A 102,266-nucleotide genomic window follows, 5' to 3' on the forward strand; every position below is an offset into this window, starting at 1 on the left:
CGACGCGGCGCTTGAGCTTGAGCGTGGGGGTCAGCTCCTCGGACTCGGCGGTCCACTCCTCCGGCAGCAGCGCCCACGCCTTCACCTGCTCGGGGCGTGAGAGGCGGGCGTTGGCCTTGTCGACGGCGTCCTGCGCCATCGCCTGGATCTCCGGCCGCGACGACAGGTCGGCGAGGTCGGTGAACTCGATGCCGCGGGCCGCCGCGAGGGCAGGGGCGACCTCGCCGTCGAGGGTGAGGATGGCGACGACGTACGGACGGTTGTCGCCGATGGCCATCGCGTGCCCGACGACCGGCGACTCCTTGAGGTAGTTCTCGATGTTGGAGGGGGCGATGTTCTTGCCGTTGGAGGTGATGATCAGCTCCTTCTTGCGATCGACGATCGCGAAGAAGCCCTCCTCGTCGAGGGTGCCGATGTCGCCGGTGTGCACCCAGCCGTCGGCGTCGATGAGGTTGCGGGTGGCCTTCTCCTGGCGGTGGTAGCCGGGGGTGATGACCGGGCCGCGGACCAGCACCTCGCTGTCCTCGCCGAGCCGGACCTCCATGCCCGGGGTGGCCCGACCGACGGTGCCGAGCCGGAAGCCGGCGGGACCGTTGGCGGTCACCGCCCCGGACGTCTCGGTCATGCCGTAGACGTCGTAGACGACGATCCCGAGCCCGGCCATGAACTTGGCCACCTCGAGCGGCATCGGGGCCGCCGCCGAGCCGGCCCACGTCACCTGGTCGAGGCCGAGGAGCAGCTTGAGGAAGCCGAGGATCGCCGCCTCCGCCTCGTCGTACGCCGCCTGGATCTCCGGCGTCATCACGCCCCCGACCTCCTGGGCCTGGACCCAGGCCAGGCCTGCGGCCATGGAGTCCTGGACCAGCCGGACGTTGTCGGGGTTGGGGTCGGCGGCGAGCTTGGCGGACAGCCCGGTCTTGATCTTCTCCCACACCCGCGGGACCCCGAAGAACGCCGACGGGTGCACCTCGCCGAGGGTCGCGAGCAGCTGCGCGGGGTCACCGATGCAGTGCACGTGGCCGCTCACCACCTGCGGGCCGTAGAGGCCGAGCACCCGCTCGGCGATGTGGGCGAGCGGGAGGTAGCTGATCTGGCGCTGCGGCTCGCCGAGCCCGGCGGCCTCGAGGGTGCTGAGGGCCTCGTAGAGCACGTTGTGGTGGGTGAGCACGACGCCCTTGGGGTTGCCGGTCGTGCCGGACGTGTAGAGGATCGTCGCCGGTGCGTCGGGGTCGAGGTCGCGGTGCCGCTGCTCGAGCTCGTCGCCGTGCTCGCGCCGGTACGCCGCCCCGCGGGCGACGAAGTCGTCCCAGGTGACGAAGCGGTCGCCGTCCGGGACCTGGGTCGGGTCGAGCACCACCACGGTGCCGACCGCGTCGAGGGCGTCGCGCCAACGCTCGAGCTGGTCGGTCCCCTCGAGGATCGCGACCCGGGGGTCGGACTCCCCGGCGATGTAGGTGACCTGCTCGGGGGACAGCGTGTTGTAGATCGACATGGGGGTCGCCGCCGCGTGCACCGCGCCCATGTCGCCGACGAGGTGCTCGATGCGGTTGGTGGCCATGATCGCGACGGTGTCCCCGACCTGGACGCCCGCCCCGACGAGCGCTCCCGCGACGTCGAGGGCCGTCTCCCGGGTCTGGGCCCAGGTCAGGGTGCGCCACGACTCGCCCTCCGCGACACCGTGCTTGTCGCTGTACGCCGCCTCGTCGGCGTGCGCCGCGGCGGTGTCGGCGAGGGCGTCGATCAGGGTGCGGCCTGCGACCGCGGCCTCGATCCGGGCTCGGTCGGCCTGCACGGCATCGGTCAGCACGTCGGTCATCGCGGGGGCTCCTCGGGGTGGGGACGCTGGTGTGACGGGGGTCACGATCCTCACGCACGCGGGGGCCCGGTGGCTAGGGGCGATCGGCCCCGGGGGAGCGGTGGGGAAGACTGGACCCCACACCCGGACCTGGAGGACGACATGGTGGCGAGCCGCTCCGCCCGCGCGAGGAAGGCTGCCGAGCAGGGCGGTCCGCTGGCCCGCGTCACGATCGACCTCGACGCCGAGCAGCAGTTCCTCTACAAGATCGCCTGCGCGACCTGCCGCGCGAAGGGCCACCGTGCCTGGTCGACCTACCGGGCGGGCGAGGACAACGGGTTCATGGCGGCGATGGACCGGTGGACCTTCCACCTCGTCGAGAAGCACCCCGACACCGAGGCTCCCTGCCTGGCCTTCCTGGGCGAGGCACAGCAGCGGCTGCACGAGCGGCGCGAAGGGACTGCCTCGGAGCCGGAGCCGGGGCCGGAGCCGGGGTCGTGAGCGACCTGGCTGCGGTCGAGGCACGGCTGACCGGGCTGCTCGACCGCTACCGGCCCGAGCTGGAGGACGGCACGATCTACGGGGTCCCGTCCCTGGTGTGGCCGGGCGCGACCGGGCACGACTACTTCGCGGCGCTCAAGCGGGGGAAGGCCACGGTCGGCCTCTACCTGATCATCGCCGATCGCTACCCGGACGACCTGGCGACGGCGTCGCCGACGCTGCTGGCGCGGCGTACGGGTCGGGCGACCTTCTCGTTCACCTCGCTCGACGACGAGCTGGCGGCCGACCTCGGCGCACTCCTCGACCGGCTGGTGGAGCGGTACCGGGCCGAGCACGTCGCTCAGTCGGAGGATCCCGCCGACCCGCCGGCGACCTCGTAGCTCCACACCTCGCTGTGCGTCGAGACCGGGCGGGGCGCGTCGCCCCCACCGCGCTCGGCGGCGGAGCGGTGCCCCTCGGCGAAGCCGGGCGAGCCCAGCCACGCCTGGAACGACTCCTCGTCGCGCCACCGGGTGATCACGAGCCACTGCTCGCGCTCGTCGGTCGGACGGAGCAGCTCGAAGCCCTCGAAGCCGTCCGCCCCGTCGACGGCACCCGCCCGGGCGGCGAAGCGGTGGGCGAGCTCGTCGCCGGAGCCCGCGGGGACGGTGATGGCGTTGATCTTGATCGTGGTCACGCGTCCAGCCTGCCAGCCGCGCACTAGGGTCGCGTCGTGGACGCCGACGTGCTGGTGGTGGGAGCTGGGCTGGCGGGACTGCGCTGCGCCCGGGTGCTGCACGACGCCGGGCACGAGGTGCTCGTCCTCGAGGCGGCCGACGCGGTGGGTGGCCGGATCCGCACCGACCGGGTCGACGGGTTCCTCGTCGACCGCGGCTTCCAGCTGCTCAACCCCGCCTATCCCGCCGTACGCCGCTGGGTCGACGTGGACGCGCTCGGCCTGCAGGGCTTCGGCGCCGGGGTCGCGGCGGTCACCGAGTCCGGGACGGCGGTGCTGGGTCATCCGCTGCGGGCCCCGGGCCTGCTGCCCCGCACGCTCGGTACGGCGATCGGTCGCCCCCGCGAGGTCGCCGCGGTGCTGCGGTGGGTCGCGCCGCTCCTGCGACCACGTCCGGGGACGTCGCTGTCGGAGGTGCTGTCCGGCCGTGCCGACGTGGACCGGGGCACCGCGCTCGACCACGCCGGCGTCGACGGCCTGCTGCGGCGCGTGGTCGAGGCGTTCCTCGCCGGGGTGCTGCTCGAGGACGACGGCAGCACGGCCGACCGGTTCGCCCTGCTGCTGGCGTGGATGTTCGCCCGGGGCGTGCCGTCGTTGCCGGCCGCCGGCATGCAGGCCCTGCCCGAGCTGCTCGCCGCACCGCTGGACGACCGGGTCCGCCACGGTCACCGCGTCGGCCGGGTCACGGGGACCTCGGCCGACGTCGAGGGCCGCACCTGGAGCGCCCGGCAGGTCGTCGTCGCCACCGACGGGCCGCGGGCGCGGGAGCTCACCGGGGTCGAGGCCCCGGCGACCAAGGGCGTGGTCACCACGTGGTGGTCGGCGCCCGACGCCCCTGACTCCGACCTGCTGCACGTCGACGCCCGCCGCGACCCGCGGGGGCCGCTGGTCAACGCGGCGGTCGTCTCCCGCGCCGCGCCCACCTACGCACCGCCCGGGCGCCACCTCGTGCAGGGTTCGGCGTTGCTGGGCCCGGGCCGGGTGCCCGACGAGGCGGCGATGCGTCGTCACGCCGGCGACCTGCTCGACGTCGACCCGGGCCGCTGGGAGGTGGTGGCCCGGCACGAGGTCCCCGACGCGCTGCCCGCCCAGCCCGCGCCGTACTCCGCGACACGTCCGGTGCAGGTCGGCGACCTCGTGGTCTGCGGCGACCACCGCGACACCGGCTCCATCCAGGGTGCGCTGGTCAGCGGCCAACGGGCGGCCGATGCCGTGCTCGCCACGCTGCGGTGAGCGCCCTCGTCGCCTTCGCGATCGCCACCGCCCTCCACGCGGGCTTCCAGGTGACGGTCACCGTGCTGGTCTACCCCGTCCTGGCCCGGCGCGGCGCCGAGGAGTGGCGGGTCGCGCACGAGCGGCACTCGCGCTCGATCGCGCCGCTGGTCGGCGTCGTCTACCTCGCGCTGCTGGTCACCGGCGGGTGGCTCGTGGCCTCCGGGCCCGACACCGCCGGGTGGGTCGCGCTCGCGCTGACAGCGGCCGCGCTGGCGACGACGGCAGGGGCGGCCGCACCCGTCCACGGCCGGCTCGCCGATCGCGACGACCGACTCGTCGCCCGGCTGCTGGTCGTCGACCGGTGGCGGTGCGCCTTCGCCGTCCTCGGAGCGGTCACGGCACTGGTCGCCGTCGCGACCGGGGGATGATGGCGCGATGAGCGCGAGCGAGGGTGTCGAGGGGGTCGTGGTCGTCGGGGCCGGGCTGTCGGGGGTGGCGTGCGCGCAGGAGCTGCGCGCAGCGGGGGTGCCCGTGCGGGTGCTCGACCGGGGCCACCGGCCCGGTGGCCGGATGGCCTCGCGGAGGCTGTGGGACCGCTACGTCGACCTCGGGGCGTCGTACCTCACGACGTCGGACGACGACTTCCTCGCCGTCGTCGAGGGCTGGCGCGACCGCGGGCTCGCACGCCCGTGGACGGACACGTTCTGCGCGCTCGGCGACGGGGACCCGGTCGCCAAGTCCGGTCCGCTGCGCTGGGGCGCACCGGGTGGGCTGCGCTCGCTCGTCGAGGACCTGGCCGGCGACCTCGAGGTCGAGCGGTACGACGTCGCGGACGTCGCGGGGCTTCCCGGTGCGGCGGTCGTGCTGGCCATGCCCGACCCCCAGGCGCGGCGGCTCGTCGCCGAGGACCACCCGGTGGCCGCGCACCTGGACCGGGAGTTCGAGCCGGTGCTCGCCCTGGCTGCCACCTGGCCCACGCGCACCTGGGACGACGTGAGCCCCACCGGCCGCTTCGACGGGGCCTTCGTCAACGGAGACCCGGTGGTGGCGTGGGTGGCCGACGACGGCCGGCGTCGCGGCGACGACGCCCCGGTCCTGGTCGCGCACTCCACCCCCGACTTCGCGGGCAAGCACCTCGAGGACCCCGCGGCCGCCGGCCCGGAGATGGTGCAGGCGCTGTGCTCGGCCCTCTCGCTCCCCGCGCCGGCCGACGTGCACGTGCACCGGTGGACGTTCGCGCGGCCTGTGGGGGAGCGCACCGCCACGCACGCGCTGGTCGAGGGCCCCAGCGGGCTCGTCGGCGTGTGCGGCGACGGGTGGGGTGCCTCGCCGAAGGTGGAGACGGCCTGGCTGTCCGGCCGCGACCTGGGCCGGGCGATCGCGGGGCGGCTGTCGTGAGCGAGAAGGTCTGGTTCGCCAGCTCGAGCGGCCCCCGGCTCGCCGGCCTGGTCGACCTCCCCGAGGGGCCGGTCCGGGGCTGGGGCGTCTTCTCCCACGGCTTCACGCTGGGCAAGGACTGTCCTGCCGCCAGTCGCATGTGCAAGCAGCTCGCAGCCGAGGGCATCGGCATGCTGCGCTTCGACAACCTCGGCCTCGGCCACTCCGAGGGCGACTGGGGCGACGGGTCCTTCTCGCACAAGATCGCCGACACCGTGCAGGCGGTGCGCTTCATGAACGACTCCGGTCGCGAGGTCCGGCTGCTCGTCGGCCACTCATTCGGCGGCGCGGCGGTCATCGCGGCGGCCCACGAGGTCGACGGTGTGCGAGCCGTGGCGAGCGTCGGCGCGCCGTACGAGCCCGCGCACGTCGAGCACAACTACGACGCCCTCATCGAGCGGATCCTCGAGGAGGGGGAGGCCCCGTTCCCCGTCGGTGGCAAGGCGCTGACCCTGCGCCGGCACTTCATCGAGGACGTGCGCGACGCCGACCTGCGCGAGCAGATCCGCACGCTGCGCCGCGCCCTGCTGGTGATGCACTCGCCGACCGACAACACCGTCGGGATCGCCAACGCGAGCGAGATCTTCCGGGCCGCACGGCACCCGCGCAGCTTCGTGTCGCTCGAGGGGGCTGACCACCTGCTCACCGGCCGCAACCAGGCCAAGCGGGCGGCCCGCATCATCAGCGCGTGGTGTGACCCCTACCTCGCCGACGGCTGACGCCCTGTCACACCACGACGTCGTACGTCGTCACAGGGACGGGGCCAGCGGGCCCCACCCCACCGAGGAAGGAACAGCCATGAAGACGATGACCTGCCAGCAGCTCGGCGGCCCGTGCGAGCACGAGCTCCGCGGGGAGACCGCCGACGAGGTGATCAAGGCCCAGGACGCGCACCTCAAGACCCTCGTCTCGGGCGGCGACGAGGCCCACGTGCCCGCCCGCGAGGCCATGAAGGGCCGCTGGAAGCGACCCATCGCGGGCATGGGGTGGTACCGCGACGTCAAGCGCTCGTTCGCGGCGCTGCCGGAGCACTGAGCCTCAGGACGTGAGCCAGCCGAGGCCCTCGGCGACCTGCAGGACGGTCACGGCGGTGACCACGCCACCGACGGCGGTGGCGGTGAGGACCGCCCACGACCGGTCGTGACGACGTACGACGGCCACCACGCCGGCGACGAGGCAGCCCACGGCGCTCAGCAGGATCGAGAGCCCGGCGGCGTCGACGAGCCGGTTGTCGGTGAACCCGTCGGCCGGCTCGAGGACCGCGGCGAACGCCACGGCCAGCGCGACCGTGCCGCCGGACGCGACGGCGGCCAGCACGACGGTCCAGGCGCCGACGCGCGTGGTCGCAGCCACGGGCATCGGGTGGTGCGCGCTCGGGGTTGTCGGCCGCATGCGTCCAGCATGGGCGCGTCGGGCAGGTGCGGCCACGGCCCAAGGGCCTGTGCGCAAGGGCCGGTCGTCGTGCGGTGGACGATGCCGTACGCCCCTTGCCGAGGGACGGTGACGCGACGACGATGAGCCGCACAGGAGGCGCCATGAAAGCCCGTCCCACCCCGTCGCACCCGGCAGGGCCCCCCGACCGCTCCGACTCCGCGCGCTACAAGAGCTCCGGTCGCCTGCGCTCGGTCGTCTACGACGCCGAGATGGAGCGGCTGCAGGAGCAGCTGGTGCTGCTGCAGTACTGGATCCAGTCGCAGGGCCTCAAGGTGCTGGTGATCTTCGAGGGGCGTGGCTCGGCCGGCAAGGGCGGGGTGATCAAGCGCATCACCGAGCGCACCAGCCCGCGCACCGTGCGGATCGCGGCGCTGCCGAGGCCGACCGAGCGCGAGCGCAGCCAGTGGTACTTCCAGCGCTACGTCGAGCACCTGCCCGCCGCCGGTGAGATGGTCCTGTTCGACCGCAGCTGGTACAACCGCTCGAACGTCGAGTGGGTGATGGGCTTCTGCACCGAGGACCAGCACCAGGAGTTCCTGCGCAGCTGCCCGGAGTTCGAGCGGATGCTGGTGCGCTCGGGGACCGTGGTCCTGAAGTACTGGTTCTCCGTCGGGGTCGACGAGCAGCTCCGGCGCTTCGAGGCCCGCAACGCCGAGCCGCTGAAGCGCTGGAAGCTCTCCGACATGGACCTCGCCGAGCGCGAGCTCTACGTCCGCTACTCGATGGCCAAGGACACCACCTTCCAGTACACCGACATCAAGCAGGCGCCCTGGTACGTCGTCCCGTCCGACGACAAGCGGGCGGCCCGGCTCAACTGCATCAGCCACCTGCTCTCGCAGTTCGACTACGAGGACGTCGCGCCACCGCCCGTCGAGCTCCCCGAGGTCCGCGACATCCCGTACGTCCGCCCACCGATGCACGAGCAGACGTTCGTGCCGACCCTCTTCTGAGCTGGGGACCGGAGACTCCTACGGGGACGGGAAGGCGAGCGTCGCGGCCGCCCACTCGCCGGGGTCGGGGTAGGGGCCGGGCAGCTCCACCACCCGGCGTACCTCTCCGGTCCGCGTCTGCCACTCGACCACCCGACGGTTCGCGACGAGGAGCCGGAGGGTGTGGTCGTCGACCCAGTCGATGATGCTCGTGGTCGCCGGCACCTGCAGGCGGGCGGTCATCGCGCCCGAGGCCTTGTCCAGCACCCACACCTGCGCCGGGGCGGAGCTGGGCCATCCGCGGTGGGCGAGGAGCGCGACGTCGACGGCACCGAACGTGCCGAAGGCGGTGCTGCGCATGGCTCGGGGGATCCTCGCGTCGAGGACGACGGTGGTGGACTCGACGTCGCCGTCCGTCCAGCGCCTGAACGCGAGGCGGTGGCGCCCCGTGGCGGCCACCTCGACGGGGGTGCCGTCGACGTCGAACCTGGTGCGCCAACCGGGGTAGCGGACCGGGCGCACCCGACCGCGGGTGTCGATCTGGAAGGTGTCGTAGCGCGAGGACGCGGGCCTGGCTGCGTAGACGGACAGCACCTCCCGGCCCGGCACCCAGTCCACGCGGACCACGCGTGCCCGGCTCGCCGGCAGCTCGACGTACCGGACCGTTCCCCGGCCGAGGTCGAGCAGGACCACGCCTCCGAGCGCCTGCGCCGCCCACAGCCGCCCGTCACGGGACAGGGAGCCCGATCCGTAGGTGTCGACGCCGGGCCACGAGCCGGCCGGGAGTCCCAGGTCGTCCATGTCGAGGCTCCGCCAGCGGTCGTCGACACCGAGGAAGAGGAGGCGTTCCCCCGTCCAGCCGACGGGGTCGTCGACCCCCTCGACCGGGTGGTGGACCAGCCGGGCCCGCACGGGATCCTGCAGGACGTCCGGCAGGTCGGTGTCCGCCGTGGGTGCCGTCCTCCGCCCGCCGCCCACCCAGGGGACGCGGCTCCAGTCGAGCGGGGTCCGCTGCAGGTCTGGAGGACGTGGCGCGGAGGTGGACGCCTCCGGCGCCCCGGGACCCCGCTCGCGGACGCCGGCCCCGTCCGGCGCGGTGCACGCAGCGAGCACGGCCAGCAGTGCGCACACCAGCGCGGTCCGAAGCGCCATGCTGCCTCCCGCCGCCCTGGATGGAGCCGGACCGGCAGAGTAGTCCCGGCGCCCGTACCCGCGCTCCCGGTGGAGCGCGACGCCCTCGGTCAGCGCCCTCCGCGGACTATCGTCGAGACATGACGGCCATGGTCGAGCGGCTCCGCGAAGCGATGAACGCGCGCGACGCCGGACGGATGGCGTCGCTTTTCGCGCAGGACTACCGGAGCGACCAGCCGCTGCACCCGGGACGACGTTTCACCGGGAGCGCCCAGGTGCTCGAGAACTGGTCCTCGGTCTTCGCGGGCGTGCCCGACTTCAGCTGCGAGCTGATCGCCTCGTGCGTCGACGAGGGCACCGAGTGGGGTGAGTGGAGCTGGGAAGGGCATCACGCCGACGGTTCGTCCTTCGCGATGCGCGGGGTCACGGTGTTCGTCGTGCGCGACGACCTCATCGCGGAGGGACGCCTGTACATGGAGCCCGTCCAGCCTGACGCCGAGGACATCGCCGAGGCCGTGCGCGAGCTGTACCGGCCGCCGGAGGAGTAGGCGGTCCCCGCGACCTGTCAGGTGCCGCAGAAGGTGCGGTAGCGGCCGAAGTCGTCGGGCGCCGGGGCGGCGTACCGCTCGAGCCCCGGCCGGGTCTCGTAGGGGGAGGTCACGACGTCGACGAGGCGCTCGAACGGTCCGAGGTCTCCGGCCACCGCCGCGTCCAGGGCCTCCTCGACGAGGTGGTTGCGCGGGACGTGGACCGGGTTGACGCGGTCCATGGCGTCCGGGTCCGGACCCGTCGCCAGCCACCGGGCGGACCAGTCGTCGACGTCGCGCAGGTCCAGGAAGAGCCCGCGGGCGGCATCGGCGTCGCCCCGGGCGGACGCGGCCAGCGCCCGGTAGAGCGACGTGTGGTCGACCTGGCTGCGTTCGGCCAGGACGAGGAGCTCGTCGACCAACGTCGTGGCGACGGCGTCGTCGAGCCCGGCGGGAAGTCCCAGCTTGGTGCGCATCGCCGCCGACCAGGCGGCGGAGTACTGCGGCCGGAACGCGCCCAGCGACTCGACCGCGAGCTCGACCGCACGGTCCTGGTCGTCGTCGATCAGGGGGAGCAGGGCCTCGGCGAGCCGGGCGAGGTTCCACTCGGCGACGACGGGCTGGTTGCCGTAGGAGTAGCGCCCGTCGTGGTCGATGGAGCTGTAGACCGTGGCGGGGTCGAAGGCGTCCAGGAAGGCACACGGGCCGTAGTCGATCGTCTCGCCCGAGATCGTCATGTTGTCGGTGTTCATGACCCCGTGGACGAAGCCGACCGACATCCAGGCGGCCACCAGTGACGCCTGGGCGGCGACCACGGCGTCGAACAGGGCCAGGTGAGGACGCGCGGCGCCGGCGGCCTGCGGGTGGTGGCGGGCGATCGCGTGGTCGGCGAGCCGGGTCAGCAGGGCGCGGTCGCCGGTGGCGGCGGCGTACTGGAAGCTCCCGACGCGCAGGTGGCTGCTGGCGACCCGGGTCAGCACCGCTCCGGGGAGCAGCTCGTCCCGGCGCACCCGGCGTCCGGTCGCCACAACGGCGAGCGACCGGGTCGTCGGGATGCCCAGGGCGTGCATCGCCTCGCTGACGACGTACTCGCGCAGCATCGGACCGACGGCCGCGAGACCGTCGCCGCCCCGGGCGAACGGCGTGCGGCCCGACCCCTTGAGGTGCAGGTCGCGCAGGCGGCCGTCGGCGTCGACGACCTCCCCGAGCAGCAGGGCCCGACCGTCGCCCAGGCGCGGGGAGTAGCCGCCGAACTGGTGTCCCGCGTAGGCCTGCGCGACCGGGGTGGCTCCGTCGGGGAGCGCGGTGCCGGTCAGCAGGCCGATCCCGTCCGGCGTGCGCAGCCAGTCGGGGTCGAGCCCCAGGTCGGCGGCCAGCCGGTCGTTGAGCACCAGCAGCTGCGGGTCCGGGGTGCCCTCGGCCTGCCAGGGGACGGACAGGTCGGCCAGCTCGCTGGCGAAGTGGCCGTGCAGGGCGATGCGGTCCGAGGTGACGCTCACGTCCCGAGCGTACGTCGGGCGGGGGCAGCGCACACCGGATCGGTCAGGGCCTCCTTGAGCGTCTGTCGGGCGGCGGCGTACCTGCCCCGTGCGGTCGACGGGTTGAGGCCGAGCAGCTCGGCTGCCTCGCCGATGGTGAAGCCGTCCCAATGGATCAGCATCACGAGCTCGCGGTGCCCGTCACCCAGCCGCAGCACGGCGTCCCGCACCGCGTTGGCATCGGCGAGGTCCGGCCTCGATGCGGCTGTGGCGAGATGATCGCGCAACCGGTCGGACAAGGCCGTACGCCGGCGGCGCGACCGCTCGTGGTTGGCCAGCACGTTGGCAGCGATCCTGAAGAGCCACATGCGCTGGCGCGTCGGATCGTCCGGCAGCGCTCCGTGGCGTCGCCAGGCCTGGAGCATGGTCTCCCCGAGGAGGTCGGCGGCGTCCTCCCTCACGCGGACGCGTCGCTCGAAGTAGGCCAACAGGTCTTCGGACGCTTCACGCAGTGCCGCCCGGAGAGCGGCGCGGGCATGCGCCGTCACAGGTCGCACCCGCTGCTGGTCGTGGTGACGGCGATGGCTCGGATGTCGAGCCCTTGGTCCTCCAGGGCCGTCCGCATGCGCTCCACGACCACGCGTGTCACGGCGGTGACCTCGAGGTCGTCACCCACCAGCCTGGCAGCGCGCTCGGCCGGATCGTCCTGGTCGGCCAGGACTCCATCCTCAGCGACTCGCCACTCCGCGATCGCGTCCTGCCGGTCGATCGCGGCGTAGTCGAGGTCCTCCAGGAAGGCCCGAGCGGCAGCAAGCGTCTCGTCCTGTTTTGTCCGACCGAAGGCGGTGCCGGACGGTTCGCCATCGCCCGGTGCCCGCGGGTCGGCCTGCACGGCGACCTGGCACGACTGCCCGGAGCTGGTGGTGAGCAGCGTCCAGCCCGGCAGGAGACCGGCGGCCGCGGCGACCGTGCCGAGCCCCAGGACGCTTGCCGCGACGCCGCCCGCGAGGGCGAGACGCAGGGGTGCAGGGCGTCGCTGTGCGGCTTCGCTCTCGAGGACCAGGTGCCGCAGCTCATCGCGGAGCCGAGACGTACGCGGGGTGACGGGCGCGGCGGCCGCGTCGAGCAGATCGTCGAGCTCCACAGCTGACTCCTTCTGTCCTGACTGATGTCACCCCGTACATGTCCGGCAGTGCCCGATGCGTCCGACGACTCCCGCATCTTCCACGAGGGCCGTCGTCCTCACGGCGAAGTGGAGGCCCTGTCCACAGGTCGACGTAGGACCGGCAACCGTTGTCGGTGGTCGGTGCTTGAGTGTTCTCATGCAGCTGGCCACCGACCTCCAGGAGCTGACCGAGGGAGCCCTCCTCGATCATGCCGAGGCCGTGTCGCGCACCCAGCGCGAGTGCGAGGTCCAGGTGTTGCGCATCGCGGTGCAGCACGCGATCATCAACAACCCTGCGCGTCTGGACCCCGAGCTCACGAGGCTTCCCGGCCGCGAGCGCGCCAAGCGGTTCGGAGGTGTCGGGACCCCCGACGTCGCGGAGTTCTGCTGTGCCGAGCTGGGCGCGCGGCTGGGCATCACCTCGTGGTCCGCGTTCTCGCTGATGGCCGACGCGCTCGACCTGGTGATCCGGCTGCCCCAGCTCTGGCGTCGCGTCGAGGCGCTCGAGGTCAAGGCGTCCTACGCCCGCTTCGTCGCCCGGCGCACCCGCGACCTCACCATCGAGCAGGCGGCGTACGTCGACTCGCGGGTCGCCGAGTCGGCCGACGGGCGTATCCCGTGGACGCGCTTCGAGGAGCTCGTCATCGGGGCCATCGCGGCGAGCGACCCCGAGGCCGCCGCCGCGCGCGAGAGGGAGCAGGCCAGGCGCCAGCTGGCCAACGCCACCCGGTCCACCGAGGACGGCATGCGCGGCTTCTACGTCCGGGCGCCCTTCCACGTCATCGCCCGGCTGGACGCGATCGTCGCTCACCTCGCGCGCATCCTGGCCGACCTCGGTGACACCGACTCCGAGGACCAGCGCCGGGTCAAGGCGGTCCTCGTCCTCACCGATCCGCAGCGCGCCGTCGAGCTCATGACGTCCTACGCCGCATGGTCCGACCGTCCGGCCGACTCTGACGGGTCCGACGCGTCCGCACGCACGGGGGCGCGCCCCGAGGTCGACTGGGACGCGCTCATGCCCACCGTGGTCCTGATGCTCCACCTCTACGCAGGTGGCGAGGAGACCGGCATCGTCCGCGTCGAGGGTCACGGGCCCGTGACCGAGGCCTGGCTGCGGACCCATCTCGGTGAGCACGCCAGGTTCACGGTGAGGCCGGTCCTGGACATCGCCGGCCAGGCCCCGGTCGACGCCTACGAGATTCCCGACCGACATCGGCAGGCCGTGCATCTCATGACGCCGGCCGACACCTTCCCCTGGGGGTCCAGCACCTCCCGCACCCAGCAGATCGACCACACCGTGCCCTTCCGGTGCGGCTCGGACGTACCCGCGGGGCAGTCGAGGGTGGGCAACTACGGCCCGATGACCCAGCACCACCACCGGATCAAGACCCACGGCGCGTGGCAGGTGCAGCAACCCTTCCCAGGCATCTACGTGTGGCGCGACCCGCACGGCGCGATGTACCTGGTCGATCACACCGGCACGCGCCGGATCGGGACGGACCAGGTCGGGGCGAGCCCGGCTGAGCTCCGGGTCAGCCGCGAGCTGCTCGGGCTCGCGGCCTGACCTGCTGCGTCGCGCTCGTCAGGTGAGGGCGTCCCAGACCTCGGGGGTGACCACGCCGGTGGCCGACAGCCCCGTCTTCCGCTGGAACGCCTTCACCGCACGGGCGGTCCCCTTGTCGACCACGCCGTCGATGCGCACCGGACGGCCGAGCGCTGCGGTGAGGGCGCGCTGGAGCCGGAGCACCGCGGACCCGGTGTCACCGACCTTGAGCAGCGGGTGGCTCCCGCGGGCCAGCAGGGCGGTCCAGGTGCTGCGGGTGAGGCGGCCGGTGTCGGGGAGGTCGAGCCTGCGCTGCGCCTTGCGGACCGCGGCGGCCGTGCGGGCGTCGTACCGGCCGGTGATCGGGGCCCTCGTGACGTGCTGGCGGCGCAGCAGGCACTGCGCGGCGCGGACCGCGTCGCCGCTGCGCCCGGTGCGGAGGGTGGGGTAGCGGCGCAGGTCGGCGTCGACGCCGCGGCACAGCGGCCGGCTGCGGGGCGCGACCGAGCCGCGGCCGACGTCGACCCAGTTGGCGTCGATGCTCATCGGGTAGCCGCCGAACGCCTGCACGACGTCGATCGCGTACTGGTGGACGCGGGCGTGGTCGTCCCACTCGCTGCTCAGCACCCGCTGGTCGGTGCGCACGTCGGAGCGGCCGTTGGCCCAGGCGAACCAGATGTCGTCGGGCATCGCGTAGGACCCGCGCGAGACCCGGTGGGCGAAGTCCAGGGACGTGATGGCGGCGCCGATGCTGGAGTAGACGCCCGAGCGGTAGCCCGAGGCGTGCAGGGCCCTGGTCCACCCGGACAGGAACGACAGAGCCGCCTGGCGGCAGTCGTCCGGGCCGATGTCGTAGTCCTCGAGGTCGTAGTAGAGCGTGCCGCCCCGGCCGATGCCGAGCGCGCCCGCGGTGCCCACCGCGGCCGCTGCCTCGGCGCGGCCCTGCTGCTCGGCGGTGGCCAGGTCGGACGACATGACCTCGGCGTACGCCGAGCAGGATGCCTGCGGCCCGACCCACAGCGGCAGCAGGTGCCAACCCTGGCGCTGCTGGGTGCTCACCCAGTCGGCGTCGAGCTCGGGCTGCTCGCAGAGTCGGTTGCTGCCGCCGACGTAGACACCGATGCCGGAGTACGGCGACGTCAGGCGCCACGCGTCCATCACCTCCTGCGCCGGGGCCGCGCAGGTGTCGAACGCGTAGCCGGTCAGCGAGCCGGGAGCGGCGCCGCCGCCCGCCTGTCCGGCGGCGTGCGCCGGCATCGGTGCCGTCATGGTCACCACTGCGCTCGCACACAGGGCGAGGGCGGCCAGGCAGCGTCGTGTACGGCGAGTGGTCCCCGAGAGTCGCATGGCGACGAGGATAGGGGGCGGAGCGCGTGCTCGCGGGGCGCACGGACGCGTATGCCGTAGCCCCCACCTGGATCCGTGGGCGATCCGACCGAACCGGTGCGCGTTCTCGAGGCGTTGAAGGGGTGCAGGAACGTATCCCACCAGCTGGCCGTAGCCACGCCGCGAGGGATGGCACATCATCGTGGTGGGACGTCTCGGTGGAAGGGATCGACCGATGACCGACGAGGAGGACTTCGCCGACTTCGTCGCCGCGCGCTGGACGTCCCTCTACCGCCTGGCCTACCTGCTGGCCGCGTCGCCGACGGGTGCGGAGGACCTCCTGCAGACCACGCTGGAGAAGGCCTACGTGCGCTGGGGGCGGATCAGTCGCATGGAGTACCCCGAGGCCTACGTGCGCCGCATGCTGGCCACGACCCTGGTCTCCAGCCGTCGCCGCGCCTGGACCCGCGAGCAGCCGAGCGAGCGGCTGCCGGAGACCCTGGGGGAGTCGGCCGAGCTCGAGGTGCTGGACCACTGCCTGCTCTGGCCACTGGTCTGCGCCCTCCCCGAAAGGCAACGTGCCGTGATCGTGCTGCGCTACTACGAGGGCCTGAGCGAGGCCCAGATCGCCGAGGCGCTCGGGTGCGCCAGGGGCACCGTGAAGTCCCAGTCGTCGGCGGCGGTCGGAGCCCTGCGCCGGGCCCTCGCGGCCGCCGGCGTGGGAGAGGGGGTGAGCACGTCATGAGTCTCGACGAGGACCTTCGGGCCACCTTCATGCGCGAGGCGGAGAGGCGGACTGCTCCGCCGCCCGACGTGGCAGGCATGATCAGTGGAGGTCGCGTACGCCGACGTCGCCGCAACGTCGTGCGGCTCGGGGCCGTGGCCGCCGCGACCGTGCTCGTGGGCTCGACGGCCTATGGCGTCCTGCAGGTCGACCTCACCGCCCCCGGGACCGATCAGGGACCCGCGAGCACGCCGAGCCCGGTCGTGGAGGAGCCGCCCGGGCTCGAGCCGGGGCGGCCGTACCGGATGGTCGTGGGCAGCCTCCGGTCCGGTCCCCTGATCGAGGCCGAGGTGACGGTCGACAGCGACCGCTGGGTGGACGGGGACTTCGCGCGGCTGGGGAACAGCACCGGCACCACCTGGGTCGGTTTCGGGGTCTACGAGCCCGTCAGGCTGGCCGCCGGCACGGGGTGCGTCGACGACCGGAGGATGGTGATGTCCGAGGACACGCCGGACGCGGTGGCCCGCCAGCTGGCGGGACTCCCGCGCAGCGAGGTCCTCCAGGCTCCCGCACGGACCGAGGCGTTCGGCCGCTCCGCCGTGCACCTGCGGATGAGGATCGACGCGGAGTGCCTCAACTGGTACCGGGTCGCCGAGACCGAGCGAGGGGCCCGGGGCATCACCTACACGGCTCCCGGCGTAGCCGCGCTCAACGTCATCATCGACTTCTGGGTGATGGGCGTGGACGGGACCCCGGTCATCGTCGACCAGTGGCGCAACGCCGACGCCCCGGCGGAGATCGTGTACGAGGCGACGCGGGCACGGGAGTCCGTCACCATCTTCGTCGACTAGCCCCGTCGCGGTCACTCAGGACGACGGGTAGCGTCACGAAGATGCCGGACGACCACACCACCGACGACATCGTGCACGAGTCCGCCCTGCAGCTCTGGGCGGCCGCGCAGACGGACTTCGATCCCTTCGAGGTGCCGCCCGAGGAGTGGGGCCCGAACGTCGTCCCCGTGCGTGACGCCGACATCGCCCACGACACCCATCTCGACCTGGCAGTCGTGCGCGAGTCGATCGGGCGGCTGGAGGGCTCTCGCCTCGTTGCGGAGCGGGAGGGGTCCGATGTCGTGGTCACCCGGACCGTCCCGGACGACGTGCCGCTCTGAGGCCTCCGCTGAGGACTACAGGCCCAGCATCCGGCCGATGATCTCCTTCTGGATCTCGGTCGTCCCGCCGTAGATGGTCTGGATCCGCGAGTCGGTGTAGGCCTTGGAGATCGGGTACTCGTTCATGTAGCCGTACCCGCCGTGCAGCTGCACGCCCGCGTCCACGACCCGCTTCTGCAGCTCGGTCGTCCACCACTTCGCCATCGAGGCGAGCGAGGTGTCGACGGTCCCGGCGTTGAGCCGCAGCACGCAGTCGTTGACGAAGACCCGCGCGATGTGGGCCTCGGTCGCCATCTCGGCCAGCACGAACCGGTTGTGCTGGAACGCCCCGATCGGCTTGCCGAACGCCTTGCGCTCCTTGGCGTAGGCCAGGCAGAGCTCCAGCACGTGCTCGATCGCGGCCACCGCGATGCAGGCGATGGAGATGCGCTCCTGCGGCAGGTTCTCCATGAGCGAGACGAAGCCCGAACCGGGGGCGCCGAGCAGGTTGGCCTTGGGGACGCGCACGTCGGTGAAGGAGAGCTCGGCGGTGTCCTGCGCGTGCAGGCCCATCTTGTCGAGGTTGCGCCCGCGCTCGAAGCCCTCCATCCCGCGCTCGACCACGAGCAGGCTGATGCCCTGGTGGCCCGCGTCCGGATCGGTGCGGCAGACCACGATCACCAGGTCGGACAGGATGCCGTTGCTGATGAACGTCTTGGACCCGTTGAGCACGTAGTGGTCGCCCGCGTCGACCGCCGTCGTCCGGATGCCCTGCGGGTCCGAGCCCGCGCCCGGCTCGGTCATCGCGATCGCCGAGACGATCTCACCCGAGACGAGCCCGGGCAGCCAGCGCTGCTTCTGCTCCTCGGTCCCGAGGGAGGAGATGTAGGGGACGATGATGTCGGTGTGCACGGCGAAGCCCGGTCCGGACGCCCCGACCCGGGCGGCCTCCTCGGCCAGCACCATGTTGTAGCGGAAGTCGCGGATCCCCGGCCCGCCGTACTCCTCCGCGACGTCGAAGCACAGCAGCCCGGCCTCGCCGGCCTTGCGCCACACATCCCGGTCGACGACGCCGTCGGCCTCCCACTTCTCGTGGTACGGCGCGACCTCGCGCTCCATGAAGGTGCGGACGGTGGCGCGGAAGTCCTCGTGCTCCTGCTCGAGGATCGACGGGCGCTCAGGCATGGGTGCTCCTTGCAGGGGTGGTGTCGCGGGCGTTGAGGGCGTCGAGCATGGACAGCGGCCCGAGGTCGGCGAGTCGGTGCCCGCCCGGGTAGGTCGAGGCCCGGTGCAGGAGCGGCTCGGTGCGCGGCGGTGCGAGGCGCAGCAGCCGGGCGCGGGCCCGCAGGCCGCGGCGTACGAGGCGCACGAACCGGGCCGGCTGGGCCGGCAGCCCGAGCGCGACCCGCAGCGGCTCGTCCATCAGGGCGATGGTGACCCGACGGACGAGGGGGCGCAGCGGCGGCGGCGCGACGGTGCGGGCGATGTCGATGCTGGCCTCGGCCAGGGCGGTGTTGGCCGGGTCCTGCGCGAAGCGGGCCCGCTCGAAGTCGACGAGCAGCGCCAGGTAGCCGTCGTACGTCGTCGGCAGGTCCTTGAGGCCCATCAGCTCGCCGAAGCGCGTCGTCACCCGGGTGATCGCGATGAGCTCGTGCGGGTCGAGCGGGCGCCAGCCGTACTGGGAGATCCAGCGCACCGGGCCGACGATGGTGGTCGCCAGGACGTAGGCGTACTCCTCGTCGGGGATGTCGTAGTGGCCGTGGATCCGGTTGAGGCGGCGGACGGCGGCGTGCCCGCGCTCGCTGTCGATCCCCTCGATCGTGGCCTCCTGGCCGATGAGGATCGTGTCGTCGTAGCGCTTGACCCCGTGGTGCTCGAACTCGCCGGTGCGGTGCAGCACCCGGGAGATCGACGGCACCCCGTAGTCGCGCATGAACGCGATCCCGGTGCCCTGCGAGTAGTCCCACGGGAACTCGTGGCGGGCGGTGAGGCCGAGGATCTCGTCGGCGTCCCGCTCGGGGTCGAGGGCCCGGATGCGCCGGAGGTTGTCGTAGCGACGCGGATGCGCGATCCGCGTCGCCAGGGGGCTCAGGAGACCCATTCCTTCACCTGCGCGATGGTCGCGGCGGGGTCCTCGGTGGCCGGGGTGAGCGACAGGTTGGTGACCCCCGCCTCCCGGAAGGCGGCGATCCGCTCCTGGACGTACGACGCGGGGCCGACGAGGTTGGCCGCCTCGAGCCACTCGGTGGGGATGAGGGCCTCGGCCTCCTTCTTCTTCCCCGAGAGGTAGAGGTCCTGGATCTCCGCGGCCTCCTTCTCGTAGCCGTAGGAGCGGGCGACGTCGTTGTAGAAGTTCTTGCCCCGGGCGCCCATGCCCCCGACGTACAGCGCGAAGGTGGGGCGGGCGAGGTCGAGCAGCGCCTTGGTCTCCGGGCCCTCGCCGATGGCGACCATGCCGCCGGCGTTGATCTCGAGCGGACCCAGGTCGGACGACCGCTTGGCCCTGCCGGCCGCGAGCGCGTCGCCCCACACCAGGTGCGCCTTCTCGGGGTGGAACAGGATCGGGATCCACCCGTCGGCGATCTCGGCGGCCTGCTCGACGCTCTTGGGGCCGAGGCCGGCGATGTAGATCGGGATGGTGTCGCGGTCGGGGTGGGTGAGGATCTTGAGCGCCTTGCCGAGGCCGGTGACCGCGCCGTCCTCCTTGGTCAGCGGCAGCTTGATGATGCCGTCGTTGGTCAGCGGCTCGCGCTTGAGCCCGCGGCGCACGATGTCGATGACCTCGGCGGTGCGGCCCAGCGGCTTGGAGTAGGGGACGCCGTGGAAGCCCTCGATGACCTGGGGCCCGCTTGCCCCGAGGCCGAGGATCGCGCGGCCGCCGGAGACGTTGTCGAGCCCGGCCGCGGTCTGCAGCAGCGCGCCGGGGGTGCGGGAGTAGATGTTGAGGATCGCCGAGCCGATCTCGACGGTCTCAGTCTTGGCCGCGAGGTAGCCCATCAGCGTGGGGGAGTCGAAGCCGTAGGCCTCCGCGACCCAGACGGTGTCGAGGCCCGCCTTCTCGAGCGCGCTGACCTGGTCGGCGGCCTCGCGCGGGTTCCCGGCGTACATCAACGGCATGGAGAGCTTCATGGACCCAACTGTGACACCGTTACTGTCACAATCGCAAGGAGGTCGCGCCGGTGTCCGTCAGCGACGCAGCCGCGGACCGAAGACCACGTCGACGCCGGGCGAGAACATCACGTGGTCCGGTCCGCGGGCGGCCAGGTCGCCGAAGCCGGCCGCGCCCAGCAGCTCGTCGTCCAGCGCGTCCAGCACGGCGTGGTGCAGCGGCCACGTGGGGTGCTCGTTGGGCCAGTAGCGGGTGCGCCCGGCCCGGTCGGAGAGGTGCAACCCCCAGCGGGCGGTGAGGAAGTGCTCCAGCGGGCCGGCCTCGAGGAGCTCGCCGACGCTCACCGAGATGCGCGAGCGGGCACCCCGTGGTCCGGGCCAGCGACGCCGGCAGGTGTAGGTGACGTGGGTGCCGGAGCGGTGCCGGTCCATCCGCGACCACAGGTAGGGCAGCCCCGGGCCCCACCGGGCGGCGAGCACGGGCGCGAGCCGCGACGCGTCGAGGCTGACGAAGACGACGCCCCGCCGACCCTGCTCGTCGACCGAGTAGAGCCGGACGTTGGTCTCGTGGAACGACCCGACGTACGGCAGCCCGGGACCGCCGAGGAGCCCGATGCCCTGCATCCAGAAGGGGATCAGCCCGACGTACGACGACCCGTCGAGGGTGTCCGGTCGGGTGCCGGCCGGGAGGTACGGCTGCACCCGCTCCGGCGGGACCGCCCAGTGCAGGAACGCCAGCTCCGACCACCGCTGGGTGAAGACCGTGCGTCCGGCGGGCCGGGGCGCGAGCGGGGTGATCGGCTCGGGCTCCACGCTCATCCCTTCCCGTGCCAGGACTCCCACAGCGCGGCGTACGAGCCGCCGGCGGCGACCAGCTCGTCGTGCGAGCCGAACTCGGAGATGACGCCATCCTCCACCACGGCCACCCGGTCGGCGTCGTGCGCCGAGAAGAGCCGGTGCGCGATCGCGATGACCGTGCGCCCGTGGAGCACGGCGGCCAGCGACCGCTCGAGGTGCCGGGCGGCGCGCGGGTCGATGAGCGAGGTCGCCTCGTCCAGGACCAGCGTGTGCGGGTCGGCGAGCACCAGGCGCCCCAGCGCGACCTGCTGGGCCTGGGCGGCGGTGAGCGCACGGCCCCCGGAGCCGACGACCGTGTCGAGCCCCGACGGCAGTGCCTCGACCCACTCCAGCGCGTCGACGGCGTCCAGCGCCTCGCTGATCGCCTCGTCGGAGGCGCCGGGGCGGGCGAGCACCAGGTTCTCCCGGAGCGTGCCGACGAAGACGTGGTGCTCCTGGGTCACCAGCGCCACGTGCCCGCGCAGGTCGTCCAGCGGCAGCTCGACGAGCCCGACGTCGCCGACCGTCACCCGGCCGGTGCGCGGCGGGTGGATGCCGGCGAGGAGCCGACCGAGCGTCGACTTGCCGGCCCCGGACGGCCCGACCATGGCGATCCGCTCGCCGACCCCGACGTCGAGGTCGACGCCGTGCAGCACGTCGCGCCCCTCGACGTAGGAGAACCGGACGTCCTGCGCCTCGAGCTTCTCGCTGGTCGGGCGTGCGCCCGAGACCGAGCGGTCGTCGGGGACGTGTGCGACTCCGAGCAGTCGGGCGAGGGAGGCGGCGCCGAGCTGGAGCTCGTCGAGGATCGAGACCAGCCGGTCGACCGGGTCGATGAGCATCTGCACGTAGAGCGTCGCCGTGGTCACCTCGGCCAGCGACACCGAGCCCCGGGTGTAGAGCCAGCCGCCGAAGAGCAGCGTGCCGACGACCGGCAGCAGGTAGGCCAGCTCCATGCTCGGGAAGAACACGGTGCGCAACCGCAGCGTGTACTTCTCGGCGTCGTACGACGCGGCGCAGTCGGCGTCGCCGGTCTCCACCCGCCGGCGCCCGAGGCCCAGCGCCTCGACGGTGCGGGCGCCCTCGACGGTCTCCGAGAGCGTGGTGGTGATCTGGGAGTACGACGCCGTCTCACGCAGGTAGCCGTCCTTGGCGCGGGCGAGGTACCACCGCAGGCCGGTGACGAGCGGCGGGAGCGCGAGCAGGCAGGGCAGGAACACCCACCAGCCGACGCTGAGCGCGGCGGCGAAGGTCAGCACGGCCGTGACGACGGCGATCGTCCACTCCGGCAGCGCCCAGCGCACCGACCAGCCGAGCCGGTCGATGTCGCTGCTGGTGCGGGTCAGCAGGTCCCCGGAGCCGGCCGCCTCGACCGTGCCGACAGGCAGGGCGAGGGTGTTCTTGACGAAGTCCTCGCGCAGCTCGGCCAGCACCAGCTCGCCCATCACCTGCGAGCGGTAGCGGGCGAAGCGGGTCAGCACCGACTGGGCGAGCAGGAAGACCGCCAGCAGGACGGCGATCCGGTCGACGTGGTCGACGGTGGTGCCGTCCTCGACGGACTGCACCAGGTCGCCGAGGAGCTGGGGCGCGGCGAGCGCCGACAGCGCAGCGAGCACGTGCAGGCCGAGCGCCGACCACAGCAGCACCGGGTGCCGCTGCGCGACCTGGGCGACGTAGCGGCGCACCGCGCGGCCGTCGGCCACGGGGAGCTTCGTGGTCACGCTCACGACGCCGCCACCTCCACGTCACGCACGACGACGGCGCGGTAGGCGGGGTCGGAGGCGAGCAGGTCGGCGTGCGTCCCGACGGCCACGACGCGACCGTCGACGAGGAAGGCGACCTCGTCCACCGCGTCCAGCAGCAGCGGGCTCACCGTGGTGACCACGGTGGTGCGCCCGGCCCGGTGGGCGCGCAGGCGGGCCGCGATCCGCGCCTCGGTGTGGGCGTCGACCGCGCTGGTCGGCTCCACCAGCACCAGCACCTCCGGGTCGGCCGCGAGGGCACGGGCCAGCACCAGGCGCTGGCGCTGGCCGCCGGAGAAGCTGCGGCCGCGCTCGGTGACGACCGAGTCGAGGCCCTCCGGCAGTGCCTCGAGGATGTCCTCGGCGGAGGCCGTATGGACGGCCCGCGCCACGTCGCCGCCGCCGCGCTCGTCGAGGCGGTCCCCGAGCCGGCCGGCGAAGAGCGCGGCCCCGGTGTCGGAGACGAGGACGCGCTCGCGCACGTCCGCCTGGCGCAGCGAGGTGAGAGGGACCCCGCCGAGCGTGACGTCGTCGTCGGGCTCGGTCGAGGCGAGGCCGAGGCGGTCGGCCAGCACGGCCGAGTCGTCCGGACGCTCGCACACGATGGCGGTGAGCAGGCCGGGCCGGACCCGCAGCCCGGAGCGGACGTCGTACAGCTCGGAGCCGGGAGGCGGTACGTCGGCGGGGGAGGCGGGCTCGACGAGGTCGGGCTCGAGGGCCAGCACCTTGCAGATCCGGCGCGAGGAGACGAGGCCGCGGATGAGCTTGTTGGCGAACTCGGTGGCGGTGCGCAGCGGCAGCATGAGGAACGCCGCGTAGCCGTAGAACGCGACGAGCTCGCCGGCCGAGATCTCGCCCGCGACCGCCGAGCGGGCGCCGAGCCAGACCACGAGGACCACGAAGGTGCCGGGCAGGAGGACCTGCAGCGCGTCGAGCACCGACTGGAGCTTGGCGACCTCGACCGCCGCGGTGCGGGTGGCCTGCGACTCGCGGCGGTAGCGGTCGAGGAAGACCTGCTCGCCGCCGATGCCGCGCAGCACGCGCAGGCCACCGACGATGTCGGTGCCGGTGTTGGACAGCTCGCTGCGCATCTGGCGCTCGCGCGCGCTGCGGGCCTGGAGCGGGCGGAGCAGCGGACCCAGGACGAGCATCAGCAGCGGGACGCCGATGAGGACCACGAGGCCGAGCTGCACCGAGGTGCTCAGCAGGATCGCGGACACCAGCAGGAAGGACACGATCGCGCCGGCGAAGCGGGCGGTCACGTCCATCACGTTGCCGACGTGGTCGAGGTCTCCGGTGCCGATGGCGATGACCTCGCCGGTGCTCACCTTGCGCGGCAGCGCCCCGCCGAGGCGGACGGTCTGGCGGGTCACGAGCTGGACGACGCGGTACGACGCGGTCAGCCAGTTGGTGACCGCGAAGCGGTGCCGCATGATCCCGGTGACGGCCTGCAGCAGGCCGATGACGAGCATGACCCCGGCCCACAGCACCAGCTGCTGCTGGTCCTTGGCGGCGACCCCGCGGTCGATCGCGAGGCCCAGGACGGCGGGCAGCACGGCCTGGCAGGACATCCACACGATCCCGAAGCCCATGCCCCCCAGCAGGGTGCGCCACTGGCCCCTCGCGAGCCACCACAGGAACAGGCGCGGCGAGCGGTGGTCGGCGGTGCCGGGGTCGAGGACAGGGAGGTCACGCACTCGCCCCAACCTACGTTTGTGGAGGGCCCGCGGACGAATCCTTTTCGGCGCTCAGGCCTCGGTGAAGGCCTCGCCCGCGAGGACCGCCGTCACGGCCGCGGAGGTGGGCTCGGTGCCGAGCAGCGTGGCGCCCACGAACTCGGCGGCGTACCGCTCGAACGTGCGGCCGTGGCGCAGCATCGCGTGCCGTCCGCCCGGTACGGCGACGAAGCCCACGCGGGCGGTGGCCGAGAGCCGACGGGCGACCGCGGCGGCGCGCTCGGGGGAGGCGACCCGGTCGTCGGTGCCGTGCACGAACAGGACCTGCCGGCCCGACAGGTCCACGCCGTCGCTGGGGTAGAGCCACGGGTTGAGGGCGACCGCGCTGCGCACGCCGGGACGATCGGCGGCGAGCAGCGCCGCCCGGCCGCCGAGCGAGTGGCCGACCAGCGCCGTCGGCAACGGGCCGAGGGACCGCGCCACCTCGTCCAGCGCCCACGCGACGTCCATCACCGGTGTGGTCGAGGAGTCCCAGCCGCGGTGGGAGTTGAGCAGCCGGTAGACCGCCAGGCGCCGACCTCCCGCGCGGGCGATCCGCGCCGCCACCGGGACCATCCGCAGCACCGACAGCTGGGTGGGGCTGACCATCGCCTGCTCGGTCCGGCTGGCGCCGCCGTGCAGGACCAGGACCACGCCCTCGGGCTCGCGCGGCACGTGGGTGGCGACCAGCCGGGCTCGCGTCGTCGCCACGTCAGCGGCCCAGCCCGGGCACGACCTCGACGCCGGGCAGCTCCCCGAGGGCGCTGCCGGGCACGAGCAGCTTGGAGCGGCGTACGCCGGAGCCCAGGATCACCACCGGCTCGCCCAGCAGCCGCTCGTCGACGAGCACCCGCCACGGGTCCGGCAGCCCGACGGGCGTGATGCCGCCGTGCTCCATCCCCGACTCCTCCACGGCCCGCTCCATCGCCAGGAACGTCGCCTTGCGGACGTCGAGCAGTCCACGGACCAGGGTGTTGACGTCAGCGCGGGTGTCGGCGCGCACGACGCAGGCGGCGGTGCGTTCCTCGCCGGTACGCCGTCCCGTCACGACCACACAGTTGCCCGACGCGGCCAGGGGCAGGTCGTACGCGGCGGTCATCGCCGCCGTGTCGGCAAGGTCCGGGTCGATTCCCACGACCGCCACCTGTCCCGCGGCGGGCCAGGACGCCAGGGCGGCCGCCACGGGCGGGGCGACCAGGTCGAGGTGGTCGAGCACGGGCAGGGAGTCCAGTCGCGGGAAGCTCGGCAGCGTCACCGGACCATCATGTGCCATTCACCCTGAGGTCGTGCCCGCGTCCCGCCGCCGCCTCGTCGCCCCCGGACGCTGGGGCCATGACCGTGCTGGACGTCACCCGGCCCGTCCTCGACCGGACCTCCAGCCTGGTGCTGACGCCCGCGGTCGTGGCCCACCGCGGCGCGAGCGGGCACCGGCCCGAGCACACGCTGGAGGCCTACCGGACCGCGATCCGGATGGGGGCCGACGACATCGAGCTCGACCTCGTGATCACCCGCGACGGCGTGCTCGTCGTGCGCCACGACGCGGAGCTGAGTCGCACCACGGACGTGGCGGACCATCCCGGGCTGGCCCACCTCCGCACCACCCGCACGATCGACGGCGTGGAGACGACCGGCTGGTTCGTCGAGGACCTCACGCTCGCCCAGCTCAAGACCCTCGCCGCACGCGAGCGGATGCGGGGCACCCGCTCGGCCAACACCGCCTGGGACGGCCTCGAGGGGGTGCCCACCTTCACCGAGGTGCTCGCCATGGTCGGGGCCGAGTCCGTGCGCCGCGGGCGCGCGGTCGGGGTGATGGTCGAGCTCAAGCACGCGGCCCACTTCGAGTCCGTCGGCCTGACCCTGGACGTGCCGCTGCTGTCGGACCTCGGCCGCCACGGGCTCGACCACCCCTGGGCGCGGGTCACGCTGATGTCCTTCGAGACGACCGTGCTGCGCCGGCTGGCCGGTCGCACCCGGCTGCCCGTCGTGCAGCTGCTCGACCGCGGTCACCGCCGGCCCGCCGACCTGGCGGCCGCCGGCGACCCCACGACGTACGCCGACCTGGCCTCCCCCGAGGGGCTGGCCCGCATCGACGACTACGCCGACGGCATCGGGGCCCACCGGGAGCTCGTCCTGCCCCGCGACGCGGCGGGTGCGATCGGGGAGCCCTCCTCGCTGGTCCGCGACGCGCACCGGGCCTGGCTCACCGTGCACGTCTGGACGTTGCGCGCGGAGAACCGCTTCCTGCCGGCCAACCTGCGCCGCGGCCCCGCTCCCGACGCCCACGGCGACATGGCCGGCGAGGTGCGGGCCCTGCTCGACGCCGGGGTCGACGGCATCATCACCGACCACCCCGGGGTGGCCCTGCGCGCCGCCCGGGGGTACTAGACAAGGCGTGCCATTCCGCACCGCTCCTCGCCGGGCGTAGCGTCGAGAGCCTGTGAGGAACACCCTCGTCCAGGAGGTCGTCATGCACGTGCGCAGGCTCGCCGCACCAGCCGCCGTCCTCCTCGCAGCGACCCTGGTCGCCGCACCGGCGGCCACGGCGGACCAGGTGGTGAACGACCACTACGCGTTCACCGACAGCCACATCGAGCAGGAGGAGCACGGGGACGACTTCTGCGGCGGGACCGTGGAGTTCCCAGTCCGCTACGACCTCTCCGTCGAGGGCTTCTTCCACGGCATGCGTCGAGGTGACGGCCTGGTCTACTTCGCTGACACGTTCCGGGTGGTCGAGTCCTACACGAACGTGCTCGACGGCGCGTCCCTCACCCACCTGAGGGTCGGTCGCCGTGCCGACATCTCGATCGTGGACAACGGGGACGGGACGCTCACGATCACGTCCAGGTTCACCGGCCGCACCCACGTCATCGGACCGGACGGCGACGTCCTGTTCCGCGACGTCGGCCAGGTCCAGGAGTCGATCATCGTGGCCCACGGCGGCACCCTGGACAACCCCGACGACGACGTGTTCGTGGAGTACCTCGGCGAGAGCAAGCGGGTCGGCCGCTGGGACACCGAGGGCAGGGACTTCTGCACGGACGTGGTGGAGCTCCTGGGCTGATCGTCAGGTGTGACCGGACGCGTCACCTGACGTTCACCGCGCGCTCGGCGCCCGGCCGCTCGCGCCCGCTTGGCTCCGTGACATGACCTCTCGGAAGACCACCCGGGCCGCCGCCGTCGCGCTGACCGCCGCCGCCACGTTCCTCGTCCCCACGCTGCTCCTCCCGTCCGCCGCGCAGGCGGGCCCGAGCACCGACCTGGCCGCCGACCCGGTGGTCATCGGCCACCGCGGCGCCTCCGGCTACCGCCCCGAGCACACCCTCGCGTCCTACGAGCTCGCGATCCGGCAGGGCGCCGACTACATCGAGCCGGACCTCGTCTCGACCGAGGACGGCGTCCTGGTCGCCCGCCACGAGAACGAGATCAGCGGCACCACCGACGTCGCCGACCACCCCGAGTTCGCGGACCGCCGGACCACCAAGGTCATCGACGGCCGACCGGTGACCGGCTGGTTCACCGAGGACTTCACCTACCAGGAGCTGCGGACCCTGCGCGCCGTCGAGCGGCTCCCCGACGTGCGGCCGGACAACACGGCGTACGACGGCGAGTACCGGATCCCGACGCTCGACGAGGTCCTCAAGCTGGCCCGCCGCGAGGGGGTGGGGGTCTACCCCGAGACCAAGCACCCATCCTACTTCGACTCGATCGGCCTCTCCCTCGAGGAGCCGCTCGTTGCCGCGCTTGCCAAGCGGAAGCTGGACGACGCCGACGACGAGGTGATCATCCAGTCCTTCGAGGTCTCCAACCTCCGCGAGCTCGACACGATGGTCGACGTCGACCTCGCCCAGCTCGTCGACGGGTCCGGCGGACCGGCCGACCTGCCGGGCACGACGTACGCCTCGATGGTCACCGCCGCCGGGCTGCGGGCGATCGCGACGTACGCCGACGGCGTCGGGGCCGCGAAGAACTGGGTGCTGCCCCGTGACGCGAGCGGAGCCACGGGCGCACCCTCGGCCGTGGTCGACGACGCCCACGCCGCCGGCCTGGTCGTCCACGTCTGGACGCTGCGCCGCGAGAACCAGTTCATGGCCAGCAACTTCCGCGTCGGCACCGACCCGAACGCGCCCGGCGACCTGTACGCCGAGTCCCGGGCGTTCCTCGACGCCGGGGTCGACGGACTCTTCTCCGACAACCCCGACGTCGCGGCGCGGGCCTTGGCCGACTGGCTCGCCGAGCAGGGCTGAGGTCAGTACCTGGCGCTCCCTCGGCGGCGGCCGGTCAGCACGACCGCGAGCAGGCCGGCCACGCCGGCCGCCAGCCAGGGGAGCGGCATCAGCCAGCGCAGGTCGTCCGAGCCGATGGCGCCGGACTCGAAGAGCAGCCAGATCGCCGTCAGGCCCAGGAACGCGACCCCCATCACCAGGTGCCCGACGCTGACCGGGTGCCGACCGGTGGTGTCGCGGTCGGGCTCGGCGGGCGAGGGCGACCCGTAGGTCACCGGGTCGATCCCGTCGTAGGTCTCGTCGTAGGTCTCGTCGTTCATCGTCTCGTCCTCACTGCTCGCGCACGGTGACCTGGCCCATGCCCAGGTCGACCTCGATGGTCATGTCGGGGACCTCGTCGCCGCCGTCGACGAAGCCGTCGCGCTGCACGTCGAGGCCGCCGCTCTCCTGCCCGAGGACGTCGACGTTGCCGACCCCGGCCGAGGCGTCGACGGTGACGTCCATGCCCTGTGGCACGACGACCTCGATGGAGCCGACCCCGCCGTCGAGGGAGATGCGGCGACCGTCGAGGTCCTCGACGTCGGTGACGTCGGAGAGGTCCAGCGTCAGCTCGCCGGTCCCGAGGTCGTAGCTGTCGCGCACCTCGGCCGGGGTGGTGGGCGAGTAGGCGAGCCGGGTGCCCTCCCAGTCGTCGGACGCCGTCGCCCCGAGGGTGGCGACCGCGGCGAGCAGCCCGACCAGGATCAGGCCGCCCGCGCGGCCCCAGAAGGCGCCGAGGACCAGCATCAGGCCCGTGATCCCCAACGCCAGCGCCGGGTAGCCCGCGTCCGGCACGTCGGTGCCGGCCGCGTCCACGACCCCCAGGGTGCCGACGCCGATCGCGATGAGGGCCAGGGTCGCCCAGAAGAGGATCGGGCCGCGCTTGCGCGGGTTGCGGGGGCGGACGTACGCCGCCGGGTCGTAGCCCGGCCCGGTCTGCGTGAAGCCCTCGTACGTCGAGCCGGTGAACGTCGAGCCCGTGTACGCCGAGCCCGTGTACGCCGCTGCTGGGTAAGCGGCCGCGGGGGCCGTGACGGGGGCGGGCGGGACGCCGTGCCGCTGCTGGTTGCGGTTGAGGAACCACAGCACGACCAGCGCCACGCCGACGACCGGCCACGGGAACCAGAAGGCGCCCGCCCAGTCGCCGAGCGCGGCCAGGGCGGCCAGCACACCGGCACCGAGCAGCGCGACCCTGCGGCTGCGCTCGTCGAGGCCGAGGGGCTGGTCGGCGGAGCCCTCCTCGGGCACCAGCAGCCAGCCGGCGGCGTACAGGAGCAGGCCCGAGCCGCCGAAGAAGACCAGCACCACGAGCGCGACGCGCACGATGATCGGGTCGATGTCGAGGTGGCGGGCCAGGCCGCCGGCGACACCGGCCACGTGGCGGTCGTGCACCGAGCGACGCAGCCGGCCCAGGTCGCGCATCTGCTCGCTGCTCACGCGGGGACCGCCGGTGAGCGGCGGCTGCTCCGGGGACGGGGAGGCCTGGTCCGTCGGTTGGTCCGTCGGCGGGTCCGGCGTCGGGTCCGGTGGGGGAGTGGTCGTGTCCATGGCTCCAGCGTGGGTGCTTCGTCGTCGTCGGACCATCGGTGAGGACCCTGGTCCGTGCTGGTGCCTGCGGGGTCGCACCTCAGGGTCGAGCCGGGGTCGTGCCTCATGGGAAGAGCGGTCCTGGCCTGCGACGATGGTGTCACGATGAGCACCCCGCAGTCCGTACGCCGTGCCTACCGCGACACCTCCGCCCCCGTGGCCGGCGGCGTCGCGGCCGGTCTGGCACGCCACCTCGGCACCCACGTGCTGTGGGTGCGGAGCGCCTTCGTGGTGCTCGCGCTCATCGACGGCCTCGGCATCCTGCTGTACGCCGCGTTGTGGGTGTTCCTGCCCGCCGACAGCAGCTTCCCCGACGAGGCGCCCGGGCTGGCCAGTGCCCGCCGCGGCGGGCGACGCCCGCGCCGGGTCGGCCGGCTGGCCAGCGCCGGCCCGGCCATCGCCATCGGGGCCCTGCTCTTCGGCGGCGTGCTCGGCTTCGAGGCCGTCTTCGGCCAGGGCGTGCTGTTCTGGCCGGTGGTCCTCGGGGTGGCCGGCATCGCGCTGCTGTGGCGCCAGGCCGACGAGGCCCAGCGCGAGCGGTGGCTCGACTCCTCGGGCCGCATCGACCCCTTCCGTGCCGTGTTCGGCAACGGCGGCTGGGCGGCGTACGCCCGCGTGGCGACCGGCCTGGGCCTCGTCGTGGTGGCCCTCGTCGTCTTCGGCGTCACCACCGGCTCGGTCCGCTTCGCCGGGCCGGTGGTCGTGGCCGGGCTGCTCGGCATCCTGGGGCTCGCCCTGGTCGTCGGCCCGTGGGTGCTGCGTCTGGTCAACGACCTCGGCGCCGAGCGCGCCGAGCGGATCCGCACGCAGGAGCGCGCCGACATGGCCGCGCACCTGCACGACTCGGTGCTCCAGACCCTGGCCCTGATCCAGAAGAACTCCGGCGACGCGACCACGGTCGCCCGCCTCGCCCGTGCCCAGGAGCGCGACCTGCGCACCTGGCTCTTCGAGGGCGAGGCCGCTGACGACACGACCCTGTCGGGAGCGCTGCGCGACCTCGCGGCGTCGGTCGAGGAGACGCACCCGGTGGTGGTCGACGTCGTCACCGTCGGCGACTGCGCCGACTCCGAGGCGGTGCGCACCGTCGCCAACGCCACCCGCGAGGCCGTGGTCAACGCCGCCAAGCATGCGGGGGTCCCGCGCGTCGACGTCTACGCCGAGGTCACCGGCGACGCGGTCGAGGTCTTCGTCCGCGACCGGGGGGCCGGCTTCGACCTCGACGCCGTGGCGACCGACCGCCACGGCGTCCGCAACAGCATCATGGACCGGATGACGCGCCACGGCGGCCGGGCCGAGGTCCGTACGTCGCCCGGTGCCGGCACCGAGGTCCGCCTCCACATGCCACTGCCCACCACATCCGCAGCCCGAGGAGAGTCATGACCGAGTCCGACCGTCCCGTCCGCCCGGTGAGCGTCGTCATCGTCGACGACCACGCGATGTTCCGGGCCGGGGTCCGCGCCGAGCTCGCCGGGGCCGGTGCCGGGGAGGTCGAGGTCGTCGCCGAGGCGGCCGACGTCGCGGAGGCGGTGGCCGCGATCCGCGAGCACCAGCCGCTGGTGGTGCTGCTCGACGTGCACCTCCCTGGGGGTGGGGGCGTCGAAGTGATGCGACTGGCCCCGTCGCCCCGGGCCCGCTACCTCGCCCTGTCGGTCAGCGACGCCGCCGAGGACGTCATCGGCACCATCCGCGGCGGTGCCCGCGGCTACGTCACCAAGACCATCACCGGCCCGGAGCTGGTCGACGCGATCGCCCGGGTCGCCGACGGCGACGCCGTCTTCTCCCCGCGGCTCGCGGGCTTCGTCCTGGACGCGTTCGCGGGCTCCATCGACGTCGCGGCGGTCGACGAGGACCTCGACCGCCTCACCGAGCGCGAGCGCGAGGTGATGCGGCTGATCGCGCGGGGCTACGCCTACAAGGAGGTCGCGCGCGAGCTCTTCATCTCGGTCAAGACCGTCGAGACCCACATGTCCTCGACGCTGCGCAAGCTCCAGCTCTCGAGCCGCCACGAGCTCACCCGATGGGCCTCGGACCGCCGTCTGCTGTGACCGGCCCGATTGACAACTCATCCTGAGTCGGGTGGGGTCAGCGCATCCCACCCCCTCCACTCGGGAAGTGAGGGCCCTCGTGGCCGACTCCACCACCACTGCGACGAACCCGGTCGACGACGACAGCGAGCTCAAGCGCTCCATCACCGGTCGGCTGCTGTTCTTCTACACGCTCGGCGACGTCCTGGGCTCCGGGATCTACGTCCTCATCGGCCTGGTCGCGGCTGCGGTCGGCGGCGCGTTCTGGATCGCCTTCGCCCTCGGCGTGACCGTCGCCGCCATCACCGGCGCGGCGTACGCCGAGCTGGTCACGAAGTACCCCCGGGCCGCCGGTGCGTCGCTCTACGTCAACCAGGCCTTCGGCAGCCGGCCGCTCACGTTCCTCATCACCGTCTCGTTCCTCGCGGCGAGCATGGCGGCGTCGGGCTCGCTGGCCACCGGGTTCGCGTCGTACTTCGCCGAGCTGTGGTCCGGTCCGCCGGCGCTGCTCGTCTCGCTGGTCTTCGTGGCCCTGCTCGTGGTCGTCAACTACATCGGCATCACCGAGTCGGTGGTGATCAACATGGTGATGACCTTCGTCGAGGCGGCGGGCCTGGTCATCGTGATGGTCATCGGCATCGTGTTCATCGTCCAGGGCAACGCCGACTTCGGCGTGCTGACCCAGATCGACACCGGGGGCGACTACAGCAGCCCGGCGCTGGCCGTGCTGGCCGGCATCTCGTTCTCCTTCTTCGCGATGACGGGCTTCGAGAACACCGTCAACGTCGCCGAGGAGACCATCGAGCCCTACAAGGCGTTCCCGCGCTCACTGGTCGGCGGCATGCTGGTGGCCGGCCTGGTCTACGTCCTGGTCTCCATGGCCGCGGCGCTGACCGTGCCGACGGACACGCTCGCGGAGTCCGACGCCGCGCTGCTCGAGGTCGTCAAGGCCGGCATCCTGCCGTTCTCGACGGACCTGATGGCCACGATCTTCTCGATCATCGCGCTGGTCGCCATCACCAACACCACGCTGGTCACCATCGTCACCCAGCCGCGCATCCTCTACGGCATGGCCCGCGAGGACGTGGTGCCGGGCATCTTCGCCAAGATCCACCCCGTCCGACGCAGCCCGTGGGTGGGCCTGCTCTTCAGCGGCGTGGTGGTCGGGCTGCTGCTCGTCATCGGCACCCTCGTCACCGAGGCCGGTGGCGGTATCGACCTCGTCGGACGACTGGCGACGGTCACCGTCGTGCTCCTGCTCGCCATCTACGCCCTGGTGATCGTCTCCTGCCTCAAGCTGCGCGGGCAGGACGAGCACGAGGAGATCTTCCGGGCCAACACGCCGCTGCTGGTCCTGGGGCTCGTGGGCAACCTGGCGATCCTGGGCTTCACGGTCTACGACGACCCCCACTCGCTGATCTGGTGCGCGGGCCTGCTCGGTGTGGGACTGGTGCTCTTCCTCGCCGAGCACTTCTTCGGCAGCCGCGGCACCGGCGCCCGCACGCCCGACCTCGAGGGGGCCTGAGATGCACGTCATCGTCGCCACGGACGGTTCCCGGCAGTCGCTGGCGGCCGCCAAGCACCTCACGTCGTTCGCCGACCCTGCGAAGATCACCGACGTCTCGGTGGTGGCGGTGATCCGGCCACTGGCCTCGGTCGCCTTCGCCGACGACCTGTCGGAGGGCACGTGGCCCGCCGCCGGCTCGTTCCGCGAGGCCGCGGAGAGCGCCGTCGAGACCATCGCCGCCGTCTTCGACGGCTGGGGGCCCACGGTCCACAAGCGGATCCGCAGCGGGTCGGCGGCCAACGAGATCATCAAGGCCGCTCAGCAGTACGACGCCGGGCTGGTGGTCGTGGCGGCCGGTGGTCGCGGGCTCAGCGACAGCGTGCTCGTGGGCAGCACCGCGCAGCGGGTGCAGCACTACGCCCCCTGCCCGGTGCTCGTCGTACGGCCCAAGCCCCGCAAGCCGCGCAAGGCCTGAGGGACACGCGCCGCTAGGGTTCGGCCATGGAGACCCTCCGGCTGGTCCTGCTCTTCCTGCACGTGCTCGGCTTCGCCGCGCTCCTCGGCGGCCTCGTCGTCCAGGCGCGTGACGCCGACAAGACGGTCAACGCCGCCATGCGCGACGGCATCGGCACCGCCTTCGTCACCGGGCTGCTGCTGGTCGGGGTCCTGGAGGCGGGGGACACGGCGGTCGACCACGCGAAGATCGCGGTCAAGTTCGCCGTCGCCCTGGCGCTGCTGGTGCTGGTCATGGCCAACACCCGCAAGCCCACCATCCCGCAAGGGCTGTGGGCCGGCCTGCTGCTCCTGACGGTGGCCAACATCGCGGTGGCCGTCTTCTGGTCGCCCGTGCACGCGGCCTGACGGTTTCGGCCGGCTCCTCGGGCGCCGGGCTGTCCGTCCCGGGACGTAGGCTGGGGGACGAGATGAGCATCCCCTTCCCGCTGCCCGGCTTCGAGTCCGCCCCACCCGTCGAGGAGCCCCGGAGCACCCGTGGCGGCCCGTCGCGAGACGAGCTGCTCGCGGGTCTCAACGAGCCCCAGGCGGCGGCCGTCGTGCACGCCGGGGCACCCCTGCTCGTGGTCGCCGGTGCCGGTTCGGGCAAGACCCGGGTGCTCACCCGCCGCATCGCCTGGCTCATCTCCGAGCGCAAGGCCCACCCCGGGTCGATCCTGGCGATCACCTTCACCAACAAGGCCGCCGCCGAGATGAAGGAGCGCGTCGAGGACCTCGTCGGCAAGCGCGCCCGGATCATGTGGGTCAGCACCTTCCACTCCGCCTGCGTGCGGATCCTGCGCAAGGAGATCACCGCCCTCAACACCGGCGGTCTGGGCTTCAAGTCCAACTTCTCGATCTACGACGCCGCCGACTCCAAGCGGTTGATGACGCTGGTCCTCAAGGACCTCGACCTCGACCCCAAGCGCCACCAGCCCGGCGCGGTGCTGCACTGGGTGAGCAACCACAAGAACGAGCTGCGCGACCCCGAGGAGGCCGCCAAGGACGCCCGCAACGGCTTCGAGGAGTCCTACGCGGCGGCGTACGCCTCCTACCAGCGGCGCCTGCGCGAGGCCAACGCCCTCGACTTCGACGACCTGATCATGCTCACCGTGCACCTGTTCCAGGCGTTCCCCGAGATCCGGCAGAACTACCGCCGCCGGTTCCGCCACGTGCTGGTCGACGAGTACCAGGACACCAACCACGCGCAGTACGCCCTCATCCACCAGCTGTGCGGCCACGACCTCGAGCGGGGCGACAGCCCCGGCGAGGAGCCCAGCGAGCTGATGGTGGTCGGTGACGCCGACCAGTCGATCTACGCGTTCCGCGGCGCCAACATCCGCAACATCATGGACTTCGAGCAGGACTTCCCCGACGCCGTCTCGATCATGCTCGAGCAGAACTACCGCTCGACCCAGACCATCCTCACCGCGGCCAACTCGGTCATCTCCAACAACGCGAGCCGCAAGGAGAAGCGGTTGTGGTCCGAGGCCGGCGACGGCGAGCGGATCGTGGGCTACGTCGCCGACGACGAGCACGACGAGGCCCGCTTCGTCAGCGAGGAGGTCGACCGGCTCGTCGACGACGGTCGCAAGCCCTCCGACGTGGCCGTGTTCTACCGCACCAACGCGCAGTCGCGCGTCTTCGAGGAGGTGTTCATCCGCACCGGCCAGCCCTACAAGGTCGTCGGCGGGGTGCGCTTCTACGAGCGGCGCGAGGTGCGCGACGCGCTCGCCTACCTGCGGATGCTGGTCAACACCGCCGACCAGATCTCGGTGCGCCGGGTCCTCAACACCCCCAAGCGCGGCATCGGGGAGCGGGCCGAGGCCTGTGTGCAGGCGCTCGCCGAGCGGGAGCGGATCACCTTCTGGGACGCGCTGGTCCGCGCAGACCAGGCGCCGGGACTCGCGACCCGCAGCCTCAAGAACATCCAGGGCTTCGTCGCGATGGTCCAGGAGCTCCAGTCGATGGTCGACGCCGGCGAGCGCCCCGACGTCGTCCTGGAGTCCGTGCTCGAGCGCTCGGGATACCTCACCGAGCTCGAGGCGAGCGACGACCCCCAGGACGCCACCCGCGTGGAGAACCTCGCCGAGCTCGTCGCCGTGGCCCGTGAGTTCGCCGACGACCCGCAGCCCGGCCCCAGCGCCGACCCGGCCGACATCGAGGCCGGCACCGTCTCGGTGGGCCTCGGCGACTTCCTCGAGCGCGTGGCCCTGGTCGCCGACGCCGACCAGATCCCCGACGCGCCCGACGGCGAGGACGTCGGCGTGGTCACCCTGATGACCCTGCACACCGCCAAGGGCCTGGAGTTCCCGGTCGTCTTCCTGACCGGCCTCGAGGACGGGATCTTCCCCCACCAGCGCTCGCTCGGCGACCAGCCCGAGCTCGAGGAGGAGCGCCGGCTGGCCTACGTCGGGGTGACCCGGGCCCGCGAGCGCCTCTACGTCTCGCGCGCGATGGTGCGCTCCGCGTGGGGTGCCCCCGCCCACAACCCGGCGAGCCGCTTCCTCGACGAGCTCCCGGTCGACCTGGTCGACTGGCGGCGTACGGCCCAGGCGCAGACCCGCTGGGGCCGCCCCGACCTCGCGGCGAACTCCCCGGCCCGGCTCGGCGCCCCGACGGCGGCCGGGCGGCGCAACTTCTCCTCCGCCGCGGCCCGTGCCGACGCGATGTCCAAGGCCAAGCCGGCGCGCGAGATCCCGTCGCTGGAGCCCGGCGACCGGGTGCTGCACGACTCGTTCGGGATGGGCACCGTGGTGACGCTCGAGGGCGCCGGCGACAAGTCGGTCGCCTCGATCGACTTCGGGTCCGAGGGCGTCAAGCGGCTGCTGCTGCGCTACGCGCCCGTCGAGAAGCTCTGACCGGACCGCAGTCGGGGGCGCCGGGTCCTCCCGGCGGTGTCCTGCCGTCCTGCTGAGCTGGCGGGCCGGCGCCCCAGAGTGGCGGCAGACTGCGCCGGAAGCGCGCGGGATGCTGCGATGTGCCGCCACCGTGGTGTGCCGGAGTGCGATGTGCCGCCACCCTGGCGGGCGTGGCGCAAGTGGCGGCGTACGACGCCTGGTCCGGCGTCGGGGCCGTCACATGCCGCCAGTTGGCTGGTCGCCGCCTCAGAGTGGCGGCAGATTGCGCTGGAATCGCCGGGATGCTGCGATGTGCCGTCACTGGCTGGTGTGGCGGAGGCGTGGCGCAACTGGCGGGGTACGACGCCCGGTACGGCCTCCGAGCTGTCGCGCGCCGCCAGTTGGTGGCCGAGCGCGAGAAGGAAGGTCAGGTCAGGGCGTGACGCCGTGCTCGAGCAGCGCGGTGAACGGGTCGACCGGGTCGCCGCCGCCGGGACGCACCTCGAGGTGCAGGTGCGGCCCGGTCGAGTTGCCGGTGGTGCCCACGGTGCCGATGACCTCGCCGCCGCGCACGGTGTCGCCGACGCTGACGAGGAACGACGTCTGGTGGCAGAACCACAGCTCGGTGCCGTCGTCGAGGGTGATGACCGTCTTGTTGCCGTAGGAGCCGTCGTAGCCGGTCTCGGTCACGACGCCGTTGGCGACCGCCCGGATCGAGCTGCCCGAGGGGGCGCTGAAGTCGAGGCCGGTGTGGACGCTCGACCACAGGTAGCTGGAGGCGCCGAACGTCGCCGTGAGGCGGTAGCTCTCCAGCGGGAGGACCCACTGGTTCTCCTTGATCTTGGCGGCCTGCTTCTCAGCGGCCTGCGCGAACTGCTGGAGCGCGGCGTGCTGCTCCTCGGCCTGCTTCTCGGCGGCCTCGATGAGCTGCTGGTTGGCCGCGTCGGCCTGGGCGTCGCGGCGCGAGTCACGCGAGACGACGGCGTCGCGGCTGGTGACGGGGGAGGCCTGCGCGATCCCGGCGGTGCCGGCGGCGGCCAGCGTGCTGGAGCTGGAGCTGGAGGTGACCTGGCCGGCCAGGTCGGCGTCGGCCGCGGTGAGCGCTCCGCCGGCCGAGACGGCCAGCGCGGTCACTCCGAGGAGGATCGGCGCGGAGGGCAGGGCGCGGAGCAGGGGATTGCGGCGTGGCGGGGTGGTGGCCCGGCGCCGGCCGGGTGCCGGAGTGTCGATGACGGGTGCTGCCGAGGTGCTGCGGCGGTCGCCGCGCTGCGCTCGGTGGTTGCCCATGGATCATCCTCATCTGCCGGTGCCGGGGGGAGCAGGTCGGTCGCCTTCGGGCGAACCGACCCCAGACTGTAACGGAAAGGTCACGACCCTCGAAATCTCCGTTCCACCCGATTGTGGAGGAGTGGCGAGGACATCGCAGCGGTTCACGATAGATGGCCCCTTCGGACTACCTCGTGTGGGGTGGGTCACGTCGCGGGGTTAGCCTCGGGCCCATGAGTACGCCGACCCCCACCCGTCGCCTCCGCATCGTCGTCGGGAAGCCCGGGCTCGACGGGCACGACCGGGGCGCCAAGATCGTGGCCCGTGCGCTGCGCGACGCGGGCCACGAGGTCATCTACACCGGGCTGCACCAGACGCCCGAGCAGATCGTCGAGACCGCCATCCAGGAGGACGCCGACCTGATCGGCCTCTCCGTGCTCTCCGGGGCCCACATGACGCTCTTCACCCGGCTCGGCGAGCTCCTGCGCGAGCGCGAGGCCGACGACATCGTGGTCTTCGGCGGCGGGATCATCCCCGACGAGGACATCCCCCTGCTCCGCGAGGCGGGGGTCGCCAAGGTGTTCACGCCGGGTGCCCCGACCACCGACATCACCGGGTGGGTGGCGGAGTACTTCGCCGACTCCCCGCAGGACCCCGCGCCGGCGTGAGCCGGGCTCAGTCGCGCACCGCGCCGTACCGCTCGAGCGCCTCCTTGCGCTCCTCGGCGTGGTCGACGATGCGCAGCGGGTAGTCCTTCTCGTAGCCCACGTCGGACTTCCACGGCTCGTGCGCGAGCGCGCCGGGCAGGTGGGCCAGCTCCGGGACCCACCGACGCACGTAGTCGCCGCCCGGGTCGAACCTGGTGCCCTGGGTGATCGGGTTGAAGACGCGGAAGTACGGCGACGCGTCGGTGCCCGTGCCGGCCACCCACTGCCACCCGTGGTTGTTGGAGGCGACGTCGCCGTCGACGAGGTGGTCGAGGAAGTGCCGCGCGCCGACCGGCCACCACACGTGCAGGTCCTTGGTCAGGAAGCTCGCGGTGATCATCCGCACCCGGTTGTGCATCCAGCCCTCGTGCAGCAGCTGGCGCATCCCGGCGTCGACGATCGGGAAGCCGGTGGTGCCGGTGCGCCAGGCCTCGATCGCGTCCTCGGGCTCGTCGTACCGCATGCCCGACAGGGCGGGCTTGAGGTCGGCCCAGGCGGAGTCGGGGTGGTGCCACAGCACGTCGGCGTAGAACTCGCGCCACGCGAGCTCGGTCTCGAAGGTGTGCGCGCCCGTGCCGCGGAGGTCGGAGATGTCCGCGAGAAGCGACCTCGGGTGCACGACGCCGAGGTGCAGGTAGGGGGAGAGGCGCGAGGTGCCGTCGACTCCCGGGCGGTCCCGGTCGGTGTCGTAGTCGGCCAGCAGGTCGTCGCGGAAGTGCCGCCAGCGACGCCAGGCGGCGTCCTCGCCCGGCGTCGGCATGCCCTCCGGGCCGGTGTCGGCCGCATCGTCGAGCAGGCGCGTGGCCCGGTCGTCGGAGTCGAGGGCGACCAGGTCGGGGTCGCGGGGGGTGGGCGCGGGCTCGACCCAGCCGTGCGCGCGCCAGGCCTTCGCGAAGGGCGTGAACACCTGGTAGGGCCCGCCGGAGCCGTTGAGGACGCGCCCCGGCCCCACGGCGTACGGCGACCCGGTGGCCTGCCAGGAGATCTCGCCCAGCGCCTCCTCGACGGCCGCGTCGCGTCGGCGTCCGTACGGCGTGGTCTCGGCCGAGACGTGCACGCTCGACGCCTCCACCTCGCGCGCGACCCGCGGCACGACCTCGACGGGGTCGCCGTACCGGACCACGAGCCGGCCGCCGAGGCGCTCGTCGAGGGCACGCAGCGTGCCAGCCAGCCACGCGCGGCGCGGGTCGCCGGCCCGCTCCCACAGCCGCGGGTCGACGACGAACAGCGCCGCCGCGGGCCCCTCCGCGAGGGCTGCGCGCAGGGCGGGCTGGTCGCGGACCCTCAGGTCGCGTCGGAACCACATCACCGAAGACATGGCGCCCAACGTATCGGCGGCGTGAGCAGGGCCACGGCGCCCGACCTCGATGTGACCCGGCTGACAGGTCTAGGGTGCCGAGAGGAAATCCCGGACTATTACGCAGACGAGAAGGAACGGGTACGTCGTGGACTTGATGGAGTACCAGGCGAAGGAGCTCTTCGCCAAGCACGGAGTGGCAGGCGCCCTCGGCAAGACCGTGGAGACCCCCGAGGACGCTCGCGCGGCCGCGGAGGAGATCGGTGGCGTCGTGGTCGTCAAGGCCCAGGTGAAGGCCGGAGGTCGCGGCAAGGCCGGCGGCGTCAAGGTCGCCAAGTCGCCGGAGGAGGCCGAGGAGGCCGCCCGCGCGATCCTCGCCCTGGAGATCAAGGGGCTCCCGGTCAACCGGGTGCTCGTGGTCCCCGGTGCGTCGATCGAGGAGGAGTACTACTTCTCCTTCCTGCTGGACCGCTCCAACCGCTCCTACCTGTGCATTGCCAGCGTCGAGGGCGGTGTGGAGATCGAGGAGGTCGCCAAGACCAACCCCGACGCCGTCAAGCAGATCGCCATCGACCCGGGCACCGGCGTCGACGAGGCCAAGGCCCGCGAGATCGCCACCGAGGCGGCGTTCCCCGAGCCCGTCTTCGAGCAGGCCGTCACGATGATCCAGCAGCTGTGGAACGTCTTCGTCGAGGAGGACGCCACGCTGGTCGAGGTCAACCCCCTCGCCCGCCTGACCGGCGACAAGCTCGAGGCCCTCGACGGCAAGGTCTCGCTCGACGAGAACGCCGAGTTCCGCCACGAGGACCACAAGGCCTTCGAGATCCGCGAGGAGGCCGACCCGCTCGAGGCGAAGGCCAAGGACAAGGGCCTCAACTACGTCAAGCTCGACGGCGAGGTCGGCATCATCGGCAACGGCGCGGGCCTGGTCATGTCGACCCTCGACGTGGTCGCCTACGCCGGTGAGGCGCACGGCGGGGTCAAGCCCGCCAACTTCCTCGACATCGGGGGCGGCGCCAACGCCCAGGTGATGGCCGACGGTCTCGACGTGATCATCCACGACGCGCAGGTCAAGAGCGTCTTCGTGAACGTCTTCGGCGGCATCACCGCCTGCGACGAGGTCGCCAACGGCATCAAGGGCGCCCTGGAGATCCTCGGCGACGAGGCCACCAAGCCGCTCGTCGTGCGCCTCGACGGCAACAACGTCGAGGAGGGCCGCCGCATCCTCAACGAGCTGGACCACCCGCTGGTCACCCAGGTCGACACCATGGACGGCGCGGCCGACAAGGCCGCCGAGCTCGCCCACCAGGCCTGAGAGACGGAGAAAGAGAAGCAATGTCGATCTACCTGAACAAGGACAGCAAGATCATCGTCCAGGGCATGACCGGTGGGATGGGCTCCAAGCACACCACCCTCATGCTCGACGCCGGCTCGCAGATCGTCGGCGGTGTCAACGCCCGCAAGGCCGGCACCACCGTCGAGCTCGGCGGCAAGGACCTCCCGGTCTTCGGCAACGTCAAGGAGGCGATGGCCGAGACCGGTGCCGACGTCAGCGTGGTCTTCGTGCCGCCGGCGTTCACCAAGGACGCCTGCATCGAGGCCATCGACGCCGGCATCGGCCTGCTGGTGGTCATCACCGAGGGCGTGCCGGTCCAGGACACCGCCGAGGTGTGGTCCTACCTGCAGGGCAAGTCCACCCGGATGATCGGTCCCAACTGCCCGGGCATCATCACGCCCGAGGAGTCCCTGGCCGGCATCACCCCGCACACCATCGCGGGCAAGGGCCCGGTCGGCCTCGTGTCCAAGTCGGGCACGCTGACCTACCAGATGATGTTCGAGCTCAAGGACTTCGGCTTCTCGACCGCCATCGGCATCGGCGGCGACCCGATCGTGGGCACCACCCACATCGACGCCCTCGAGGCCTTCGAGAACGACCCGGAGACCAAGGCGATCGTGATGATCGGCGAGATCGGTGGCGACGCCGAGGAGCGGGCCGCGGCCTACATCAAGGACCACGTGACCAAGCCGGTCGTCGGCTACGTCGCGGGCTTCACGGCTCCCGAGGGCAAGACGATGGGCCACGCCGGCGCGATCGTGTCCGGCTCGTCCGGCACCGCGCAGGCCAAGAAGGAGGCCCTCGAGGCCGCCGGGGTCAAGGTCGGCAAGACGCCGTCCGAGACCGCCGCGCTCATGCGGGAGATCCTCCAGGCTCTCTGATCCGCACAGCTTCGTCGTACGGCCCGGCAGGCACACCTGCCGGGCCGTTCGACGTCCGGGGCCGGTACGCCGCTCAGCAGCCGTCGGCGGTGAAGGCGCACATCGCCGGGGCGATCGCCCGCGTCAGGGCGCTGCGGTCCCGCACGGTCGGGCCGAGGGCGTCGAGCGACCCCTCGCCGTACACGTGGGTGAGGAGCAGCGCGCGGCCCACCCGGGTGAGCTGGAAGACCGAGGCGCCCGGCCCGTCGTCCCACGTGAGGCTGAAGGTCACCGAGTCGTGGCCCGTGTCGGCGTCGTGCAGGGTCCACACCTGGTGGGCGGGGGCGTCGGAGCACGCCTCGACGAGGTCGCTCGCCCGGCGGACCACGGTCGAGGCCGCGTCGGCGTCGGCCAGCACGACCAGGTCGCGGGCGTCCACGTGCTCGGGGCCGTAGGCGTTGGTCGCGAGCCGCGCCTGCGTCGGGCCGACCGGCCAGAGCGTCGAGCCGCACACCTCGACCTCGCCGACCCCGTCCGCCTCGGGGGAGGGAGCGACGACGTCGTGGTCGCCGTCCTCTGGGGGCAGGTCGAGGTCCAGCGGGAAGGCGGCGGGGATCTCCGGTGACGGCACCGGCTCCCCGAAGGCGGCCATCGCGTCCAGCACGGGGGTGAGGGCCTCGAGGTCGGCGGTGATGCCGTCGTCGAGGATCGGGCCCGGCGTCCACTCGGCGTACGCCGAGGTGACGAGCAGGGCGGTGCCTCGCGGCACCACCTCGATGATCTCCGCGCCGAGGCCGACCCGGCCGTCGGTGGCGTAGGTGTGGACCACGGTCGCGCCCTTCGGGCCGGCGGCGGACGGGCGGACCTCCGTGAGGAGCTCGCTGCCGGGGCCGGACTCCTCGACGGGGCACGCCCGGGCGGCGGCCAGCGCCTCGGCGGCCAGCGCGGCGGGCTGCTCCGCGGTGGCGAAGACCATCAGGTCGCGGGTCGAGGAGTACTCCGGTCCGCTGGACGCCGCGGTGACGCGGTCGGTCGTCGCCAGTCCACGCAGGGGCCGGGTGCCGCAGAAGTCGAGCACCCGCATCCCGACGCCGTCGGGACCGGCGGTGATCGGGCCGCCGGTGTCGTCGGACGGCATGCCCTCGGTGATGGGGAAGCCCTCCGGCACCGTGGTCGGGGCCGGTGCGGACGGTGTCGCCGGTGTGGTCGAGGCGATCGGGCCCGCCGCCGGGGCGGGCGCCGGGTCGGCATCGGCCGTCCCCGACGTCGAGCCGCAGCCCGCGATCAGCGCGATCAGCGCGACCAGCGGCAGCGTGGCGAAGCGGCGGGCTGAGCCGGGCATCGGGACCCCCTCGTCGAGTGACGTGTCGGGGGTGGGACGCGGACGGGCGCCGCGAAGTTGCCGTGGACCGGACCGGCGGTCAGCCGGCGCTGGGGAGGTCGCTGAGCCGGTCGAGGGCGCGGTCGGCCACGGCGATGAAGTCGGCGCGGGTCATCGTCATCCCGTCGTCGGGGGTGAAGCCGAGCTGGGAGACCGCCTTGCCGTCGCGCATGATCGCCATCAGGAACTCCACCGAGCGGGAGTCGGAGATCTCGATGTCGAGGTCCCAGACGGTGATCTCGCGGTCGCCGCGCGTGCGCTGGACGATCGCCTCGACGCTGGTGCCGAGGTTGGCCTGTCCGCAGCGGCGGATCCGGTCCCGCACCTCACCGACGAACTGGCGGGCCCGCTTCTCGGGCATCGTCGCGACCGTCTGGGTCAGCCCGAAGGTGTCGACCTTGCGGTTGGCCGGGAAGAGGAACGTGCGGGTCATGTTGTGTGCGAGGCCCTTGGCGTCGAAGCGCGTGTTGTCGCAGCGGGTGGACGCGAAGTTGGTCCGCGCCGGCTCCGGGTCCGTGCCCACCCAGGGGCCCACGGCCCGGGTGACGGGCGGGAGGTCGAGCTCGGCCAGCATGCCGGCGGGGCGACCGACCGGGTACGGCGGGACGGGTGCGGTCCGCGGGGGACCGGCGCACGTGCCGGTGCCGGGGCTCCCGCACAGCGCGTTGACCGACGCCGCGAGGCCGGTGGCGGCCGTGCGGGCGTCGGGGGCTGCGCCCCGGGACTGCACCACGGTGGTGACCACGGCCTGCCCGGTGCGGGCGAGCGCGATGCTGATGCCGCTCGGCTGCCTCGCCCAGCTGCGCAACGAGAGCACCACGGCCTCGTCGCCGACGCGGGCGACACGGTGCGTGGCGAGCAGCTGGGTGCGCGGGTCCTGGCACCCGGCGTACCAGCGCAGGGCGGTGTCCCAGGCCGCGGCGGCCCGCTCGGTGTCGGCCGAGAGCTCGACGACCTCGGTCACCGTCGACTGCACCTGCTCCACCCGGCGCTGGCGGGCCTTGCCCCGGGCCCTCCCGCCCTCGGACTTCGTGGTGCGTACGACGCGCTCGGAGCCCTCGAAGGTGCGCACCAGGGCGCCGGTCCCCGCCGGGTCGGCGAAGCGCTCGAGCTGGCAGGGCACCACGAGGCCGTCGCCCTCGAGGTTGGTCGTGGTCGACTCCTCGCTCCACGAGAGCCGGCGGCCGTAGCGGTCCAGCTGGTCGGCCTCGAGGAGCGACGCCTCGTCGAGGGCCGGCGGGGCGGCCTCCTCGACCTCGCTCGTGGTGATGCCGGTGGTGGTCGGCTCGCGCTCCAGGGTGCTCGGCTCGGCGCCGCCGGACGCGACCACCGTCCCGGAGACCAGCAGCGCGGCGACGGCGCCGCCGACACCGACGACCGTGTGGGTCCGCCGGCGGGCGGTGCCCTGGCGGCGCACGATCGTGGCCCGCGGCCAGCGCTCGCCCTCGAGCGGGCCGCGCAGGTCCTCGAGCAGCCGGCGTACGTGGGTGCTCGGCACGCCCCGGGCGACCGAGAACCGCGATGTGCCGCTCTGCAGCGCCCGCTCCGCCTCGCGGCGCGGGACGCCCAGGGTCCGGGCGATCTCGTCCAGCGGCAACGGGGACAGCGTGGTGAGCACGAGCGCCTTGCGCTCCAGCGTGCCGAGGTCGGACAGCGCGTCGAGGGTGGCCGCGACCTCGTCGTCGAGGCCCTTCTCACGGTGCCACGGGCGGACCGTGTGCCGGCGCTGCGCCCGACCATGCGCGAGCGGCCGGACCCAGCCCTCCTGGTCGTCGAGGCGGCTCACCGTGCGCCAGCGCTGCCAGGCGACGGCGAAGGCGTCGCGCACGGCGGTGCGCGACGCCGGCACGTCACCGGTCAGCGCGTACGTCTCGAGCAGGAGACGGTCGCGCGAGCCGGCGTAGAAGGCGTCGAACGCGTCAGGGCTCCTCATGGCCGCTCCACGGTACGGGAGGGGAGGGCGTTCGCGCACACCCGGCGTGGCCTCCGCGGACGTCGTGCGGGCCGGGGTGATGATGGTCGGGCCATGACCTCCTTGCTCCCTCCTCGCGCCACGGGTGCGGGTCCGTCCGCCCGTACGACGCCGCGTCCCGGGGATGCGCGACACGTCCGGCCGCTCGCCCTGGTCGCCTCCCTCGGGGGCGTCGCGGCCGCGCTGGCGCCCCTGCTCGTGCTGGCCGCGGTCGGGGTCATCGGCTGGTTCGCCGCCGACGCCGGCGCCCACGGCACGCCGAGCGCGGGCATGCGCATCGGCGCGATGGCGTGGCTCATGGGACACGGCTCCGGGGTGACCGTGCAGGGCGCGACGGTCGGCGTCGTGCCCCTCGGGGTGACCGCGATGTCCGCCTGGACCGTGTGGCGCCTCGGCCACCGGGTCGGGGACGCGGTGTCCGGCCACGGGCCGGACGCCGACCGGATCGCCGACGGCGAGCGGGACTTCACCGTGCCGGCCGCCGTTTCCCTCTTCTTCGTGGGGTACGCCGTCGTGGCCGTGGTGGTCGCGTCGGTGGCGGCGTCGGTGGACGCGGCCCCCTCCACGGCGCGCGTCGTGTGGTGGAGCCTGCTTCTCACCCTGGTCGTCGCCGCCCCCGCGATCGCCGTCGGCTCGGGGCGCGCCGCCATCTGGGCCGCCCTCGCACCGCCGGTCGTGCGCGACGGCGTCGGGGCCGCCCTGTCCGTGCTGGGCTGGTTCCTCGCGGCCTCCGCGCTGGCCTTCGTCGCCGCGCTGCTGCTGGGGGCGGGGGAGGCGGCCACGATGATGTCGCAGCTGCACCTCTCGGCCGGCGACGCGATCGTCTACTCCCTCGTCAACGTCGGCCTCGCGCCCAACGCCGTGCTGTTCTCCGGGTCCTTCCTGCTCGGTCCCGGGTTCGCGGTCGGCGGCGCGACCATGGTCTCGCCCGGCCTCGTCGTGCTCGGTCCGCTGCCCCTGCTGCCGCTGCTGGCGGCGCTTCCCGGCGCCGGTGCCACCGCGCCCTGGGTGGCCTCGCTCATCGCGCTGCCGCCGGTCGTCGCCGCGCTCGCGGTGGCCTGGTGGCAGCGCCGCCGGCCCACGCTGCGCTGGGACCACGGTGCGCTGCGGGGCTGCGGTGGCGGCATCGTCGCGGGCATCGCCTTCGCCGTGCTCGCGTCGGTGTCGGGGGGAGCGGCCGGTCCGGGCCGGATGCGGTTCGTGGGACCGTTCGTCCCCGACGTCCTCGTGCACGCCATCACGGCCTTCGGCATCGGTGGCCTCGTCGGCGGGCTTCTCATGACGTGGTGGCAGCGCCGCCACGCCGAGCAGGTCGCCCTAGACTCCGCCGGGTGACCGCCCGCCTCGTCGTCCTCGTCTCCGGCTCCGGCACCAACCTGCAGGCGCTCCTCGACGCCTGCGCCGACCCGTCGTACGGCGCGAGGGTGGTGGCCGTGGGCGCCGACCGCGACGACATCGAGGGTCTGGCCCGCGCCGACCGGGCGGGCGTCCCGACCTTCGTCAAGAGGCTCGGCCACTTCTCCTCGCGCGACCACTGGGACCGGGCGCTCGCCGACACCGTCGCGGCCTTCGAGCCCGACGTCGTGGTGCTGGCGGGCTTCATGAAGCTCGTCGGGACCGAGTTCCTCGCCCGCTTCCCCGGCCGGGTGGTCAACACCCACCCGGCGCTGTGCCCGGCCTTCCCCGGCACGACGGGTCCGGCCGACGCGCTGGAGTACGGCGTGAAGGTCACCGGCGCCACCTTGTTCGTCGTCGACGACGGGGTCGACACCGGCCCGATCATCGCCCAGACGACCGTGCCCGTCCTCGACGACGACACCTCGACGACCCTCCACGAGCGGATCAAGGTCGCCGAGCGGACGATGCTGGTGGACACCGTCGGACGGATGGCCCGCGACGGCTGGAGCCTCGACGGACGCCGGGTGCGGCTCGGCTGACGGGCCCGGGTTCCTCTAGTCTGGGACCACACGACTGGCGCAGGTGGGCGACCACCGGGGAGTGAACCGCGCAGAGCATCGACCGCCTGGGTGCTCGCCTCCACCGCTCGACCTCAGGAGTCCCCGTGTCCGAACCCGCACTCGTCCATGACCAGGTCCCGGTCCGCCGCGCCCTCGTCTCGGTCTACGACAAGACCGGTCTCGACGTCCTCGTGCGCGGGCTGCACGACGCCGGCGTGGAGCTCGTCTCCACCGGCGGGTCCGCCGCCCTGATCGAGTCGCTCGGCCTGCCTGTCACCCGGGTCGAGGACCTCACCGGCTTCCCCGAGTGCCTCGACGGTCGCGTCAAGACGCTGCACCCGCGGGTGCACGCCGGGATCCTGGCGGACCGGCGCCTGGAGTCCCACGTGCGGCAGCTCGCGGAGCTCGAGGTCGAGCCCTTCGACCTCGTCGTCTCCAACCTCTACCCCTTCACCCAGACGGTCGCGTCGGGCGCCTCGCCCGACGAGTGCGTCGAGCAGATCGACATCGGCGGGCCCTCGATGGTCCGCGCTGCGGCCAAGAACCACCCCAGCGTCGCCATCGTCACCTCGCCCGAGAGGTACGACGACGTCCTGCGCGCCGTGGGCGCCGGCGGCTTCACGCTCGCCGAGCGCCGGGGGCTGGCCGCCGAGGCGTTCGTCCACACCGCGACGTACGACGTGCACGTGGCGAGCTGGATGGGCAACGTGCTCACCGACACCTCCGGCGGGTCGGGCTTCCCGGCCTGGATGGGCGCCACGTGGGACCAGCAGGCGGTGCTGCGCTACGGCGAGAACCCGCACCAGTCGGCCGCGCTCTACGCCAACGGCTTCCTGCCCGAGGGGCCGGGACTGGCCCAGGCCACCCAGCACCACGGCAAGGAGATGTCCTACAACAACTACGTCGACGCCGACGCGGCCCGCCGTGCGGCGTACGACTTCGACCGGCCGGCGGTCGCGATCATCAAGCACGCCAACCCCTGCGGCATCGCCGTCGGCGCCGACGTCGCCGAGGCCCACCGCCGGGCCCACGACTGCGACCCGGTGTCGGCCTTCGGCGGCGTGATCGCCACCAACGTCCCGGTGTCGGTGGCCATGGCCGAGCAGGTCGCCGGGATCTTCACCGAGGTGGTCGTGGCCCCCGGCTACGAGGACGGGGCCCTCGAGGTCCTGGCCGCCAAGAAGAACATCCGCATCCTCGAGGCGGCGCCCCTCGCGCCCGGCGGCGCCGAGATGCGCGCCATCTCCGGTGGCCTGCTCCTCCAGCAGCGCGACGTCATCGACGCGACGGTCGAGGGCGGCGAGCACGGGGGAGGCGACGACCCGTCCTCGTGGCGCCTGGCCACCGGCCAGCCGGTCGACGACGACGTGCTGGCCGACCTCGCGTTCGCGTGGCGCGCCTGCCGCTCGGTCAAGTCCAACGCCATCCTGCTCGCCCGCGACGGCGCCTCGGTCGGCATCGGCATGGGCCAGGTCAACCGGGTCGACTCGTGCCGCCTCGCGGTCGAGCGCGCCGGGGACCGGGCCGCCGGCTCCGTGGCCGCGTCCGACGCGTTCTTCCCGTTCGCCGACGGCCCGCAGATCCTCATCGACGCCGGCGTGCGCGCGATCGTCCAGCCCGGCGGGTCGATGCGCGACAACGAGGTCATCGAGGCGGCCGAGAAGGCCGGGCTCACCATGTACTTCGCCGGCGCCCGGCACTTCTTCCACTGACCCCGGCGACCCGCCAGCGACTGATTGGATGAGCACGTGACTGCACAGACGCTCGACGGCAAGACGACCCTGGCCACCATCATGGCCGAGCTGGCCGAGCGGGTGACCGCGCTCAAGGAGCGCGGCGTCACCCCCGGCCTCGCGACCGTGATGGTCGGCGACGACCCGGGCAACCAGTGGTACGTCGGGGCCAAGCACAAGGACTGCGCCAAGATCGGGATCGCGTCCTTCCGCCACGACCTGCCCGCGACCGCCACGCAGGAGGAGGTCGAGGAGCTCATCGACCGCCTCAACGCCGACCCGGCCGTCACCGGCTTCATCGTCCAGCAGCCCACCGGCCTCGACGAGTTCCGGCTGCTCTCGCGCGTCGACCCCCGCAAGGACGTCGACGGCCTGCACCCGGAGAACCTCGGCCGGCTCGTGCTCGGCGAGGACGGCCCGCTGCCCTGCACGCCCGTCGGCTGCCTCGAGCTGCTGCGCCGCCACGGCGTCGAGATCGCCGGCGCCGAGGTCGTGGTGGTCGGGCGCGGGCTCACCGTCGGGCGCCCGCTGGGGCTGTTGCTCACCCGCCGCTCGGAGAACGCCACCGCGATCCTGTGCCACACCGGCACCCGCGACCTGGCCGCCCACGTGCGCAACGCCGACATCGTGGTGGCCGCCGCCGGGGTCCCCGGCATCATCACCGCCGACATGGTCAAGCCGGGCGCCGCGGTGCTCGACGTGGGGGTGTCGCGGGTCGACGGCAAGATCGCCGGCGACGTCGCCGACGACGTGTGGGAGACCGCCGGGTGGGTCTCGCCCAACCCCGGGGGCGTGGGTCCGATGACCCGCGCGATGCTGCTCACCAACATCGTCGCCATGGCCGAGAAGTCCGTCGGGGCCTGAGGTGAGCGACGAGGCCGACGAGCCGCGCGAGCCGCGCATCGCACCCCCGGAGAGCGTGCCGGCGGTGTCGGCCGAGGAGCTCGTCGACGGCACCCACCCCGATCCGGGGGCCGAGGAGGAGCGCCGCTATCCCTCGACGATCGGCGGGGCGTTCTACCTGCTCGTCCTCGCGGCCTGCGTCGTCGGCGTGGGGGTCGTCGTCGCGGGGGAGTGGCGCACCGGCATCCGCGTCTTCGGCGGGGCGCTGCTCCTCGGGGCCCTGGTGCGCCTCCTGCTGTCCAACCGCGACGCCGGCATGCTCGCGGTCCGCTTCAAGGCCTTCGACGTGCTGATGCTCGCCGGCCTCGGTGCGGCCCTGATCTTCCTCGCCGGCTCGATCCCCGACCAGCCGGGCATCTGACCGGGCCGGTCGGGGATCGGGTTTCGACGCGGCCTGGATCAGATGAGGCCGAGCTCCTTGACCTGGTCGCGCTCGCTCTCGAGGCGCGCGACCGAGGCACGGATGCGCTCCTTGGAGAAGTCGTTGAGGTCGATGCCCTGGACGATGGACCAGGCGCCGTCGCTCACCGTGCACGGGAACGAGGAGACGATGCCCTCGGTGACGCCGTAGGAGCCGTCCGACGGGACCGACATCGAGACCCACTCCGAGGTGCCGTTGAGCCAGTCGTGCATGTGGTCGATCGTGGCGTTGGCGGCCGAGGCGGCCGAGGAGGCGCCGCGGGCCTTGATGATCGCGCCGCCGCGGGTGGCGACGGTGGGGATGTACTCGTCGGTGATCCAGGCCTCGTCGACCTGCTCGGCGGCCGAGCGGCCACCGACACGGGTGTTGAACAGGTCGGGGTACATCGAGTCGTCGTGGTTGCCCCAGATCGCGAGGTTCTCGATCTCGGTGACGGAGACGCCGAGCTTCTTCGCCAGCTGCGTCTTCGCGCGGTTGTGGTCGAGGCGGGTCAGCGCGTTGAAGCGCTCGCGCGGGATGTCGGGGGCGTTGCTCATCGCGATGAGGGCGTTGGTGTTGGCCGGGTTGCCGGTGACGAGGACCTTGACGTCGTCGGCCGCGTTGTCGTTGAGCGCCTTGCCCTGGCCGGTGAAGATCTTGCCGTTGGCGGCGAGCAGGTCGGCGCGGTCCATGCCGTCCTTGCGGGGCATGGCGCCCACGAGCATCGCGGCGTTGACCCCGTCGAAGATGGCCGCCGGGTCGGCGCCGATCTCGACGCCGGCGAGCAGCGGGAAGGCGCAGTCGTCGAGCTCCATCACGACGCCCTCGAGGGCCGGCAGGGCCGGCTCGATCTCGAGCAGGCGGAGCTCGACCGGACGGTCGCCGAGCGCACCGGCGGCGAGGCGGAAGAGCAGGCTGTAGCCGATCTGGCCGGCGGCGCCGGTGACGGCGACCTTGAGGGGTGTGGTGCTCACGACGACTCCTGGGAATGTGTGACGAGGTCTGGTCCGCCGCTGACGCTAGCAGCGCAGGCTCCCCCCGCGGCCACAGGGCTGACCCACGGTCGGGCATGCTGGCGCCATGCCCGCAGGCCCCCCTCCCGCGCCGCGACGCCGTGCGGCGGTGCGGCTGCCGCTCACCCTGTCGGCGGTCGTCCTGCTCGGGACGGGCTGCGGCGTCGGGGCGCCGAGCACCGCGCCGCCCGCCGGGATCGACGGCCTCGTGGTCCCCACCCCGCGCCCCGACCCGGCCGACTTCGTGGACGGGGTGGACAACCCGTGGTTCCCCCTGGCGCCCGGCAGCGAGTGGACCTACGAGACCCCGGACGGCGGCACCGTCGTGGTCGCGGTGACCGGCACCGAGCCGGTCGCCGGGATCGGGGCCACGGCGGTCGCGACGACCGAGCGCGGGGCCGGCGGTCGCACCGTCGAGGAGTCGACCGCGTGGTACGCCCAGGACCGGGAGGGCAACGTCTGGCTCCTCGGCGAGGAGGGCACGTGGGTGGCCGGTGAGGCGGGAGCGCAGGCGGGTGTGGTGATGCCCGCGACCCCGCGCGTCGGCGACGGCTTCGCCCAGGAGCTGGCCCCGGGCGTCGCCGAGGACGAGCGGCGGGTGCTGTCCCTCGACGCACAGCGCACCACGTCGTACGACGTCCTCGACTCGCTGGTGCAGGTCGAGGACACCTCCGGCCTCGAGCCGGGCGTCACCAGCGAGGCGTTCTTCGCCCGCGGGATCGGCCTGGTGCTCCGGGAGGGCCAGGAGGGCGACCTCGAGCTGGTGGACCTCACCCGCGGGTGAGGCTCAGTCGGGGCGACGCACCTGGGTGCGGCCGTCCTCGCCGTCGTCGGGCAGCGGTTGCCCCCACTGCTGCGGCTGGCCCTGCGGCGGGACGCCCTGCTGGGGGGCCGGCTGGCCCCACTGGCCGGGCTGCGGCTGCTGCGGCGCCGGCGGGCCCCACTGCTGCGGGGGCGCGGGCTGGGACGGGGGAACGGGCTGGCCCTGGTTCCACTGCTGCTCGTAGCCGCCCTGGGGCGGGTACATCCCCTGCTGGCCCTGGTTCCACTGCTGCTCGTAGCCGCTCGGCGGGGCGTACATGCCCTGCTGCGTGCGTCCACCGCCGAAGGACAGGCCCGAGCCGGGGACCGGCTCGCTGCCGTGGCCGAAGACCAGGGGGTAGGTGAGTCCCGCGAGGACGGCGCCCACGAGCGGGGCCACGATGAACAGCCACAGCTGGAGGATCGCGTCGGTGCCACCGAAGACGCCCACGCCGATCGAGCGTGCCGGGTTGACCGAGGTGCCGGTGGCGCCCATCGAGGCGAAGTGGATCATCGCCAGCGAGAGGCCGATGGCCAGCGGGCCCATGAAGGCCTGGAACTCGTTGCGGGCGTCGGTGACGCCCAGGACGACGTACAGGAAGACGCAGGTGAGCAGCATCTCGAGCAGGAACGCCGCCCACATGGCGTAGCCGCTGCCCTGGTCGCCGAACGAGTTGGCGCCGATGTTGCCCTCGGCCGTGTAGCCGTCGAACCCGTGCATGAGCGCGAACAGCAGCGCGCCGGCGATGAGGCCGCCCAGCAGCTGGGCGCCGACGTAGATCGGGGTGGCGCTCCACGGGAGGCGACCGCCGAAGGCGGCTCCGACCGTGATGGCGGGGTTGAAGTGGCCACCGGACACGCGGCCGACGGCGTAGGCCATCACGACCACGGTGAGGCCGAAGGTGAGGCCCGTCGTGAGGTAGTCGCCCCCGCTCATCAGCGCGGCGCCGACGCCGAAGAACACGAGCACGAAGGTGCCCAGCATCTCGGCGGCGAACTTCTGGCCGGTGGTGGGCGTGTCCTCGACGATCTCGGTCATTCCAGGCCTTCCTCGGAAGCGATGTGCCCACCCCCGTGGGAACTGCGTGCACTCTAGCGATGCCCGGGCGGTGGGTGCGAGGGTTGGGCGGGTCCCGCGGTCAGGTATCTTGACGTCAAGTTAGTTTGCCTGATCGTCGTACCCAGTCGATCAACCCGATCACCGCTGTCGACCACACCAGGAGCCGTCGCACCCATGGCCAAGATCATCTACACCCACACCGACGAAGCGCCCATGCTGGCGACGTACTCCCTGCTGCCCATCGTGTCCGCCTACGCGCGGACGGCTGGCGTGGAGGTCGAGACGCGCGACATCTCCCTCGCCGGGCGCATCATCGCCCAGTTCCCCGACCGGCTCACCGACGAGCAGCGCCTCGACGACGCCCTCGCCGAGCTCGGCGAGCTGGCCACGAAGCCCGAGGCCAACATCATCAAGCTGCCCAACATCTCGGCCTCCATCCCGCAGCTCAAGGCCGCGGTCGCCGAGCTGCAGGCCAAGGGCTACGACCTCCCCGACTACCCGGAGAACCCGCAGACGGACGAGGAGAAGGACGCCCGCGCCAAGTACGACAAGGTCAAGGGATCCGCGGTCAACCCGGTCCTGCGCGAGGGCAACTCCGATCGCCGCGCGCCCGCAAGCGTCAAGAACTACGCCAAGGCCCACCCGCACTCGATGGGCGCCTGGAGCAGCGACAGCCGGACCAACGTCGCCACCATGGGCGCCGACGACTTCCGCCACAACGAGCTGTCGGTCGTGCTCGACGGCGACGACACCCTCGCGATCGTGCACGTGGCGACCGACGGCACCGAGACGGTCCTCAAGGAGTCGATCCCGGTGCTGGCCGGCGAGGTCGTCGACGGCACCGTGATGCGCGTCGCCGCGCTGCGCCGCTTCCTCACCGAGCAGGTCGCCCGTGCCAAGGCCGAGGACGTGCTCTTCTCGGTGCACCTCAAGGCCACGATGATGAAGGTCTCGGACCCGATCATCTTCGGCCACGTCGTGCAGGCGTTCTTCCCCACGCTCTTCGAGCAGTACGGCGAGCAGCTCGCCGCCGCGGGCATCAGCCCCAACGACGGCCTCGGCGCCCTGCTGGCCGCCACCGACAAGCTCCCCGACGGCGCGGCGATCCGCACGGCCGTCGAGCAGGGCATCGCCGAGGGTCCGGACCTCGCGATGGTGGACTCCGACAAGGGCATCACCAACCTGCACGTGCCCTCCGACGTCATCGTCGACGCCTCCATGCCGGCCATGATCCGCACCTCGGGCCACATGTGGAACGCCGACGGCGCCGAGCAGGACACCCTCGCGGTGATCCCCGACTCGTCGTACGCCTCGGTCTACCAGACCGTCATCGACGACTGCCGCGCCCACGGCGCCTTCGACCCCTCGACCATGGGCTCGGTGCCCAACGTCGGCCTCATGGCCAAGGCGGCCGAGGAGTACGGCTCCCACGACAAGACCTTCGAGGTCCCCGCCGCGGGCCGCGTCGAGGTCCGCAACGCCGCCGGCGACGTGCTCATCTCCCACGACGTGGAGCCGGGCGACATCTGGCGGGCCTGCCAGACCAAGGACGAGCCCATCCGCGACTGGGTCAAGCTCGCCGTCACCCGCGCCCGCGCGACCGGCGTGCCCGCGATCTTCTGGCTGGACGCCGACCGCGCCCACGACGCCAACCTCATCGCCAAGGTCGAGGCCTACCTGCCCGAGCACGACACCGAGGGCCTGACCCTCGAGGTCATGACGCCGGCCGAGGCGACGGCCTACAGCCTCGAGCGGATCCGCAAGGGCGAGGACACCATCTCGGTGACCGGCAACGTGCTGCGCGACTACAACACCGACCTGTTCCCGATCCTCGAGCTCGGCACGAGCGCCAAGATGCTCTCGGTCGTCCCGCTGATGAACGGCGGCGGCCTCTTCGAGACCGGCGCCGGCGGCTCGGCGCCCAAGCACGTGCAGCAGCTGGTCAAGGAGAACTACCTGCGCTGGGACAGCCTGGGCGAGTTCTTCGCGCTCGCCGCGAGCCTGGAGCACCTCGCCGGGTACGACGACAACCCGCGGGCCAGGATCCTGGGCGAGACCCTCGACCGGGCCACCGAGACGTTCCTCAACGAGGACCGCTCGCCGGGTCGCAGGCTCGGCACGATCGACAACCGCGGCTCGCACTTCTACCTCGGCCTCTACTGGGCCGAGGAGCTCGCCAAGCAGACCGACGACACGGACCTCGCGGCCGCCTTCGGCGCGCTGGCGACGACGCTGCGCGACAACGAGCAGAAGATCGTCGACGAGCTCCTCGCGGTGCAGGGCCGCCCGGCCGACATCGGTGGCTACTACGAGCCGGACGACGCGCTGGCCGAGAAGGTCATGCGCCCGTCCGCCACGCTCAACGAGGCGCTCGCGACGCTCTGATGCGACGTGCACGCCAGGTCCTCGGGGCCCTGGTCGTGGTCAACGTCGTGATGCTCTGGTTCTTCGCCGGAGCCAGCGCGTCGCTGTCCTGGCACGACCGGATGCTGGCCGACGACACCCTGCGTGCCTGCGGGCAGACCGCCCTGTCGGGCACGCGGGGTGGCTGGTCGGTGACGGGGGAGACCGACGCCGAGTTCGTGGGGGAGGCGACGGTGCGCTTCGACGCGACCGTCACGACCTACGCGACCGGCCGCAGCCGGACGGTCCCCGTGGAGTGCGAGCTCGGCACCCGCGAGGACGCCCAGATCGACGACCCGCTCGAGGTGCTGGGCGCCGAGGTGGTGCGCTGATGCCGGCCCCCTCGCGGTGGAGCGGGCTGGTCGGCATCGCGGTGGGCAACCTGCTGCCGCTGGTGCTCGTGTGGACCGGCCGGCTGGAGGTCGGCGACCTGGTGCTCGTCTACTTCCTCGAGCTGGTCGTCGCCTACGTGCTGCTCCTCGTCGCCCTGCCCGGCGGCCTCGTTCCCGGCTGGGACGGTCTCAAGCTGGTGGGGGCGATGCTCCTGGGCGGGCTGGTCCTCGGCCTGGTGCTGGCGCTGTACACGTTCCGGCACGTGACGTGGGACGCCACCACGCTCGGGGTCGTGGCCCTGACGCTGGCGAGCTCGTCGGTCGGGTTCGTCGCCAGCACCTGGCGTCGGCGCGACCGGTGGCGCGACGGGCTCGGTGGCGCCTTCGGCTGGCGCTTCGCGCTGATGTGCGTCGCGCTCATGGCCGCGAGCGCCGGGGACGCCCAGGCCGGGCTGCTGGCCGCGGGCTGGCAGCCGCACGAGTTCGGCCGCGGGTGGGCCCTGCCGGCCGGCGAGCTGCTGACCCGGTGTGCGCTGGCCCTCGACCTGTCGCCGGTGGTGGTCGCGGCCGGGATCCTGTGCACCTACCGGCTGGTCAACGAGCTGCTCTACGAGGCCTTCGACATCCTGCGCGACGAGGCGCTCAGTGAGCGTCGGGTGGCAGCTCCGGCACGCCCCACCGCGGATCGGGCCTGAAGTCCTCCCAGCCGTCGCAGAACGGCGGTCCCCACGCGTCGATGACCGCCTCCGCCTCGCGGGCGGCCCGCTCGATCCGCCGCACCTCCTCCTCGGTGTAGCGGCCCTGCTCCAGGGCCAGCACCAGCTCGTCCTCGTCCTTGCGCTCGCGGGTGCGGTCCGGCTCCACCCACAGGTCGAGCACGTGGTCGCTGCTGTAGACCGTGCCGGCGTCGCGCCGGTGCGGGTCCTCGAGGTTGACGTACCAGCCCACGTGCTCGCCCTCCGGTGTGAAGAAGACCCACACCGACCACGCCCTGCCGGTGGGGGCGACGCGGAGCACGTCGTAGCCCTGCCACCGGGCCGTGCCCTGCACCCGCTCGGCGGTGAACATCGTGGCCGGGTCCGAGCGGCCCGGCCGGCCGTCCGCGCGTTCCACCACGAGCATCGGCGTGTCCCGCGCCAGCCACGCGACCAGGCCGTCGGCGTCGTCGCGCACGACGGTGAGCGTGCCGGCGAAGTGCGGCGCGTCGGGCTCGCCGTACCGCCAGACGATGCGGGTGCCCGGCTCCCAGTACGGCGGGGTGCCTGACGGGCGGGGTGTGAGGTGTGGCACCGGCCGAGAGTACGGCCGCGCGGCGTGGAATAGGCCGACGCCACGGGGGCTTGGAGAATAGGTGCCACCCATGACGACCACCGCTGACACCCCCGTCGACCACACGCCCGCCGTCCGGACCCCCCACTTCGCGCTCGCCGTGCTGGCCCTGGCCATGGGCGGCTTCGCGATCGGCACGACCGAGTTCGTGACGATGGGCCTGCTGCCCCAGATCGCCGCCGGCGTCGGCGTCTCCATCCCGACCGGTGGCCACGTGATCTCCGCCTACGCGCTCGGCGTCGTCGTCGGGGCCCCGCTGCTGGCCTTCCTCGGTGCCCGGCTGCCGCGCCGGGCGCTGCTGCTGGCGCTGATGGCCGCCTTCGCGGTGGGCAACGCGGCGAGCGCGCTCGCGACGTCGTACGGCGCGCTGATGGCGGCCCGCTTTGCCGCCGGCCTGCCCCACGGCGCCTACTTCGGCGTCGCGTCGCTCGTGGTGGCGAGCCTCGCGAGCCCGGCCCGCAAGGGTCGTGCGGTGGCGTCGGTGATGCTCGGGCTGAGCGTGGCCAACGTGGTGGGCGTGCCGGCTGCGACGTGGATGGGCCAGAACCTCGGCTGGCGCTCGGCGTTCTGGGCGGTGACGGCGATGGGGGTGGTCACGCTGGCCCTGGTCGCGCTCTACGTGCCCTCGGTCGCCGGGGACAAGGACGCCTCGGGGCGCCGGGAGCTGCGCGCGTTCACGCTGCCGCAGGTGTGGCTGACCCTGCTGGCCGGAGCGATCGGCTTCGGCGGCATGTTCGCCGTCTACTCCTACATCGCCCCCACCGTCACCGACGTGGGCGGGCTCTCCGAGGCCGCCGTGCCGGTCTTCCTGCTGGGCTTCGGGCTCGGCATGGTCGCGGGCACCTGGCTGGCCGGGGTGATGGCCGACTGGTCGATCTTCCGCTCGCTGCTCATCGGCTCGGTCGGGATGGCGCTGTCCCTGCTGCTCTTCTGGTTGCTGGCGCCGTACGGCTGGGCCGCGCTGCCCGTCGTCTTCCTGATCACGGCACTGGGCTCCGTGCTGGTGGTCAACCTGCAGCTGCGCCTGATGGACGTCGCCGGGGACGCGCAGACGCTCGGCGCGGCGATGAACCACGCGTCGCTCAACGTCGCCAACGCCCTCGGCGCGTGGCTGGGCGGTCTCGTCATCGCGGCCGGCGCCGGCTACCGCGCCCCCGCGCTGGTGGGGGTCGCGCTGAGCCTCGGCGGCCTCGTGGTGCTCCTGGTCTCCGCCGCCCTGCACCGCCGCGGCCGTTCCTGACCGTCCGGTGAACGGCCGGTGACGCCGGATGACACGCGTCGGCGAAACCGGAACCTGCCCGTAACACGGGCACAACGGTCCGTTAGCACTCCCGGCCGAGGATGGTCGTACGGCGCCGCCCGAGACCCGGGCCGCCCACACGACCAGACCCTGGGGAGGCCTCGATGATCGAGCAGCAGGAGCACGGACACCGCGACGACACCGAGCTGGAGCGCCGGCGACAGCTGCGCGACCGGCGTACGCACGACGTGGTCGAGCTGATCTCGCGCCGCGGCGAGCTGGTGGGCATCAACCCCTGGGCCGACCACGTCATCGAGAGCGTCGCCTGGACCGCCTGACCGCGGCTCAGAGCAGCCAGCAGCCGCTCACCTGGGGGAGCCCGGAGAACCGGGCCTCCCAGAAGAGCTGGGCCTCCGCGGCGAACGGGACGATGCCGCCGACGTGCAGCGGTGCCACGTTGGCCGAGAAGCGCACGTTGGCCCCCTTGTCGCACCACGCCTTCGCCATCGCCTTGCCGACCGCGAAGGGGATTGTGTCGTCGAGGGTGGAGTGGCTGACCAGCACCGGCACCGTGGGCCTGGTCGTGCCGATCCGCTGCGCCGCGATCACCGAGCGGAAGGGCTCCTGCCCCATCAGCTCCGACATCGGCCGCCCGTCGGCGCTCAGCGTCTCGGAGCGCACGAAGGCGTGGTCGAGCAGGTCGAAGACGCAGTCCTGCTCGACGGCGTCCATCGTCGCGCGCCCGGTGGCGTTGAGGTACGGGTCGAGGTCGATGTCGTAGCTCGCCGAGAGGCCGCGGAGGGCGAAGAAGGCGAACGCGGAGAACGGTCCGCCGTCGAGGTTGCGCGCCACCGCGTCGAGGTCGGCCGGCACGGCGCCCACGGCCGCGCCCTTGAGTCGCAGGTCGGGGGCGTAGGTCGGCGCCAGCTCCACCGCCGCGGCCGCGGCGCCGCCGCCCTGGGAGTAGCCCTGCAGCCCGACCGGGCTGCTGGCCGACAGGCCGGTGCCGGTCAGCCGCTGCGCGGCGCGCACCGCATCGAGGGTGGCCCGGCCCTGCGAGACGCGATCCATGTAGGTGTGCACGCCCTCGGTGCCCAGGCCCTCGTAGTCGGGCATCGCGATCGCGTAGCCGCGCTGCAGGAGGCCCTCCATGACGAGGCCCTCGTACTCGATGCCTTCCGAGAACTGCCGCGACGGGGCGCACCGGTCGCCCATCCCCTGGGTGCCCGGCGCGTAGCCGATCACCGGGCGGCTCCCGAGGCCGATCCACGGCGCGTCGGGCACCAGGACGGTGCCGCTGGCCGCGATGGCCTCGCCGGCGCGGTTGGTCGTGCGGTAGAGCACCCGGGTCGCGTTGCGGACCAGGCTGGTGGCGTCGAGGGGGTCGAGCAGGAAGCCGAGCTTCTCGGAGCGGATGACGGCCCCGTTGGCGGCCGGCAGCGTCGCCGGCGCCTCGTAGAAGGCGGGGCGTGGTGGCTCGTCCACCGCCGACACCTCAGCCGAGACGGCCGGGGCGGCGACGAGGGCCGTGGCCAGCAGGGAGGCGGACAGGGACGCGACGAGGGCTCCGAGAGCGCGGGCTGTCATGGACAGGCAGGTTACTCAGCAGTCACATGTCGTGACCAGCATCACGTGACCGAGGTCACACCCGCGGCCTCAGGTGTAGACCATGCCCATCCGCTCGCGGACCTCGTCCAGCGTCTGCTCGGCGACCTCGTTGGCGCGCGCGTTGCCGCGGCGCAGGATCTCGGCGACGTACGCCGGGTCCTTCTCGAGCTCGGCCCGTCGCGCCCGCAGCGGCTCGAGCTCGGTGTTGACGGCGTCGGTGAGCCGCTTCTTGAGCGCACCGCCGCCCCCGTCGCCGATCTCCTCGGCGACCGCCTCGGGGGCGGTGCCCTCGCACAGCGAGATGAGCAGCAGCAGGTTGGCGACCTCGGGACGGTCGTCGGGGTCGTAGGTGATGACCCGGTCGGAGTCGGTCTTGGCGCCCTTGATCTTCTTCGCCGTCTCGTCGGCGCTCATCCGCAGCTCGATGACGTTTCCCTTGGACTTGCTCATCTTGGTGCCGTCGGTGCCCAGGATCAGCGTCGCCTCGGACAGCAGCGCACCGGGCTCGGGGAAGGTCTTGCCGTAGCGGTCGTTGAACCGGCGGGCGATGACGCGGGTCTGCTCGAGGTGCGGCAGCTGGTCGCGACCGACCGGCACGACGTTGGCCTTGCAGAACAGGATGTCGGCCGCCTGGTGGACCGGGTAGGTCAGCAGCAGCCCGCCGATCGAGGTGATGCCGGCCGTGGCCGCCTCGTCCTTGACGGTGGGGTTGCGCTGGAGCTCGGCCACGCTGACGAGGCTGAGGAAGGGCAGCATCAGCTGGTTGAGGGCCGGGACCGAGGAGTGCGTGAAGATCGTCGCCCGCTCGGGGTCGAGGCCGGCGGCGATGTTGTCGATGACCAGGCCCCGCACGTTGCCGGCGACGTCGCCGAGCGCCTCGCGGTCGGTGATCACCTGGTAGTCCGCCACGAGCTGCCAGATCTCCGCACCGCGCTGCTGGAGCCGGACCCGGTTGCGGATCGAGGCGAAGTAGTGCCCGATGTGCAGGGCGCCGGTCGGGCGGTCGCCGGTCAGCATGCGCAGCGAGCCGGGGTCGGTGTCGAGGAGCTTGTCGAGCTCGGCGCTGCGGGCGAGGGCTGCCTGGTAGGACTCGGTCACCCGGGGAGTCTATGAACCGGGGCCGTGCGGACGCGAACGGGATGGGCCGTTAGGGTCGGAGCCGTGGTGACCATCGGTGTGGCAGTGGCTATCCCCGAGCCGTGGGCGACGCAGCTCCAGGACTACCGCACCTCCGTGGGCGACGTCACCGCGACGCAGATCCCCACCCACATCACGCTGATCCCGCCGGTCGAGGTCCCCGCCGAGGACCTGCCCGCCGTCGAGGCCCACCTCGGCGAGGCGGCGTCCGGGCTCGCGGCCTTCCGGATCCACCTGCGCGGCACCGGCACCTTCCGCCCCGTGTCGCCCGTCGTCTTCGTGACGCTGGTCGAGGGCATCTCCGAGGTGGAGCTGCTGGCGGATGCCGTACGCCGTGGTCCGCTCGCGATGGACCTGCACTTCCCGTTCCACCCGCACGTGACCGTCGCCCACCACCTGGGCGACGCACAGCTCGACCGGGCCTTCGCGGAGCTCTCGGACTTCGAGTGCGAGTTCACCGCCGGCGCCTTCTCGCTCTACGTCCACGACGAGGGTGCGGGGTGGCAGCCCACCCGGGAGTTCGCCCTGCAGCCCACCGCCTGATCTCGGGAGTCCGCATGTCACGCCTCGACTCGGCCAAGCAACGCATCGAGTCCGCCCGGGAGCGCTGGTCCCTGCTCGACCACCTCGTGCGGACCTTCCAGCACTACGGCAGCGTCAACGGCAGCGCGCTCGCCGCGGCCGTGACCTACTTCGCGTTCCTGTCCTTCTTCCCGATCGTCGCGCTCGCCTTCGCCGTGGTCGGGTTCGTGTCCGCCGCCTACCCCAACGCCGAGCGTGACCTCGTGACCGCCATCGACGACGTGCTGCCCGGCATCGTCGGCAACGGGCCGGGGGAGCTGAGCATCGACACCCTCCAGGGCTCGGTGCCGGGGATCGTCAGCGTCGGCCTGCTCGTCGCGCTCTACTCCGGCCTCGGCTGGCTGTCGGGGATGCGGGCCGCGCTCGTCGCGATCTTCGAGGAGCCGGACAAGGAGCAGCCCAACTTCGTCTGGGGCAAGCTCCGCGACATCCTCGCCCTCGTGACGCTGGGCACCGTGCTGCTCCTGAGCGTGGCGGTCTCAGGGGTGGCGACCAAGCTGGCGAAGCCGATCCTGGAGTTCTTCGAGCTGGGCGCGGGCGTGGAGCCCGTGGTGTGGGTGATCGGCCTCGCACTGGGCCTGGTGGCCAGCACGGTGCTCTTCTTCGCCTTCTTCCGGGTCCTCGCCGCGCCCCCGGTCCCGGCCCGCTCGCTGTGGTCCGGCGCGCTGCTCGGTGCGCTGGCCTTCGAGGTGCTCAAGCAGCTCTCGACCTTCCTGCTCGCCGGCACCAAGGACCAGCCGGCCGCCCAGGCCTTCGGGATCGCGCTCATCCTCGTCGTGTGGATGAACTACTTCTCGCGGGTCGTGGTCCTCGCCGCGGCGTGGGCCCACACGTCGCCGGCCGCGCGCGAGCAGCGCGAGCGCGACGCGTGGCGCGAGGGCGACGTGGAGGGTCCGCAGATCGACCTGCGCCAAGCGGTCGAGCACAGTCCCACGCTCGCGTCCGCCGGGCCGTCCACGGGAGCACTCGGTCCCACCGGGGCCTTCGCGGCAGGCGCCGCGACCATGCTGGCGCTCGTCGCCGTCACCAGGAGGAGGAAGTGAGCATGCAGATGACCCGCAAGCACGGGGTGTTCCTGGTCGGGGTGGCCGTCTGGAGCTTCTTCACCTGGGGGATGTTCACCAAGAACCTGTACGCCGCCCACGCGGCCGGCGAGGACCGTCCGGCCGGCTACTGGATCGCCCACTCGGTCCTGATCGTCGTCAACGTGCTGCTCGGTGGCGTGTTCGCCGCCTGGGGCGCGAAGGTGCTGCGCGCGTCCCGCTGAGGCTGCTCAGGACTCCCGCAGCCGGCTGCGGAGCTTGGCGTTGCGCTCGCGGGTGGCCGTGATCTGCTCGGTCGCGTGGGCCAGCTCCCGGTGCAGGCGGTCGATCTCGACCTTCGCCACGTCGATGGCCTCGCTCATCCGCACGTGCTCCTCGTGACCGCGTGCCACGAACTCCTCCAGGTCGCGCACCCGGGCGTCGCGCGGGTCCTCCTCGATCGTGGAGGTGTTGGTGACGACCGGCAGCTCCCGGGTCCACTTGGTGGCCAGCATGGCCTCGGAGTGGCGGTAGCTCTCGTCGAGCTCGTGGTACAGCGAGTTGTGGTGGCAGGGGAGGTCGAGGACCGCCGTCCAGCCGCCCGCCTCGTGCACGGTCAGGGCGAGGTCGGTGCCGTAGAGGTGCCACCCGACCCGCGGCTCGACCCGCAGGTCGGTGTCCCGCGGCACGATCAGCACCAGCTCGTCGAGGCCGTCCACGCGCGCCGGCAGCTCGCGCGGCATCCGCAGCAGGTGGTCGCGGTCGACGACGTGGCCCACGTGCTCGCGACCGCCCTCGCGGTAGCGCACGCCGAACGGCCCGGCGAGCGCCGGCGGTGTGCCACCGGCCGAGGCCAGCTCCCACTGCCGGACCAGGCGCTCGGGCCACCAGGAGGGCACGTAGATGTCCTGCTGGATCATCACCACCAGGTCGTGCTCGGCCTCGTGGAGGCCGCGGTTGAGGCCCTCCGCGGCGCTCGTCATGCCCCGGTAGGTGAGCAGCTGGTGGGGGCTGTCGGGGCCGAAGACCGGCGAGGCCAGCAGGTTGTGGGCCAGCTGGCGGTCGTCGTTGACGCACGCGACGAAGCTCACCGGGCGCTGGTCGCGGACCGCCTCGGCGCCGGTGTCCGGCACGTCGGTGACCGGGTCGGCGACGTACAGGTAACCCTCGGCCCCCAGGTGGTGGGCCGCCCGGGCGACGTCGACCCGCAGGTGCTGCAGCAGCGGGGTGGCGGCGTCGAGGAGGGCCGGGTCGACCTCGCCGATGAGGGTCTCGACGATGTCGGGGGAGAAGCCGGCCTCGAGCAGGAGCTTGAAACCGGTCGCGTACCCGTGGACGTGACCCGGGCCGGGACGGACGTACGACGCCTGGGCAGGGTCGCTGCGCAGGTGCAGCACCACCGAGTCCGCCGTCGCCCCGTTGGCCATCGCGACGACCAGCCGGCCGCCCTCGGGCAGCGACGCCCGCGCCCGCCGCAGCTCGGCGAGCGGGTCGTCGTACGCGTCCAGCGGTTGCGGGAGCGCGGTGGCGCCGAGACGCGTGGCGAGGGCCGTCGCGGCCGTCGCCAGGCGCTCGGCGAGCTGACCCGGGGCGTCGCTCAACTCAGTGACCGTGCTTGAGCGCGGTGCGCAGGTCCTTGTTGAGCTGGCTGATCACGTCGAGCGGGATCTCCTTGGGGCACGCGGCCGCGCACTCGCCGATGTTGGTGCAGCCGCCGAAGCCCTCGTGGTCGTGCTGGCCGACCATGTTGACGACCCGCTGGTCACGCTCGGGCTGTCCCTGCGGGAGCTCGCCGAGGTGCGTGATCTTCGCGCCCATGAAGAGCGAGGCCGACCCGTTGGGGCACGCCGCCACGCAGGCGCCGCAGCCGATGCAGGTGGCCATGTTGAAGGAGCGCAGCGCCTTGTCGCGGGGGACCGGCACCGAGTTGGCCTCGGGGGCCGAGCCGGTGTTGGCGGAGATGAAGCCGCCCTGCTGGATGATCCGGTCGAACGCGCCACGGTCGACGACGAGGTCCTTGACGACCGGGAACGCGTCGGCGCGCCACGGCTCGATGGTGATCTCGTCGCCGTCCTTGAAGGAGCGCATGTGCAGCTGGCAGGTCGTGGTGACCTCCGGGCCGTGGGCCTGACCGTTGATCATCAGGCCGCACGTGCCGCAGATGCCCTCGCGGCAGTCGGAGTCGAACGCGATCGGCTCCTCGCCCTTGGCGTTGAGCTGCTCGTTGAGCACGTCGAGCATCTCGAGGAAGGACATGTCCTCCGAGACGCCGTCGAGCGCGTAGGTACGCATCTCGCCCGTCGCCGCGGCGTCGGCCTGGCGCCAGATGTTGAGCGTGAGCTTCACTTGTAGGACCTCTGCTTCATCTCGATCGCGGTGTAGATGAGGTCCTCCTTGTGCAGGACCGGGGTGCCCATCGAGCTCTGCGGCTCGTTGGGGTCGTTCTCGACTGCGGTGCCGAACTCCCACGCAGCGACGTAGGCGAACTCCTCGTCGATGCGCAGCGCCTCGCCGTCCTCGGTCTGGGACTCGGCGCGGAAGTGGCCGCCGCAGGACTCGCGCCGGTTGAGGGCGTCGATGCACATGAGCTCGCCGAGCTCGAGGAAGTCGGCCACGCGGCCGGCCTTCTCCAGGCTCTGGTTGAGCGAGTCGGCGGTGCCGAGCACCTTGAGGTTGGACCAGAACTCCCGCTTCAGCTCGCGGATGCCGTCGATGGCCTTGCGCAGGCCCTCGGCGGTGCGCTCCATGCCGCAGTACTCCCACATGAGGTGGCCCAGCTCCTTGTGGAAGCTGTCGGCCGACCGCTCGCCGTCGATCGACAGGAACCGCTCGATGCGGGCCTGGACCGCCTGGTGCGCGGCGACGACCTCGGGGTGGTCCTCGGTGACGGTCTCGAAGGGGCCGTCGGCGAGGTAGTCGCGGATGGTGTTGGGGAGCACGAAGTAACCGTCGGCCAGGCCCTGCATGAGCGCGGACGCACCGAGGCGGTTGGCGCCGTGGTCGGAGAAGTTGGCCTCACCGGTCACGAACAGGCCGGGGATGTTGGACTGGAGGTCGTAGTCGACCCACAGACCGCCCATCACGTAGTGCACGGCGGGGTAGATCCGCATCGGGACCTCGTAGGGGTTCTCGCCCGTGATCCGCTCGTACATGTCGAGGAGGTTGTCGTACTTCTCCTCGATGCCGGCCTTGCCCAGCCGGGCGATGGCGTCGGCGAAGTCGAGGTAGACGCCGCGACGGAAGTCGCCGACCATCGGGCCGACACCGCGACCCTCGTCGCACATGTTCTTGGCCTGCCGGGAGGCGATGTCGCGGGGGACCAGGTTGCCGAAGGAGGGGTAGATCCGCTCCAGGTAGTAGTCGCGGTCCTCCTCGGGGATGTCCCGCGGGTCCTTGTCGCAGTCCTCCTTGTTCTTCGGCACCCAGATGCGGCCGTCGTTGCGCAGCGACTCGCTCATCAGGGTCAGCTTGGACTGGTGCTCGCCGGAGACCGGGATGCAGGTCGGGTGGATCTGCGTGTAGGAGGGGTTGGCCATGTAGGCGCCCTTGCGGTGTGCGCGCCACGCGGCGGTGACGTTGCAGCCCATCGCGTTGGTCGACAGGTAGAAGACGTTGCCGTAGCCGCCGGAGGCGAGCACCACCACGTCGGCGGTGTGGGTCTCGACCGCGCCGGTGACCATGTCGCGGGCGATGATGCCGCGGGCCTTGCCGTCGACCATGACGAGGTCGAGCATCTCGTGACGCGTGTACGTCGTCACGGTGCCGGCCGCCACCTGCCGCTCGAGGGCCTGGTAGGCGCCGATGAGCAGCTGCTGGCCCGTCTGGCCGCGCGCGTAGAACGTGCGGGAGACCTGCACGCCGCCGAACGAGCGGTTGTCGAGCAGGCCGCCGTACTCGCGGGCGAACGGGACGCCCTGGGCGACGCACTGGTCGATGATGTTGGCGCTGACCTCGGCCAGGCGGTAGACGTTCGACTCGCGTGAGCGGTAGTCGCCGCCCTTGACCGTGTCGTAGAAGAGGCGGTGGACGGAGTCGCCGTCCTCCTTGTAGTTCTTGGCCGCGTTGATGCCGCCCTGGGCGGCGATCGAGTGGGCGCGACGCGGCGAGTCCTGGTAGCAGAAGGACTTGACGTTGTAGCCGGCCTCGCCGAGCGTGGCGGCGGCCGAGCCGCCGGCCAGGCCGGTGCCGACGATGATGACCGTCAGCTTGCGACGGTTGGCCGGGTTGACGAGGCGGTTCTCGAACTTGCGGTTGGTCCACCGGGTGGCGATCGGGCCGGTGGGTGCCTTGGCGTCGACGATCGGCTCGCCGGGGGTGTAGTAGCCCGCGGCGTCGTCGGACGTCTGCACGGACGGCTGGTTGAGGGCAACGGTGCCGGAGGCATCAGTCATGGCCATGTCTGGGGCTCCCTTACTTGGAGATGACGCCGAGGAGGACGAACAGGGGCACCAGCGAGAAGCCGCCGGCGATGACGACCGCGAGCACCCAGCCGGCGGTCTTCGCCCGCGTGCGCGCCGCGGCGGTGCCGGTGAGGCCCAGGGTCTGCAACGCGCTCCAGGTGCCGTGGTGCAGGTGCAGGCCGAGGGCGAGCATCGCGACGAGGTAGATGATCGTCATCCACCACAGGTCGAAGGTGTCGACCATCAGGTTGTACGGGTCGTTGGTCGCGCCACCGGACGGGTTGATCTTCCCGATGGTGAAGTTGAGCAGGTGCCACACCAGGAAGACCAGGATGGTGACGCCGCCCCAGCGCATCGTGCGCGAGGAGAGCGAGGAGGACCGGTTCTTCTTCACGGCGTACTTCTGGGTGCGGGCCGTGGAGGCCCGTCGTGCCAGGGCGTACGCCGAGGCCACGTGGACGACCAGCGCGGCGATCAGGCCGACGCGCACGATCCACAGCAGGCCCTCGTAGGGCAGGATCGGCTCGCCGAAGGTGCGCAGGTGGTGGGCGTACTCGTTGAAGGCGTCATGGCCGGCGAAGGCCTTGAGGTTGCCGTACATGTGCACGAGCACGAAGCCGATGAAGACGATGCCACTGGCGGCCATCAGGATCTTGAGCGTGATGGTCGAACGGGCCGCCCGGGAACCCTTCACCAGGGTCGGGGCTGAAGTATGGGTTGCCACGGGGGTCACGGTACCGCCAGCGACCGCACGTGTGGGGGCGGGGGAGTGTGACATACGTCGGGTTAGGCGACCCTTAGCGACTAGCTCGGCGGGGTCATCCGACGGACGTACGACGCCGCCCGGCGAGCACGCGTGCGGCGAGCAGGGGCGCGTAGTGCTCCGCCACGAGCTCGCCGCACGCGTCTCGCCAGGTGCGGGTGCTGAGCTCGCGGCCCCGGGCGCCGAGCAGCGCGCGGTGGCGGTCCCCGACGACCGACTCGACGGCACGGCGCAGGCCGCTGGAGGTCGTCGGGTCGTAGAGCAGGCCCGTCTCCAGGTCGCGCACGACGCGAGGCGCCCCGCCCGCCCGCGGCGCGACCACGGGCAGCCCGCTGGCGGCCGCCTCGCGCAGCGTGTGGCAGCACGTCTCCTCCTCGCCGGGGTGCACGAGCACGTCGAGGGAGGCCAGGGCGGTGGCCAGGTCACCGGTCTGCAGCGCGCCGGTCTGGCGGGCCCGCGGGAGGTGGCGCCGCAGCCACGCCTGCTGGGGCCCGTCGCCGATCACCACCAGCTGGACGCCGGGCAGGTCCGCGACCTCGACGAGGCGGCGTACGCCGTGGCGCTCGTGCAGGCTCCCGGCGTAGCCGACCACCACGCTGCGTCCCTCGCGCGACCGCGCACGCGACCACTTCTCGTGCAGCCACCGGTCCCGCAGCTCGGGGGTGAACGCGCGGGTGTCGACGCCGGGCTCCCACACGGCGGGGTCGACGTCGAGCTGGTGCAGGCGGTCGGCGAGGAAGTCGGCCGTCACCAGCAGCCGGTCGGCCCGGGCGGCGACCTTGGCCTGCCAGAGGTCGCGGGTGGTCTCGGCCGGCGGCGAGTGCTGCACGACCAGTGTGGGTACGCCGAGTCGCCGGGCGTGCTTGAGCGCCTTGCGGCCGACCGTGCCGGGGGAGACGGCGTGCACGAGGTCCGGCTCGAAGCGCGTCAGCACCTCCCGCACCTGTCGGCCCGGCCTGTCGAGCGGACGGATGCGCGCGACCTGGCTGCGACGGTAGGTCGACAGGCCCGGGCCCGGCGCCACGACCAGCACCTCGTGGCCGGCGTCGATGAGGTGGTCGGCCAGCTGCTTGAGCGTGTTGGTGGTGCCGTCGACGGCGGGGTAGAACGTCTCGGTCACCAGGGCGATCCGACGGGTCTCCATGCCGACAACCTCCCGCGTGCCGGCCGCCGGCGCCGGTCGGACAGGCCAACCGGGCGTCAACGGACGGTGAAGCCTCGGGCGCCGGACGCGTGAGAGGTATCCCACAGGACCGTGCCCCTGACCCCGCGGACCCGGCGGGCCTATCCTGCGCTGCATGACTGACGACTCCGCCGTCGAGGGCGGCCTCGACGAGCCGTCGGAGCTGGAGCCCGCGCAGGGCTCGCTCCGGCTCGCCTCCCCGGACGACGAGCACGACGCCACCGCCTGGGAGGCAGCCGCGGCCGCGGTGCTGCGCAAGGCGCGCCGGCTGGGGGACGACGACCCGGACTCGACCGTCTGGGACGCGCTCACCCGCACCACGCTGGACGGCATCGCGGTGGCACCGATCGGGACCCGCGAGAGCGTCGCGGACCTGACCACGAGCGGACGGCCGACCCGCGCCGGCGACTGGGACGTCCGCACCTGGGTCTTCGGCCCGGACGCCGCGGCCGCCCACGAGGCCGTGCTGGTGGACCTGGAGAACGGCGCCACGTCGCTGTGGGTCGAGCTCGGCCGCGGCCTGGCGGCGTCGGACCTGCCGACCGTGCTGCAGGGCGTCTTCGCGGACCTCGCCCCGGTCACCCTCGACGCCCCGCACGAGCCGGTGGCCGCCGCCGAGGCGCTGCTCGCCGTGCTCGAGGAGCAGGGCGTGGACGGCCACCCCGGCACCAACCTCGGTGCCGACCCGGTCGGCGCGCGGGTGCGCCACGGGCTCGACGCGACGTACGACGACCTGGTCACCGTGGCCCGGCTGGCCCGTGAGCACGGCGTCCTCGGCGTGGTCGTCGACGCCACCGCGCTGCACGACCAGGGAGCCACCGACGCCCAGGAGCTGGGCTACGCGATCGCCACCGGCGCGGCGTACCTCCGCGTCCTCACCACCGCCGGGCTGTCGCTGGAGGAGGCCCTCGGGCTGGTGGAGTTCCGCCTGGCCGCCACCGACGAGCAGTTCCCGACCATCGCCAAGCTGCGGGCCGCCCGCCGGTTGTGGGCGCGCGTCGTGGAGCTCTCCGGGGGCGCCGCCGAGGTCGCCACGATGCGCCAGCACGTCGTCACCAGTCGCCCGATGCTCAGCTCCTACGACCCCTGGGTCAACATGCTGCGCGGCACCGTCGCCGCCTTCGCGGCCGGGGTCGGCGGGGCCGAGGCCGTGACCGTCGTGCCCTTCGACGTCACCCTCGGCGTGCCGGACGCCCTCGGGCGAAGGGTCGCCCGCAACACCTCGTCGCTGCTCATCTCCGAGTCCCACGTGGCCCGGGTCGCGGACCCGGCGGGGGGCTCGTACGCCGTCGAGCGGCTCACCGACGACCTCGCCCGCGTGGCCTGGGAGGAGCTCGGCCGGATCGAGGCGGCGGGCGGGATCGTCGCCGCGCTCGACGACGGCTCGCTGCTCGCCCGCGTCGAGGAGGCCGCGACGGTCCGCGCCGGCGAGGTCGCCACGCGTCGGCGCCCGCTGACCGGGCTCAGCGAGTTCCCGAACCTCGCCGAGGTGCTCCCCGAGCGCGTCGGCGACCCCGACCCGGTCCGGCGCCACGGCGCGGCCTTCGAGGCGCTGCGCGACGAGCCCGCCACCAGCCCGGTGTTCCTCGCGACCCTCGGCCCGGTGGCCGCCCACACGGCGCGGGCCACCTTTGCCACCAACCTCCTCGCCGCCGGCGGGATCGCGGTCGAGGCCGCCGGACCGACCGACGGGGTCGAGTCGGTGCTGGCGGCGTACTCCGGTCAGCCGGTGGTGTGCCTGGCCGGCACCGACACGACGTACGCCGAGTGGGGCACCGACGTCGTCGCCGCGCTCCGCGAGGCGGGCGCCACCCGCGTGATCATCGCCGGGGTTTCGACAGGCTCGACCTCCGGTGTCTTCGATCGCGTCGACGACAGTGCAGCCATGGGGGTGGACGCGCTCGCGTTCCTCACCCGGACGAGGCTCGTCCTGAGCGGGCGAGGGACGAGCACGGATGTCGAAGGGGAGGCGCTCGCATGAGCATTCCGGACAGCTTCGCGGGGCTCCCGCTGGGTGGGGCGGCCCGACCGGTCGGCGCCGGTGCCGTCGCGACCACCGGGGATGCGGAGGCCTGGGCCAGCCCCGAGGGCATCGACATCCTCCCGGTCTACGGCCCCGAGCACGTCGAGGGCCTCGACGCCCTCGACACCTGGCCGGGCCTGAGCCCGTTCCTGCGCGGGCCCTACCCGACGATGTACACCACCCAGCCGTGGACGGTGCGCCAGTACGCTGGCTTCTCGACCGCCGAGGAGTCCAACGCGTTCTACCGGCGCAACCTCGCCGCCGGTCAGAAGGGCCTCTCGGTCGCCTTCGACCTGGCGACCCACCGCGGCTACGACTCCGACCACCCCCGGGTGCGCGGCGACGTCGGCATGGCGGGCGTGGCCATCGACTCCATCTACGACACGCGGACGCTCTTCGACGGCATCCCGCTCGACGAGATGTCGGTGTCGATGACCATGAACGGCGCCGTGCTGCCGATCATGGCGATGTACATCGCGGCCGCCGAGGAGCAGGGGGTCGAGCCGGAGCAGCTCGCCGGGACCATCCAGAACGACATCCTCAAGGAGTTCATGGTCCGCAACACCTACATCTACCCGCCGGCGCCCAGCATGCGGATCATCAGCGACATCTTCCAGTACACGTCGCAGCGGATGCCGCGCTTCAACTCGATCTCCATCTCCGGCTACCACATCCAGGAGGCCGGGGCCACGGCCGACCTCGAGCTCGCCTACACGCTCGCCGACGGCGTCGAGTACATCCGCGCCGGGCTCGACGCGGGCCTCACCATCGACAAGTTCGCCCCGCGCCTGTCCTTCTTCTGGGCGATCGGGATGAACTTCTTCATGGAGGTCGCCAAGATGCGCGCGGCCCGGGCCCTGTGGGCGCGACTCGTGCGCGACTTCGAGCCGCAGAACCCCAAGTCGCTGTCGCTGCGCACCCACTCCCAGACCAGCGGGTGGTCGCTGACCGCCCAGGACGTCTTCAACAACGTGGGCCGCACCTGCATCGAGGCGATGGCCGCGACCCAGGGCCACACCCAGTCGCTGCACACCAACGCCCTCGACGAGGCGATCGCCCTGCCGACCGACTTCTCGGCCCGCATCGCCCGCAACACCCAGCTCCTGCTCCAGCAGGAGTCGCGGACCACCGAGGTCATCGACCCGTGGGCCGGCTCCTACTACGTCGAGCGGCTCACCCACGACCTCGCCGAGCGCGCCTGGGCGCACATCCTGGAGGCCGAGAGGGCCGGCGGGATGGCGAAGGCGATCGAGCAGGGCATCCCCAAGATGCGCATCGAGGAGGCGGCCGCCCGCACCCAGGCGCGCATCGACGCCGGGCACCAGAAGGTCATCGGGGTCAACACGTTCCGGCTCGCCGACGAGGACCCGCTCGACGTGCTCAAGGTCGACAACGACGACGTCTACCGCCAGCAGATCGCCAAGCTCGAGCGGCTGCGCGCCGAGCGCGACGACGACGACGTACGCCGTGCGCTCGAGGCCCTGACCGCCAGTGCGGAGCGCGGCGCCTCCGGCGACGGGTCGCTGGAGGGCAACCTCCTCGCGCTGGCCGTCGACGCGGCCCGGGCGAAGGCCACCGTCGGCGAGATCTCCGACGCGCTGGAGAAGGTCTACGGCCGCCACCAGGCGGTCATTCGTACGATCAGCGGCGTGTACCGCGACGAGGCAGGCCGAGGAGACCACGGGGAGCCCGACGGCAAGGTCGCCCGGGTGCTGGCCGCGACCGAGGAGTTCGAGGAGGCCGAGGGGCGGCGTCCGCGCATCCTGGTCGCCAAGATGGGCCAGGACGGCCACGACCGTGGCCAGAAGGTGGTGGTCACCGCCTTCGCCGACCTCGGCTTCGACGTCGACGTGGGGCCGTTGTTCTCCACGCCCGAGGAGGTCGCCCAGCAGGCGGTCGACGCCGACGTGCACATCGTCGGCGTCTCGTCGCTGGCCGCCGGTCACCTGACGCTGCTGCCCGCGCTCAAGCAGGCGCTGGCCGACCAGGGTCGCCCGGACATCATGGTCGTCATCGGCGGCGTGATCCCGCCCGACGACGTGGCCACCCTCAAGGACATGGGTGCCGCGGCGGTGTTCCTGCCGGGCACGGTGATCGCCGACTCGGCGCTCGACCTGCTGTCCAAGCTGCGCAGCTCGTCGTGACGGTGGCCTGATGGCGGTCCCCGACGTCGGCTCCCTCGTCGAGGGCATCCGGGACGGGCAGCGGTCCGCGGTCTCCCGCGCGATCACGCTCGTCGAGTCGTCGCGCGCCGACCACCGGGCGGCGGCGCGTGAGCTGCTCACCGAGCTGGGGGGCACGAGCAGCTCCGTCCGGGTCGGCATCTCGGGTGTCCCCGGCGTGGGCAAGTCGACGTTCATCGAGGCCCTCGGGTCCACCCTGACCGGTGCCGGGCACCGGGTCGGCGTGCTCGCGGTCGACCCGTCCTCGGTGCGCACCGGAGGGTCGGTGCTCGGTGACAAGACCCGGATGGCGACCCTGTCGGTCGACCCGAACGCCTACATCCGGCCCTCGCCCTCGGCCGGGACCCTCGGCGGCGTCGCGCGGGCCACCACGCAGGCGATGCTGGTCCTCGAGGCCGCCGGGTACGACGTGGTGCTCGTCGAGACGGTCGGCGTGGGGCAGTCCGAGGTCACCGTCGCCGGGATGGTCGACACGTTCTTGTTCCTCACCCTGGCCCGCACCGGCGACCAGCTCCAGGGCATCAAGAAGGGCATCCTGGAGATCGCCGACGTCATCGCGGTCAACAAGGCCGACGGCGACCGCGAGCAGGAGGCGCGCGGCGCCGCGCGCGAGCTCGCCGGAGCCCTGCGGCTCGTGCACGGCAAGGGCGAGTGGGCACCACCGGTCGTCACCTGCTCCGCGCTCACCGGCGTCGGCGTCGAGGAGGTCTGGAGGCGCGTGGAGGCGCACCGCGAGCACCTCGGCGAGGCGGGGCTGCTGCACAAGCGGGCCGGCCAGCAGCTCGACTTCACGTGGTCGCTGGTGCGCGACGAGCTCGACCAGCGGCTGCGCCGCTCCGCCTCGGTGGCCGCGATCCGCGACGAGGTGCGGGCCGCGGTGCTCTCCGGTGAGCTGCCCGCGCCGATGGCCGCCGACCGGCTCCTGGCGGCGTACGACGCCGGCTGAACGATCCGTCCGCATGGCGCGGGCCCACCCGGACGGGCGTGGACCTCACCTAGGATGGGGAGTCTCATGCCTGACCACTCCCAGACCGACGCCGCGTCGCTGGTGGACGAGGTCGTCGACAAGTACGCCGACGAGCTCATCGACCTGCGGCGTGACCTGCACGCCCACCCCGAGCTCAGCTGGACCGAGTCCCGCACGACCGACCGCGTCGTCGAGCACCTCGACGGCACCGGGTGGTCGCTGGCCAAGCTCGAAGGCGGGGGCCTGGTCGCGGACATCGGCGAGGGTGGCGGCCTGGTGGCGCTGCGCGCCGACCTGGACGCGCTGCCCATCGACGACCTCACCACCGACCCGTGGAGCAGCACGGTGCCCGGTGTCGCCCACGCCTGCGGCCACGACGTGCACGTGAGCGGTCTCATCGGCTCCGGCCTGGCCCTCGCGGCCCTGCAGGAGCACGGGTTGCTGCCGGGACGGGTGCGGCTGCTCTTCCAGCCCGCCGAGGAGGTCATGCCCGGCGGCGCGCTGCACCTCATCCGCTCCGGTGCCCTCGACGGCGTCCAGCACGTCTTCGGCCTGCACTGCGACCCCAGCCTGGACGTGGGCCGCGTCGGCATGCGGGAGGGCCCGATCACCGGGGCCGCGGACTCGCTCAGCGTCCGCCTCGCCGGCAAGGGCGGGCACACCAGCCGCCCGCACCTGACCGAGGACCTCACCTTCGCCATCGGCAAGCTCATCACCGAGCTGCCGGCCATCCTCAGCCGCCGCCTCGACCCCCGCGCGGGGGTCAGCGTGGTGTGGGGGATGGTCCGCGCCGGCTCCGCGCCCAACGTCATCCCGCACGCCGGCCTCGTCGCCGGCACCGTGCGGATGCTCGACGCGGTCGCCTGGGCCGACGCCGAGCACCTCGTGCGCCAGCTGGTCACCCAGATCGTGTCGCCGTACGGCGTGACCGCCGAGGTCACCTACCAGCGCGGCGTGCCCCCGGTGGTCAACGGCGCGGCGAGCACCCGCATCCTCGGCGACGCGGTGGAGCGGGTGCTGGGCCCGCACGGCCACGTCTCCACCCAGCAGAGCCTGGGCGGTGAGGACTTCGGGTGGTACCTCGACAAGGTCCCGGGCGCGATGGCCCGCCTCGGCACCCGCACGCCGGGCGGTCCGACGTACGACCTGCACCAGGGGAACCTGCGCGTGGACGAGCGGGCCACGATGATCGGCGCGCGCGTGCTCGCCGAGTCGGCCGTCACCGCCCTGCGGGGCTGACGGCCGACCCGCCTCATTCCTTGCGGTAGGGCACGCCGTCCGCGGCCGGGGGCCGGGAGCGACCGACGAGCCCGGCCACGGCGAAGATGGTGATGACGTAGGGCAGCATCAGCATGAACTGGCTGGGCACCGGCGATCCGATGACCGCCAGGACGCCCTGGAGGTTGGACGCGAAGCCGAACAGCAGTGCGGCCAGGGTCGCGCGGATCGGGTCCCACTTGCCGAAGATCACCGCCGCGAGGGCGATGTAGCCCGCGCCACCGGTCATCTCGCGGTTGAACTGCGGGACCGACACCAGGGTGTAGAACGCGCCGCCCATGCCGGCGACGGCGCCGGCCAGCAGGATGGTGCGGTAGCGGGTGCGGTTGACCTTGATGCCCACGGTGTCGGCGGCCAGGGGGTGCTCGCCGACGGCGCGCACGCGCAGGCCCCACCGGGTGCGGTAGAGCGCGAAGGCGACCACGGCGACCGCGATGTAGAGCAGGTAGACCACGGCGGTCTGGCGGAAGAAGACCGGCCCGACGAGCGGGATGTCGCCCAGCACCGGGATCGGGATCCGCGGGAAGCGCGGCGGGGTGTTGAGGGTCGCGGCGTTGGGGGCCAGCACCTGGCTGAACAAGAAGCTGGTGAGGCCGATGACGAGCACGTTGAGCACCACGCCGACGATGACCTGGTCGACGAAGTAGGTGATCGCGAACAGGCCGAGCACCAGTGCCACCAGGGCGCCGGCGACCATCGCGGCGATTAGGCCGACCCAGGGAGATCCGGTCAGCGAGCCGAGCAGGGCGGCCGCGAACGCGCCGAAGAGCAGCTGGCCGTCGATGGCGATGTTGACCACTCCGGCGCGCTCACCCAGGACGCCGCCGAGGGCGCCGAAGACGAGGGGCACCGAGAGCGCGATGGACCCGGCCAGCAGGCCGACCACCGGCACGGTCTCGCCGGCCGCGGCCCAGGTGAGGAAGCCCGCCATCCAGGCCACGGCGAAGACCACCAGGACCCAGATCGGCGACGTGCGGCGCGCGAGGTAGCGGCGCACGGACTCGGCGGTCAGCAGCGCGCACACTGCGGTGAGGGTCCACGCGCCGGCCGCCGCCGGCACCGTGAGCTCGGGCAGCGAGGCGAAGTCGGTGCTGACGGCGAGGCGGAAGGTCGTGTCGCCGGAGGGGGCCTCCAGCAGCAGGATCAGCGCCAGGCCCAGCGTCAGGACCCCGAAGATGACGGGGGTCTTGAGGCTGCGCACCGCGACGGTGTCGACCACCGGCGCAGAGGTGGGCGCGGGAGCGGGGGACAGGCCTGGGGTGGTCACTTCGCCTCCTTGGCGGGGAGCCGGAAGATCGCACGGACCAGGGGCGGTGCGGCGATGAAGAGGACGATGAGGGACTGCACGACGAGCACGATGTCGACCGGGATGCCCTCGGAGGCCTGCATGGCGAAGCCGCCGGCCTTGAAGGCGCCGAAGAGGAGCCCGGCGGCCAGGATGCCCAGTGGTCGGGACCGCCCGAGGAGGGCCACGGTGATGGCGTCGAAGCCGATGCCGGCGTCGAGGTCGACGGTGACGCCGCTGGTGACGGTGCCCAGCACCTGGTTGGTGCCCGCCAGGCCCACGAGGGCGCCGGCGATGAGCATGACCACGATGTAGGTGCGACCGACGTCGATCCCGGCGGCGCGGGCGGCGCTGGGGTTCTCGCCGACGGCCCGGATGCGGTAGCCGAGGGTGGCCCGGTTGAGCAGCCACCACACGTACGCGACCGCGACCAGGGCCAGCACGAAGCCGAGGTGCAGGTTGAACCGCTCGCCGAGGATGTCCGGCAGGATCGCCGACTCCTTGGCCGGCGACGACTTCGGGTTGCCCGAGCCCGGCGCCTGCAGCAGGCCCTGGCGCGAGAGCATGAAGAAGACGAGGTAGAACCCGACGTAGTTGAGCATGATCGTGACGATCACCTCGTGGGCGCCGGTGCGGGCCTTGAGCACGCCGGCGATGCCGGCCCACAGGGCCCCGGCCAGCGAGCCGGCCAGGATCGCCAGCGGCAGGTGGATGACCATCGGCAGGTCGAACGCGAAGGCCACCCAGCCGGCAGCGGCGCCCGCGAGCAGCATCTGGCCGCGGCCGCCGATGTTGAACAGGCCGGCCCGGAACGCCAGCCCGACCCCGAGGCCGGCCGCGATGAGCGGGCCGGCGAACTTGAGGGTGTCGGTGAGCGGGCGGATCTGGGTGGCGAAGTCGTCGACGCGGTCGTTGTAGACCGCGCCGCGGAACAGCGCGGTGTAGGCGCCCCAGACCGCGTCCCAGGTGGCGGTGAAGAAGTCGCCCGGACGGGCGAAGACGTACGACGCCGTGTCGCGCACCCGCTCGTCGGTGAGCGCGATCATGAGCGATCCGACCGCGATGGCCAGCACTACGGCCAGCACGCCGGCCAGGGCGTTGCCGGAGGCGATCTCACGCAGCATGGAGTGGGTCCGGCTCGGTGCCTCGGGCTCGGGCTCCGGTGCGGAGGTCCGGGTCCCCGTCGGCCGGGTGTCCGTCGGCCCGGCGCCGCCGAGCTTCTCGGCCTCGGTCTGGGGGGTCTCGTCGGTGCCGCTCACGCGACCACGTCCTTCGGTCGCTCGCCGGTCATCATCAGTCCGAGGGTCTCGCGGGGTGTGTCGCCCGGCACGATGCCGACCACGTGCCCGCGGTAGACCACCATGATCCGGTCGGCGAGGGCGACGACCTCGTCGAGCTCGGTGGACACGACCAGGACCGGGACACCGCGGTCGCGGGTGGCGATGACCTGCTTGTGGATGAACTCGATGGAGCCGACGTCCACGCCGCGCGTCGGCTGCGCGGCCACGAGCAGGCGCAGGTCGCGCGAGAGCTCGCGGGCGACCACGACCTTCTGCTGGTTGCCGCCCGAGAGCTTGCCGGCGTGGGTGTAGATGTCGGGGGCGCGGACGTCGTACTCCTGGAGCTTGGTCTTCGCGAACTCCTCGAGCGCGTCCATCCGCAGCGAGCCGCGGCGCACGAAGGGGGAGCGGAAGCTGCGGTTGAGCATGAGGTTCTCGGCGATGGAGAAGCCGCCGACCAGCCCGTCCTCCTGGCGGTCCTCGGGGATGAAGCCGACCCCCGCGTCGAGGACCTGCCGGACCGAGCGGCCGACCAGCTGCTTGCCGTCGAGGGTGATCGAGCCCTCGACGTGCTCCTGGAGGCCCAGCAGGGCCTCGGTGAGCTCGGTCTGGCCGTTGCCCTGCACGCCGGCGACGCACAGCACCTCGCCGGCCCTGATGGTGAAGCTGATGCCGTCGAGGTGGACGTGGCCGAGCGCGTCGCGGACGCGGAGGTCCTTCACGACGAGCGCGTCGTCGCCCAGCTGCGGCTCGTCCTTGTGCACGACCAGCTCGACGGGCCGGCCGACCATGAGGGAGGCGAGCTCGGCGTTGGTGGCGGTGGGCTCGGCCTCGCCGACCACCTTGCCGAGGCGGATCACCGTGATCTTGTCGGCGACCTCGCGGACCTCGCGGAGCTTGTGGGTGATGAAGACGATCGCCTTCCCGGCGTCCTTGAGCTGGCGCATGATCTCCATCAGCTCGTCGGTCTCCTGGGGCGTCAGGACCGCGGTCGGCTCGTCGAAGACGAGCACCTCGGCGTCGCGGGAGAGGGCCTTGATGATCTCCACGCGCTGCTGCACCCCGACGGGGAGCTCCTCGACGAGGGCGTCGGGGTCGACGTGGAAGCCGAACCGCTCGGAGATCTCGCGGACCCGCGCGCGGGCGGCGTCGAGGTCGAGGGTGCCGGCGAAGCCGGTGGACTCGTTGCCGAGCATGACGTTCTCGGCGACGGTGAAGACCGGGATCAGCATGAAGTGCTGGTGGACCATGCCGATGCCCGCCGCCATGGCGTCGCCGGGACCGGTGAAGTGCTGCACCTCGTCGTCCAGCACGATCTCGCCCTCGTCGGCCTGGTAGAGGCCGTAGAGGACGTTCATCAGCGTGGACTTGCCGGCGCCGTTCTCGCCCAGCAGGCAGTGCACCTCACCGGGGGCCACCTCGAGCGAGATCCGGTCGTTGGCGACCAACGAGCCGAAGCGCTTGGTGATGTTGCGAAGGACAAGCTTCATGGGACCGCATCCTATTCACGCGGCGATCGCGGCCGCCGCCGGGACGTGCCACGGGGAGGCCGACCTCGCGGTCGACCTCCCCGTGCTGGAGCTTCAGGTTGAGCTGGCTACCGGGACCTCACTGGTCGAGGTAGGACTTGACCTCGATCGAGCCGTCGATGATCCCGGCCTTGACCTCGTCGAGCTCGCCGGTCAGCGAGTCGGAGACCTTGCTCTCGAAGTTGTGGAACGGCGCCAGGCCGACTCCGTCGTTCTCGAGGGTGCCGATGTAGGCCTCGGAGTCGAACTCGTCGTTGCCCGCGGACATGATCGCCTCGTACGTCGAGACCTTCATGCCCTTGAGGATCGAGGTCATGATGACGTCCTGCGTGTTGGGGTCGGTCTCGAACACGTCGGCGTCGGTGCCGATGAGCGCGACGTCCTCGCCCGAGTCCGCGATCGCGGTGAGCGCGCCCTGGTAGATCGGGCCGCCCACGGGCAGGATGACGTCGGCGCCCTGGTCGAGGATGCGGCGCGCGGTGCTGGTGGCCGCCTCGTTGGCCTCGAAGCCGCCGGTGAAGGAGCCCTTCTCGCCGCCCTCGAAGCCGATGACCTCGACGTCCTTGCCCTTCTCCTGGGCGTAGTACTCCGCGCCCTGCTTGAAGCCGTCCATGAAGATCGTGACGGTCGGGTACGGCTGGCCGCCGTAGGTGCCGACGGTGCCCGTCTTGGTGTAGTCGGCGGCCGCGTAGCCGGCCAGGAACGCCGCCTGGGCGGTGTTGTACAGGAGCGGCTTGATGTTCTCCGCGTCCTTCTCGCCGTCGAAGTCGTTGTCGGCCGCGTCGTCGATGAGGATGTAGTCGATGTCCGGGTTGGCGTTGGCCGACTCGACCGTGGCCGCGGACAGCGCGAAGCCGACCGTGACGATGGCGTTGCAGCCCTGCGCGACGAGGGCCTCCAGGTTGGGGGCGTAGTCGTTCTCGCTGTTGGACTCGACGGGGGTCAGCTCGACACCCAGCTCGTCGGCGGCCTGCTGCGCGCCCTCGAAGCCCAGCTGGTTGAAGGACTTGTCGTCGAAGCCGCCGGCGTCGGAGACGATGCAGGGCTTGAAGTCGCTCGCCGCCGCCTCGCTCCCGCTGTCGCTGCCGCTGTCCTCCTCGGGCGCGTCACCACATGCCGCCAGGGTCGCGGTCGCCAGCAGCGCCACGAGGCCGCTCGTGACGACCTTCCTCGTGTTCCTCACAAATGCCTCCATGATCGAGTCGTCCCCGGGGTGGGGGCGTATATCGGGGTGAATGATGCCCGTGCCCGGGCGTGCGTGGGTGGCAAAGCGCCAATCGGTATCCGTCTGTGACCTCTTCGCCGCCTGCCGCGCGTGAGCTGTCATACGTCATAGTGACCCCGATGAACTGGACACAGCTGCGCGCCGAGGCGATCACCGCCATGGGTCACGCCTACGCGCCCTACTCCCACTACCCGGTCGGTGCCGCCGCGCTCGTCGACGACGGCCGCCTCGTCGTGGGCTGCAACGTCGAGAACGCGGCGTACGGCGTGACGCTGTGCGCCGAGTGCGGGCTGGTGTCCGCACTGCACGCGACCGGCGGGGGCCGGCTGACGCACTTCGTGTGCGTCAACGCCGACGGCAGCGTCATCATGCCCTGCGGGCGGTGCCGCCAGCTGCTCTGGGAGCACGGTGGCGCCGACCTGCTCATCGAGACGCCCGAGGGCGTCCGCACCATGGCCGAGGTGCTGCCCATGGCCTTCGGCCCCGACGACTTGAAGGACATCACGTGACGCACGACGCCATCGAGGTCATCAGCGCCAAGCGCGACCGCCGGGCCCTCACCGACAGCCAGATCGACTGGGTCATCGACGCCTACACCCGGGGCGACGTCGCCGACGAGCAGATGTCGGCGCTCGCCATGGCGATCCTGCTCAACGGCATGGACCTGCGGGAGATCTCGCGCTGGACCGACGCGATGATCGCGTCGGGGGAGCGGATGGACTTCTCCTCGCTGTCGCGGCCCACCGCCGACAAGCACTCCACCGGCGGCGTGGGCGACAAGATCACCCTGCCGCTCGCCCCCCTCGTCGCCGCGTGCGGCGTCGCGGTGCCCCAGCTGTCCGGGCGCGGCCTGGGCCACACCGGCGGCACGCTCGACAAGCTCGAGGCGATCCCCGGGTGGCGCGCGGCGCTGTCCAACGAGGAGATGCTCGCCCAGCTCGAGGACATCGGGGCGGTGATCTGCGCCGCCGGGGACGGCCTCGCGCCCGCCGACAAGAAGCTCTACGCCCTGCGCGACGTCACCGGCACGGTCGAGGCGATCCCGCTCATCGCCAGCTCGATCATGTCCAAGAAGATCGCCGAGGGCACCGGCGCCCTCGTCCTCGACGTCAAGGTCGGCACCGGGGCCTTCATGAAGGACCTCGACCGGGCGCGCGAGCTCGCCGAGACCATGGTCGGGCTCGGCAAGGCCGCGGGCGTGCACACGGTGGCGCTGCTCACCGACATGAGCACGCCGCTGGGCCTCACCGCCGGCAACGCCGTCGAGGTCGCCGAGTCCGTGGAGGTGCTCGCCGGCGGGGGTCCCGCCGACGTCGTCGAGCTGACCCTGGCCCTGGCCCGCGAGATGCTGGCCGGCGCCGGTGTCACCGACGTCGACCCGGCCGACCGGCTCGCCGACGGCAGCGCGATGGACGCGTGGAAGGCGATGGTCCGCGCCCAGGGCGGCGACCCGGACGCCCCCCTGCCCACCGCGCGCGAGTCCCACGTGGTCACCGCCCCGGCCTCCGGCACCCTGACCCGGCTCGACGCGATGGCCGTCGGCCTGGCCGCGTGGCGCCTGGGCGCCGGCCGGGCCCGCAAGGAGGACCCGGTGCAGGCCGGGGCCGGTGTCGTCTGGCACGCACGTCCCGGCGACCGCGTCACCGAGGGCCAGCCGCTGATGACCCTGCTCACCGATGAGCCGGAGCGCTTCGAGCGCGCGCTGGCCTCCCTCGAGGGCGGGTACGACGTGGCGAACGAGGCGTCGTACACGCCGACGGACCTCGTGCTCGACCGCATCGGCTGACGCGACTTCCGCGCCCGGTCCCTCGGGGGTCCCGTCCCGTCCCCCCGCGGCGTCCCCAACTCTGGCGATGCTGGACGACTTCTTTACTTTCGCGGTTCGAACGGACCTAGCCTCCGAGGAATCTCGTGGGGAGGGGGTCGGGGCCCGTGGACACCCAGGAAGACGACGCGCAGAGCCGGAAGGGTTCCGTCGGCCCGGTCGGACTGGCCGTGCTGCTCACCCTCGCCTTGCTCGCCGGCGCCGGGCTCTCCTTCGTGCTGTGGTCCGACAAGGACGTCGGCGTACCCTTCGCCGACGCCGGGTGCGAGCGCTCACGGACGGTGGAGCTCACCGTCGCGCCGCAGCTGCGGGAGGTCGTCTCCCGCGCGGTGGCGGACGTCGCGCCCGCCTGCACCCGGGTCGACACCACGCAGGCGACCGGGGGACAGGTCGCCCTCGCCGCGTCCACCGGGGCGTCGCTGCCGGACATCTGGATCGCCGACGGGCGACTGTGGATGACCCCCACCTACCTCGGGACGGCCGCAGGGCTGCGGATGGTGGCCCCGAGCATCGCCCGGACCCCCGTCCTGCTGGTGGGAGGGCCGATGGCGCAGCAGTTCGACTCCTGGGGTGCGGCGGAGGCGTCCGGGCTGGTGTCCGTCCCCGACCCCCTGACCTCGACGGTCGGCTCGCTGGCCGTGGTGGCCCCCCGGGCCGAGGCCGCCTGGACGGGGCGCAGTCCGGCACAGGCCCAGCAGATGACGGTGTCGTTCGCCCAGCAGTACGGCGAGCGACGCGCACGGGGGATGGACGAGGACGTCCAGCCGGGCGCGGTGGTCACCGTCCACGGGAGCGTGCGGGACCCGATCTCCTCGAGGAGGCTGGTCGTCGCGACCGAGCAGGAGCTGGCGCAGGCGCGTGCCGAGGCGGCGTACCTCCGCGACCTGACCCCGGGGCCCGGCGCACTCGCCCTGGACTTCCCGATGGCCGTGCGGCAGCAGGCGGCGCCGGGATCGGGTGTCGTCGCCCGCCGCCTCGTGGCCTGGTTCGACGGCGAGGAGGGGATGCAGGCCCTCCACGACGCGGGCCTGCGCGGGCCCGACGGCGTGCCGGCCGCCGACGCCGCGGCCGAGGTGTCTCGCTACCTGCCGACCCCGAGCCCGCGCGTCGTCGCGACGGCCGTGCAGACCTGGCGCACGTTGAGCGTCCCCTCCGCCATCCTCGCGGTCGTGGACGCCTCGGGGTCGATGGACTACGCCGCCGCGGGCGCAACCCGCATGGAGGTGCTGGCCGAGGCGGCCGAGCTGGGACTGTCGTTCCTGCCCGGCCACGCCCGGGTCGGCCTGTGGATCTTCTCCATCGACAAGGGCGGGCCCGGACAGGACTGGCGCGTCCTGGAGCCGGTGCGCGCCCTGGACGCCGCACGGTCGGTGGGCACCCAGCGCTCGGCCCTGCGCGAGCGCGCGCAGCAGCTCCCCGACCTGACCGGAGGGGGCACGGGCCTCTACGACACCGCCCTGGCGGCCTACCGGCAGGCCCTGCGCGACTACCGGCCGGGCTTCGCCAACGCGGTGGTGCTGATGACCGACGGGGAGAACGAGGACCCGGGATCGGTCTCGATGGCCGACCTCGTGCGCCGGCTGCACGACCTGCGGGACCCCGAGCGTCCGGTGCGCATCGTGGGGATCGCCATCAGCGGCGACGCCGACCTCGGTGCGCTGCGGCGGATGGCGGACGCCACGGGCGGCGAGGCCTACCTCGCCGAGCAGCCCGAGGACATCCTCGGCGTCTTCGCGCAGGCCGTGCTGTCGCGCTAGCGGTGCCGGCGGTGCCGGCGGGGCGGGAGCCTCAGGGCAGCAGCAGGACGACGGTCTCGGCGACGCACGCGGGCTTGTCGCCGCCCTCGATCTCGATCGTGTAGCGCAGCAGCATCTGCTTGCCGGTGGGCAGGTCGGTCACCTCGCCCATCGCGACGTGCGCGCGCACGCGCGAGCCGTCGCGCACGGGGGTGGGGAAGCGGACCTTGTTGACGCCGTAGTTGAGCTTGGCGCCGGGCGTCTCCAGCGAGAACACCTGGCTGCCGAGGAACGGCACCAGGGACAGGGTGAGGTAACCGTGGGCGATGGTGGCGCCGAAGGGACCGGTCGCGGCACGCTCCGGGTCGACGTGGATCCACTGGTGGTCGCCCGTCGCCTCGGCGAACCGGTCGATGCGGTCCTGGTCGATCTCGACCCAGTCGGAGGTGCCCAGGTCGGTGCCGGTGGCGGCCGCGACCTCGTCGAGGCTGGTGAAGGTGCGCATGACTGGAAGGATAGGCACGTGACGACTCCCACCCGCGACGAGGTACGCCGCGCCCCCAAGGTCCTGCTCCACGACCACCTCGACGGTGGTCTCCGCCCCCAGACGATCATCGAGCTCGCCGCCGACTGCGGCCACGCGCTGCCGGAGACCGAGGCGGCCGCCCTGGGACGGTGGTTCGCGGAGTCCGCCGACTCCGGGTCGCTCGTGCGCTACCTGGAGACCTTCGACCACACCGTCGCGGTCATGCAGACCGGCCCGGCGATCACCCGGGTGGCGCGGGAGTGCGTCGAGGACCTGGTCGCCGACGGCGTGGTCTACGCCGAGGTGCGCTACGCCCCCGAGCAGCACGTCGGGGGCGGCCTGACCCTCGACGAGGTGGTCGGCGCCGTCCAGGAGGGCTTCGACCAGGGCGTCGCCGCGGCCGGCGGACGGATCGTCGTACGCCAGCTGCTCACCGCCATGCGCCACCAGGCGCGGTCCATGGAGATCGCCGAGCTCGCGGTGGCGTGGCGCGACCGGGGCGTGGCCGGCTTCGACATCGCCGGCGCCGAGGCCGGGTTCCCGCCCACCCGCCACCTCGACGCCTTCGAGTACCTCCAGCGCGAGAGCTCGCACTTCACCATCCACGCCGGCGAGGCCTTCGGCCTGCCGTCGATCTGGGAGGCCATCCAGTGGTGCGGCGCCGACCGGCTGGGCCACGGCGTGCGCATCATCGACGACATCACCGTCCACGACGACGGCTCGGTCGAGCTGGGGCGGCTGGCGGCCTACGTCCGCGACCAGCGCATCCCGCTCGAGATGTGCCCCGCCTCCAACGTCCAGACCGGCGCGGCCACCTCGATCGCCGAGCACCCGATCGGGCTGCTGACGCGGCTGCGCTTCCGGGTCACCGTCAACACTGACAACCGGCTGATGAGCCAGACGTCCATGACCGACGAGATGTACTCGCTGGTCGAGGCCTTCGGCTACGGCCTCGACGACCTGCGGTGGTTCACCATCAACGCCATGAAGTCGGCGTTCCTGCCCTTCGACGAGCGGCTCGAGATCATCGACCGGGTCATCAAGCCGGAGTACGCCGCGCTGGTCGCGGCCCGCGGCTGACGACGGCCCAGGGCACCGGCCAGCCGCCGCAGCCCTGGAGGCGGCCCCGCAGCCACGCCTCGCGCGTGAAGCGGGTCCGACGGCCCGACGCCGGCTCGTAGCAGGTGACCACCCCGTCGGCCACGGCCACGGCCAGGACCACGTGCCGCGGCAGCCACCGGGTGCCGACGTAGACCGGGGTCGGACCGGTCGCCAGCGAGGCCACGAGGGCGTCGTACGCGCCGGCGCGGCGCCGCCGCAGGACGACGTAGACCGCCCGGCCCCGCACCTGCCGGGCCAGCGCCCACGGTGCCGTGCCCAGCGCCCGCGCCCACGGGACCTGGAGGCGACCCCGCCCGTCCAGGACTCGGCTGGTCGTGCGGTGCGCGGCCCGTGCCTCGGACGCGAAGCGGGCCTGGGCGGACCGCGGACCGCCGGCCAGGACGCGGTCGCGGTAGTCGGGCGACTCCGCCATCCGCAGTGCCACCAGCACCGAGGGGCCGCAGGTGCGGCGGTCGGGCTGGGTGAGCGGCACCGGCCAGAAGGAGGTCACGGGACCAGTGTGACCAGCCGGTCGTGCGCCTCGTCCGGGGTGAGGGCCTCGCAGCCCCTCTCGACCGCGTGCGCCACGACCCGCCGCTGGTCGCGCAGCAGCGCGAGCCCGCGGCGTACGAGCACGAGCGGGGGCTTGCGGCGCTCGCGCAGGTCACGGGTCAGGCGCCGCCAGAAGGTCTTGACCGGGTGCTGACGCACGCAGTACGCCGCGGCGAGCAGCCCGGCGGAGGCGCACGCGGACACCACCTCGGGCGCGAAGATCCCCTCCGCCACGAAGACCCGCGCGTCGCCGAGGTCCAGGGTGCGGGAGCCGGAGCGGCCGTTGCGCGCGATCTCGTAGACGGGCACCTGGGCGTGGCCGTCACGGCACAGCGCGGTCATCGCGGCCACCGCGTCCTCGGCGTGCCAGGAGCCCGGATGGTCCCAGTCGACGAGGCCGGCGTTGGCGCCGTGGGGGATCCGGGGCAGGGTCGGGTCGTCGCCGTCCTTGTAGAAGTCGTCGAGGCGGAGGACGGGCAGCCCCAGCCGCTCGGCGAGCCGGGACTTGCCGGCTCCACTCGGGCCGGCGAGGACGACGACCCGGGCGGGCACGTGGGAGTCAGGCACGGGCGCCCATTGTGCCGTGCCCCGCGTCGTCGCGCCTCGTCGTCGCGTGTCGCCGCCGTCACACAGCGCCGCGGACTCCGCCATTCCCCCGCGGGGAGGACGGTTCTCCGCCTATCGTCAGCGCCGTCGTAGGTCAAGCCCCCCGAAAGGTTTCCCGATGGGAACGAAGAGTGATCCCCGCGTGTCCTCGCGCGCGGGTGCTGGTGTGCGCAACCTGGTCATCGTGGTGATCGCCGCCATGGTGGGCGGGATCGCGTGGCTGGGCTGGCAGGTCGCGTCCGGTGACCAGGTGCCGGTCGCCGGCGCCGCCACCTGCGAGGCCGACCCGATCACCGTCACCGTCGCGCCGGTGCTCGAGGAGCTGATGGAGCAGGCGGCCGACGCCCTCGCGCTCCAGCCCAACTGCATCAACCTCGAGGTCACCGACGCCACCGTCGCGGAGGTGCAGGACGGCCTCGACGAGCTCGACGAGAAGGACCGCGCCGCCGCGCTGCCCGACCTGTGGGTCCCCAACTCCCCGGTGTGGCGCACGGTGCTGCAGCGCGTCGGCTACACGGGCCGGGTCGAGGTCCCGGCCCTGGCCACGAGCCCGGTCGGCCTGGCCAGCGCCCGTGACGGGGTCGCGCCGGCCAGCTGGCTGGAGACGCTCGCCTCCGACCGCCTCGTCATGAGCGACCCGTCGGCGGACGGCGCCTCGGCGTACGCCCTCACCGCCTCCCTGTCCGAGGGCGCCTCCCTCGGGGAGGTGCAGAGCGACGTCGTCCCGATGGCCCAGACCTTCGGCGAGAGGGTCACCTCGGGCGTCGAGGTCGCGACCGACGCCGACGTCATCTCGGCCGGTGAGTCCTACCTCATCCCGATCACCGAGCGGGACTACGTGATCGCCCGCCGCGGCAACGAGGCGCTGCGCTGGAGCGCCCCCGCCACCGGCGCCCCGATGCTGAGCTACCCCCTCGTCGCCGCCCGGGCGCAGACCGGCATGACCATGGGCACCGGCTCCCTCGACCCGGTCCGCGCGGCCGGCGACAAGATCGCCGAGTTCTTCGCCACCGACGAGGTGCTCGCGGAGCTCACCGACGCACACCTGCGCGGCCCGGACGGCGCCGCGCTGCCGGACGACGCGGACGCGCCGGAGGTCGAGGTCCTCGACGAGGCCGTCGTCTCCGAGGCCGACGCCGTGCTGCGCAACTTCCAGGTGCTGACGGTGCCGTCGAGCCTGCTGGCCGTCATCGACGCCTCGGAGTCGATGAACCAGGTCGCCGGCGACGGCCAGACGCGGATGGACTTCGCGGTCAACGCGGCGCTCACGGCCCTCGACGCCTTCCCGGGCCACGCGCGCATCGGCATGTGGGCGTTCTCCACCGACCAGGACGGCCGCGGCAAGGACTGGCTCGAGCTGGCGCCGCTGCGTCGCCTCGACGCTCCCGCGGAGGGGGGCGGCAAGCACCTCAAGCTCCTGCGTCGCCAGGCCGCGGTGCTGCCGACGCTCATCAAGGGCGGCACCGGCCTGTACGACACCGTGCTCGCCGGCTACAGCCAGGCGGTCCGCGACTACAACGAGAACTACTACAACACCTTCGTCATCCTCACCGACGGTGCCAACGACGACCCGAGCTCGATCAGCCTGCAGACGCTGATCAAGGAGCTGCGGACCATGTACGACCCGGCCAACCCGGTCGGTATCGTCGCGGTCGGCATCAGCCAGGACGCCGACATGGTGGCGCTGGGCAAGATGGCCGAGGTCACGAGCGGCGGAGCCTTCCTCGCCGAGCAGCCGCAGGACATCCTCAACGTGCTGGCCACGTCGCTGCTGACCCGCGACTGACACCACGAACAAGAACACCGGCCCGGCGCGATCTCGCGCCGGGCCGGTGTGCTGTCTGCTGCTGTGCGGGTGCCGCTCAGATCCCGATGGGGTGCCAGACCGTCTTGGTCTCCAGCCAGTCGGTGAGCCGGTCGGTGCCGGGCGTGGCCAGCCAGTCGACGTCGGCGAGCGGGGCGCGGCGTACGCGCTTGAGGTTGTCGGCCGCGGCCACCTCGAGCGAGGTCGCCAGCCCGGCGTCCTCGACCCCGGTGAGGTCGAGGCCGTTGACGTCCATGTGCGAGGCCAGCCACGGGGCGACCTCTGCGACCGAGCCGGTCAGCACGTTGACCACGCCGCCGGGCAGGTCGGAGGTGGCCATCACCTCGCCCAGCGTGATCGCGGTGAGCGGGTGCGCCTCGCTCGCGATCACGACGCAGGTGTTGCCGGTCGTGATGATCGGCGCGACCACGCTCACGAGCCCGAGGAGCGGGCCGCGCGGGGCGACCACGGCCACCACGCCGGTCGGCTCGGGGGAGGAGATGTTGAAGTAGGGCCCGGCGACCGGGTTGGCGGTGCCGACCACCTGGGTGATCTTGTCGGCCCAGCCGGCGTACCAGACCAGCCGGTCGATCGCGGCGTCGACGGCGGCGTTGGCCTTCGAGGCGGAGACGCCCTCGGTGGCGCGCAGCTCGGCGACGAACTGGTCGCGCCGGCCCTCGAGCACCTCGGCGATGCGGTAGACGACCTGGCCGCGGTTGTAGGCCGTGCGTCCCGACCAGCCGCCGAAGGCCTTGCGGGCCGCCACGACGGCGTCCCGGGCGTCCTTGCGCGACGCCTGCGAGGCGTTGGCTACCCACGCGCCCTTGGCGTCGTTGACGGTGTACGTGCGACCCGACTCCGAGCGGGGGAAGGCGCCGCCGATGTAGAGCTTGTAGGTCTTCTTCACGTCGATGCGCGCCATCAGGCGTCCGCTCCCTTCAGGTACGCCGCCAGGCCGGGCAGGCCACCCTCGCGGCCGTAGCCCGACTCCTTGTAGCCGCCGAACGGCGACGTCGGGTCGAACTTGTTGAACGTGTTGGCCCACACGACGCCGGCCCGCAGGTGGTTGGCCATCCACAGGATGCGCGACCCCTTGTCGGTCCAGACGCCGGCGGAGAGGCCGTACGGCGTGTTGTTGGCCTTCTCGACCGCCTCGGCGGGGGTGCGGAAGGTCAGCACCGAGAGCACCGGGCCGAAGATCTCCTCGCGGGCGATGCGGTGGGCCTGCGTGACGCCGGTGAAGACGGTCGGCGGGAACCAGAAGCCACGCTGGGGCAGCTCGCACGCCGGGGACCAGCGCTCGCCGGCCCCGGAGACCTCCTGCTCGCCGATGTCGGAGAGCGCGCGGATCCGGGCCAGCTGCTCGGCGGAGTTGATCGCGCCGACGTCGGTGTTCTTGTCGAGCGGGTCGCCGATGCGCAGCGTGGACATGCGGCGCTTGAGGCGCTCCATGACCTCGTCCGCGACGTTCTCCTGCACCAGCAGGCGCGACCCCGCGCAGCAGACGTGACCCTGGTTGAAGAAGATTCCCGTGACGATGCCCTCGACGGCCTGGTCGATGGGGGCGTCGTCGAAGACGATGTTGGCGGCCTTGCCGCCGAGCTCGAGGGTGACCTTCTTGCGGGTGCCGGCGACGGCGCGCGCGATGGCCTTGCCGACGTCGGTGGAGCCGGTGAAGGCCACCTTGTCGACGTCCGGGTGGGAGACCAGCGCCTGGCCGGTCGCGCCGGCCCCGGTGACGATGTTGACCACGCCGGGCGGCAGCTCGGCCTGCTGGCAGATCTCCGCGAAGAGCAGCGCGGTCAGCGGGGTGGTCTCGGCGGGCTTGAGGACCACCGTGTTGCCGGCGGCCAGCGCGGGGGCGACCTTCCAGGCCAGCATCAGGAGCGGGAAGTTCCACGGGATGACCTGGCCGGCCACGCCGTGGGCCTGCGGGTCGGCGCCGAGGCCGGCGTGCTCGAGCTTGTCGGCCCAGCCCGCGTAGTAGAAGAAGTGCGCGGCGACGGTCGGGATGTCGACGTCGCGGGACTCCTTGATCGGCTTGCCGTTGTCGAGCGACTCCAGCACGGCGAGCTCGCGACCGCGCTCCTGGATGATCCGCGCGATGCGGAACAGGTACTTCGCGCGCTCGCTGCCGGGCATCCGCGACCAGACGCGGGTGTAGGCGCGGCGGGCGGCCTTGACCGCCAGGTCGACGTCGGACTCGTCGGCCTCGGCGACCTCGGCGAGGACCTCCTCGGTCGCGGGGCTGATCGTCTTGAAGCTCGAGCCGTGGCCGTCGACGAACTCGCCGTCGACGAACAGGCCGTACGACGGCTTGATGTCGACGATCGAACGCGACTCGGGGGCCGGGGCGTACTCGAAGAACGGGGTGGAGGTGTCGGGCACCTTGACCATGATCTGCCTCAGTCCAGGGTGAAGTAGTCGGGACCGGAGTAGCGGCCGGTCTGCATCTTGGTGCGCTGCATCAGCAGGTCGTTGAGCAGCGTGGAGGCTCCGAAGCGGAACCAGTCGGGGTCGAGCCAGTCGGGGCCGGCGACCTCGTTGACCATCACGAGGTACTTGATGGCGTCCTTGGACGCGCGGATCCCGCCCGCCGGCTTGACGCCGACCATCTGTCCGGTGCTCTCGCGGAAGTCCCGGACGGCCTCGAGCATGATCATCGTGACCGGCAGCGTGGCCGCCGGCTGCACCTTGCCCGTGGAGGTCTTGATGAAGTGGCCGCCGGCCATCATCGCCAGCCACGAGGCCCGGCGGACGTTGTCGTAGGTCTGCAGCTCGCCGGTCTCGAAGATGACCTTGAGGTGGGCGTCGTCGCCGTCGGGGCGGGCGCAGGCCTCGCGCACGGCGACGATCTCGTCGTACACCTGCTGGTAGCGACCGGCCAGGAAGGCGCCGCGGTCGATGACCATGTCGATCTCGTCGGCGCCGGCCTCGACCGCGTCGCGGGTGTCGGCCAGCTTGATGTCGAGGGCGGCGCGACCGCTCGGGAAGGCGGTGGCGACCGCAGCGACGTGCACGCCCGAGTCGCCGAGGGTCTGCTTGGCGGTCGCGACCATGTCGGGGTAGACGCACACGGCCGCGGCGGCGGGGCAGGACGGGTCGGCGGGGTCGGGGCGCATCGCCTTGGAGGCCAGCGCCCGGACCTTGCCGGGGGTGTCCTGGCCCTCGAGCGTCGTCAGGTCGACCATGCGGATCGCGAGGTCGATCGCGAACTCCTTGGCGGACGTCTTGATCGACCGGGTGCCCAGGCCTGCGGCGCGGGCCTCCGCGCCGACCTGGTCGACCCCGGGGAGGCCGTGGAGGAAGCGGCGCAGGGAGGACTCGGACGAGGTGATGTCGTCGAAGACCCCTGCACTCGCCGTTGAGGCAGAAGTGGTCGTCACCGACCCAGCATAGGGTTGGTGACGGCCTCGTGGACAAACCGCGCGGACCCCCCGAAGGAGCGTGGATGCAGGAGAAGCCGGTGGAGGAGTTCCACCCGACGAGTGGACGCGTGACGGGCGTCCTGGTGCTGCTGGTCGCCGGTGTCGCGGTCGTCGTGAGGCTCGCGGACCCGGGCTCGGTCGCGGCCCCGGTCGTCGCCGGCGCGGTGCTGGCGGCGGTCCTCGCCTGGGCCTCGATGCTGCGCCCCGCGCTGTGGGTGACCCGGGACGACCTCGTCATGCGCAACATGCTGGAGACGGTCCACATCCCGCTCGCGGCGGTCGAGCAGCTGGCCGTGCGGCAGGTGCTGGCGGTGCGGGTGGCGGACAAGCGGTACGTCTCCACCGTCGTCGGGCGGCCCTGGCGCCGGGCCGTGCGCAGCAAACGGTCCGGGAGCGCCCACGCCGAGGGCACGCCGGCCAAGGACCTCGGCTACGCCGACTTCGTGGAGCAGCGGCTCCACGTCCTGATGGACGAGGCACGCACCGAGGCCGGGGTGCGCGCGCTGTCCGAGGAGCAGCTGGCGCTGGCCGCGGGAGTACGCCGCGAGCCGGCGCTGCTGCCGATCGGGCTGAGCGGGGCCTCGCTGCTGGCCTTCGTGGGGACGCTGCTGCTCTGAGCGACCCTCAGAGGCCCGCGGCGGCCTTGACGTCGGCCGCGATCGCGTCGAGCCGTCCGGCCGCGGCGATCCGCGCCGCGTCGACGCCGTCGGCCGGGTCGACCGGCACGACGACCTCGAGGTAGCACTTGACCTTGGGCTCGGTGCCGCTCGGGCGGACGATGACCCGGGCGCCGTCGGCGAGCGAGTAGCGCAGCCCGTCGGTGGGCGGCAGGGCGTCGCTGCCCAGGGAGAGGTCGTCGACGCGCTCCACGGCCAGCCCGCCCAGCGTGGTCGGTGGGGTGCTGCGCAGCCGCTCCATCGTCGCGCCGATGGCGGCGAGGTCGTCGAAGCGCACCGAGACCTGGTCGGTCGCGTGCAGGCCGTGCTCGAGGGCGATGTCGTCGAGGAGGTCGGTGAGCCCCCGGCCCTCGGCCTTGGCCGCGGCCGCGCGCTCGCAGACCAGCAGGAGTGCGGAGACGCCGTCCTTGTCGCGCACGTGCTCGGGGTCGACGCAGTAGCCCAGCGCCTCCTCGTAGCCGAAGGCCAGCCCCTCGACGCGACCGATCCACTTGAAGCCGGTGAGCGTCTCCTCGTGCGGCTGGCCGGCCGCGGCGGCCATCTTGGCCAGCAGCGACGACGAGACGATGGAGTTGGCGTAGGTGCCCTGCACCCCGCGCGAGAGCAGGTGGTGGCCCAGCAGTGCGCCCACCTCGTCGCCACGCAGCATCCGCCAGCCGTGCGGGCCGGGCACCGCCACGGCGCACCGGTCTGCGTCGGGGTCGTTGGCCACGACGAGGTCGGCGCCCTTCTCGGCGGCCAGGGCCATCGCCAGGTCCATCGCGCCCGGCTCCTCGGGGTTGGGGAAGGCGACGGTCGGGAAGTCGGGGTCGGGCTGCTCCTGCTCGGCCACGACGTACGGCGCGGAGAAGCCGGCCGTCTCCAGGGCCTGCGCCACCGCGGTTCCGCCGACGCCGTGCAGGGGCGTGTAGACGGTGACGAGGTCCCGCGGTCCGTCGGCGGCCAGCTCGGCCACGGTGTCGAGGTAGCGGTCGACGATCCGCTCGTCGACGACGGTGCCCTGCCCGCCGCGGGGGACGTCGGCCAGCGCGCCCACGGCGGCGATCCGCTCGGCGATGCCGGTGTCGGCGGGCGGGACGATCTGGCTGCCGTCGCCGAGGTAGACCTTGTAGCCGTTGTCCTGCGGCGGGTTGTGGCTCGCGGTGACCATGACGCCCGCGACGCAGCCCAGCTCGCGGATCGCGTAGGCGAGCAGGGGCGTGGGCAGCGGTCGCGGCATCGTCACGGCCGAGAAGCCGGCACCGGTCATCACCTCGGCGGTGTCGCTGGCGAAGACGTCGCTGTTGTGCCGCGCGTCGTAGCCGATGACGACGGTGCCCCCGCCGGCCCCGGTGTCGCGCAGGTACGCCGCGAGGCCGGCCGCGGCGCGGATCACGACGACGCGGTTCATCCGGTTGGGCCCGGCACCGAGGGCGCCGCGCAGGCCCGCCGTACCGAACTCCAGGGTGCCGGAGAAGCGGTCCGCCAGGTCGGCGGTGTCGCCGCTGGCCTCGACGTCGGCGACCACGGCCTCGAGCTCGGCCCGGGTGGCCGGGTCCGGGTCCTCGGCGGCCCAGGCGCGGGCGAGGTCGAGGAGGCGGGTGCTGTCGTCGGCGGCGCTGCTCATGGAGGCACGGTATCGGCCGCGCCGGGGTCTAGATTGCGCGCATGGCACCGTCGAGCACCTCCGCACGCACCGACACGATCATCGAGGTCATCCGGGAGGCGTTCGCGCCCCTGATGCGCGCCGACCCCGTGGCCTTCCGGGCCAAGTACCGCAAGATGGCGCTGGACCCGCACGCGTTCTACCGCGGCTCCGCCTGCCTCTACTACAACGACGTCACCCAGGAGCCCGACGAGTGGTCGCGGCACGGGGCCGAGCGGATCTGGATCCACGGGGACCTGCACGTGGAGAACTTCGGGACCTACCTCAACTCCGACGGCCGGCTGATCTTCGACGTCAACGACTTCGACGAGGCCTACCTCGGTCGCTTCGTGTGGGACCTCCAGCGCTTCGCCGCCAGCCTCGCGCTGGTCGGGTGGCAGAAGGCGCTGCCGGAGGACGCCGTGCGCAAGCTCGTCGCCCGTTACCTGCGCTCCTACCTGTCGCAGGTCGACCACTACGCCGGCACCGACTCCGACGACGACTTCGCCCTCAACCTCGAGAACGCCGACGGTCCGGTGCTGGTGGCCCTCGAGCGTGCCCGCGCCCTGCGCCGGGCCGACCTGCTCGACGAGGTGACCGTGCTGGCCAAGGGGACCCGCCGCTTCCTCGAGGACGGGACGGCGCGCCGGCTGGGACGGGACGAGAGGACCCAGGTCGTGGGTGCGTTCCGCTCCTACCTCGACACGATCCCGACGTCCAAGCGCTTCGACCGGGCGCTGTTCTACGAGCTGCGCGACGTGGTCGGCAAGTCCGGCTTCGGCATCGGCAGCGCGGGGCTGCCGGCGTACAACGTCCTCGTCGAGGGCTACAGCCAGGCGCTGGACAACGACGTCGTGCTGTCGATGAAGCAGGCCAACGTCCCGGCGGTCTCGCGGTTCGTCGACACCGCGGAGGTGGACGCCTACTTCAAGCACGAGGGGCACCGCACCGTGGTGAGCCAGCGCGCGCTGCAGGTGCACACCGACCCGCTGCTGGGCTACACCGACATCGACGGCACCGGGTACGTCGTGAGCGAGGTGTCGCCGTACGAGGTCGACCTCGACTGGTCCAACATCAACGAGCCGGAGGACATGCGCGCCGTCGTCGACCTGCTGGGCCGGGCGACCGCGAAGATCCACTGCGCCTCCGACGAGGACAGCGACCAGGACCTGGTGGACATCCAGGTCGAGGCCGCCATCGTCGACTCGCTGAAGGGCCGGCGCCGCGAGTTCGGCGACTGGTTGTCCCAGTGGGGCATCGACTACGCGATGCGGGTCCGCCAGGACCACTCGCTGTTCGTTGACGCCTTCCGCGAGGGCCGGATGGGGATGGCCTCGACCTGAGGCCACCCCCCGTTCCTGGGTCTCAGGCGTCGATGCTCGACATGTCCCCGTAGCGGTCGCCGACGACGGCGTCGCGCGGGACGGCCGCGTCCAGGTCCGCCAGGTCGTCGGCGGTGAGCTCGACGTCCGCGGCGCCGACGTTCTCCTCGAGGTAGGCCACCCGCTTGGTGCCGGGGATCGGGACGACGTCGTCGCCTTGGGCCAGCACCCAGGCGAGGGCGAGCTGGCCCGGGGTGGCGCCCTTCTCGTCGGCGATGGCCGTGATCTTGTCGACCAGCGCCAGGTTGGCCTCCAGCCCCTCGCCGTTGAGACGGGGGAAGTAGGCGCTGTTGCGCGAGTCGTCCTCGGACAGGGTGCCGGGACGGATGGCGCCGGTGAGGATGCCGCGCCCCAGCGGGGAGTAGGGGACCAGGCCGATCCCGAGCTCGCGCAGGACGGGGAGGATCTCGTCCTCGAGGTCGCGGGTGAACAGCGAGTACTCGGTCTGGAGCGCGGTGATCGGGTGCGTGCCGTGGGCCTTGCGGATGTTGACCGCCGACGCCTCGGACAGCCCGAGGTGACGGACCTTGCCGGCCTGCACCAGCTCGGCCATCGCGCCGACGGTCTCCTCGATCGGGACCGCCTTGTCGACGCGGTGCTGGTAGTAGAGGTCGATGTGGTCCACGCCGAGGCGCTGGAGGCTGGCGTCGCAGGCCGCGCGGACGTACTCCGGCTTGCCGTTGATGCCTACGCGGGTGCCGTCGGGCCGCCGCTCGTTGCCGAACTTGGTGGCCAGCTGCACCTCGTCGCGGCGGCCGGCGATGGCCTTGCCGACGAGCTGCTCGTTGGTGAAGGGGCCGTACATGTCGGCCGTGTCGAGGAACGTCACGCCCAGGTCGAGGGCGCGGTGGATGGTGTCGATGCCCTGCTGCTCGTCCGCCGAGCCGTAGAACTCGCTCATGCCCATGCAGCCGAGGCCCATGGTCGAGACGGTCAGGTCACCGAGCTGTCGCTTCTGGATCGTCATGGCCCGAGTCAACGCCTTGGAGCGCGCTCGAAGTCAAGCGATGCGGGTGACGTCCGAGGCCCGCTCGTAGAGCTCGACCTTGAGGTCGATGGCGCTGAGGTGCTCGCGGACCTCGTCGAGCCGGCGCAGCACCCGCTCGCGGTGGGCGCGCAGGAGGTCGAGGCGCTCGGCCTCGTTGCCGGAGCCGGCGCGGACCAGGTCGGCGTACCGCTTGACGTCGCGGATCGGCATGCCGGTGGCCCGCAGCTTGGAGATCAGCGTGATCCAGGCGAGGTCGCCCTCGTCGTAGGCCCGGTGGCCGGAGGCGGAGCGGCGCACGGGCGTGCGCAGCAGGCCGTCGCGCTCGTAGTAGCGCAGCGTGTGGGCGGTGAGGCCGGTGCGCTCGGCGGCCTCGGCGATGGTCAGGCTCATGGGTCCAGTGTGCGGCGTCGCGCGCGCGGCACAAGTCCGGTCACAGGCCGAGGAGGCGGGTGGTCTCGGCGCGCATCTCCACCTTGCGGACCTTGCCGGTGACGGTCATGGGGAACTCCTCGACGACCATCACGTAGCGGGGGATCTTGTAGTGCGCCAGCTTGCCGGTGGCGAACTCGCGCAGCGCGGGCGCGTCGAGCGGGGCGGCGCCGGGACGCATCCGCAGCCAGGCGCAGAGCTCCTCGCCGTACTTCTCGTCCGGCACCCCGACCACCTGGACGTCCTCGATGTCGGGGTGGGTGTAGAGGAACTCCTCGATCTCGCGCGGGTAGATGTTCTCGCCGCCGCGGATGACCATGTCCTTGATCCGGCCGGTGATGGAGAGGTTGCCGGCCTCGTCCATGACCGCGAGGTCGCCGGTGTGCATCCACCCGTCGCGCAGCACCTCGGCGGTCTTCTCCGGCTCGTCCCAGTACCCCAGCATCACGGAGTAGCCCTTGGTCGCGAGCTCGCCGGACTCGCCGCGCGGCACGGTCTCGCCGGTGAGCGGGTCGACGACCTTGACCTCGAGGTGGGGGCCGACGCGGCCGACCGTGCCGACCTTGACGTCGAAGGCGTCGTCGGTGCGGGTCTGGGTGGAGACCGGGGAGGTCTCGGTCATGCCGTAGCAGATCGTCATCTCGGTGATGCCGGCGTCGATGAGCTTGCGCATCATCTCGGCGGGGCAGGGCGAGCCGGCCATGATCCCGGTGCGGACGGTGGAGAGGTCGTATGACGCGAAGTCGGGCAGGGCCCACTCGGCGATGAACATGGTGGGGACGCCGTACAGGCTCGTGCAGCGCTCCTGCGTCACCGCGGCGAGCGTCAGCGCGGGGTCGAAGCCGGGCGCGGGGATCACCATCGTGGAGCCGTGGGTGAGGGCCGCGAGGTTGCCCATCACCATCCCGAAGCAGTGGTAGAACGGCACCGGGATGCAGATCCGGTCCTCGTGGGTGTAGCGGCAGATCTCGCCGACGAACCAGCCGTTGTTGAGGATGTTGCGGTGGCTGAGGGTCGCGCCCTTGGGGAACCCGGTGGTGCCGGAGGTGTACTGGATGTTGATGGCGTCGTGGGGGTCGAGCGTCTGCTCGCGCTCGTCCAGGTCGCCGTCGGTCAGGTCGTCACCGGCTGTCAGGAGGTCGTGCCACTGCTCGGCGCCGAGCACGGTGCTGGCGGTCAGGGCGGTGCACTCGGCGCGCACCTCGTCGAGCATCGCGACGTAGTCGCTGGTCTTGAAGCGCTCGGCCAGGAAGAGATGGCTGATGCCCGCCTGGTTGAGCACGAAGGCCAGCTCGTGGGTGCGGTAGGCCGGGTTGATGGTCACCAGCACCGCGCCGATGCGTGCGGTGGCGAGCTGGACGATGGTCCACTCGGCGCAGTTGGGGGCCCAGATGCCGACCCGGTCGCCCTTCGCGGTGCCGCCGGCGAGCAGGGCCTTCGCCACGCGGCGTACGTCGGCGTCGAGCTCGGCCCACGTCCACCGGCGGCCGCTGCTGACCTCGACCAGCGCCTCGTGGTCGGGGTGCTGCTCGACCGTGCGGGTCAGGCACGCCCCGATCGTCTCCTCGAGCAGGGCGGGGGTGGTCTCTCCGACGGCGTACGAGTCCATGGCGACACCCTAGTGACCGGCGTCACCCCGTGGATCCCTGGCGTGGGCGGTCTCGGGCCCGGGTGTCGTCAGGTGAGGTCCACGCGGTGACGTCGGGCCAGCATCGCCTCGGCGATGCGTTGCTCGGCGGCGCTGCGGTCGGCCCGGTCCATGTTGAGGACGTCGGCGCCGACGATCCACGACACGGCCACCTCGGTCCGCGGTGAGGGGTCGGCCGGTCCGCGGACGACGCCCAGGGACCAGCAGCAGCCCGCCGGGAGGTTCGAGCCGAGCCAGCGCAGCACCTCGGGCAGGTCGGCGTCGGTGATGAGCCTGCTGTGCACCGACCACGAGGTGTCCGGTGCCCCGCTGCCCTCGTACACGAAGACGAGGAAGTGGCCGCCGCTGCGCTCGTGGCCCAGGAGCCGCTCGTCGATCTCGTGGACCTGCATCGCGCGAGCGTAGACGGACTCAGCGCCGGCCGTCGCCGATCTCTGCCAAGCGCCGGCGGGCGTCGTCGAGGCCCTTCTCGTTGTCCGCCTGCTCGACGCCACCGGTGAGGTCGCGGGCAGTCACGCGGCGGGCGAAGTAGACCCCCTGGACGGCCTCGCGCATGCGGCGGAAGGCATCCAGGTGCTGCATCTCCTCGGGCGCGAGGGGGCCTCGCTCGGCGTAGGTGCCGAGGAAGGCCCGTCCGTGGTCGGGACCTCCGAGGTACATCACCGCTGACGCGACGTCGTACAGGACCGGGCCCCGGCGGGCACCGGCCCAGTCGATGAGGCCGGTGACCCCGGTGGAGTCGTCGTGCACGAAGGCCTCGGGGGCCGGGTCGGTGTGGAGGACGGACCAGGTGAGGGTCAACCGGTCCGTCTCGGCACGGACGGCGTCCACCGCCTCGGCCAGCCAGGGGTGCCTGGTCACCTCGGGGAGACCGGGGTCGAGCCACTCGGCCATGAAGTGCCTGTCGCTGTGGTCGCTCTGCTCGCTCGACGGGTCGCCGGCGCGGTGGACGGCTGCCAGCGTGGCGGCGATCCGGCGCTGCTCGTCGTCGGTCTCGCCGTCGAGCTCGCGACCGGGGACGTGCTCGAGCAGGACCAGGGCCTGATCCGCCAGCGCGATGCGCCCGTCCCGCGTCGGCACCGGGCGCCCCGTCACGACGCCGGCGTCCGCGAGCGAGGCGGCCACCTCGCACCCGGCCACCAGGTCGTCGAGGGCAGTGGCGGGGACGTGCTTCGCGACGTACGCCGTCCCGTCGTGCTCGACCAGCCAGGTGTCGGAGTTCATCCCGCCCTCCAGCGGCCGGACCGCGACGGAGTCCATGCCCCAGTGGCTGAGCAGGGTGGCGGCCACGTCGATCACGCCGGACACCCTCGCACGGTGGCCCTCACCTGGGTACTGACATACCGATGACCCCGCAGGTGGCCGGTCTGCAGGGTACGGGGCGTGGTGGCTACTGGTCGGGCGGGTCCGCGGTGGTGCCGGGCTCGGGCCACGCGCGCCCAGTGCCTCGGCTCCCGGTGTGGTCGCGCAGGTAGGTGAAACCGAGCGGACTGGTCCAGGTGAAGACACCCGGCTCGCCCATCTCGTAGCGCCACCGACCGTGGGTCTTCAACCGGTGGTGCCGTCGACACAGGGCGGCCAGGTTGTCGGTGGACGTCTGGCCACCGTGGTCGGAGTGATCGTGGTCGTAGGGGACGATGTGGTCGAGATCGCAACGCCTCGCGTTGCGGCCGCACCACGGGAACACGCACGTCCCGTCGCGGGCGATCACGTGCTCGCGGATCTTCTCGGTGGGCTCGTAGCCCCGGCACTCGAGTCGCTCGCGGAGGTCGATGACCGGCTTGACGACCACGGCCACGTCGGGGCGTCCGCACCAGGCGCGGATCTGCTCCACCGACAGCACCCGTCGTCCGGCCTGCTCGATCCGCCCGACCAGCGCCTCTCTGATCTCCTGGTCGTGGTGGGTGATCGCGTCGGCGGACAGGTGGGCGTGGAGCACAACCTGGGTGACCGGCGCGGACGGGGTGGCCGGGGTGGCCGGGGCAGAGTCGCAAGCGGACCCAGTCGGGGCGTCGCCGTCGGCCCGGGGGTTGTCGTCGAAGCCGATGGTGAGCTGGTGGCGCGCCAGGTCGCCCAACGCGGTGGCGCGGCGTCCGTCGACGTTGTCGGTCGACCCCAACCTCGCCAGATGCTCGGCGCCCGACTGCACCGCCGCGGCCAGTGCGAGGGCGTCGGGGATCTCCAGGCTGGCCTCGAGCCCCATGGTCCCGTCGTAGGAGGCCTGCTGGGTGTCGAAGGTGACGTGCCGCTTGTCCGCACTCTTCTCCAGGGCATCAGCCACCTGATCGGGCATGAACCGC

Annotated in this window: 99 protein-coding genes and 1 riboswitch (1 of these 100 cut by a window edge); of the genes, 50 read left to right on the forward strand and 49 right to left on the reverse strand. The window is 72.6% G+C overall.

The window, feature by feature from the left end:
- Positions 1 to 1,816: the 5' portion of an AMP-dependent synthetase/ligase gene (locus ASG94_RS14545; RefSeq protein WP_056927130.1), read on the reverse strand. 47 nt of this gene lie to the left of the window's left edge; 1,816 of the gene's 1,863 nt are visible here — the first part of the coding sequence; the start codon lies at positions 1,814 to 1,816; its stop codon lies beyond the left edge, outside the window.
- Between the two features lie 141 nt (positions 1,817 to 1,957).
- On the opposite strand from ASG94_RS14545, the gene ASG94_RS14550 reads away from it, so the two are divergent.
- Positions 1,958 to 2,296, forward strand: coding sequence for a hypothetical protein (locus tag ASG94_RS14550; protein WP_056927131.1), 339 nt, complete (start codon positions 1,958 to 1,960; stop codon positions 2,294 to 2,296).
- Positions 2,293 to 2,676, forward strand: a complete 384-nt coding sequence (locus ASG94_RS14555; protein WP_056927132.1) for a hypothetical protein — start codon at positions 2,293 to 2,295, stop codon at positions 2,674 to 2,676. The genes ASG94_RS14550 and ASG94_RS14555 overlap by 4 nt, the downstream gene beginning before the upstream one ends.
- Here ASG94_RS14555 and ASG94_RS14560 read toward each other — a convergent pair.
- Positions 2,637 to 2,972 carry an antibiotic biosynthesis monooxygenase family protein gene (locus tag ASG94_RS14560; protein WP_056927133.1) on the reverse strand — a complete coding sequence of 112 codons (336 nt, stop codon included), beginning with the start codon at positions 2,970 to 2,972 and terminating at the stop codon, positions 2,637 to 2,639. The genes ASG94_RS14555 and ASG94_RS14560 overlap by 40 nt on opposite strands.
- Before the next feature lie 36 nt (positions 2,973 to 3,008).
- Between ASG94_RS14560 and ASG94_RS14565 the strand changes: the two genes are divergently transcribed.
- From ASG94_RS14565 to ASG94_RS14585, 5 genes are all read left to right on the forward strand, one after another.
- Entirely contained in the window at positions 3,009 to 4,244 is a 1,236-nt protein-coding gene (locus tag ASG94_RS14565) for an NAD(P)/FAD-dependent oxidoreductase (protein ID WP_056927134.1), read from the forward strand.
- Entirely contained in the window at positions 4,241 to 4,654 is a 414-nt protein-coding gene (locus ASG94_RS21735; protein WP_056927135.1) for a hypothetical protein, read from the forward strand. Before ASG94_RS14565 ends, ASG94_RS21735 begins: the two co-directional genes overlap by 4 nt.
- Positions 4,655 to 4,661: 7 nt before the next feature.
- The gene (locus ASG94_RS14575) at positions 4,662 to 5,624 is read left to right on the forward strand and encodes an NAD(P)/FAD-dependent oxidoreductase (RefSeq protein ID WP_056927136.1); all 963 of its coding nucleotides are present in this window, start codon (positions 4,662 to 4,664) and stop codon (positions 5,622 to 5,624) included.
- Positions 5,621 to 6,382 carry an alpha/beta hydrolase family protein gene (locus tag ASG94_RS14580; protein WP_056927137.1) on the forward strand — a complete coding sequence of 254 codons (762 nt, stop codon included), beginning with the start codon at positions 5,621 to 5,623 and terminating at the stop codon, positions 6,380 to 6,382. Before ASG94_RS14575 ends, ASG94_RS14580 begins: the two co-directional genes overlap by 4 nt.
- Positions 6,383 to 6,461: 79 nt before the next feature.
- Entirely contained in the window at positions 6,462 to 6,698 is a 237-nt protein-coding gene (locus ASG94_RS14585; RefSeq protein ID WP_056927138.1) for a DUF1059 domain-containing protein, read from the forward strand.
- A 3-nt stretch (positions 6,699 to 6,701) separates the two neighbouring features.
- Here ASG94_RS14585 and ASG94_RS14590 read toward each other — a convergent pair whose 3' ends face one another.
- A complete protein-coding gene (locus ASG94_RS14590; protein ID WP_162260820.1) occupies positions 6,702 to 7,055 on the reverse strand; it encodes a hypothetical protein in 354 nt (117 codons plus the stop codon).
- Positions 7,056 to 7,198: 143 nt separating this feature from the next.
- Between ASG94_RS14590 and ppk2 the strand changes: the two genes are divergently transcribed.
- Positions 7,199 to 8,047 carry a polyphosphate kinase 2 gene (gene ppk2, locus ASG94_RS14595; RefSeq protein ID WP_082624195.1) on the forward strand — a complete coding sequence of 283 codons (849 nt, stop codon included), beginning with the start codon at positions 7,199 to 7,201 and terminating at the stop codon, positions 8,045 to 8,047.
- A gap of 18 nt (positions 8,048 to 8,065) precedes the next feature.
- Here the strand turns inward: ppk2 and ASG94_RS14600 are convergent, their stop codons facing one another.
- Positions 8,066 to 9,178: a hypothetical protein gene (locus ASG94_RS14600; protein WP_056927140.1), complete on the reverse strand. Its 1,113-nt coding sequence runs from the start codon at positions 9,176 to 9,178 to the stop codon at positions 8,066 to 8,068.
- A 119-nt stretch (positions 9,179 to 9,297) separates the two neighbouring features.
- Between ASG94_RS14600 and ASG94_RS14605 the strand changes: the two genes are divergently transcribed.
- Positions 9,298 to 9,705, forward strand: coding sequence for a nuclear transport factor 2 family protein (locus ASG94_RS14605; protein ID WP_056927141.1), 408 nt, complete (start codon positions 9,298 to 9,300; stop codon positions 9,703 to 9,705).
- Between the two features lie 17 nt (positions 9,706 to 9,722).
- On the opposite strand, the gene ASG94_RS14610 is transcribed toward ASG94_RS14605, so the two are convergent.
- Genes ASG94_RS14610 through ASG94_RS14620 form a run of 3 tightly spaced genes read right to left on the reverse strand, consistent with a single transcriptional unit; the run spans position 9,723 to position 12,306 of the window.
- On the reverse strand, positions 9,723 to 11,183 hold the full coding sequence (locus tag ASG94_RS14610) for a protein adenylyltransferase SelO (protein ID WP_056927301.1): 1,461 nt from the start codon (positions 11,181 to 11,183) through the stop codon (positions 9,723 to 9,725).
- Positions 11,180 to 11,719, reverse strand: a complete 540-nt coding sequence (locus ASG94_RS14615) for an RNA polymerase sigma factor (RefSeq protein WP_327152781.1) — start codon at positions 11,717 to 11,719, stop codon at positions 11,180 to 11,182. The genes ASG94_RS14610 and ASG94_RS14615 overlap by 4 nt, the downstream gene beginning before the upstream one ends.
- Positions 11,707 to 12,306 (reverse strand): hypothetical protein, encoded by a 600-nt coding sequence (locus ASG94_RS14620; RefSeq protein WP_056927143.1) that lies wholly within the window; start codon positions 12,304 to 12,306, stop codon positions 11,707 to 11,709. Before ASG94_RS14620 ends, ASG94_RS14615 begins: the two co-directional genes overlap by 13 nt.
- 178 nt (positions 12,307 to 12,484) lie before the next feature.
- On the opposite strand from ASG94_RS14620, the gene ASG94_RS14625 reads away from it, so the two are divergent.
- The gene (locus ASG94_RS14625) at positions 12,485 to 13,891 is read left to right on the forward strand and encodes a DUF222 domain-containing protein (protein ID WP_056927144.1); all 1,407 of its coding nucleotides are present in this window, start codon (positions 12,485 to 12,487) and stop codon (positions 13,889 to 13,891) included.
- 18 nt (positions 13,892 to 13,909) lie between these two features.
- Here ASG94_RS14625 and ASG94_RS14630 read toward each other — a convergent pair whose 3' ends face one another.
- Positions 13,910 to 15,139, reverse strand: a complete 1,230-nt coding sequence (locus ASG94_RS14630; protein WP_162260821.1) for a glycoside hydrolase domain-containing protein — start codon at positions 15,137 to 15,139, stop codon at positions 13,910 to 13,912.
- 292 nt (positions 15,140 to 15,431) lie between these two features.
- Between ASG94_RS14630 and ASG94_RS14635 the strand changes: the two genes are divergently transcribed.
- The 3 genes from ASG94_RS14635 to ASG94_RS14645 are packed head-to-tail and all read left to right on the forward strand — an operon-like array spanning position 15,432 to position 17,091.
- Positions 15,432 to 15,941 carry a SigE family RNA polymerase sigma factor gene (locus ASG94_RS14635; protein WP_056927146.1) on the forward strand — a complete coding sequence of 170 codons (510 nt, stop codon included), beginning with the start codon at positions 15,432 to 15,434 and terminating at the stop codon, positions 15,939 to 15,941.
- A complete protein-coding gene (locus tag ASG94_RS14640) occupies positions 15,938 to 16,771 on the forward strand; it encodes a hypothetical protein (RefSeq protein WP_156411587.1) in 834 nt (277 codons plus the stop codon). The genes ASG94_RS14635 and ASG94_RS14640 overlap by 4 nt, the downstream gene beginning before the upstream one ends.
- A gap of 41 nt (positions 16,772 to 16,812) precedes the next feature.
- Entirely contained in the window at positions 16,813 to 17,091 is a 279-nt protein-coding gene (locus ASG94_RS14645) for a hypothetical protein (RefSeq protein ID WP_056927148.1), read from the forward strand.
- Between the two features lie 15 nt (positions 17,092 to 17,106).
- Here ASG94_RS14645 and ASG94_RS14650 read toward each other — a convergent pair whose 3' ends face one another.
- The 8 genes from ASG94_RS14650 to ASG94_RS14685 are packed head-to-tail and all read right to left on the reverse strand — an operon-like array spanning position 17,107 to position 25,727.
- Positions 17,107 to 18,255: an acyl-CoA dehydrogenase family protein gene (locus ASG94_RS14650; protein ID WP_056927149.1), complete on the reverse strand. Its 1,149-nt coding sequence runs from the start codon at positions 18,253 to 18,255 to the stop codon at positions 17,107 to 17,109.
- Positions 18,248 to 19,171: an oxygenase MpaB family protein gene (locus tag ASG94_RS14655; protein ID WP_082624198.1), complete on the reverse strand. Its 924-nt coding sequence runs from the start codon at positions 19,169 to 19,171 to the stop codon at positions 18,248 to 18,250. The genes ASG94_RS14650 and ASG94_RS14655 overlap by 8 nt, the downstream gene beginning before the upstream one ends.
- Positions 19,159 to 20,199: an LLM class F420-dependent oxidoreductase gene (locus ASG94_RS14660; RefSeq protein ID WP_056927150.1), complete on the reverse strand. Its 1,041-nt coding sequence runs from the start codon at positions 20,197 to 20,199 to the stop codon at positions 19,159 to 19,161. The genes ASG94_RS14655 and ASG94_RS14660 overlap by 13 nt, the downstream gene beginning before the upstream one ends.
- 57 nt (positions 20,200 to 20,256) lie before the next feature.
- Positions 20,257 to 20,997, reverse strand: coding sequence for a YqjF family protein (locus ASG94_RS14665; protein WP_082624199.1), 741 nt, complete (start codon positions 20,995 to 20,997; stop codon positions 20,257 to 20,259).
- Positions 20,994 to 22,742, reverse strand: coding sequence for an ABC transporter ATP-binding protein (locus tag ASG94_RS14670; RefSeq protein ID WP_235537278.1), 1,749 nt, complete (start codon positions 22,740 to 22,742; stop codon positions 20,994 to 20,996). Before ASG94_RS14670 ends, ASG94_RS14665 begins: the two co-directional genes overlap by 4 nt.
- Positions 22,739 to 24,454, reverse strand: coding sequence for an ABC transporter ATP-binding protein (locus tag ASG94_RS14675; protein WP_056927153.1), 1,716 nt, complete (start codon positions 24,452 to 24,454; stop codon positions 22,739 to 22,741). Before ASG94_RS14675 ends, ASG94_RS14670 begins: the two co-directional genes overlap by 4 nt.
- Positions 24,455 to 24,505: 51 nt before the next feature.
- Positions 24,506 to 25,183 carry an alpha/beta hydrolase gene (locus ASG94_RS14680; RefSeq protein WP_056927154.1) on the reverse strand — a complete coding sequence of 226 codons (678 nt, stop codon included), beginning with the start codon at positions 25,181 to 25,183 and terminating at the stop codon, positions 24,506 to 24,508.
- A gap of 1 nt (position 25,184) precedes the next feature.
- Positions 25,185 to 25,727: a YbaK/EbsC family protein gene (locus ASG94_RS14685; RefSeq protein WP_056927155.1), complete on the reverse strand. Its 543-nt coding sequence runs from the start codon at positions 25,725 to 25,727 to the stop codon at positions 25,185 to 25,187.
- Positions 25,728 to 25,804: 77 nt separating this feature from the next.
- Here ASG94_RS14685 and ASG94_RS14690 point away from each other — a divergent pair, with 77 nt between their 5' ends.
- From ASG94_RS14690 to ASG94_RS14700, 3 genes are all read left to right on the forward strand, one after another.
- On the forward strand, positions 25,805 to 26,857 hold the full coding sequence (locus ASG94_RS14690) for a glycerophosphodiester phosphodiesterase family protein (protein WP_056927156.1): 1,053 nt from the start codon (positions 25,805 to 25,807) through the stop codon (positions 26,855 to 26,857).
- A gap of 52 nt (positions 26,858 to 26,909) precedes the next feature.
- The gene (locus ASG94_RS14695) at positions 26,910 to 27,533 is read left to right on the forward strand and encodes a hypothetical protein (protein WP_056927157.1); all 624 of its coding nucleotides are present in this window, start codon (positions 26,910 to 26,912) and stop codon (positions 27,531 to 27,533) included.
- A gap of 82 nt (positions 27,534 to 27,615) precedes the next feature.
- Positions 27,616 to 28,716, forward strand: coding sequence for a glycerophosphodiester phosphodiesterase (locus ASG94_RS14700; RefSeq protein ID WP_056927158.1), 1,101 nt, complete (start codon positions 27,616 to 27,618; stop codon positions 28,714 to 28,716).
- A 2-nt stretch (positions 28,717 to 28,718) separates the two neighbouring features.
- Here ASG94_RS14700 and ASG94_RS14705 read toward each other — a convergent pair whose 3' ends face one another.
- The gene (locus ASG94_RS14705; RefSeq protein WP_056927159.1) at positions 28,719 to 29,015 is read right to left on the reverse strand and encodes a hypothetical protein; all 297 of its coding nucleotides are present in this window, start codon (positions 29,013 to 29,015) and stop codon (positions 28,719 to 28,721) included.
- Between the two features lie 10 nt (positions 29,016 to 29,025).
- On the reverse strand, positions 29,026 to 30,282 hold the full coding sequence (locus ASG94_RS14710; RefSeq protein ID WP_056927160.1) for a PspC domain-containing protein: 1,257 nt from the start codon (positions 30,280 to 30,282) through the stop codon (positions 29,026 to 29,028).
- Between the two features lie 144 nt (positions 30,283 to 30,426).
- Between ASG94_RS14710 and ASG94_RS14715 the strand changes: the two genes are divergently transcribed.
- The 6 genes from ASG94_RS14715 to pcrA all read left to right on the forward strand — a co-directional run bounded on the left by ASG94_RS14715 (position 30,427) and on the right by pcrA (position 37,205).
- The gene (locus ASG94_RS14715) at positions 30,427 to 31,701 is read left to right on the forward strand and encodes an ATP-binding protein (protein WP_082624202.1); all 1,275 of its coding nucleotides are present in this window, start codon (positions 30,427 to 30,429) and stop codon (positions 31,699 to 31,701) included.
- Complete coding sequence (locus ASG94_RS14720; RefSeq protein WP_056927161.1) at positions 31,698 to 32,366, forward strand: LuxR C-terminal-related transcriptional regulator; 669 nt, start codon at positions 31,698 to 31,700, stop codon at positions 32,364 to 32,366. The genes ASG94_RS14715 and ASG94_RS14720 overlap by 4 nt, the downstream gene beginning before the upstream one ends.
- Positions 32,367 to 32,433: 67 nt before the next feature.
- Positions 32,434 to 33,870, forward strand: a complete 1,437-nt coding sequence (locus tag ASG94_RS14725) for an APC family permease (RefSeq protein WP_200958118.1) — start codon at positions 32,434 to 32,436, stop codon at positions 33,868 to 33,870.
- A 1-nt stretch (position 33,871) separates the two neighbouring features.
- Positions 33,872 to 34,327 carry a universal stress protein gene (locus ASG94_RS14730; RefSeq protein ID WP_056927163.1) on the forward strand — a complete coding sequence of 152 codons (456 nt, stop codon included), beginning with the start codon at positions 33,872 to 33,874 and terminating at the stop codon, positions 34,325 to 34,327.
- Positions 34,328 to 34,353: 26 nt separating this feature from the next.
- Entirely contained in the window at positions 34,354 to 34,713 is a 360-nt protein-coding gene (locus ASG94_RS14735) for a hypothetical protein (RefSeq protein ID WP_056927164.1), read from the forward strand.
- Positions 34,714 to 34,775: 62 nt separating this feature from the next.
- Positions 34,776 to 37,205 carry a DNA helicase PcrA gene (gene pcrA / locus ASG94_RS14740; protein WP_056927165.1) on the forward strand — a complete coding sequence of 810 codons (2,430 nt, stop codon included), beginning with the start codon at positions 34,776 to 34,778 and terminating at the stop codon, positions 37,203 to 37,205.
- A gap of 411 nt (positions 37,206 to 37,616) precedes the next feature.
- Here pcrA and ASG94_RS14745 read toward each other — a convergent pair whose 3' ends face one another.
- The gene (locus ASG94_RS14745) at positions 37,617 to 38,471 is read right to left on the reverse strand and encodes a M23 family metallopeptidase (RefSeq protein WP_056927166.1); all 855 of its coding nucleotides are present in this window, start codon (positions 38,469 to 38,471) and stop codon (positions 37,617 to 37,619) included.
- 212 nt (positions 38,472 to 38,683) lie between these two features.
- Here ASG94_RS14745 and ASG94_RS14750 point away from each other — a divergent pair, with 212 nt between their 5' ends.
- The gene (locus ASG94_RS14750) at positions 38,684 to 39,118 is read left to right on the forward strand and encodes a cobalamin B12-binding domain-containing protein (protein WP_056927167.1); all 435 of its coding nucleotides are present in this window, start codon (positions 38,684 to 38,686) and stop codon (positions 39,116 to 39,118) included.
- Positions 39,119 to 39,125: 7 nt separating this feature from the next.
- On the opposite strand, the gene ASG94_RS14755 is transcribed toward ASG94_RS14750, so the two are convergent.
- A complete protein-coding gene (locus ASG94_RS14755) occupies positions 39,126 to 40,475 on the reverse strand; it encodes a cryptochrome/photolyase family protein (protein ID WP_056927303.1) in 1,350 nt (449 codons plus the stop codon).
- A 127-nt stretch (positions 40,476 to 40,602) separates the two neighbouring features.
- Between ASG94_RS14755 and sucC the strand changes: the two genes are divergently transcribed.
- Positions 40,603 to 41,769 carry an ADP-forming succinate--CoA ligase subunit beta gene (sucC, locus tag ASG94_RS14760; protein WP_056927168.1) on the forward strand — a complete coding sequence of 389 codons (1,167 nt, stop codon included), beginning with the start codon at positions 40,603 to 40,605 and terminating at the stop codon, positions 41,767 to 41,769.
- A 20-nt stretch (positions 41,770 to 41,789) separates the two neighbouring features.
- The gene (sucD, locus tag ASG94_RS14765) at positions 41,790 to 42,671 is read left to right on the forward strand and encodes a succinate--CoA ligase subunit alpha (RefSeq protein ID WP_056927169.1); all 882 of its coding nucleotides are present in this window, start codon (positions 41,790 to 41,792) and stop codon (positions 42,669 to 42,671) included.
- 73 nt (positions 42,672 to 42,744) lie between these two features.
- Here sucD and ASG94_RS14770 read toward each other — a convergent pair whose 3' ends face one another.
- The gene (locus tag ASG94_RS14770) at positions 42,745 to 43,992 is read right to left on the reverse strand and encodes a hypothetical protein (RefSeq protein ID WP_056927170.1); all 1,248 of its coding nucleotides are present in this window, start codon (positions 43,990 to 43,992) and stop codon (positions 42,745 to 42,747) included.
- Between the two features lie 79 nt (positions 43,993 to 44,071).
- Positions 44,072 to 45,964: a hypothetical protein gene (locus ASG94_RS14775; protein ID WP_056927171.1), complete on the reverse strand. Its 1,893-nt coding sequence runs from the start codon at positions 45,962 to 45,964 to the stop codon at positions 44,072 to 44,074.
- A 93-nt stretch (positions 45,965 to 46,057) separates the two neighbouring features.
- On the opposite strand from ASG94_RS14775, the gene ASG94_RS14780 reads away from it, so the two are divergent.
- The 5 genes from ASG94_RS14780 to ASG94_RS14800 all read left to right on the forward strand — a co-directional run bounded on the left by ASG94_RS14780 (position 46,058) and on the right by ASG94_RS14800 (position 50,958).
- Positions 46,058 to 47,338, forward strand: coding sequence for a cell division protein PerM (locus tag ASG94_RS14780; protein WP_056927172.1), 1,281 nt, complete (start codon positions 46,058 to 46,060; stop codon positions 47,336 to 47,338).
- Positions 47,335 to 47,940, forward strand: a complete 606-nt coding sequence (gene purN / locus ASG94_RS14785; RefSeq protein WP_056927173.1) for a phosphoribosylglycinamide formyltransferase — start codon at positions 47,335 to 47,337, stop codon at positions 47,938 to 47,940. The genes ASG94_RS14780 and purN overlap by 4 nt, the downstream gene beginning before the upstream one ends.
- A 20-nt stretch (positions 47,941 to 47,960) precedes the next feature.
- A riboswitch (ZMP/ZTP riboswitch) is annotated at positions 47,961 to 48,039 on the forward strand.
- 26 nt (positions 48,040 to 48,065) lie between these two features.
- Positions 48,066 to 49,673 carry a bifunctional phosphoribosylaminoimidazolecarboxamide formyltransferase/IMP cyclohydrolase gene (gene purH, locus ASG94_RS14790; RefSeq protein WP_056927174.1) on the forward strand — a complete coding sequence of 536 codons (1,608 nt, stop codon included), beginning with the start codon at positions 48,066 to 48,068 and terminating at the stop codon, positions 49,671 to 49,673.
- Positions 49,674 to 49,709: 36 nt separating this feature from the next.
- Entirely contained in the window at positions 49,710 to 50,558 is an 849-nt protein-coding gene (locus tag ASG94_RS14795; protein ID WP_056927175.1) for a bifunctional methylenetetrahydrofolate dehydrogenase/methenyltetrahydrofolate cyclohydrolase, read from the forward strand.
- A 1-nt stretch (position 50,559) separates the two neighbouring features.
- Positions 50,560 to 50,958 carry a DUF3017 domain-containing protein gene (locus ASG94_RS14800; protein WP_056927176.1) on the forward strand — a complete coding sequence of 133 codons (399 nt, stop codon included), beginning with the start codon at positions 50,560 to 50,562 and terminating at the stop codon, positions 50,956 to 50,958.
- A gap of 38 nt (positions 50,959 to 50,996) precedes the next feature.
- Here ASG94_RS14800 and ASG94_RS14805 read toward each other — a convergent pair whose 3' ends face one another.
- Positions 50,997 to 51,971 (reverse strand): malate dehydrogenase, encoded by a 975-nt coding sequence (locus ASG94_RS14805; RefSeq protein ID WP_056927177.1) that lies wholly within the window; start codon positions 51,969 to 51,971, stop codon positions 50,997 to 50,999.
- 106 nt (positions 51,972 to 52,077) lie between these two features.
- On the opposite strand from ASG94_RS14805, the gene ASG94_RS14810 reads away from it, so the two are divergent.
- Positions 52,078 to 52,794: a hypothetical protein gene (locus ASG94_RS14810; protein WP_156411589.1), complete on the forward strand. Its 717-nt coding sequence runs from the start codon at positions 52,078 to 52,080 to the stop codon at positions 52,792 to 52,794.
- A 3-nt stretch (positions 52,795 to 52,797) separates the two neighbouring features.
- Here the strand turns inward: ASG94_RS14810 and ASG94_RS14815 are convergent, their stop codons facing one another.
- Positions 52,798 to 53,850 (reverse strand): MIP/aquaporin family protein, encoded by a 1,053-nt coding sequence (locus tag ASG94_RS14815; protein WP_082624203.1) that lies wholly within the window; start codon positions 53,848 to 53,850, stop codon positions 52,798 to 52,800.
- Positions 53,851 to 54,045: 195 nt separating this feature from the next.
- On the opposite strand from ASG94_RS14815, the gene ASG94_RS14820 reads away from it, so the two are divergent.
- Genes ASG94_RS14820 through ASG94_RS14830 form a run of 3 tightly spaced genes read left to right on the forward strand, consistent with a single transcriptional unit; the run spans position 54,046 to position 57,301 of the window.
- Entirely contained in the window at positions 54,046 to 56,256 is a 2,211-nt protein-coding gene (locus ASG94_RS14820) for an NADP-dependent isocitrate dehydrogenase (RefSeq protein ID WP_056927179.1), read from the forward strand.
- Positions 56,256 to 56,606, forward strand: coding sequence for a hypothetical protein (locus ASG94_RS14825; protein WP_056927180.1), 351 nt, complete (start codon positions 56,256 to 56,258; stop codon positions 56,604 to 56,606). Before ASG94_RS14820 ends, ASG94_RS14825 begins: the two co-directional genes overlap by 1 nt.
- A complete protein-coding gene (locus ASG94_RS14830; RefSeq protein ID WP_056927181.1) occupies positions 56,606 to 57,301 on the forward strand; it encodes a DUF6498-containing protein in 696 nt (231 codons plus the stop codon). The genes ASG94_RS14825 and ASG94_RS14830 overlap by 1 nt, the downstream gene beginning before the upstream one ends.
- Here the strand turns inward: ASG94_RS14830 and ASG94_RS14835 are convergent.
- Complete coding sequence (locus ASG94_RS14835; protein ID WP_056927182.1) at positions 57,249 to 57,896, reverse strand: DUF402 domain-containing protein; 648 nt, start codon at positions 57,894 to 57,896, stop codon at positions 57,249 to 57,251. The two genes, ASG94_RS14830 and ASG94_RS14835, sit on opposite strands and share 53 nt — an antisense overlap.
- 70 nt (positions 57,897 to 57,966) lie before the next feature.
- Between ASG94_RS14835 and ASG94_RS14840 the strand changes: the two genes are divergently transcribed.
- Positions 57,967 to 59,175: an MFS transporter gene (locus tag ASG94_RS14840; RefSeq protein WP_056927183.1), complete on the forward strand. Its 1,209-nt coding sequence runs from the start codon at positions 57,967 to 57,969 to the stop codon at positions 59,173 to 59,175.
- Positions 59,176 to 59,339: 164 nt separating this feature from the next.
- Positions 59,340 to 59,513 carry a hypothetical protein gene (locus tag ASG94_RS21740; RefSeq protein ID WP_156411590.1) on the forward strand — a complete coding sequence of 58 codons (174 nt, stop codon included), beginning with the start codon at positions 59,340 to 59,342 and terminating at the stop codon, positions 59,511 to 59,513.
- Between the two features lie 7 nt (positions 59,514 to 59,520).
- Here ASG94_RS21740 and ASG94_RS14845 read toward each other — a convergent pair whose 3' ends face one another.
- Both ASG94_RS14845 and trpS read right to left on the reverse strand, forming a co-directional pair.
- Positions 59,521 to 60,762, reverse strand: a complete 1,242-nt coding sequence (locus ASG94_RS14845; protein WP_056927184.1) for a lipase family protein — start codon at positions 60,760 to 60,762, stop codon at positions 59,521 to 59,523.
- A 69-nt stretch (positions 60,763 to 60,831) separates the two neighbouring features.
- The gene (gene trpS / locus ASG94_RS14850; protein ID WP_056927185.1) at positions 60,832 to 61,881 is read right to left on the reverse strand and encodes a tryptophan--tRNA ligase; all 1,050 of its coding nucleotides are present in this window, start codon (positions 61,879 to 61,881) and stop codon (positions 60,832 to 60,834) included.
- Positions 61,882 to 61,944: 63 nt separating this feature from the next.
- On the opposite strand from trpS, the gene ASG94_RS14855 reads away from it, so the two are divergent.
- The 3 genes from ASG94_RS14855 to ASG94_RS14865 are packed head-to-tail and all read left to right on the forward strand — an operon-like array spanning position 61,945 to position 63,769.
- Positions 61,945 to 62,463, forward strand: coding sequence for a 2'-5' RNA ligase family protein (locus ASG94_RS14855; protein WP_056927186.1), 519 nt, complete (start codon positions 61,945 to 61,947; stop codon positions 62,461 to 62,463).
- A gap of 14 nt (positions 62,464 to 62,477) precedes the next feature.
- A complete protein-coding gene (locus ASG94_RS14860) occupies positions 62,478 to 63,545 on the forward strand; it encodes a YihY/virulence factor BrkB family protein (protein ID WP_056927187.1) in 1,068 nt (355 codons plus the stop codon).
- 2 nt (positions 63,546 to 63,547) lie between these two features.
- On the forward strand, positions 63,548 to 63,769 hold the full coding sequence (locus ASG94_RS14865; RefSeq protein WP_056927188.1) for an SCO4848 family membrane protein: 222 nt from the start codon (positions 63,548 to 63,550) through the stop codon (positions 63,767 to 63,769).
- Positions 63,770 to 63,775: 6 nt separating this feature from the next.
- Here ASG94_RS14865 and ASG94_RS14870 read toward each other — a convergent pair whose 3' ends face one another.
- The 5 genes from ASG94_RS14870 to ASG94_RS14890 all read right to left on the reverse strand — a co-directional run bounded on the left by ASG94_RS14870 (position 63,776) and on the right by ASG94_RS14890 (position 69,831).
- Positions 63,776 to 65,125 carry a hypothetical protein gene (locus ASG94_RS14870; protein ID WP_056927189.1) on the reverse strand — a complete coding sequence of 450 codons (1,350 nt, stop codon included), beginning with the start codon at positions 65,123 to 65,125 and terminating at the stop codon, positions 63,776 to 63,778.
- A gap of 1 nt (position 65,126) precedes the next feature.
- Positions 65,127 to 65,870: a succinate dehydrogenase/fumarate reductase iron-sulfur subunit gene (locus ASG94_RS14875; protein WP_056927190.1), complete on the reverse strand. Its 744-nt coding sequence runs from the start codon at positions 65,868 to 65,870 to the stop codon at positions 65,127 to 65,129.
- A complete protein-coding gene (locus tag ASG94_RS14880; RefSeq protein WP_442938503.1) occupies positions 65,867 to 67,915 on the reverse strand; it encodes a fumarate reductase/succinate dehydrogenase flavoprotein subunit in 2,049 nt (682 codons plus the stop codon). The genes ASG94_RS14875 and ASG94_RS14880 overlap by 4 nt, the downstream gene beginning before the upstream one ends.
- 19 nt (positions 67,916 to 67,934) lie before the next feature.
- Positions 67,935 to 68,648: a succinate dehydrogenase cytochrome b subunit gene (locus tag ASG94_RS14885; RefSeq protein ID WP_056927304.1), complete on the reverse strand. Its 714-nt coding sequence runs from the start codon at positions 68,646 to 68,648 to the stop codon at positions 67,935 to 67,937.
- Positions 68,649 to 68,742: 94 nt separating this feature from the next.
- A complete protein-coding gene (locus tag ASG94_RS14890) occupies positions 68,743 to 69,831 on the reverse strand; it encodes a glycosyltransferase (RefSeq protein WP_056927192.1) in 1,089 nt (362 codons plus the stop codon).
- A gap of 154 nt (positions 69,832 to 69,985) precedes the next feature.
- Between ASG94_RS14890 and ASG94_RS14895 the strand changes: the two genes are divergently transcribed.
- The 4 genes from ASG94_RS14895 to ASG94_RS14910 all read left to right on the forward strand — a co-directional run bounded on the left by ASG94_RS14895 (position 69,986) and on the right by ASG94_RS14910 (position 76,282).
- The gene (locus ASG94_RS14895) at positions 69,986 to 71,851 is read left to right on the forward strand and encodes a methylmalonyl-CoA mutase family protein (protein ID WP_056927193.1); all 1,866 of its coding nucleotides are present in this window, start codon (positions 69,986 to 69,988) and stop codon (positions 71,849 to 71,851) included.
- Positions 71,848 to 74,037 (forward strand): methylmalonyl-CoA mutase, encoded by a 2,190-nt coding sequence (scpA, locus tag ASG94_RS14900; protein WP_056927194.1) that lies wholly within the window; start codon positions 71,848 to 71,850, stop codon positions 74,035 to 74,037. Before ASG94_RS14895 ends, scpA begins: the two co-directional genes overlap by 4 nt.
- A gap of 10 nt (positions 74,038 to 74,047) precedes the next feature.
- Positions 74,048 to 75,022, forward strand: a complete 975-nt coding sequence (meaB, locus tag ASG94_RS14905) for a methylmalonyl Co-A mutase-associated GTPase MeaB (protein ID WP_056927195.1) — start codon at positions 74,048 to 74,050, stop codon at positions 75,020 to 75,022.
- A gap of 66 nt (positions 75,023 to 75,088) precedes the next feature.
- The gene (locus ASG94_RS14910; protein ID WP_056927196.1) at positions 75,089 to 76,282 is read left to right on the forward strand and encodes an amidohydrolase; all 1,194 of its coding nucleotides are present in this window, start codon (positions 75,089 to 75,091) and stop codon (positions 76,280 to 76,282) included.
- A 13-nt stretch (positions 76,283 to 76,295) separates the two neighbouring features.
- Here ASG94_RS14910 and ASG94_RS14915 read toward each other — a convergent pair whose 3' ends face one another.
- The 4 genes from ASG94_RS14915 to ASG94_RS14930 all read right to left on the reverse strand — a co-directional run bounded on the left by ASG94_RS14915 (position 76,296) and on the right by ASG94_RS14930 (position 81,598).
- Positions 76,296 to 77,588 (reverse strand): ABC transporter permease, encoded by a 1,293-nt coding sequence (locus ASG94_RS14915; RefSeq protein WP_056927197.1) that lies wholly within the window; start codon positions 77,586 to 77,588, stop codon positions 76,296 to 76,298.
- On the reverse strand, positions 77,585 to 78,865 hold the full coding sequence (locus tag ASG94_RS14920) for an ABC transporter permease (protein WP_235537279.1): 1,281 nt from the start codon (positions 78,863 to 78,865) through the stop codon (positions 77,585 to 77,587). The genes ASG94_RS14915 and ASG94_RS14920 overlap by 4 nt, the downstream gene beginning before the upstream one ends.
- Positions 78,862 to 80,376, reverse strand: coding sequence for an ABC transporter ATP-binding protein (locus ASG94_RS14925; RefSeq protein ID WP_056927198.1), 1,515 nt, complete (start codon positions 80,374 to 80,376; stop codon positions 78,862 to 78,864). Before ASG94_RS14925 ends, ASG94_RS14920 begins: the two co-directional genes overlap by 4 nt.
- 118 nt (positions 80,377 to 80,494) lie before the next feature.
- Entirely contained in the window at positions 80,495 to 81,598 is a 1,104-nt protein-coding gene (locus tag ASG94_RS14930) for a BMP family lipoprotein (protein WP_235537280.1), read from the reverse strand.
- A 161-nt stretch (positions 81,599 to 81,759) separates the two neighbouring features.
- Here ASG94_RS14930 and ASG94_RS14935 point away from each other — a divergent pair, with 161 nt between their 5' ends.
- From ASG94_RS14935 to ASG94_RS14945, 3 genes are all read left to right on the forward strand, one after another.
- Entirely contained in the window at positions 81,760 to 82,149 is a 390-nt protein-coding gene (locus ASG94_RS14935; protein ID WP_056927200.1) for a cytidine deaminase, read from the forward strand.
- Positions 82,146 to 83,426 carry a thymidine phosphorylase gene (locus ASG94_RS14940; RefSeq protein WP_056927201.1) on the forward strand — a complete coding sequence of 427 codons (1,281 nt, stop codon included), beginning with the start codon at positions 82,146 to 82,148 and terminating at the stop codon, positions 83,424 to 83,426. The genes ASG94_RS14935 and ASG94_RS14940 overlap by 4 nt, the downstream gene beginning before the upstream one ends.
- Positions 83,427 to 83,572: 146 nt before the next feature.
- Positions 83,573 to 85,222, forward strand: coding sequence for a VWA domain-containing protein (locus tag ASG94_RS14945; protein WP_056927202.1), 1,650 nt, complete (start codon positions 83,573 to 83,575; stop codon positions 85,220 to 85,222).
- Positions 85,223 to 85,253: 31 nt separating this feature from the next.
- Here ASG94_RS14945 and ASG94_RS14950 read toward each other — a convergent pair whose 3' ends face one another.
- The gene (locus ASG94_RS14950) at positions 85,254 to 85,706 is read right to left on the reverse strand and encodes a MaoC family dehydratase (RefSeq protein ID WP_056927203.1); all 453 of its coding nucleotides are present in this window, start codon (positions 85,704 to 85,706) and stop codon (positions 85,254 to 85,256) included.
- A gap of 18 nt (positions 85,707 to 85,724) precedes the next feature.
- On the opposite strand from ASG94_RS14950, the gene ASG94_RS14955 reads away from it, so the two are divergent.
- Complete coding sequence (locus ASG94_RS14955) at positions 85,725 to 86,807, forward strand: adenosine deaminase (protein WP_056927204.1); 1,083 nt, start codon at positions 85,725 to 85,727, stop codon at positions 86,805 to 86,807.
- Here the strand turns inward: ASG94_RS14955 and ASG94_RS14960 are convergent.
- The gene (locus ASG94_RS14960; RefSeq protein WP_056927205.1) at positions 86,767 to 87,339 is read right to left on the reverse strand and encodes a hypothetical protein; all 573 of its coding nucleotides are present in this window, start codon (positions 87,337 to 87,339) and stop codon (positions 86,767 to 86,769) included. The genes ASG94_RS14955 and ASG94_RS14960 overlap by 41 nt on opposite strands.
- The gene (locus ASG94_RS14965) at positions 87,336 to 87,947 is read right to left on the reverse strand and encodes an ATP-binding protein (RefSeq protein WP_235537281.1); all 612 of its coding nucleotides are present in this window, start codon (positions 87,945 to 87,947) and stop codon (positions 87,336 to 87,338) included. The genes ASG94_RS14960 and ASG94_RS14965 overlap by 4 nt, the downstream gene beginning before the upstream one ends.
- Positions 87,948 to 88,152: 205 nt before the next feature.
- Between ASG94_RS14965 and ASG94_RS14970 the strand changes: the two genes are divergently transcribed.
- Entirely contained in the window at positions 88,153 to 89,772 is a 1,620-nt protein-coding gene (locus tag ASG94_RS14970) for a substrate-binding domain-containing protein (RefSeq protein ID WP_056927206.1), read from the forward strand.
- A gap of 76 nt (positions 89,773 to 89,848) precedes the next feature.
- Here the strand turns inward: ASG94_RS14970 and ASG94_RS14975 are convergent, their stop codons facing one another.
- Genes ASG94_RS14975 through deoC form a run of 3 tightly spaced genes read right to left on the reverse strand, consistent with a single transcriptional unit; the run spans position 89,849 to position 93,176 of the window.
- Positions 89,849 to 90,712 carry an aldehyde dehydrogenase family protein gene (locus tag ASG94_RS14975; RefSeq protein ID WP_056927207.1) on the reverse strand — a complete coding sequence of 288 codons (864 nt, stop codon included), beginning with the start codon at positions 90,710 to 90,712 and terminating at the stop codon, positions 89,849 to 89,851.
- Positions 90,712 to 92,178 (reverse strand): aldehyde dehydrogenase family protein, encoded by a 1,467-nt coding sequence (locus tag ASG94_RS14980; RefSeq protein WP_235537282.1) that lies wholly within the window; start codon positions 92,176 to 92,178, stop codon positions 90,712 to 90,714. Before ASG94_RS14980 ends, ASG94_RS14975 begins: the two co-directional genes overlap by 1 nt.
- A 17-nt stretch (positions 92,179 to 92,195) precedes the next feature.
- Positions 92,196 to 93,176: a deoxyribose-phosphate aldolase gene (deoC, locus tag ASG94_RS14985; protein WP_056927209.1), complete on the reverse strand. Its 981-nt coding sequence runs from the start codon at positions 93,174 to 93,176 to the stop codon at positions 92,196 to 92,198.
- 65 nt (positions 93,177 to 93,241) lie between these two features.
- Between deoC and ASG94_RS14990 the strand changes: the two genes are divergently transcribed.
- Positions 93,242 to 93,835, forward strand: a complete 594-nt coding sequence (locus ASG94_RS14990; RefSeq protein ID WP_056927210.1) for a hypothetical protein — start codon at positions 93,242 to 93,244, stop codon at positions 93,833 to 93,835.
- A gap of 7 nt (positions 93,836 to 93,842) precedes the next feature.
- Here the strand turns inward: ASG94_RS14990 and ASG94_RS14995 are convergent, their stop codons facing one another.
- A complete protein-coding gene (locus tag ASG94_RS14995) occupies positions 93,843 to 95,501 on the reverse strand; it encodes a phospho-sugar mutase (protein WP_056927211.1) in 1,659 nt (552 codons plus the stop codon).
- Between the two features lie 41 nt (positions 95,502 to 95,542).
- On the opposite strand from ASG94_RS14995, the gene ASG94_RS15000 reads away from it, so the two are divergent.
- Positions 95,543 to 96,862 carry a DUF2252 domain-containing protein gene (locus ASG94_RS15000; RefSeq protein WP_056927212.1) on the forward strand — a complete coding sequence of 440 codons (1,320 nt, stop codon included), beginning with the start codon at positions 95,543 to 95,545 and terminating at the stop codon, positions 96,860 to 96,862.
- 22 nt (positions 96,863 to 96,884) lie between these two features.
- Here ASG94_RS15000 and ASG94_RS15005 read toward each other — a convergent pair whose 3' ends face one another.
- The 6 genes from ASG94_RS15005 to ASG94_RS15030 form a co-directional block, all read right to left on the reverse strand.
- Positions 96,885 to 97,868, reverse strand: a complete 984-nt coding sequence (locus tag ASG94_RS15005; RefSeq protein ID WP_200958119.1) for an aldo/keto reductase — start codon at positions 97,866 to 97,868, stop codon at positions 96,885 to 96,887.
- A gap of 33 nt (positions 97,869 to 97,901) precedes the next feature.
- Positions 97,902 to 98,279: a MerR family transcriptional regulator gene (locus tag ASG94_RS22570; RefSeq protein WP_056927213.1), complete on the reverse strand. Its 378-nt coding sequence runs from the start codon at positions 98,277 to 98,279 to the stop codon at positions 97,902 to 97,904.
- Positions 98,280 to 98,319: 40 nt separating this feature from the next.
- The gene (locus ASG94_RS15015; RefSeq protein ID WP_056927214.1) at positions 98,320 to 99,927 is read right to left on the reverse strand and encodes an AMP-binding protein; all 1,608 of its coding nucleotides are present in this window, start codon (positions 99,925 to 99,927) and stop codon (positions 98,320 to 98,322) included.
- 68 nt (positions 99,928 to 99,995) lie between these two features.
- Positions 99,996 to 100,358 (reverse strand): hypothetical protein, encoded by a 363-nt coding sequence (locus tag ASG94_RS15020; protein ID WP_056927215.1) that lies wholly within the window; start codon positions 100,356 to 100,358, stop codon positions 99,996 to 99,998.
- 19 nt (positions 100,359 to 100,377) lie between these two features.
- The gene (locus ASG94_RS15025) at positions 100,378 to 101,265 is read right to left on the reverse strand and encodes a phosphotransferase enzyme family protein (protein WP_156411592.1); all 888 of its coding nucleotides are present in this window, start codon (positions 101,263 to 101,265) and stop codon (positions 100,378 to 100,380) included.
- Positions 101,266 to 101,356: 91 nt separating this feature from the next.
- Positions 101,357 to 102,266: HNH endonuclease signature motif containing protein (locus ASG94_RS15030; RefSeq protein WP_235537283.1), on the reverse strand; the 910-nt coding region annotated here is incomplete at its 5' end.

Origin of the sequence: Nocardioides sp. Soil805 (assembly GCF_001429625.1) — a bacterium.
In the GTDB taxonomy this organism is placed as follows: domain Bacteria; phylum Actinomycetota; class Actinomycetes; order Propionibacteriales; family Nocardioidaceae; genus Nocardioides.

What these genes read in the sequence shown, in the direction of transcription:
- ASG94_RS14550 (WP_056927131.1), top strand. Translation starts at nt 1,958, where the DNA reads ATGGTGGCGAGCCGCTCCGCCCGCGCGAGGAAGGCTGCCGAGCAGGGC.
- ASG94_RS14575 (WP_056927136.1), top strand. Translation starts at nt 4,662, where the DNA reads ATGAGCGCGAGCGAGGGTGTCGAGGGGGTCGTGGTCGTCGGGGCCGGG.
- ASG94_RS14585 (WP_056927138.1), top strand. Translation starts at nt 6,462, where the DNA reads ATGAAGACGATGACCTGCCAGCAGCTCGGCGGCCCGTGCGAGCACGAG.
- ASG94_RS14590 (WP_162260820.1), bottom strand. Translation starts at nt 7,055, where the DNA reads ATGCGGCCGACAACCCCGAGCGCGCACCACCCGATGCCCGTGGCTGCG.
- ppk2 (WP_082624195.1), top strand. Translation starts at nt 7,199, where the DNA reads ATGAAAGCCCGTCCCACCCCGTCGCACCCGGCAGGGCCCCCCGACCGC.
- ASG94_RS14600 (WP_056927140.1), bottom strand. Translation starts at nt 9,178, where the DNA reads ATGGCGCTTCGGACCGCGCTGGTGTGCGCACTGCTGGCCGTGCTCGCT.
- ASG94_RS14605 (WP_056927141.1), top strand. Translation starts at nt 9,298, where the DNA reads ATGACGGCCATGGTCGAGCGGCTCCGCGAAGCGATGAACGCGCGCGAC.
- ASG94_RS14625 (WP_056927144.1), top strand. Translation starts at nt 12,485, where the DNA reads ATGCAGCTGGCCACCGACCTCCAGGAGCTGACCGAGGGAGCCCTCCTC.
- ASG94_RS14630 (WP_162260821.1), bottom strand. Translation starts at nt 15,139, where the DNA reads ATGACGGCACCGATGCCGGCGCACGCCGCCGGACAGGCGGGCGGCGGC.
- ASG94_RS14635 (WP_056927146.1), top strand. Translation starts at nt 15,432, where the DNA reads ATGACCGACGAGGAGGACTTCGCCGACTTCGTCGCCGCGCGCTGGACG.
- ASG94_RS14640 (WP_156411587.1), top strand. Translation starts at nt 15,938, where the DNA reads ATGAGTCTCGACGAGGACCTTCGGGCCACCTTCATGCGCGAGGCGGAG.
- ASG94_RS14645 (WP_056927148.1), top strand. Translation starts at nt 16,813, where the DNA reads ATGCCGGACGACCACACCACCGACGACATCGTGCACGAGTCCGCCCTG.
- ASG94_RS14650 (WP_056927149.1), bottom strand. Translation starts at nt 18,255, where the DNA reads ATGCCTGAGCGCCCGTCGATCCTCGAGCAGGAGCACGAGGACTTCCGC.
- ASG94_RS14655 (WP_082624198.1), bottom strand. Translation starts at nt 19,171, where the DNA reads ATGGGTCTCCTGAGCCCCCTGGCGACGCGGATCGCGCATCCGCGTCGC.
- ASG94_RS14660 (WP_056927150.1), bottom strand. Translation starts at nt 20,199, where the DNA reads ATGAAGCTCTCCATGCCGTTGATGTACGCCGGGAACCCGCGCGAGGCC.
- ASG94_RS14665 (WP_082624199.1), bottom strand. Translation starts at nt 20,997, where the DNA reads ATGAGCGTGGAGCCCGAGCCGATCACCCCGCTCGCGCCCCGGCCCGCC.
- ASG94_RS14690 (WP_056927156.1), top strand. Translation starts at nt 25,805, where the DNA reads ATGACCGTGCTGGACGTCACCCGGCCCGTCCTCGACCGGACCTCCAGC.
- ASG94_RS14700 (WP_056927158.1), top strand. Translation starts at nt 27,616, where the DNA reads ATGACCTCTCGGAAGACCACCCGGGCCGCCGCCGTCGCGCTGACCGCC.
- ASG94_RS14705 (WP_056927159.1), bottom strand. Translation starts at nt 29,015, where the DNA reads ATGAACGACGAGACCTACGACGAGACCTACGACGGGATCGACCCGGTG.
- ASG94_RS14710 (WP_056927160.1), bottom strand. Translation starts at nt 30,282, where the DNA reads ATGGACACGACCACTCCCCCACCGGACCCGACGCCGGACCCGCCGACG.
- ASG94_RS14715 (WP_082624202.1), top strand. Translation starts at nt 30,427, where the DNA reads ATGAGCACCCCGCAGTCCGTACGCCGTGCCTACCGCGACACCTCCGCC.
- ASG94_RS14720 (WP_056927161.1), top strand. Translation starts at nt 31,698, where the DNA reads ATGACCGAGTCCGACCGTCCCGTCCGCCCGGTGAGCGTCGTCATCGTC.
- ASG94_RS14730 (WP_056927163.1), top strand. Translation starts at nt 33,872, where the DNA reads ATGCACGTCATCGTCGCCACGGACGGTTCCCGGCAGTCGCTGGCGGCC.
- ASG94_RS14735 (WP_056927164.1), top strand. Translation starts at nt 34,354, where the DNA reads ATGGAGACCCTCCGGCTGGTCCTGCTCTTCCTGCACGTGCTCGGCTTC.
- pcrA (WP_056927165.1), top strand. Translation starts at nt 34,776, where the DNA reads ATGAGCATCCCCTTCCCGCTGCCCGGCTTCGAGTCCGCCCCACCCGTC.
- ASG94_RS14745 (WP_056927166.1), bottom strand. Translation starts at nt 38,471, where the DNA reads ATGGGCAACCACCGAGCGCAGCGCGGCGACCGCCGCAGCACCTCGGCA.
- ASG94_RS14750 (WP_056927167.1), top strand. Translation starts at nt 38,684, where the DNA reads ATGAGTACGCCGACCCCCACCCGTCGCCTCCGCATCGTCGTCGGGAAG.
- ASG94_RS14755 (WP_056927303.1), bottom strand. Translation starts at nt 40,475, where the DNA reads ATGTCTTCGGTGATGTGGTTCCGACGCGACCTGAGGGTCCGCGACCAG.
- sucD (WP_056927169.1), top strand. Translation starts at nt 41,790, where the DNA reads ATGTCGATCTACCTGAACAAGGACAGCAAGATCATCGTCCAGGGCATG.
- ASG94_RS14770 (WP_056927170.1), bottom strand. Translation starts at nt 43,992, where the DNA reads ATGCCCGGCTCAGCCCGCCGCTTCGCCACGCTGCCGCTGGTCGCGCTG.
- ASG94_RS14775 (WP_056927171.1), bottom strand. Translation starts at nt 45,964, where the DNA reads ATGAGGAGCCCTGACGCGTTCGACGCCTTCTACGCCGGCTCGCGCGAC.
- ASG94_RS14780 (WP_056927172.1), top strand. Translation starts at nt 46,058, where the DNA reads ATGACCTCCTTGCTCCCTCCTCGCGCCACGGGTGCGGGTCCGTCCGCC.
- ASG94_RS14810 (WP_156411589.1), top strand. Translation starts at nt 52,078, where the DNA reads ATGCCCGCAGGCCCCCCTCCCGCGCCGCGACGCCGTGCGGCGGTGCGG.
- ASG94_RS14815 (WP_082624203.1), bottom strand. Translation starts at nt 53,850, where the DNA reads ATGACCGAGATCGTCGAGGACACGCCCACCACCGGCCAGAAGTTCGCC.
- ASG94_RS14820 (WP_056927179.1), top strand. Translation starts at nt 54,046, where the DNA reads ATGGCCAAGATCATCTACACCCACACCGACGAAGCGCCCATGCTGGCG.
- ASG94_RS14825 (WP_056927180.1), top strand. Translation starts at nt 56,256, where the DNA reads ATGCGACGTGCACGCCAGGTCCTCGGGGCCCTGGTCGTGGTCAACGTC.
- ASG94_RS14830 (WP_056927181.1), top strand. Translation starts at nt 56,606, where the DNA reads ATGCCGGCCCCCTCGCGGTGGAGCGGGCTGGTCGGCATCGCGGTGGGC.
- ASG94_RS14840 (WP_056927183.1), top strand. Translation starts at nt 57,967, where the DNA reads ATGACGACCACCGCTGACACCCCCGTCGACCACACGCCCGCCGTCCGG.
- ASG94_RS21740 (WP_156411590.1), top strand. Translation starts at nt 59,340, where the DNA reads ATGATCGAGCAGCAGGAGCACGGACACCGCGACGACACCGAGCTGGAG.
- ASG94_RS14845 (WP_056927184.1), bottom strand. Translation starts at nt 60,762, where the DNA reads ATGACAGCCCGCGCTCTCGGAGCCCTCGTCGCGTCCCTGTCCGCCTCC.
- ASG94_RS14860 (WP_056927187.1), top strand. Translation starts at nt 62,478, where the DNA reads ATGTCACGCCTCGACTCGGCCAAGCAACGCATCGAGTCCGCCCGGGAG.
- ASG94_RS14865 (WP_056927188.1), top strand. Translation starts at nt 63,548, where the DNA reads ATGCAGATGACCCGCAAGCACGGGGTGTTCCTGGTCGGGGTGGCCGTC.
- ASG94_RS14880 (WP_442938503.1), bottom strand. Translation starts at nt 67,915, where the DNA reads ATGACTGATGCCTCCGGCACCGTTGCCCTCAACCAGCCGTCCGTGCAG.
- ASG94_RS14890 (WP_056927192.1), bottom strand. Translation starts at nt 69,831, where the DNA reads ATGGAGACCCGTCGGATCGCCCTGGTGACCGAGACGTTCTACCCCGCC.
- ASG94_RS14895 (WP_056927193.1), top strand. Translation starts at nt 69,986, where the DNA reads ATGACTGACGACTCCGCCGTCGAGGGCGGCCTCGACGAGCCGTCGGAG.
- scpA (WP_056927194.1), top strand. Translation starts at nt 71,848, where the DNA reads ATGAGCATTCCGGACAGCTTCGCGGGGCTCCCGCTGGGTGGGGCGGCC.
- meaB (WP_056927195.1), top strand. Translation starts at nt 74,048, where the DNA reads ATGGCGGTCCCCGACGTCGGCTCCCTCGTCGAGGGCATCCGGGACGGG.
- ASG94_RS14910 (WP_056927196.1), top strand. Translation starts at nt 75,089, where the DNA reads ATGCCTGACCACTCCCAGACCGACGCCGCGTCGCTGGTGGACGAGGTC.
- ASG94_RS14925 (WP_056927198.1), bottom strand. Translation starts at nt 80,376, where the DNA reads ATGAAGCTTGTCCTTCGCAACATCACCAAGCGCTTCGGCTCGTTGGTC.
- ASG94_RS14935 (WP_056927200.1), top strand. Translation starts at nt 81,760, where the DNA reads ATGAACTGGACACAGCTGCGCGCCGAGGCGATCACCGCCATGGGTCAC.
- ASG94_RS14950 (WP_056927203.1), bottom strand. Translation starts at nt 85,706, where the DNA reads ATGCGCACCTTCACCAGCCTCGACGAGGTCGCGGCCGCCACCGGCACC.
- ASG94_RS14975 (WP_056927207.1), bottom strand. Translation starts at nt 90,712, where the DNA reads ATGGCGCGCATCGACGTGAAGAAGACCTACAAGCTCTACATCGGCGGC.
- ASG94_RS14990 (WP_056927210.1), top strand. Translation starts at nt 93,242, where the DNA reads ATGCAGGAGAAGCCGGTGGAGGAGTTCCACCCGACGAGTGGACGCGTG.
- ASG94_RS14995 (WP_056927211.1), bottom strand. Translation starts at nt 95,501, where the DNA reads ATGAGCAGCGCCGCCGACGACAGCACCCGCCTCCTCGACCTCGCCCGC.
- ASG94_RS15000 (WP_056927212.1), top strand. Translation starts at nt 95,543, where the DNA reads ATGGCACCGTCGAGCACCTCCGCACGCACCGACACGATCATCGAGGTC.
- ASG94_RS15005 (WP_200958119.1), bottom strand. Translation starts at nt 97,868, where the DNA reads ATGACGATCCAGAAGCGACAGCTCGGTGACCTGACCGTCTCGACCATG.
- ASG94_RS22570 (WP_056927213.1), bottom strand. Translation starts at nt 98,279, where the DNA reads ATGAGCCTGACCATCGCCGAGGCCGCCGAGCGCACCGGCCTCACCGCC.
- ASG94_RS15015 (WP_056927214.1), bottom strand. Translation starts at nt 99,927, where the DNA reads ATGGACTCGTACGCCGTCGGAGAGACCACCCCCGCCCTGCTCGAGGAG.
- ASG94_RS15020 (WP_056927215.1), bottom strand. Translation starts at nt 100,358, where the DNA reads ATGCAGGTCCACGAGATCGACGAGCGGCTCCTGGGCCACGAGCGCAGC.